Source organism: Gemmobacter denitrificans (assembly GCF_036964905.1).
Lineage (GTDB): Bacteria > Pseudomonadota > Alphaproteobacteria > Rhodobacterales > Rhodobacteraceae > Gemmobacter > Gemmobacter denitrificans.
This window is the reverse complement of record NZ_JBALHR010000010.1, coordinates 1-113008: the sequence shown is the minus strand read 5'-3', so window position 1 is coordinate 113008 and position 113008 is coordinate 1. Positions and strand designations below refer to the sequence as shown.

General features: G+C 63.8%; 109 protein-coding genes, 2 tRNA genes, 1 other RNA gene and 1 pseudogene. 38 read left to right on the top strand and 75 right to left on the bottom strand.

The genetic code is table 11. The annotated features are described in order from the left end of the window. Positions 1-50: 50 nt before the first annotated feature. Positions 51-127: transfer RNA gene (locus V6590_RS15355), tRNA-His, on the bottom strand. A gap of 104 nt (positions 128-231) precedes the next feature. Here V6590_RS15355 and V6590_RS15350 point away from each other — a divergent pair. Next, a complete protein-coding gene (locus V6590_RS15350; protein WP_335424560.1) occupies positions 232-450 on the top strand; it encodes a DUF6324 family protein in 219 nt (72 codons plus the stop codon). Here V6590_RS15350 and V6590_RS15345 read toward each other — a convergent pair. The 3 genes from V6590_RS15345 to V6590_RS15335 are packed head-to-tail and all read right to left on the bottom strand — an operon-like array spanning position 428 to position 2859. Next, on the bottom strand, positions 428-886 hold the full coding sequence (locus V6590_RS15345; protein WP_335424559.1) for an MmcB family DNA repair protein: 459 nt from the start codon (positions 884-886) through the stop codon (positions 428-430). The genes V6590_RS15350 and V6590_RS15345 overlap by 23 nt on opposite strands. 53 nt (positions 887-939) lie before the next feature. Further along, a complete protein-coding gene (locus tag V6590_RS15340; RefSeq protein ID WP_335424558.1) occupies positions 940-1860 on the bottom strand; it encodes a PHP domain-containing protein in 921 nt (306 codons plus the stop codon). A gap of 57 nt (positions 1861-1917) precedes the next feature. Continuing rightward, a complete protein-coding gene (locus tag V6590_RS15335) occupies positions 1918-2859 on the bottom strand; it encodes a CorA family divalent cation transporter (protein WP_335424557.1) in 942 nt (313 codons plus the stop codon). Between the two features lie 106 nt (positions 2860-2965). Here V6590_RS15335 and V6590_RS15330 point away from each other — a divergent pair, with 106 nt between their 5' ends. The 4 genes from V6590_RS15330 (at position 2966) to V6590_RS15315 (ending at position 6865) form a co-directional block, all read left to right on the top strand. Beyond that, complete coding sequence (locus V6590_RS15330) at positions 2966-3466, top strand: flavin reductase family protein (protein WP_335424556.1); 501 nt, start codon at positions 2966-2968, stop codon at positions 3464-3466. Positions 3467-3574: 108 nt separating this feature from the next. Then, positions 3575-3931: an ArsR/SmtB family transcription factor gene (locus tag V6590_RS15325; RefSeq protein ID WP_335424555.1), complete on the top strand. Its 357-nt coding sequence runs from the start codon at positions 3575-3577 to the stop codon at positions 3929-3931. A gap of 88 nt (positions 3932-4019) precedes the next feature. Continuing rightward, positions 4020-5309, top strand: a complete 1290-nt coding sequence (locus V6590_RS15320; protein ID WP_335424554.1) for a vanadium-dependent haloperoxidase — start codon at positions 4020-4022, stop codon at positions 5307-5309. Then, a complete protein-coding gene (locus V6590_RS15315; protein WP_335424553.1) occupies positions 5306-6865 on the top strand; it encodes a CRTAC1 family protein in 1560 nt (519 codons plus the stop codon). The genes V6590_RS15320 and V6590_RS15315 overlap by 4 nt, the downstream gene beginning before the upstream one ends. 4 nt (positions 6866-6869) lie before the next feature. Here the strand turns inward: V6590_RS15315 and V6590_RS15310 are convergent, their stop codons facing one another. Beyond that, positions 6870-7085: a hypothetical protein gene (locus tag V6590_RS15310; protein WP_335424552.1), complete on the bottom strand. Its 216-nt coding sequence runs from the start codon at positions 7083-7085 to the stop codon at positions 6870-6872. Positions 7086-7256: 171 nt separating this feature from the next. Between V6590_RS15310 and V6590_RS15305 the strand changes: the two genes are divergently transcribed. Further along, entirely contained in the window at positions 7257-7895 is a 639-nt protein-coding gene (locus V6590_RS15305; RefSeq protein ID WP_335424551.1) for a malonic semialdehyde reductase, read from the top strand. 70 nt (positions 7896-7965) lie between these two features. Next, entirely contained in the window at positions 7966-8214 is a 249-nt protein-coding gene (locus V6590_RS15300; protein WP_335424550.1) for a DUF2312 domain-containing protein, read from the top strand. Positions 8215-8249: 35 nt separating this feature from the next. On the opposite strand, the gene V6590_RS15295 is transcribed toward V6590_RS15300, so the two are convergent. Then, on the bottom strand, positions 8250-9458 hold the full coding sequence (locus tag V6590_RS15295) for a calcium-binding protein (RefSeq protein ID WP_335424549.1): 1209 nt from the start codon (positions 9456-9458) through the stop codon (positions 8250-8252). Positions 9459-9541: 83 nt separating this feature from the next. Further along, positions 9542-11251 (bottom strand): ABC transporter permease, encoded by a 1710-nt coding sequence (locus V6590_RS15290; RefSeq protein WP_335424548.1) that lies wholly within the window; start codon positions 11249-11251, stop codon positions 9542-9544. Positions 11252-11342: 91 nt separating this feature from the next. On the opposite strand from V6590_RS15290, the gene V6590_RS15285 reads away from it, so the two are divergent. Both V6590_RS15285 and V6590_RS15280 read left to right on the top strand, forming a co-directional pair. Then, the gene (locus V6590_RS15285; RefSeq protein ID WP_335424547.1) at positions 11343-12215 is read left to right on the top strand and encodes a hypothetical protein; all 873 of its coding nucleotides are present in this window, start codon (positions 11343-11345) and stop codon (positions 12213-12215) included. A 40-nt stretch (positions 12216-12255) separates the two neighbouring features. Then, positions 12256-12331, top strand: a tRNA-Thr gene (locus V6590_RS15280). Between the two features lie 308 nt (positions 12332-12639). Here the strand turns inward: V6590_RS15280 and V6590_RS15275 are convergent. After that, the gene (locus V6590_RS15275) at positions 12640-13527 is read right to left on the bottom strand and encodes a LysR substrate-binding domain-containing protein (RefSeq protein ID WP_335424546.1); all 888 of its coding nucleotides are present in this window, start codon (positions 13525-13527) and stop codon (positions 12640-12642) included. 107 nt (positions 13528-13634) lie between these two features. Here V6590_RS15275 and V6590_RS15270 point away from each other — a divergent pair, with 107 nt between their 5' ends. Together V6590_RS15270 and V6590_RS15265 are read left to right on the top strand one after the other, a co-directional pair. Further along, positions 13635-14738, top strand: a complete 1104-nt coding sequence (locus V6590_RS15270; protein WP_335424545.1) for a glycine cleavage T C-terminal barrel domain-containing protein — start codon at positions 13635-13637, stop codon at positions 14736-14738. A 360-nt stretch (positions 14739-15098) separates the two neighbouring features. Next, positions 15099-16160 (top strand): YeeE/YedE family protein, encoded by a 1062-nt coding sequence (locus V6590_RS15265; RefSeq protein ID WP_335424544.1) that lies wholly within the window; start codon positions 15099-15101, stop codon positions 16158-16160. Between the two features lie 3 nt (positions 16161-16163). Here the strand turns inward: V6590_RS15265 and V6590_RS15260 are convergent, their stop codons facing one another. The 13 genes from V6590_RS15260 to V6590_RS15200 all read right to left on the bottom strand — a co-directional run bounded on the left by V6590_RS15260 (position 16164) and on the right by V6590_RS15200 (position 27978). Further along, on the bottom strand, positions 16164-17117 hold the full coding sequence (locus tag V6590_RS15260; RefSeq protein ID WP_335424543.1) for an MBL fold metallo-hydrolase: 954 nt from the start codon (positions 17115-17117) through the stop codon (positions 16164-16166). Next, complete coding sequence (locus V6590_RS15255; protein WP_335424542.1) at positions 17117-18022, bottom strand: MBL fold metallo-hydrolase; 906 nt, start codon at positions 18020-18022, stop codon at positions 17117-17119. The genes V6590_RS15260 and V6590_RS15255 overlap by 1 nt, the downstream gene beginning before the upstream one ends. Before the next feature lie 82 nt (positions 18023-18104). Then, complete coding sequence (locus V6590_RS15250) at positions 18105-19370, bottom strand: FCSD flavin-binding domain-containing protein (protein WP_335424541.1); 1266 nt, start codon at positions 19368-19370, stop codon at positions 18105-18107. 61 nt (positions 19371-19431) lie between these two features. Next, positions 19432-20136: a c-type cytochrome gene (locus tag V6590_RS15245; protein ID WP_335424540.1), complete on the bottom strand. Its 705-nt coding sequence runs from the start codon at positions 20134-20136 to the stop codon at positions 19432-19434. 5 nt (positions 20137-20141) lie between these two features. Continuing rightward, positions 20142-21257: a c-type cytochrome gene (locus V6590_RS15240; protein ID WP_335424539.1), complete on the bottom strand. Its 1116-nt coding sequence runs from the start codon at positions 21255-21257 to the stop codon at positions 20142-20144. After that, a complete protein-coding gene (gene soxC / locus V6590_RS15235; protein WP_335424538.1) occupies positions 21241-22536 on the bottom strand; it encodes a sulfite dehydrogenase in 1296 nt (431 codons plus the stop codon). Before soxC ends, V6590_RS15240 begins: the two co-directional genes overlap by 17 nt. Before the next feature lie 25 nt (positions 22537-22561). Beyond that, positions 22562-24256 carry a thiosulfohydrolase SoxB gene (gene soxB, locus V6590_RS15230; RefSeq protein WP_335424537.1) on the bottom strand — a complete coding sequence of 565 codons (1695 nt, stop codon included), beginning with the start codon at positions 24254-24256 and terminating at the stop codon, positions 22562-22564. A gap of 117 nt (positions 24257-24373) precedes the next feature. Beyond that, positions 24374-25240, bottom strand: coding sequence for a sulfur oxidation c-type cytochrome SoxA (soxA, locus tag V6590_RS15225; protein WP_335424536.1), 867 nt, complete (start codon positions 25238-25240; stop codon positions 24374-24376). Between the two features lie 27 nt (positions 25241-25267). Then, complete coding sequence (gene soxZ / locus V6590_RS15220; RefSeq protein ID WP_335424535.1) at positions 25268-25597, bottom strand: thiosulfate oxidation carrier complex protein SoxZ; 330 nt, start codon at positions 25595-25597, stop codon at positions 25268-25270. Positions 25598-25620: 23 nt separating this feature from the next. After that, on the bottom strand, positions 25621-26040 hold the full coding sequence (gene soxY, locus V6590_RS15215; protein ID WP_335424534.1) for a thiosulfate oxidation carrier protein SoxY: 420 nt from the start codon (positions 26038-26040) through the stop codon (positions 25621-25623). A 29-nt stretch (positions 26041-26069) separates the two neighbouring features. Continuing rightward, on the bottom strand, positions 26070-26543 hold the full coding sequence (gene soxX, locus V6590_RS15210; RefSeq protein ID WP_335424533.1) for a sulfur oxidation c-type cytochrome SoxX: 474 nt from the start codon (positions 26541-26543) through the stop codon (positions 26070-26072). A gap of 103 nt (positions 26544-26646) precedes the next feature. Continuing rightward, positions 26647-27222: a SoxW family protein gene (locus V6590_RS15205; RefSeq protein WP_335424532.1), complete on the bottom strand. Its 576-nt coding sequence runs from the start codon at positions 27220-27222 to the stop codon at positions 26647-26649. Between the two features lie 18 nt (positions 27223-27240). Next, positions 27241-27978, bottom strand: a complete 738-nt coding sequence (locus tag V6590_RS15200) for a cytochrome c biogenesis CcdA family protein (RefSeq protein WP_335424531.1) — start codon at positions 27976-27978, stop codon at positions 27241-27243. A gap of 78 nt (positions 27979-28056) precedes the next feature. Between V6590_RS15200 and V6590_RS15195 the strand changes: the two genes are divergently transcribed. The 3 genes from V6590_RS15195 (at position 28057) to V6590_RS15185 (ending at position 29943) form a co-directional block, all read left to right on the top strand. Continuing rightward, on the top strand, positions 28057-28419 hold the full coding sequence (locus V6590_RS15195; RefSeq protein WP_335424530.1) for a thioredoxin domain-containing protein: 363 nt from the start codon (positions 28057-28059) through the stop codon (positions 28417-28419). A gap of 108 nt (positions 28420-28527) precedes the next feature. Continuing rightward, a complete protein-coding gene (locus tag V6590_RS15190) occupies positions 28528-28848 on the top strand; it encodes an ArsR/SmtB family transcription factor (RefSeq protein ID WP_335424529.1) in 321 nt (106 codons plus the stop codon). A gap of 51 nt (positions 28849-28899) precedes the next feature. After that, entirely contained in the window at positions 28900-29943 is a 1044-nt protein-coding gene (locus tag V6590_RS15185; protein ID WP_335424528.1) for a YeeE/YedE family protein, read from the top strand. A 60-nt stretch (positions 29944-30003) separates the two neighbouring features. Here V6590_RS15185 and rpoD read toward each other — a convergent pair whose 3' ends face one another. The 9 genes from rpoD to V6590_RS15140 form a co-directional block, all read right to left on the bottom strand. Next, complete coding sequence (rpoD, locus tag V6590_RS15180) at positions 30004-31995, bottom strand: RNA polymerase sigma factor RpoD (RefSeq protein WP_335424527.1); 1992 nt, start codon at positions 31993-31995, stop codon at positions 30004-30006. A gap of 119 nt (positions 31996-32114) precedes the next feature. Beyond that, positions 32115-34091 carry a DNA primase gene (gene dnaG, locus V6590_RS15175; protein WP_335424526.1) on the bottom strand — a complete coding sequence of 659 codons (1977 nt, stop codon included), beginning with the start codon at positions 34089-34091 and terminating at the stop codon, positions 32115-32117. A gap of 62 nt (positions 34092-34153) precedes the next feature. Beyond that, positions 34154-35296 carry an amidohydrolase gene (locus tag V6590_RS15170; protein ID WP_335424525.1) on the bottom strand — a complete coding sequence of 381 codons (1143 nt, stop codon included), beginning with the start codon at positions 35294-35296 and terminating at the stop codon, positions 34154-34156. Positions 35297-35301: 5 nt separating this feature from the next. After that, on the bottom strand, positions 35302-35838 hold the full coding sequence (locus V6590_RS15165) for a sarcosine oxidase subunit gamma (protein ID WP_335424524.1): 537 nt from the start codon (positions 35836-35838) through the stop codon (positions 35302-35304). Then, the gene (locus tag V6590_RS15160; RefSeq protein WP_335424523.1) at positions 35831-38749 is read right to left on the bottom strand and encodes a sarcosine oxidase subunit alpha family protein; all 2919 of its coding nucleotides are present in this window, start codon (positions 38747-38749) and stop codon (positions 35831-35833) included. Before V6590_RS15160 ends, V6590_RS15165 begins: the two co-directional genes overlap by 8 nt. Next, positions 38746-39018 (bottom strand): sarcosine oxidase subunit delta, encoded by a 273-nt coding sequence (locus V6590_RS15155; RefSeq protein WP_335424522.1) that lies wholly within the window; start codon positions 39016-39018, stop codon positions 38746-38748. Before V6590_RS15155 ends, V6590_RS15160 begins: the two co-directional genes overlap by 4 nt. Positions 39019-39136: 118 nt before the next feature. Continuing rightward, complete coding sequence (locus V6590_RS15150; RefSeq protein ID WP_335424521.1) at positions 39137-40387, bottom strand: sarcosine oxidase subunit beta family protein; 1251 nt, start codon at positions 40385-40387, stop codon at positions 39137-39139. A 107-nt stretch (positions 40388-40494) separates the two neighbouring features. After that, a complete protein-coding gene (locus V6590_RS15145; RefSeq protein ID WP_335424520.1) occupies positions 40495-40929 on the bottom strand; it encodes a hypothetical protein in 435 nt (144 codons plus the stop codon). Between the two features lie 78 nt (positions 40930-41007). Next, complete coding sequence (locus V6590_RS15140) at positions 41008-42441, bottom strand: Glu/Leu/Phe/Val family dehydrogenase (protein WP_335424519.1); 1434 nt, start codon at positions 42439-42441, stop codon at positions 41008-41010. A gap of 410 nt (positions 42442-42851) precedes the next feature. Between V6590_RS15140 and V6590_RS15135 the strand changes: the two genes are divergently transcribed. The 3 genes from V6590_RS15135 to V6590_RS15125 are packed head-to-tail and all read left to right on the top strand — an operon-like array spanning position 42852 to position 45577. After that, positions 42852-44420 carry a pilus assembly protein TadG-related protein gene (locus V6590_RS15135; protein ID WP_335424518.1) on the top strand — a complete coding sequence of 523 codons (1569 nt, stop codon included), beginning with the start codon at positions 42852-42854 and terminating at the stop codon, positions 44418-44420. Further along, positions 44417-44980: a TadE/TadG family type IV pilus assembly protein gene (locus tag V6590_RS15130; RefSeq protein WP_335424517.1), complete on the top strand. Its 564-nt coding sequence runs from the start codon at positions 44417-44419 to the stop codon at positions 44978-44980. The genes V6590_RS15135 and V6590_RS15130 overlap by 4 nt, the downstream gene beginning before the upstream one ends. Before the next feature lie 12 nt (positions 44981-44992). Continuing rightward, positions 44993-45577, top strand: coding sequence for a TadE/TadG family type IV pilus assembly protein (locus V6590_RS15125; protein ID WP_335424516.1), 585 nt, complete (start codon positions 44993-44995; stop codon positions 45575-45577). A gap of 83 nt (positions 45578-45660) precedes the next feature. Here V6590_RS15125 and V6590_RS15120 read toward each other — a convergent pair whose 3' ends face one another. The 7 genes from V6590_RS15120 to trmB all read right to left on the bottom strand — a co-directional run bounded on the left by V6590_RS15120 (position 45661) and on the right by trmB (position 51320). Further along, a complete protein-coding gene (locus V6590_RS15120) occupies positions 45661-45912 on the bottom strand; it encodes a hypothetical protein (RefSeq protein ID WP_335424515.1) in 252 nt (83 codons plus the stop codon). Positions 45913-46097: 185 nt separating this feature from the next. Further along, positions 46098-46733 (bottom strand): CatA-like O-acetyltransferase, encoded by a 636-nt coding sequence (locus tag V6590_RS15115; RefSeq protein WP_335424514.1) that lies wholly within the window; start codon positions 46731-46733, stop codon positions 46098-46100. Next, positions 46733-47326, bottom strand: a complete 594-nt coding sequence (locus V6590_RS15110; protein WP_335424513.1) for a (d)CMP kinase — start codon at positions 47324-47326, stop codon at positions 46733-46735. Before V6590_RS15110 ends, V6590_RS15115 begins: the two co-directional genes overlap by 1 nt. A 191-nt stretch (positions 47327-47517) precedes the next feature. Then, entirely contained in the window at positions 47518-48864 is a 1347-nt protein-coding gene (gene aroA / locus V6590_RS15105; protein WP_335424512.1) for a 3-phosphoshikimate 1-carboxyvinyltransferase, read from the bottom strand. An 83-nt stretch (positions 48865-48947) separates the two neighbouring features. After that, entirely contained in the window at positions 48948-49343 is a 396-nt protein-coding gene (locus tag V6590_RS15100) for a RidA family protein (protein ID WP_335424511.1), read from the bottom strand. Positions 49344-49405: 62 nt separating this feature from the next. Beyond that, positions 49406-50518 (bottom strand): amidohydrolase family protein, encoded by a 1113-nt coding sequence (locus V6590_RS15095; protein WP_335424510.1) that lies wholly within the window; start codon positions 50516-50518, stop codon positions 49406-49408. A 100-nt stretch (positions 50519-50618) separates the two neighbouring features. Continuing rightward, positions 50619-51320: a tRNA (guanine(46)-N(7))-methyltransferase TrmB gene (gene trmB / locus V6590_RS15090; RefSeq protein ID WP_335424509.1), complete on the bottom strand. Its 702-nt coding sequence runs from the start codon at positions 51318-51320 to the stop codon at positions 50619-50621. A gap of 248 nt (positions 51321-51568) precedes the next feature. Here trmB and rpsA point away from each other — a divergent pair, with 248 nt between their 5' ends. The 5 genes from rpsA to V6590_RS15065 all read left to right on the top strand — a co-directional run bounded on the left by rpsA (position 51569) and on the right by V6590_RS15065 (position 55216). Further along, positions 51569-53254: a 30S ribosomal protein S1 gene (gene rpsA / locus V6590_RS15085; RefSeq protein WP_335424508.1), complete on the top strand. Its 1686-nt coding sequence runs from the start codon at positions 51569-51571 to the stop codon at positions 53252-53254. A gap of 206 nt (positions 53255-53460) precedes the next feature. After that, positions 53461-53745 (top strand): integration host factor subunit beta, encoded by a 285-nt coding sequence (gene ihfB, locus V6590_RS15080; RefSeq protein WP_335424507.1) that lies wholly within the window; start codon positions 53461-53463, stop codon positions 53743-53745. Further along, the gene (locus V6590_RS15075) at positions 53745-54098 is read left to right on the top strand and encodes a LapA family protein (protein WP_335424506.1); all 354 of its coding nucleotides are present in this window, start codon (positions 53745-53747) and stop codon (positions 54096-54098) included. Before ihfB ends, V6590_RS15075 begins: the two co-directional genes overlap by 1 nt. Before the next feature lie 3 nt (positions 54099-54101). Continuing rightward, complete coding sequence (locus tag V6590_RS15070; protein WP_335424505.1) at positions 54102-54773, top strand: phosphoribosylanthranilate isomerase; 672 nt, start codon at positions 54102-54104, stop codon at positions 54771-54773. Then, positions 54767-55216, top strand: coding sequence for a GNAT family N-acetyltransferase (locus tag V6590_RS15065; protein ID WP_335424504.1), 450 nt, complete (start codon positions 54767-54769; stop codon positions 55214-55216). Before V6590_RS15070 ends, V6590_RS15065 begins: the two co-directional genes overlap by 7 nt. 7 nt (positions 55217-55223) lie before the next feature. Here V6590_RS15065 and V6590_RS15060 read toward each other — a convergent pair whose 3' ends face one another. Next, positions 55224-55595, bottom strand: a complete 372-nt coding sequence (locus V6590_RS15060; RefSeq protein ID WP_335424503.1) for a hypothetical protein — start codon at positions 55593-55595, stop codon at positions 55224-55226. Continuing rightward, complete coding sequence (smc, locus tag V6590_RS15055) at positions 55592-59041, bottom strand: chromosome segregation protein SMC (protein WP_335424502.1); 3450 nt, start codon at positions 59039-59041, stop codon at positions 55592-55594. Before smc ends, V6590_RS15060 begins: the two co-directional genes overlap by 4 nt. 127 nt (positions 59042-59168) lie before the next feature. Here smc and V6590_RS15050 point away from each other — a divergent pair, with 127 nt between their 5' ends. The 3 genes from V6590_RS15050 (at position 59169) to V6590_RS15040 (ending at position 62504) form a co-directional block, all read left to right on the top strand. Beyond that, on the top strand, positions 59169-59729 hold the full coding sequence (locus V6590_RS15050) for an NYN domain-containing protein (RefSeq protein WP_335424501.1): 561 nt from the start codon (positions 59169-59171) through the stop codon (positions 59727-59729). A 55-nt stretch (positions 59730-59784) separates the two neighbouring features. Next, complete coding sequence (ade, locus tag V6590_RS15045; RefSeq protein WP_335424500.1) at positions 59785-61494, top strand: adenine deaminase; 1710 nt, start codon at positions 59785-59787, stop codon at positions 61492-61494. A 92-nt stretch (positions 61495-61586) separates the two neighbouring features. After that, positions 61587-62504, top strand: coding sequence for a DMT family transporter (locus V6590_RS15040; protein ID WP_335424499.1), 918 nt, complete (start codon positions 61587-61589; stop codon positions 62502-62504). Positions 62505-62516: 12 nt separating this feature from the next. On the opposite strand, the gene V6590_RS15035 is transcribed toward V6590_RS15040, so the two are convergent. The 6 genes from V6590_RS15035 to V6590_RS15010 all read right to left on the bottom strand — a co-directional run bounded on the left by V6590_RS15035 (position 62517) and on the right by V6590_RS15010 (position 68713). After that, positions 62517-63338: an FkbM family methyltransferase gene (locus V6590_RS15035; RefSeq protein ID WP_335424498.1), complete on the bottom strand. Its 822-nt coding sequence runs from the start codon at positions 63336-63338 to the stop codon at positions 62517-62519. Between the two features lie 169 nt (positions 63339-63507). Further along, on the bottom strand, positions 63508-64635 hold the full coding sequence (locus tag V6590_RS15030) for a TRAP transporter substrate-binding protein (RefSeq protein WP_335424497.1): 1128 nt from the start codon (positions 64633-64635) through the stop codon (positions 63508-63510). A gap of 391 nt (positions 64636-65026) precedes the next feature. Continuing rightward, positions 65027-66040, bottom strand: a complete 1014-nt coding sequence (locus V6590_RS15025) for a histone deacetylase family protein (protein ID WP_335424496.1) — start codon at positions 66038-66040, stop codon at positions 65027-65029. Continuing rightward, positions 66037-66474 carry a GNAT family N-acetyltransferase gene (locus V6590_RS15020; RefSeq protein ID WP_335424495.1) on the bottom strand — a complete coding sequence of 146 codons (438 nt, stop codon included), beginning with the start codon at positions 66472-66474 and terminating at the stop codon, positions 66037-66039. The genes V6590_RS15025 and V6590_RS15020 overlap by 4 nt, the downstream gene beginning before the upstream one ends. Continuing rightward, positions 66471-67385 carry a 3,5-dioxohexanoate:acetyl-CoA acetone transferase gene (gene kce, locus V6590_RS15015; RefSeq protein WP_335424494.1) on the bottom strand — a complete coding sequence of 305 codons (915 nt, stop codon included), beginning with the start codon at positions 67383-67385 and terminating at the stop codon, positions 66471-66473. The genes V6590_RS15020 and kce overlap by 4 nt, the downstream gene beginning before the upstream one ends. Then, positions 67382-68713, bottom strand: coding sequence for an aminotransferase family protein (locus V6590_RS15010; protein WP_335424493.1), 1332 nt, complete (start codon positions 68711-68713; stop codon positions 67382-67384). Before V6590_RS15010 ends, kce begins: the two co-directional genes overlap by 4 nt. Before the next feature lie 100 nt (positions 68714-68813). Here V6590_RS15010 and V6590_RS15005 point away from each other — a divergent pair, with 100 nt between their 5' ends. Next, the gene (locus V6590_RS15005; protein WP_335424492.1) at positions 68814-69773 is read left to right on the top strand and encodes a LysR family transcriptional regulator; all 960 of its coding nucleotides are present in this window, start codon (positions 68814-68816) and stop codon (positions 69771-69773) included. On the opposite strand, the gene V6590_RS15000 is transcribed toward V6590_RS15005, so the two are convergent. From V6590_RS15000 to V6590_RS14960, 9 genes are all read right to left on the bottom strand, one after another. Beyond that, entirely contained in the window at positions 69750-70871 is a 1122-nt protein-coding gene (locus tag V6590_RS15000) for an NUDIX domain-containing protein (protein WP_335424491.1), read from the bottom strand. The two genes, V6590_RS15005 and V6590_RS15000, sit on opposite strands and share 24 nt — an antisense overlap. A gap of 1 nt (position 70872) precedes the next feature. Continuing rightward, positions 70873-71313: a TrgA family protein gene (locus tag V6590_RS14995; RefSeq protein ID WP_335424490.1), complete on the bottom strand. Its 441-nt coding sequence runs from the start codon at positions 71311-71313 to the stop codon at positions 70873-70875. Between the two features lie 21 nt (positions 71314-71334). Next, complete coding sequence (locus V6590_RS14990; RefSeq protein WP_335424489.1) at positions 71335-72549, bottom strand: class I SAM-dependent methyltransferase; 1215 nt, start codon at positions 72547-72549, stop codon at positions 71335-71337. 54 nt (positions 72550-72603) lie between these two features. Beyond that, positions 72604-74022: a cryptochrome/photolyase family protein gene (locus V6590_RS14985; RefSeq protein WP_335424488.1), complete on the bottom strand. Its 1419-nt coding sequence runs from the start codon at positions 74020-74022 to the stop codon at positions 72604-72606. Between the two features lie 51 nt (positions 74023-74073). Beyond that, a complete protein-coding gene (locus tag V6590_RS14980) occupies positions 74074-74304 on the bottom strand; it encodes a ribbon-helix-helix domain-containing protein (RefSeq protein WP_335424487.1) in 231 nt (76 codons plus the stop codon). Further along, a complete protein-coding gene (locus V6590_RS14975) occupies positions 74301-74492 on the bottom strand; it encodes a DUF4169 family protein (protein ID WP_335424486.1) in 192 nt (63 codons plus the stop codon). The genes V6590_RS14980 and V6590_RS14975 overlap by 4 nt, the downstream gene beginning before the upstream one ends. A 145-nt stretch (positions 74493-74637) precedes the next feature. Beyond that, positions 74638-76032 carry a class II fumarate hydratase gene (gene fumC / locus V6590_RS14970; protein ID WP_335424485.1) on the bottom strand — a complete coding sequence of 465 codons (1395 nt, stop codon included), beginning with the start codon at positions 76030-76032 and terminating at the stop codon, positions 74638-74640. 106 nt (positions 76033-76138) lie between these two features. Next, a complete protein-coding gene (locus V6590_RS14965; RefSeq protein WP_335424484.1) occupies positions 76139-76603 on the bottom strand; it encodes an SspB family protein in 465 nt (154 codons plus the stop codon). Positions 76604-76730: 127 nt separating this feature from the next. After that, positions 76731-77963 carry an aminotransferase class V-fold PLP-dependent enzyme gene (locus V6590_RS14960; RefSeq protein ID WP_434063267.1) on the bottom strand — a complete coding sequence of 411 codons (1233 nt, stop codon included), beginning with the start codon at positions 77961-77963 and terminating at the stop codon, positions 76731-76733. Positions 77964-78204: 241 nt separating this feature from the next. Here V6590_RS14960 and V6590_RS14955 point away from each other — a divergent pair, with 241 nt between their 5' ends. Together V6590_RS14955 and ssrA are read left to right on the top strand one after the other, a co-directional pair. Next, entirely contained in the window at positions 78205-79254 is a 1050-nt protein-coding gene (locus tag V6590_RS14955) for an extracellular solute-binding protein (RefSeq protein WP_335424483.1), read from the top strand. 93 nt (positions 79255-79347) lie between these two features. After that, positions 79348-79702, top strand: a transfer-messenger RNA (tmRNA) gene (ssrA, locus tag V6590_RS14950). Positions 79703-79738: 36 nt separating this feature from the next. Here the strand turns inward: ssrA and V6590_RS14945 are convergent. The 3 genes from V6590_RS14945 to V6590_RS14935 form a co-directional block, all read right to left on the bottom strand. Next, the gene (locus V6590_RS14945; protein ID WP_335424482.1) at positions 79739-81097 is read right to left on the bottom strand and encodes a cytochrome P450; all 1359 of its coding nucleotides are present in this window, start codon (positions 81095-81097) and stop codon (positions 79739-79741) included. Then, complete coding sequence (locus V6590_RS14940) at positions 81094-82335, bottom strand: alpha/beta hydrolase family protein (RefSeq protein ID WP_335424481.1); 1242 nt, start codon at positions 82333-82335, stop codon at positions 81094-81096. Before V6590_RS14940 ends, V6590_RS14945 begins: the two co-directional genes overlap by 4 nt. Before the next feature lie 73 nt (positions 82336-82408). Then, positions 82409-83164, bottom strand: a complete 756-nt coding sequence (locus tag V6590_RS14935) for a cytochrome c biogenesis CcdA family protein (RefSeq protein ID WP_335424480.1) — start codon at positions 83162-83164, stop codon at positions 82409-82411. 134 nt (positions 83165-83298) lie between these two features. On the opposite strand from V6590_RS14935, the gene V6590_RS14930 reads away from it, so the two are divergent. Continuing rightward, entirely contained in the window at positions 83299-83526 is a 228-nt protein-coding gene (locus tag V6590_RS14930; protein WP_335424479.1) for a sulfurtransferase TusA family protein, read from the top strand. Positions 83527-83577: 51 nt separating this feature from the next. Here V6590_RS14930 and V6590_RS14925 read toward each other — a convergent pair whose 3' ends face one another. Next, entirely contained in the window at positions 83578-86412 is a 2835-nt protein-coding gene (locus V6590_RS14925) for an Rne/Rng family ribonuclease (RefSeq protein ID WP_335424588.1), read from the bottom strand. 472 nt (positions 86413-86884) lie between these two features. Between V6590_RS14925 and V6590_RS14920 the strand changes: the two genes are divergently transcribed. Beyond that, positions 86885-87826 carry a M10 family metallopeptidase C-terminal domain-containing protein gene (locus tag V6590_RS14920; RefSeq protein ID WP_335424478.1) on the top strand — a complete coding sequence of 314 codons (942 nt, stop codon included), beginning with the start codon at positions 86885-86887 and terminating at the stop codon, positions 87824-87826. A 3-nt stretch (positions 87827-87829) separates the two neighbouring features. Here the strand turns inward: V6590_RS14920 and V6590_RS14915 are convergent, their stop codons facing one another. The 6 genes from V6590_RS14915 to V6590_RS14890 form a co-directional block, all read right to left on the bottom strand. Further along, complete coding sequence (locus V6590_RS14915; RefSeq protein WP_335424477.1) at positions 87830-89155, bottom strand: sigma-54-dependent transcriptional regulator; 1326 nt, start codon at positions 89153-89155, stop codon at positions 87830-87832. A 7-nt stretch (positions 89156-89162) separates the two neighbouring features. Beyond that, complete coding sequence (locus V6590_RS14910; protein ID WP_335424476.1) at positions 89163-90938, bottom strand: sensor histidine kinase; 1776 nt, start codon at positions 90936-90938, stop codon at positions 89163-89165. A gap of 46 nt (positions 90939-90984) precedes the next feature. Beyond that, positions 90985-91653: a phosphoribosylformylglycinamidine synthase subunit PurQ gene (gene purQ / locus V6590_RS14905; protein WP_335424475.1), complete on the bottom strand. Its 669-nt coding sequence runs from the start codon at positions 91651-91653 to the stop codon at positions 90985-90987. 83 nt (positions 91654-91736) lie between these two features. Further along, positions 91737-92774 carry a zinc-dependent alcohol dehydrogenase family protein gene (locus V6590_RS14900; RefSeq protein WP_335424474.1) on the bottom strand — a complete coding sequence of 346 codons (1038 nt, stop codon included), beginning with the start codon at positions 92772-92774 and terminating at the stop codon, positions 91737-91739. A 92-nt stretch (positions 92775-92866) separates the two neighbouring features. After that, on the bottom strand, positions 92867-93106 hold the full coding sequence (purS, locus tag V6590_RS14895; RefSeq protein WP_335424473.1) for a phosphoribosylformylglycinamidine synthase subunit PurS: 240 nt from the start codon (positions 93104-93106) through the stop codon (positions 92867-92869). Between the two features lie 12 nt (positions 93107-93118). Then, complete coding sequence (locus tag V6590_RS14890) at positions 93119-93880, bottom strand: phosphoribosylaminoimidazolesuccinocarboxamide synthase (RefSeq protein ID WP_335424472.1); 762 nt, start codon at positions 93878-93880, stop codon at positions 93119-93121. Between the two features lie 180 nt (positions 93881-94060). On the opposite strand from V6590_RS14890, the gene V6590_RS14885 reads away from it, so the two are divergent. The 3 genes from V6590_RS14885 to bmt all read left to right on the top strand — a co-directional run bounded on the left by V6590_RS14885 (position 94061) and on the right by bmt (position 97450). Further along, positions 94061-94375, top strand: a complete 315-nt coding sequence (locus V6590_RS14885) for a DUF1476 domain-containing protein (protein ID WP_335424471.1) — start codon at positions 94061-94063, stop codon at positions 94373-94375. A gap of 130 nt (positions 94376-94505) precedes the next feature. Further along, a complete protein-coding gene (locus V6590_RS14880; RefSeq protein WP_335424470.1) occupies positions 94506-96335 on the top strand; it encodes a phosphatidylglycerol lysyltransferase domain-containing protein in 1830 nt (609 codons plus the stop codon). A 104-nt stretch (positions 96336-96439) separates the two neighbouring features. Then, the gene (bmt, locus tag V6590_RS14875) at positions 96440-97450 is read left to right on the top strand and encodes a betaine--homocysteine S-methyltransferase (protein ID WP_335424469.1); all 1011 of its coding nucleotides are present in this window, start codon (positions 96440-96442) and stop codon (positions 97448-97450) included. Here bmt and V6590_RS14870 read toward each other — a convergent pair whose 3' ends face one another. Beyond that, positions 97451-98551: a PA0069 family radical SAM protein gene (locus V6590_RS14870; RefSeq protein WP_434063266.1), complete on the bottom strand. Its 1101-nt coding sequence runs from the start codon at positions 98549-98551 to the stop codon at positions 97451-97453. 157 nt (positions 98552-98708) lie between these two features. Here V6590_RS14870 and V6590_RS14865 point away from each other — a divergent pair, with 157 nt between their 5' ends. The 4 genes from V6590_RS14865 to V6590_RS14850 all read left to right on the top strand — a co-directional run bounded on the left by V6590_RS14865 (position 98709) and on the right by V6590_RS14850 (position 101708). After that, positions 98709-99407 carry a corrinoid protein gene (locus V6590_RS14865; protein WP_335424468.1) on the top strand — a complete coding sequence of 233 codons (699 nt, stop codon included), beginning with the start codon at positions 98709-98711 and terminating at the stop codon, positions 99405-99407. A gap of 84 nt (positions 99408-99491) precedes the next feature. Beyond that, positions 99492-99641: a hypothetical protein gene (locus tag V6590_RS14860; RefSeq protein ID WP_335424467.1), complete on the top strand. Its 150-nt coding sequence runs from the start codon at positions 99492-99494 to the stop codon at positions 99639-99641. Further along, positions 99638-100294 (top strand): DUF1638 domain-containing protein, encoded by a 657-nt coding sequence (locus tag V6590_RS14855; protein ID WP_335424466.1) that lies wholly within the window; start codon positions 99638-99640, stop codon positions 100292-100294. Before V6590_RS14860 ends, V6590_RS14855 begins: the two co-directional genes overlap by 4 nt. Before the next feature lie 31 nt (positions 100295-100325). Then, positions 100326-101708, top strand: a complete 1383-nt coding sequence (locus tag V6590_RS14850; RefSeq protein ID WP_335424465.1) for an FAD-binding oxidoreductase — start codon at positions 100326-100328, stop codon at positions 101706-101708. On the opposite strand, the gene V6590_RS14845 is transcribed toward V6590_RS14850, so the two are convergent. The 10 genes from V6590_RS14845 to V6590_RS14800 all read right to left on the bottom strand — a co-directional run bounded on the left by V6590_RS14845 (position 101702) and on the right by V6590_RS14800 (position 112581). Continuing rightward, positions 101702-101866, bottom strand: coding sequence for a hypothetical protein (locus tag V6590_RS14845; protein ID WP_335424464.1), 165 nt, complete (start codon positions 101864-101866; stop codon positions 101702-101704). The two genes, V6590_RS14850 and V6590_RS14845, sit on opposite strands and share 7 nt — an antisense overlap. A 108-nt stretch (positions 101867-101974) precedes the next feature. Next, positions 101975-103618, bottom strand: a complete 1644-nt coding sequence (recN, locus tag V6590_RS14840; RefSeq protein WP_335424463.1) for a DNA repair protein RecN — start codon at positions 103616-103618, stop codon at positions 101975-101977. A 36-nt stretch (positions 103619-103654) separates the two neighbouring features. Then, on the bottom strand, positions 103655-104497 hold the full coding sequence (locus V6590_RS14835; protein WP_335424462.1) for an outer membrane protein assembly factor BamD: 843 nt from the start codon (positions 104495-104497) through the stop codon (positions 103655-103657). A 152-nt stretch (positions 104498-104649) separates the two neighbouring features. Beyond that, positions 104650-105567 carry a UDP-3-O-acyl-N-acetylglucosamine deacetylase gene (gene lpxC, locus V6590_RS14830; RefSeq protein ID WP_335424461.1) on the bottom strand — a complete coding sequence of 306 codons (918 nt, stop codon included), beginning with the start codon at positions 105565-105567 and terminating at the stop codon, positions 104650-104652. A 245-nt stretch (positions 105568-105812) separates the two neighbouring features. Then, a complete protein-coding gene (gene ftsZ, locus V6590_RS14825) occupies positions 105813-107456 on the bottom strand; it encodes a cell division protein FtsZ (protein WP_335424460.1) in 1644 nt (547 codons plus the stop codon). 206 nt (positions 107457-107662) lie between these two features. Next, a complete protein-coding gene (gene ftsA / locus V6590_RS14820) occupies positions 107663-108997 on the bottom strand; it encodes a cell division protein FtsA (protein WP_335424459.1) in 1335 nt (444 codons plus the stop codon). After that, positions 108994-109938, bottom strand: a complete 945-nt coding sequence (locus V6590_RS14815; RefSeq protein ID WP_335424458.1) for a cell division protein FtsQ/DivIB — start codon at positions 109936-109938, stop codon at positions 108994-108996. Before V6590_RS14815 ends, ftsA begins: the two co-directional genes overlap by 4 nt. Beyond that, complete coding sequence (locus V6590_RS14810) at positions 109926-110846, bottom strand: D-alanine--D-alanine ligase (RefSeq protein WP_335424457.1); 921 nt, start codon at positions 110844-110846, stop codon at positions 109926-109928. The genes V6590_RS14815 and V6590_RS14810 overlap by 13 nt, the downstream gene beginning before the upstream one ends. Before the next feature lie 37 nt (positions 110847-110883). After that, complete coding sequence (gene murB, locus V6590_RS14805) at positions 110884-111813, bottom strand: UDP-N-acetylmuramate dehydrogenase (RefSeq protein ID WP_335424456.1); 930 nt, start codon at positions 111811-111813, stop codon at positions 110884-110886. Between the two features lie 105 nt (positions 111814-111918). Continuing rightward, positions 111919-112581 carry a hypothetical protein gene (locus V6590_RS14800; protein ID WP_335424454.1) on the bottom strand — a complete coding sequence of 221 codons (663 nt, stop codon included), beginning with the start codon at positions 112579-112581 and terminating at the stop codon, positions 111919-111921. Positions 112582-112923: 342 nt separating this feature from the next. On the opposite strand from V6590_RS14800, the pseudogene V6590_RS14795 reads away from it, so the two are divergent. Further along, a pseudogene (locus V6590_RS14795) lies at positions 112924-113008 on the top strand (IS5/IS1182 family transposase); the annotation flags it as partial.

Below are 113008 nucleotides of genomic sequence, written 5' to 3'. Positions count from 1 at the left end.
CCCGGCAAGGCAAAAGGCCCCGCGCAAGCTGCGCAGGGCCTTTTTGAAGATGGTACCGACTCCCCGGCTCGAACGGGGGACCCCCAGATCCACAATCTGGTGCTCTAACCAACTGAGCTAAGTCGGCACTGGCGGCGATTTAGCCCCCTGTGGCGGCGATTGCAAGCCCCTCTCGCGCTTGCCTTGCGGGTTTTTCGGCGCTACCCCGGAGCCAGGAAAACGGAGCCTGTCATGAGCATCAACAAGCAAAGCGACATCGCCGCCAATATCCAGATCGGCCCGACCGATCAGGGCATGGTGCGAATCTATGTCGAGGCCGAAGGCGGCGTGGACCTGCCGCTGGATTTCGACCCGGACGAGGCCGAGGAAATCGCCGAAGAGCTGCGCGCCGCCGCCGAAGCGGCCCGCGCCATGATGGCGGACAGCCCTAAAGGCAAGAAAGGGCGCTGACGCCCGGATCGCGGTATTCCTGCAGCCGGAGTGCGGCATGGCGGGCAAATTTCTGCACCATGACCTTGCGCCGCGCCCCGGCCAGCTGTGTGTCCGGTCCCATGCGCAGGACCTCGGCCCCGAAGTCATCGGCCAGGATCAGCCCGGCCTCGGGTGGCAGGATGTCTTGCGGAAAGTCGGCAGGAACGGCCCAGAAGAACCTGTCGCACCATTCCAGATAGTTCTGCCATTTCCGGTCGGCCCGGAAATCGGCGCGCGACGATTTGCATTCCACGATCCAGATTTCGCCCTTGGCACCCAAGGCCATGACATCCACCCGCAATCCGGGGGCGGGTACCAGTTCTTCGACGGCGGCAAGGCCAAGGCTGCGCAAATGGCGGCACACCCCGCGTTGCAGGCGCTGGCCGGGCAGCAGGGAAGGTGCGGTTTCGCTCATGCCACCAACATGAACCAAAAGGGAACACCGGGCAAGACCCCCCGCCGCGATCCCTAGCGCCAGATCGGGTTTGACCAGGCCCGGCGCCCGGCCGCGTCGATTACCGTCACCCGCAGCCAGGGCGACGCCGCGCAGCGGCCCAGCACCAGATCGGCCCGTGTCATGGATTGGCCGTGCAGCGCCTGGGCCGCCGTGCCCTGCCCCTGCACGATCACGGTCACGACAGCCGAGCTTTCGACCTGCAACCGATCCCCTTCCAGAACGATGTCGCGCAGATCTGGCCCCTGACTGCTGTAGAACGCCCCCGCCTTCAGCGCCGCCAAAAGCGCCTCGGGTGTGTTCTCTTCGGCCTTGACCATGACCCAGCCGCCGAAATGATCGGGTTCGGAAAAATGTGCGTCATCGGTGGCAATCACCGAAAGGCGGCGGCCTTCCGACAGCAGCAGATCGGCAAGGGCCGCGCCATCGGCGCGATCGGCCCCGGTGGCGCAACCGTGGTTGTAGATTTCAACCGCATGGGCCGCCGTCACGCTGCGGGCATCCTCCAGCGTCAGGCCCGACCATTGGGGGTGCGCAATCGCCACGAAGGCCCCCGCCGCCACGGCCCGTGCCGCAATCTCGGGGCCGGTTTCCATGCCCGGATGCACATGGAAATCCGGGGCATGGCCCGGGGCGAAATCGGGCTGCAGGCCAACGGCCAGAATATGCCACAGCTCGCCATTGCGCATCGGCCCGCTATGCAATTCCGCCCCCAAAAGAGTGGTGAAACCCGGGGCGCGGAAGGGCAGCGTATCGGCAATGGGATAGCCATAAGCGCCGATGAAGTGATCGGTCAGCGCCAGGAAATCATAGCCCTCCGCCCGGTAACGGCGGCACACGTCCTCGGGCGGCAAGACCCCGTCCGACAGGGTGGAATGGGTGTGAAGATTGCCGCGCCAGAATTGGCCGGGCTGGGAAAAGGCAATGGGGCGCATGATGTCCTCGTGGTTTGCGGCAGGATCGCGCAGCTGCGTGACAGGGTCATGACCGGGTTACAGCCAGCCGCGCCATTTGAAATAGGCCCAGGACAGCAGCGCACTGGCCAGCATGGCCAAAAGTGCGACCGGATAGCCCCATGTCTGCGCCAGTTCCGGCATGCGGGCAAAGTTCATCCCGTAAATGCTGGCAATCAGCGTGGGGGGCAGGAACAAGACTGACACGACCGACACGATCCGCGTCGTCGCCCCCTGTGCCAGATCGATCATGCCCAGCGTGGTCGAACTGGCCAGAGCAACCCGCTGCGCCAGAAAATCGCCATGCACCTCCAGCGCCTGAATGTCGCGCAGCACGGCCTTGGTGGTGGCAGCGTGACCGCGCTCTGCGGCGATGGGCTGGAAATAGGCCAGCGCCCGGGTCAACGTCAGCAGCGTCAGCCGCAGATGCGACAGCAATTCCCCTTCGCGCCCCAGTTTTTGCAGGGTGAACTGCAACCGTTCCGGCGTACGGCGGTCGGGGTCGGGGGCATGGATCAGTTCTGACACCTGATCGAGACTGCGGCCCACCTCTTCCAGATGATCGGCCTGCCGCCCGACGATTTCATCCATCAAACCCAGCAGGATGGCCGCCGCGCCTTCGGTTCCCGCCGCCGATTGCCCGGCGCGTGGCGGATAGGTCACGAAGGGGCGCGGGCAATGGTGGCGCACGGTCACCAGAAGGCTATCGGTCAGGATGAAGGTCACCGGCTGGATGCGGCGCGTGCCGGCCTGATCCAGCCCCGCCATCACCACCGTCATGTAATGCGCGGGCCCCTCATGATAAAGCCGGTTGGAAATCTCGATTTCCTCCATATCGGCAAGGCTTGGCACCTCAATCCCGAACCCGCGCACCAGCGCGATTTCATCGGGTCCGGGGTGTTCCAGATCGATCCAGACGGCAGCTTGAGGATCGGCCACCGTGACCATGCGCCCGCCTTCGGGCCGATAGGCCATCATCATCTGTCGCCCCTTCCTGCTTACAGCCCGTGCAGGCAAGCTCGACCTTGCCCGCCCTTGGTCTATATCGCAGAAGGACAACAGCGCAGAACAGCAAAAAGGCCGCGCCATGACCGAAAGACAGACACCCGCCGGACCCGATGGTTTGCGCGCCTTCCGCGATGCCCTGGGCCGTTTTGCGACCGGGGTCACGGTCGTCACAGCCGAAACACCCGACGGTCCGCAGGGGTTTGTCGCCAACAGCTTCGCTTCGGTATCGCTGGACCCGCCGCTGGTTCTGTGGTCACCCGCCCGGCGATCCTCGCGCTTTGCAGGATTTTCCACCGCCCGGCATTATGCGATCCATATTCTGGGCGTAGCGCAGTTTGACCAGATCGCCCGTTTTGGCCGGGGGGGCACGGGTATTGCGGGTGCCGAGCCCGACCGGTCCGCCGAAGGCGTGCCGCTGATCGCGGACGCACTCGCCCGCTTTGAATGCGCGCAACATGCAACGCATGATGGCGGCGATCACCTGATCATTCTGGGACGGGTGCTGCGCTTTGCCCTGCGTGACGGTGCGCCGCTGGTGTTCAGCCAGGGGGCCTATGGCGGATTTGTTCACGGCGGATGATGGTTTGTCGCGCAACCTGCGGCCAGGGTGACAGACGGACAGTGAGACGCATTTGAATATGGTCAGTTCTTCGCTTATGTTGGAACGCAATCCCCGGACGAGAAAGCCATGACCCTCGACACTGCCCACATTTCCGAAGATGACGCTTGCGGCGCGCTGACGGCCGATGACATGATGCAGCAGGCCACGGCAGCCGCAGCTTTTCTCAAGGCGCTTGCGCATGAAGGGCGGCTGATGATCCTGTGCCATCTGCAATCGGGCGAGAAATCGGTGACCGAGCTGGAGCAGCTTCTGTGTTCACGTCAGGCTGCCGTCAGCCAGCAACTGGCGCGCCTGCGGCTGGAAGGGCTGGTGGCCTGCCGCCGCGATGGCAAGGCGATGTATTACTCCATCCAGGACCCCAAGGTCGCCACGGCCATCGGCATGGTGTACGAGATGTTCTGCAGCCAGGCGAAATCGGTCTGACCCTGCGCGCCGAAAGCGGGGTTTGACCCCGTCAGTGCCTTTCTGCAAGGATGACCGTTAGCGCGAACAGCGGGCGGAGGATTCGGGGATGACAGGGCGGTTTCTGGTGGCGTTGGTGATGCTCGTGTGCAGCCTTGCCCTGCCCGCACAGGCCAAGGACGATCCGGCGGCACGGGTGCTGACCCAGTGGCACCGGCTTGTGCTGGAACTGGTCCGCCACACCCCGACCTATTCGCCCCCGGTTGCCAGCCGTTCCTTTGCCTATCTGGGCGTCACCGCATGGGAGGCCGCACGGCCCGAGGGCAGCACCAGCCTTGCGGGCCAGTTGACCGACATGCCCCCGATGCCCGACGCCGCGCCGGGGCTTGATCCGGCGCTGGTGATGCAGGGGGCCATGGCCCGGGCTGTGCCGCATTTCTTCGGCAATACCGGCCCGACCGGCCAGCGCGCCATGGCCGCCATGGAGCACCAATTGTCCGAAAGCCTGCAGCCCGGCGTCGCCCCTTCAGTGCGCGAGGCCAGCCTTGCTCATGGCAAGGCGATTGCCGACGCGGTCATCCTCTGGGCCTCTGGCGATGGGGCCGACCGGATCGAAAACATGGGCTTTCCGCTGGAATGGACGCTGACACCCGGCCCTGCGCATTGGGTGCCCACATCAGCGATCGTGCAGCAGCAGGCGCCGCTGCTGCCCGATTGGGGCAAGCAGCGCCCCTTTGCGATGCCCGAAGGCAATGCCTGCCCCCTGCCCCCGCCCCCCGCCTACAGCGAAGACCCCGGCAGCCCCTTTCATGCCGAGGCCGTTGAGGTTCTGGAAACGGTACGCAATCTGACGGATGATCAGAAGATCATCGCCCGCTTCTGGTCTGACGATCCGATGCTTTCGCCCACCCCGCCCGGGCATTGGGTGACGATCCTGCTGGATATTTCTGACCGCGAGGGGCTGGATGCCCCTGCCTTGGCCGACGCTCTGGCACGGTTGGGGATAGCGGTGGCGGATGCCTTCATCGGCTGCTGGTACACGAAATATGACTATGATCTGCTGCGCCCGGTCACCTATATCCGCCGCGTGATCGACCCGGCATTCGAACCGATCCTGATCACCCCGCCCTTCCCTGAATATCCATCAGGCCATTCCACCCAGTCGGGCGCAGCAGCTGCAGTGCTGACAGCGCTGTTTGGTGAGGCTTACGCCTTTGTCGATGCCACACATGAAGACGACGGGCTGGCACCGCGGCATTTCACCAGCTTTGCCGCCGCCGCCGAAGAGGCCGCGATGTCGCGGCTGTACGGCGGCATACATTTCCGCAGTGCGATCGAACGCGGGCTGGATCAGGGGGCCTGCATCGGCGCCCATGCCAACGGATTGAAAACCAGATGAAATACGCGGCCCTTCTATGCCTGCTGACAGGCCCGGTCTTTGCAGATGCGCCGCCCATCCCGCGCTTTGCGCCTGAAACCGGTGGGATCCTCCACAGCTATCAGGGCGATTGGGAACAGGTGGTGGGCGGCGGTGTCGCGGCCTTCGATTGTTCGGGCGATGCGTTGCCCGATCTGTTCTTCACCGGGGGCACCGCACCGGCAAGCCTTTGGGTGAATGAAACACCCCGGGGCGGCCCGCTTGCCTTCCGCAACCAGACCAGCGGGGCCGAGCTTGATCTGGTGTCAGGCGCCTGGCCGCTGGATGTGGACAGCGACGGCATCACCGATCTGGCCCTGATGCGCGTGGGCGAAAACGTGCTGATGCGCGGCCTTGGAGATTGCCGCTTTGAACGGGCGAATGAGCTTTGGGGCTTTCAGGGCCTTGACGGCTGGTCCACGGCCTTTGCCGCGACATGGGAACAGGGCCGCGCCTTCCCCACACTTGCCGTGGGCAATTATGTCAACCGCAGGGAAGAGGCCTTTCCCTGGGGCAGTTGCACCGAAAACTGGCTGCACCGGGGCACGGAAGCGGGGTTCGAACCGGCCTTGCCGTTGACGCCAAGCTTCTGCCCGCTGTCGATCCTGTTCACCGACTGGTCGCGCCAGGGCCGACCCGATCTGCGGGTGTCGAATGACCGCGAATATTACAAGGGCGGGCAAGAGCAACTGTGGCACCTGCCCCCCGATGCCCCGCCAAGGCTCTATTCCGAGGCCGAAGGCTGGCAGCGCCTGCGCATCTGGGGCATGGGCATTGCCGGGCATGATCTCGATTTCGACGGCTATCCGGAATATGCCCTGACCTCGATGGCCGACAACAAACTGCAGGTGCTGGCGGACCCCTCTGCCCGGCCCCTTCTGCCGAGCTATCGCGATGATGCGTTCAAACGCAATAGCCATGCGCAGCGGCCCCATACCGGCGGGGATGTGCGCCCCTCGACCGCATGGCATGTGCAGTTCGAAGATGTGAACAATGATGGTCGGGCCGATCTGTTCATGGCCAAGGGGAATGTGTCAACCATGCCGGATTTCGCGGCGGATGATCCGAACAACCTGCTGCTGCAGCAGGCGGATGGTCGCTTCGTCGAGGCGGCGGCCGAGGCCGGGGTGGCCTCCATGCAGCCGGGGCGCGGTGGCGCGGTGGTTGATCTGAATGGTGATGGCTGGCTTGATCTAGTGGTGGTGAACCGCAATGCCCCGGTCGAGGTCTGGCGCAATCTGGGCCATGATGGCGCGGGCAACTGGATCGCGATTGATCCGCGCCAGCCCGCGCCCAATATCCATGCGGTGAATGGCTGGGCCGAAGTGCGGGCCAATGGCGTGACACAGCGACGCGAAATCACCGTGGGGGGCGGCCATGGCTCGGGTCAGGTTGCGCCGCAGCATTTCGGGCTGGGCGCGGCGGATCGGGCCGAGGTGCGGATGATCTGGCCCGATGGCACCACGTCAGACTGGGTGGAACTGGCGGCGGGCAAGGTCTGGCTGGTGCCGAAATCCGGAACGCCAGCCCCGCGCTGACCGGTCAGGTCAGGAAGATGCCCGACACCACCAGCATCAGGCCAAGGGCCGAAACGCCAAGCGCCCCCATATTCACCACGACGACCCGTTGCAGCTTCAGCCGCAATTCCTCGTCATTGGCCGAAGTGCTGCGCGCTTTCACCGCCATCAGGATGCACCAGATCAGCCCGGCAATCCCCGACAGCGAAATGACGGCACCGATCACAATCAACAGCTGCATGTTTCGTGTCCCCTTGGCGGTGGCCTGATCTGGCCACTCTCGTGCTTTCCCCCGGGGTCTTGCCCTTGGCGGGGGGATGTGCAGTCTCTGGCAGGCCAGATTCCGGCACCGCAAAGGCGTAGCCGACGGGCGGGGGGCATGGCAAGTGTGCAAAGGTATGCGGAGGACGGCATGACGGAAGAAACCCCAGCAGCGCGGATCATGGCAGCCCGGGCGGCGATGGCCAGCCTGCCCCCGGCAGGGCTTGATCTGTTGTTCCGCGAGGCGCGCACCTTCAACGGTTTTGATCCGCGCCCGGTAGAGCCTGAATTGCTGGATGCGATCATCGACCTGACCCGCTGGGGCCCGACGGCGATGAACGGCCTGCCCTTGCGTGTCAGCTTTCTGACCAGCCCCGAAGCAAAGGCCCGGCTGGAGCCTCTGTTGTCCTCGGGCAATCGCGAAAAGACCATGGCAGCACCGGTGACGGCAATCCTCTGGGCCGATCTGGATTTCTGGCGCCATCTGCCGCGGCTGGCCCCGCACATGACTGACCCCGAAGCGATGTTTTCCGGCAATCCCGATCTGGCCACCCGAACCGCGCGGCTGAGCGCGGGGCTGCAGGCCGGGTATTTCCTTCTGGCTGCCCGCGCGCTTGGTCTGGATTGCGGACCGATGGAAGGCTTCCGCAAGGCAGAGACGGCCGTCGAATTCAGCGCCGGACGGAACTGGGAGGCCTTGCTGCTGGTCAATCTGGGCCATGGCGATCCGGCGCGGCTGCGCCCCCGCGCCGCCCGGCTGGACCCCGCCGAGATCGCCGAACGGCTGTGACCCGAGCCCTTGACCGCCGCCCGGCCACAGCGCTAGGGAAGAGGACAAAACCGGAACCCATGAGGCAGGTATGAGCACCGATCCCTATAATGTCACCGCCGATGAACTGCGCCAGTTTGTCGAACGGTATGAACAGCTGGAAGCCGAAAAGAAGGACATCACCGAACAGCAGAAAGAGGTGATGGCCGAGGCGAAGGGCCGGGGTTACGACACCAAGGTCATCAAGAAGATCATCGCTCTGCGCAAGCGCAAGGCCGATGACATCGCCGAAGAGGAAGCGATCCTTGAACTTTACAAGCAGGCGCTTGGCATGAACTGAGGGCCACGGGGGCCGGCTCCTGGCCCCCTTCCGCCTCAGGCCAGGTAAAGCGCGTCGGCCAGACCGTCCAGAGCGGTCAGCCCCTGCAGCAGCAGCGTTTCGCCACCGTCAAACCGCAGCATGACGCCGTCTGCCTCGACCCTGGCAAAGCGCGCGACCACCTCTGCCGCCGTCAGATCGGGATCGGACCACAGACTGCGGGTGAGCTGAAGCACATCCGTTTCCACGCCGAAATCGGCAAAGACATCGGAACCACCGCCGGTTTCAAAGACAAAGCTGTCATAGCCATCGCCGCCGCTGACGGTATCGTTCCCCGTATTGCCCCCCAACGTGTCGTCATCGGCACCGCCGAACAGCCGGTCATCGCCCGCACCGCCGCTGATCCAGTCAGTGCCCGCCTGCCCCAGCAGCCGGTCATTGCCATTGCCGCCCGACAACCGGTCGCGGCCCTGCCCGCCCACCAGATCATCGGCGCCATTGCCCCCGAACAGCCGGTCACGCCCGGTCGCGCCGCGCAGCGAATCGGCACCGCTGCCCCCGAACAGCCGGTCATGCCCTGCTTCCCCTTCCAGCGTGTCGATCCCGTCCCGGCCATACAGCCGGTCGGCCCCGGAACCGCCCAGCAGGTTCTCGCCCCTCAGGCCGCCCAGAACGGTATCGTTCCCCGCCCCGCCATAGGTGAAATAGTCGAAATCATCGGGCAGTTCGATCCGGTCGTTGCCGTCATTGCCATAGACCTCGCCCCAGCGGGCCGGGCCGGTTTGCGGCAGCGCCGGAATGATGAAGACATCGTCACCCAGTGTTCCAGCCAGCAAGCTGCCTGCCTGCTGCATCGCCCCCACCGAAGCCACCAGATCAAGCCGGTTGACATAGTCCCGCCCGCCATCATCGTTCAGACCAACCCATTGCACCAGTTCGACATTGCGGATCAGGGTCTGGTGCCCCTGCGCAGTGATGCGGGTAAAGCCCTGCGCCGTCGCGATGAAGTCAAGCGCATCCCGCCCGAAATGATCGTACAATTCCAGCACATCGCGACCCGTGCCGCCATCGGCCTCAACCTGATCGGCGCTGCGGCCATCGGCCCCCAGCGTATCATTGCCGGACCCACCGAAAAGCCGGTCATCACCCGTGCCGCCGAACAGGCGATCCGCGCCACCGGCGCCATGCAAGGTATCATCGCCCGCCCCCCCCTGATGGCGATCAGGGCCGGGGGTTCCGGGAAACAACAGATCTTCCGGGTCCATGCTGAAACATCCTTTGAAAAATGGTGCGCTGACAATTCTACCACGCAGGGGTCATTTTGCCACAACAGGATGCCGAAGCTTGTTCAGGTCCGGCCTGCGGTTCCATCGCCGCGCCCCATCAGAACCACCGCCACCAGCCCGACCGCCATCACCACAAGCGCCGCCGGGGCCGCCTCGCCGATGCGTTCAAGACTGGCCAGTTCGTAAACCCGTGTGGACAGGGTGTTGAAGTTGAACGGGCGCAGCAGCAGCGTTGCGGGCAGCTCCTTAACGCCATCGACAAACACGATCAGAAGCGCCGTTGCCACCGATCCGCGCATCATCGGTAGATAGATGTCGCGCAGCACCGCGCCCGGGCTGCGGCCAAGCGCCCGCGCCGCAAGTGGAAGATTGGGCGAAATGCGGGTAAAGGCGCTGTCCACCGCGCCTTGGGCGATACCGAAGAACCGCACCAGATAGGCCAGCACGATGGCCGCCGAAGTCCCAGTCAGCAGCAGACCGGGGTCATGACCCGTCACCGCCAGCACGGCATCGGCCAGACGGTGATCCAGCCCCGCCAGCGGCACCAGCAGGCCAAGCGCCAGTACCGCCCCCGGCGCGGCATAGCCAAGCGCCGTCAGCGGCAGAACCCGGCGCGGCAGCCCACGCCCGGCCAGCCGCACCCCATAGACCAGCACCAGCGCAGCCCCGACCGTCACCAAAGCGGCAGTCCCCGCCACCAGCAAGGTATTGACCAGCGCCCGCCCCAGATCGCGCGACAGCCAGGCCTCGGGCTTGGCCAGCGCATGGGCCAGCATCACCGCAACCGGCAGCACAAAACCAATGGCAAAGGGCAGCGCGCAGAACACAAGCGCAAGTCCCGCACGCCAGCCCCGCAGCCGCTGCGGCGCGATGGGGCGTGCCTGCCGGGCCGAGCCATGAAACCGCGCCCCGCGCCGCCCGGCCCGCTCCAGCCCCAACAGCAGCAGGATCAGGGTCATCGACACCAGTGCAATCTGGGCAGCCCCCCCGGCATTGCCCGCTGTCAGCCAGGTTGTGAAGATGCCGGTGGTCAGCGTCTGCACCCCGAAATGCGCAACCGTCCCGAAATCGGCCACGGTTTCCATCATGGCCAGCGCCACACCAGTCGCGATTGCAGGCCGCGCCAGGGGCAGGCCCACCCGCCAGAACACCGCCCATGGCCCTGCGCCAAGGGCGCGAGCCACCTCGTACTGCCCGCCCGATTGTTCGCGAAACGCTGCCCGGGCCAGCAGATAGACATAAGGGTAAAGCGCCGCCGCCAGCACGACCGCCGCCGCCCCCGGCGACCGGATTTCCGGGAACCAGTAGTCGGCCGCGCTTTGCCAGCCGGTCATCGCCCGCAAGGCCACCTGCAGCGCGCCGGAATAATCAAAGAAATCCACCAGCGCATAGGCCCCCACATAGGCCGGAATGGCCAGCGGCCAAAGCAGGCCTTGCCCCAGAAAGCGCGCACCGGGAAAGCGGTACATCGTCACCAGCCAGGCCGCCCCGGTGCCGAACAGGACCGACAGAACCGCCACCCCCCCCATCAGCCCCAGCGTTGCCACCAGATAGCGCGGCAAGACTGTCGCCATCAGATGCGGCCAGATGTTTTCGGTCGGGTTCAGCGCGATCCACAGCACCGAAGTCAGCGGCGCCAGCACGACAATCCCGATCAGTGCTGCAGCAACGGTCCAGCCATCGGGCAGACGCAACCCGCGCGCGGGCCGCCCGGCCTGATGCTGGCCGGATTGGGGAATGCCGGGCTGTGGGGGGCTGATCTGGTCGGTCATCACGGGCGTCTGGCTACAGGAAAGCGGTTTATCTGTCCAGAAAAGCCCGTATAGTTGCGCACAAGAGCAACAAGAGCAGTCAGGCCCGCCCATGCGCATCGCCTATCACCTTGGCGTCCATTGTACCGACGATGATCGTCTGGTTCGGACGCTTGCGCGCAATGCCCAGGCTTTGGCCGCCGAAGGGATCGAAGTGCCCGAGCCTGACCGCTATCGCAGCCTGATCCGCGACACGGCGGTGCAGCTGAAGGGCCAGACGGCGGGGCAGGACACGCAGGCCATTGTGCTGGACCAGATCATGACGGCGCATGTTGCCAACCGGCTTGTGCTGTCATGGGACAATTTTCTGGCCTTCCCGGTCTGGGCAGTGAAGGGCCGGTTCTACCGCAATGGCGGTGACCGGATGTTTGCCATCCGCAACATCTTTCCCGAGATCGAGGCCGAGTTCTTCATCGGGCTGCGCAATCCGGCCACCTTCCTACCCGATCTGTTCCGCCGCCAGCGCGGACGCAGCTATGAGGAATTCATTGAAGGCACCAACCCCGAGGAGTTGCGCTGGTCTGAAATGATCCAGCACCTGCTGGACCGCAATCCGGGTGTGCCACTGACAGTCTGGGCAGATGAGGACACGCCGCTGATCTGGCCCGAGGTGCTGAAGGCTGTTTCCGGCCATTCCGATGCGCTGGAGTTGGAGGGGTCTGATGATCTTCTGGCCAGCATCATGACTGAAGACGGCATGCGTCGCATGGCGGGGTATCTGCAACAGCACCCTGTGCAAAGCGTGATGCAGCGCCGCCGGGTGGTTTCGGCGTTTCTTGACAAATTCGCCCGGCCCGATCAGCTCGATCTGACCTTCACCCTGCCCGGCTGGACCGAGGATATGGTGCTGCGCATGACCGAAACCTATGAACGCGACATGGCCTATATCGCAACCATGCCGGGCGTCACTTACATTGCGCCATAACTGTTGAACACCGCAGCAGAGCTTGTTATGTGGGTGCCGTGCCCGGTTAGCTCAGAGGCCAGAGCTGCGCTTTTGTAAAGCGAGGGTCGGGGGTTCGACTCCCTCACCGGGCACCACTTTCTGAAAAAATCACGCCACGACAACGGATTGCACTTCCGTCAATCCGCTTTTGTATGCCCTCGCGGCGCAGGACTGGTCAGATTGGTCTGAAACCGAACGACTCGTTGGCACACCAAACGCGCGGGCTTTCTCCAGATTTTGTCGTGCGGGGCATCCTGTTCGATGCGCATTGCAGCGCCACGATTTGCCCGCTTCAAGCCAACCGCGTTAGCCAGGCAATCATCCACCGCCGGTTCTGTGCTGATTGGTCGTATCGGGCGGAAAGCCGACATTCGAAACCGGCCGCGGCAGATGCAGCACAATTTCAGCTTGGCAGACGAGCCTTGATTGCGGTCACCGTCAGCCATTCAATGAAGGCTGCGGCATCTGGATGACGTGACCCGCCTGTAGGCTCCACAAGGTAGAACGCCTCGTCGATCGGCACTGCCAGCGCAAAGGGGGCAATCAGACGGCCAAGGGCGAGCGGATGGGCTGCCAGTGCCCCGCGACCAAGCGCCACTCCGCCGCCCTGCGCGGCAAGCTCAAAGGCGGTCAGGGATGTATCGAGATGCAGACCCGACCCGGAGTCGACCCCCTTGACGCCTGCAGCATTCAGCCAGATGCCCCAGCCTTCGTGATAGCCCAGAACATGCAAAAGCCGATGGTGGCGCAGATCATCCGGTTCCTCGATCCTGCAGCCGGGCGCGCAAAGGGGCGTGAGCACCTCCCATGTCAGGCGATGACTGCTGCAGCCCGGCCAAACCCCGGTGCCGTACTGGATATCAAGGTCGATATCCTCGGCGTCATAAGGCTCATTCCAGACGCTGGACAGAATGCGGACAGGCTTGTCGGGATTCGAAACCAGAAATTCGGGCAGGCACGGCATCAGCCAGTTGACCGCGAAAGAGACGGCGCAGCGGACGGTCAACGCCTGCGTATGCCTCTGGCCGAAAACTTCGCGCGTGCCGATGGCGAGGCGTTGCAGCGCGTCCTGTACCTTCGGCAGATAGGCCGCACCGGATTTCGTCAGCTCCAGCCCGCGGGCGCGGCGCAGGAACAGCGGTTGGCGCAGATGCAGTTCCAAAGCTTTGACATGCTTGGAAACGGCGGCCTGTGTCAGATGCAATTCGCCCGCCGCATGCGTGAAACTCAAGGATCGCGCAGAGGCTTCGAAGGCGCGCAACCACGTCAGCGGGGGCAGGTCAGGCGGCATGTCTGCAAAACCAAGCTATAACTGTTTGTAGGGGCAGTGCCCCTGAATACGTCGTTTGACCGAAATGGGCCAGCGGGGTCATGCAATGACAATCCCTCGGAGGCCCCATGTTCAACGTCTTCCCCACCGCCCGCCTGCGCCCCTCGCCCTTCTTTGCGTCTGCTGTCGCAGAGGGCATGACAGCGGCCAGCATATACAACCGCATGATAATGCCCACCTCTTACGGTGACCCCGAGGCCGAATACTGGCGGCTGATCAACGGTGTCTCGCAATGGGACGTGGGGGTAGAACGACAAGTCCAACTGAAGGGGCCCGATGCGGGGCGTCTGGCACAGATCCTGTCGCCGCGAGACCTGTCGGAATGTCAGGTCGGTCAGGGGAAATATGTGCCGCTCTGCAATCATCGGGGCACGATCATCAACGACCCGATCTTGCTGAAACTGGCCGATGACCTTTACTGGCTGTCGATCGCGGACAGCGACATCTGGTTCTGGGCCGGGGCCATCGCCGCCGAACGCGGCCTGAACGTCGAGGTGAGCGAACCTGACGTTTCCCCCATGGCGCTGCAGGGCCCAAAGGCCGAGGATGTGGTGGCCCATGTGCTGGGCGACTGGGTGCGCGGGTTGAAGTATTTCTGGTTCCGCGAGACGGACGTGCAGGGCATTCCCGTCGCGGTTCAGCGTTCGGGCTGGTCAAAGCAAGGGGGGTTTGAAATCTATCTCAAGGATGGCACCCGCGGGACCGAGCTTTGGAACATCTTCAAGGAGGCCGGTCAGCCCTGGGGTATCGGCCCGGGTGCGCCTGCAACCGCCGAGCGGACGGAAAGCGGTCTCGTCTCGGTCGGTGGGGATACGGATGATGTGACGAACCCATTCGAGGTGCGCCTTGGAAAATATGTCGATCTTGATGTGTCCGATGACGTTGTGGGCATCCAATCCCTGCGCCGGATCAAGGCCGAAGGTGTGAAGCGCCATCAGCTGGGGCTGGTGCTGGAGGGCGCTAAGCCAGCGCCGCTGGGCTTTCATCGCGAGAATATTCACCATCGGGGCCGCAATGTCGGCATGATGACCAACTGTGTCTGGTCGCCGCGGATGAAGGCCAATATCGGCTATGCCCTGATCCGCGCGGATGTGACGGCAGGTGAAACCGTTCAGGTACAGCGTAACGGCGGCCCGGTCGATGCCCGGCTCGTGCCTTTGCCCTTCCTGTAATCTGCCACGCGCCGGTATTTTGACGCCCTCTGTCTTGGCGTGCAGCCCTGTTGCCCGTCACGTTGCCGGTCGCACATCCATCACCCGCAGCGAGTTCTGTCTCACCCGGGGCAAGGCTGGCCTTCACAGCCAAGCGGATGCTGCGGAGGTGAAGGCGCGGGTGTCGGGTTGGGCGACCGGGTCTCGATCCTCCGGCAAACGGGCCGGAAGCGTTCAATCTTCATTTTGCACAATTTCCAGCTGGACCGGCACAGAGCAGAGTGTCCGCCGGTCACATGATTCAGATCATGGTCAGCCGCCACGAATTCTGATTCCCCTATATGTCGGATTGCATTGCCACGCTGGGACCGGACCGCGCATATGGACCTGACATTCCTTCTCGACCACCTGTCGGAACCCGCAATTCAGGCAATGTTCGGCCTGATTGTCGGGGCTATTTTCGGGTTTTCGGCGCAACGTGCCTCGTTCTGCCTGCGGGCCGCCACGGTGGAATTTGCGCGCGGGCAGTTGGGCCCGCGCATGTCCGTCTGGCTTTTGACCTTTTCCACCGCCCTGTTCTGGGTGCAGGCAGCCCATCTTTCCGGCCTGTTCCAGCCGGAAGAGGCGCGGATGATGGCCGTCACCGGATCATGGTCGGGGGCGGTCATCGGCGGGCTGATGTTCGGTGCGGGCATGGTGCTGGCACGCGGCTGTTCGGGGCGGTTGCTGGTTCTGGCCGCGACCGGCAATCTGCGTTCGGTCGTATCGGGGTTGGTCTTTGCCGTGACGGCACAAATGGCCCTGCATGGCTGGCTTGCCCCCCTGCGTGGCTGGCTTGCCGGGCTTTGGACAACACCGGGCGGGCGCAATATCGACCTTCTGGCCGCTCTGGCCCTGCCCGAAACGACGGGCATCACCCTTGGTCTCGGTCTGGCGGCTCTGGCCATCTGGCTGGCCCTGCGCAATGCCATCGGCGCCAGCACGCTGGTCTTTGCCTCCGGCGTCGGATTTGCAGTCGCCCTGGGCTGGGTTTTGACCTTCAACCTTGCCCAGCAAGCCTTTGATCCGGTCACCGTCACCTCGGCCACCTTTTCCGGGCCTTCGGCCAATACATTGATGTTCTTCCTGACAGAAAATGCCGTGCTTGATTTCGATATCGGGCTGGTGCCGGGCGTGTTTCTTGGGGCCTTTCTGGCCGCGATCCTGACCGGAGGCTTCCGGTTTCAAGGCTTTGATGGTGAAAGCCAGATGCGCCGGTCGCTGACCGGCGCAATCCTGATGGGATTTGGCGCGATGCTGGCCGGGGGCTGTGCCATTGGTGCGGGCGTGACCGGCGGGTCCATCTTCGTGGCAACCGCCTGGCTTGCCCTGCTCTGCATGTGGATCGGTGCGATGATCACCGATGTTCTGGTCGATCAGCCCGGCCGTGCCGTTGCAGCCTGACTGCTATTCGAATTCCATTTCAGCAAAGACCACCCCGGCATTCTTGGTGGCCAGTTCCTCGAACGTGTCCAGATGCGCCCATGGGGATTGATCGACATAATAGGCACCGGCCAGATCCCCGCCTGCCTCAAGATGCGCGCCGATCTTTGATCGCAGATCCACCAGATAATCCCGTGTATAACGGGTCACCTGCGCCAGATTGGTCGGGTGGCCATGGCCCGGAATCACATAGGTAGGGGCCAGTGGCGCAAAGGCCGTTTCCCATGTTTCGATCCAGCAGCTTGTGCAGGTGCCCTCAAAGATCGGTGGCATTCTTTCGTGAAAGGCGATGTCGCCCGCGATCATCATCGACCATTGCGGGATCCAGACCTGCGTATCGCCGGGCGAATGGGCCGGGCCAAGATGCAGCACCTCAAGCGTGACAGTGCCCATTTCAATGACCTTCCGGTCTGTGAAGGTTTCGGTCGGCGGAGCGATGACCGTGCCTTCGGCATTGGGCCCGGCATAGCGTTGCAGGGCGGCAAGGTCTTGTGCGGCACCATCGGCAAATTCTGCCGCGGCCTCTTCATGTGCCAGGATCGGAACACCCTGCGCGGCCCAATAGCCATTGCCCAGCATGGCATGGCCCTGCCCGTTTTCAACGATCACCAGCCTGACCGGCTGATCGGTGACGGCCCGGATTTCGGCATGCAGCGCCTCGGCCAATTTCCAGCTTGCGCCAGAATTCACCACGATGACGCCGTCCCCTGTCACGATGAAGGACAGGTTGTTGTTATGGCCCGCATTTTCCATGGTCGGGGGCGCGGTGGCCCCGATTGCGGAAAACACATGCGGGATCACCTCCACCGGTTTGGCATAGAGCACCGATTGGGGATATTGATCCGCGATATCCTCGGATGCCGTTGCAGGCAGCCCTGCAGCAACCAATGCCAGACCCAGCAGCCCTGCCCGTTCCATCATGCCTCCACAAACCGGAAACCGGGCGCGGCCCACTCCACCCGCCCGACACCGCCGCCCGGCAGGTGATAGCCGATCATCGGGATGGCCTCTGCCGCCAGCCGTTCCAGCAAAGCCACCCGCGTCAGGGCCGCCTGCGCACCATCCTGATCAGAACCCGAGGCCCAGTCGGGCCGTTCAAAGGCGACATGGTGATTGCCGATCGCATCGCCCACGACCATGGCACCGCCCGCCCCGATTTCCCAGGCCAGATGCCCCGGCGTGTGGCCGGGGGTCAGCCGTGCGGTGATGCCCGGCAGCACCTCATCCCCATCCGCGACCAAGCGGACCGTGTCGGCAATGGCCGCCAATCGCCGCGCGGCGCCCACCGCGAAACTGGCACGGGCCTCGCCGATACTGTCCACTGTGGCCGGGTCCATCCAATAGTCGAACTCGGTTTGCCCCATCACGAATTCGGCGGCAGGAAAGACCGGTTCATCAAATTCATCCAACAGGCCCCAGAGATGATCAGGATGGCCATGGGTGAATAGCACATGCGTCACATCTTCGGGGGCGATGCCCAGCACCTCCATCGCCTCGGCCAGTTTGCCGGCACTGGGCTGGAAATCGGGGCCGGACCCCACGTCGAACAACACGGTATGGGTGCCGTCGCGCAACAAGGTCACGTTGCAGGGTGGGGTCAACTGATCGGTGGGAAGGCCATATTTCGCCACGATCTCTGCCATTTCCTGCTGTGGCATCCCGCCAAGGATGAAATCGCCCGGCAGGACGAGCGAGCCGTCGGACAAGGTGTCGATCTGCACCGGGCCCAGCGTCAGCGTCGATCCGCCCCAGAGCCTTTGGGGCAGCAATGCCCCGGCCAGCGCAGCAGTTGCAGAGGTCAGGATATGGCGGCGGGTCAGCATGACGAACACTCCGATCAGTCTGGCAAGGGGCAGAAAAAGCAGGCCCCCGAAGCACAGAGGCCCGCCCGTCAGCAAGAAATGATCAGCCAAACATGTCGGCGGTGATCCCGGCATACCAGCCCAGCGATTCCTCATAGGTCGCCTTGCGCAGGGCCGCGTCTTCGCCGGTGGCGCTGATGAAACTGTCAACCGAGGCGATCTTTTCCGGCGTCGGCTCATAGGAGGCGCCCACCTTGACCCCGTCCTCGGGCGCAATCAACGACCAGCAGGTATTGGTGTATTTCGCCGGGAAGGCCTTTGAACCGGTCAGTTCCGCCCGGATCGTCATCGCAGCCACCTTGGCCTGGCTGTTCGCGGCGAAACCCGATTTCGGCATGTCGCCCTGCGCGCTGGAATCGCCCAGCACAAAGACATTCTCGTCAGCCTTCGATTTCATGCTGTCGGGATGCACCGGGGCCCAGCCACTGTCATCCGTCACACCCGCCATCTGGGCAATCTTGCCCGCCATCTGGCCGGGAATGACATTGCAGCAATCGACCTTCTGCACTTCGCCTTCGATAACGATTTCCATGGTCTCGGGCCGCACCTCGACCGCGCCGCCGCCGAATTCCGGCCCGATCCATTCGACCATACCGTCATAATGGCGTCCCCAGCCTTCCTCGAACAGCGCCTGCTTGGAATACTTCTCCTTTGGATCAAGGATCAGGATCTTGGCCGTCGGGTTCTTCTGCTTCAACACATGCGCCACCATGCTGATCCGCTCATAGGGGCCGGGCGGGCAGCGATAGGGGTTGGGCGGGGCGATCATCGCGAAGGTTCCGCCTTCGGGCATCGCTTCGATCATGGATTTCAGCAATTGGGTCTGCGGCCCCGCCTTGTAGGCATGGGGCATGATTTCGGCATGGCTGTCTGCCGACCAGCCGGGCACGGAACCTTCCTTGAAATCGATCCCTGGCGACAGGACGAGCCGGTCATAGGGCAGCACCTGCCCCCCGGCCAGGGTGACCGTGCGCGCTGCGCGATCCACAGCGGTTGCCATGTCGTTGATGACGGTCACACCGCCCGCAGCAACCTTGTCATAGCCGTGCTGCAGGCTTTCGAATTCGCGGAAGCCGCCGATATACAGGTTGGAAAAGAAGCAGGTCGTGTAGATCGGGTTCGCCTCGATCAGGGTCACATCCAGCGCGCCCGCGCTATCCTTGGCCAGATAGCGCGCGATCGTGGCCCCCCCAGCCCCGCCGCCGATCACCACCACCTTCGGCTTGGCCTGACCAAAAACCACGGGCGCCGAGAGCATCGCCCCCGCTGCGAAAGTCGATCCGATGAAGAGACGTCTGTTCAGTTGCATCCGCATTTCCTCCCTAGAAGGCGATTGCATCGGATGCGGTTGATCCGCATCCCCGGCCTTTTCATTTCAGCGTGGCGAAATAGGCTGCCAGCGCCGCGATTTCGTCATTCGACAAGCGCCCTGCCATCATCTGCATCACCGGATGCGGGCGCAGCTTGTCCTTGTAGGCATGCATGGCAACGACGAAATCTTCCTCAGGCCACCCTGTCACCGAAGGGATGCCCTGATCCGACCCGTCCACCTGATGGCAGGTCGTGCATTCCGATGAGAGATATTCGCCGTAAGCCGGATCGCCCTTGATGGCCAGAACTGCAGGATCGACGGCGTGATCGGTCATGATCGCTGTCGGCTCTGCTTCGGGAATGTCGCGCGGCTTGTCGGACCATGTGCGCAGAAAGGCCAGAAGCGCGCGTCGGGCCTCGGGGTCGGCCATGCCGCGGTAATTCATCCGTGTGCCCGACACCAGCGCCTTGGGGTTGTGGATATAGGCATCCAGCGTTTCCAGCGTCCAGATCAGCCCATCCGACCCCATCCGCGCCATAGATTTCGAATAGGTGAAATCCGGCACCGCACCGGCCCGCCGCCCGAACAAACCGTTCAGCCGGGGACCGACACGGTTGATGGCCCCCTCACCGATCTGATGGCAGGCAGAGCATTGCTTCTTGAACAGATCCTCGCCCCGCGCGGCATCGCCGATCTCTTCGGCGCGGGCTGGCGCTCCCGCCGAAAGGATCAGGGCCAGAACTGCAAGAAACTGGCCCTTCACGTCCGTTACTCCGCGAAGGTCGAAAGATAGGCGATGATCGCATCGCGCTCTTCGGGCTTCTTCAGGCCTGCAAAGCTCATCTTGGTGCCCTTCATGAAAGCCTTCGGGTTTTCAAGGAAGGCATGCAGGCTGGCGGCATCCCAGGTCAGGCCCGCTGCAGCCATGTCCTGCAAGGGCTTGGAATACTTGAAGCCCTCCACCGTGCCCGCCCCACGGTTCACAATGCCGTTCAGCATCGGGCCGGTGCCATTCTTGGCGCCCTCGCCCACCTTGTGGCAGGCCGCGCATTTCTTGAACACCTTGGCACCGGCCTCCACCAGCGCGGGATCGGCTGCCGCCGGCTCGGTCGCAGGTTCTTCGGCTGCGGCGACTTCGGTGGCTGGCTCTTCGGTCGCGGGCACGGCTTCGGTGCTGACTGCACCCTCGGTCACCGCCCCCTCGGCCGCGGCATGCAAGTCAGGCAGGCTGCCTGCCGGGCGGCCATCCGGGTCTTCCGGCGTCACGTTCAATTCGACGGCCCGCTTGGTGACCTGCGGGATGCCCTCGGCGCAATTGGCCATGCAGGGCTCGCCGGTGAATTTCACATATTCCGTTTCCGGCCGGTCATCGGGATAGAAACCGTCGTTGTTGGGCAGAACGACTTCGGCAAAATTCTGGTCCGACAGGACGAAATCATCTTCAACCAACCCGTTGGAATACAACAGGAAGGCAGTGATCGCATAGGTTTCGTCCACGCTGACGGTCTGCGCCGCGCCAAAGGGCATGGAGCGATGCACATAATCCCAGACGGTGGACAGATGTGGCCAATAGCTGCCGATGGTCTTCACCGGGCGCGGATCGGTCAGCGACCCTTCGCCGCCCGCCAACACCGGCCAGCTATCCAGCCCTTCGGCAAATTCGCCATGGCAGGAAGCGCATTTTTCGGCAAAGACCTCTTCGCCGGTCAGCACATCGCCCGATCCGGGTTTCAACCCCTGCCCCCCCGGCAGCACTGCCACATCCCATGCGGCGATTTCTTCGGGCAACGCGGCGCGGCCAAGGCCCAGCGGGTCGGCCAGTGCGGGCAAGGCGGTCACGGCAAGCGCGCAAGAGGCCAGAAATAGCTTATGCGATCTCGACATTCTCGACCTCCCCATCCGCCTTGACCCACCAGGTCTGGATGCCGTTGTTGTGATAGACATTGTTCAGGCCACGGATCTCGCGCAGGGCCTGCTTGGTGGGCTGGACATAGCCTGTTTCGTCCACGGCCCGGGATTGCAGAAACAGCTCTGACCCGTCCCAGTCGATATCCAGATGAAACCGCGTCAACGCCTTCTTCTTGGCATCGCCGGAAATACGGGCCGGCTGCCAGTTGCGGCCGCCATCCAGCGACACATCCACACGGGTGATCGCGCCATGCCCCGACCAGGCAAGGCCGGTGATCACCAGCGGGCCCTTGCCATGGCGGATCGGCACCTGCGGGCTGGGCGCGGTGATGACGGATTTCGCATCCATCACCCAGGTCCATTTCCGCGCACGGCCATCGGGCATCAGATCGGTGTATTTCGAGGTTTCCTCGCGGCTTTCCACCGCCCGATCATAAATCCCGATCCGGCGCAGCCACTTCACCCACATATTGCCTTCCCAGCCCGGCACGACCAGCCGGACGGGATAGCCATGTTCCTTGCGCAGCGCCTCGCCATTGGCGAAGAAGGCGACCATCACATCGTCCAGCGCCTTTTCCAGCGGGATGGACCGGCCATTGGACGAGGCATCCGCCCCTTCGGCATAGACCCATTTCCCTTCGGTCTGCACCCCGGCTTCGGCCAGCAGGTCGCGCAGCATGACACCGGTATATTCCATATTGTGGATCATGCCCTGGGTGTATTGGCAGCCTTCCAGCTGCGCGCCGCCCCATTCCATGCCGCCATTGGCCGCACATTCGCAAAAAGCCGTCATCACATGGCGGGGGAAGCGGGTCAGGTCTTCGTAGGTAAAGACCAGCGGGCGATCGACCAGGCCGTTGATCATCAGCCGGTAATCCTGCTTGGACAGTTCGATCGCGCCGGAATGATGGCGTTCGAACGCGCAGCCCTGCGGGGTGATCGTGCCTTCCAGCGCATGGATCGGGGTAAAGTTGATCGACGACACCGGGCTTTCGGTCAGCCATTCGACATTGCGCCGCGTGACATGCGATTCAAACCGGATCGGCATGCCATAGGGCGCGGCATCCACCGGGTCACCAAAGGCCGAAGCCCAATCCTGCACTTCGGTGATCAGCGGATCGGGTGTTTCAGCCCGCGCCGCCCCGGCCCCGGCCACCAGCCCTGCCCCGGCCAAAGCCGAATTGCGCAGAAAGCCACGGCGCGATGTTCCGGCCTGTTCATTTATCGTGTCGTCAGAGATGCGTTCGTCAGCCATTGGCGCACGGTCCTCTTCTTTGATCTCAAATCCCGGTCACATTGACCGTGGCACGGGGTTCCAGTTTGACGGTGCCCAGCTTGCGGATATGGACTTCGACCACATCCCAGATCTGCGGCCCTTCGGTGCCTTCGTTCACGCTGGCCCAGCCCGCCACAGTGTAGGATTTGGCGGCATCGATGGTCTCGCCCGTATCGGTCAGCGTCAGGTTGGTGATCCGCTTGCCGATCTGTTGCGACACGTCGATGGCAAAACCGAGCCCACCCACGCGCACCATATCGCCGCCCTGCTGGTAATAGGGGTCGGGGTTGAACAGGTTGTCGGCCACGTCTTCCAGAATGGTCTTCAGCGTTTCGCCCGTCATTTCGGTGCGGTAGCAGGCGCCATAGGTCATGGAGGTGACATTGTGGATATCTTCGCGGGTGATCGCATCACCCGGCATGAGCGAGGCCCCCCAGCGGACACCGGGCGACATGGCGATCTGGGCATCGCGTTCCGACCGGATGGCATCGCAGATCAGATCATCCCAGGTGCCCTGGAAATTCCCGCGCCGATACAACAGGCTTTCGGTTGTGCCGATCTTCTCTTCCAGCTGATCCTTGAAGGGCGCGCGTTCGGCGTCGATCAGCCCCGCCATATCGGCATCCGGGGTGATAACATCCGAGAAGATGGGAATGAGCTTGTGGCGGAAGCCCATCATCCGGCCATCACGCACATCCAGATCCACCCGGCTGACGAATTTGCCGTGGCTGCCGCTGGCAATCAGGATCGTTTCCCCCACCAGCACGGGTTCGGGAATGGCATCATGGGTATGGCCGGTCAGGATCACGTCGATCCCCTTCACCCGGCCTGCCATCTTGCGATCCACGTCAAAGCCGTTATGCGACAGGCAGACCACCAGATCGACGCCTTCGGCGCGGACCTCGTCCACCACCTCCTGCATCCGTTCTTCGCGAATGCCAAAGCTGTATTCGGGGAACATCCATTTCGGGTTCGCGATGGGCATATAGGGGAAGGCCTGCCCGATCACCGCGATCCGCACACCGCCGCGTTCAAAGATCTTGTAGGGTTCGAAGGCCGGTTCGTCCCATTCCGCATCGAAGATATTCGCGCCAAGGAACGGGAACTTGAGCTGCGTTTCGACGATCTCCTTTACCCGTTCGGTGCCCAGCGTCCATTCCCAATGGCTGGTCATCGCCTCGATACCCAGGGCGTTCATGACATTCACCACATCCTGCCCCTTGGTCAGAAAGCTGGTCATCGACCCGTGCCAGGTGTCGCCGCCATCCAGGATCAGCGCTTCAGGGCGGGCGGCGCGGATCGATTTGACCACGGTGGCCACCCGGTCCATACCCCCCATGCGGCCATAGGTCTTGCCCAGTGCCGCGAAATCCTCATAGGTCAGGGCATAGGCCTCGGGCGAGGCCGGGGTCAGCTTGAACATCTCGATGAAATCGCGGCCGACGACATGAGGCGGCTGGCCCTTGGCATCGCCCACGCCGATGTTCCATTCCGGTTCGCGGAACCAGATCGGTTTCAGCTGGGCATGAATGTCAGTGATATGCACCAGCGTGACATTGCCGAAATCGTCAAAGGCCAGAAGCTGGTCTTGCGTCAGCGCCTGCTGCGCGGCCAGCCTGGACCAGTTGCCAAAGCCCGACAGCCCGACAATGGCCGATGCTGCCACCGATGCCTGCAGGAATTCGCGCCGCGTGATCATCCGTCTGCCTCCTTCGGGCAATATTCCGCCATTCGCGCCCCCGGCGCGCCCTGACGGCCCCGTTTTCGTGATGATCCTGCCCCGGCGTGACAGCCAGGGCAGGAGGTTTGGTCGTGCTTAGTGGCGCACCGACACGCCCTCGACGCTCAGCCCATTGCCACGCGAGGCGACGTAAAGCTCCAGCGCCTTGAACTCGGGCGAACCGGCCTTGAAGGTCTCCGCGCGGGTATCCCGCACGCAGCCGATGAAGCGCTGCTGCGCCGAAAGGATGCCCGCATCCTTCAGACGATAGACCGGAAAGCCATTGATCTGCCCCTGGCTCAGATGGTCGGCGCGGATCATCAGACCAGCCTGATCCTGATGGCAGTTCACACAGGCCATCTCCAGCTGCCCATAGCGGGTGTGGTAGATTTCCTTGCCCTTCTCCCAGAACGGCGCGGCAGCGCCATCAATCGCGACATTGACGATTTCGCCGCGCGACTGCATGGAAATCAGGGCCAGCATGTCCTTCATCGGGTCTTTGGTCAGACCCCAGGCTTCGAGCCCCATGCGTTCGGTCACGCAGCGGTTGATGTAATCTTCCATGATCATCAACTCACCCGTCGCCGCATCGACACGCGGAAGGACGGCGCGCAGGCCCTTCATGCTTTCCGGGCCTTCATGGCAGCCCGCGCAGCTTTCGCCCTTGGCCCCCATCGGCTTGTTCCAGGCATCCAGACCGCGATCCACGAAGACCATGCCCGGATTGTCGAAATCATCGCGCTGCAAGTCGCGGGTTTCGTCTTCGCGGTAGTGCCAGCCGGAATAGATCGTCGGCACTGCATCTTTCAAGAAATCGGGCGCTGCTGTTGTTGTCACCATTTCCAGCGGGCCGTCTTCCGTCTCCACGACCAGCTTGTCCTCGACAGGGTCAGCGGCGGCCATGCCCGTCAGGGCAAGGCCAAGGGCCGTTGCGGCCAGTCCCAGTTTCAAGGTGCGACGCATGGTTTTCCTCCCTCTACCTTGCGGCGCTCAGGCGACTGCGATGGGCTTCACGTCTTCATAGACGGAGCCATCATCATCATACCAGGTGAACTTGAACTCGCCCGCCGCGTCGACCTTGGCGTCGAATTCGAAATAGGGGTTGGTGGACACCGCCGGATCAATGGCCACATCCACGACGTTCACCCCGTTCAGATCGCAAGTGAACCGGTTGATGATCGACCGCGGGATCAGCTTGCCATCCGCATCCTTGCGCTGACCGGATTCCATCTTGTGGCTGATCAGGGCCTTGATCGTGACCACCTCGCCCGCCGCTGCCGACTTCGGCACTTTCACGCGGGGTTTTGCATCATCTGCCATAGTCTCTCTCCCTTTCCCTGATCTCAGCCGCCGCAGCCGCCGATGGTGACCTTCACGGTCGCCTGAGCCTGCACGATCGATCCGTCAGCCATCTTGGCCATGGCGACCACATCCTGCGTCTTGGCAAGGCGGATACGCGTTGCGGCGCGCTGGCTGCCAGCGCCCGGCCCGAAGGTGAAGGTCGCCACGGCAGGTTCGGGATTTCCGACTGCCAGCAGCAGGATCGCCACGGCGCCGGGTGCATCCACCTCGACCGGAACCGTATTGCCATTTTCGGCGATTTCCGGCGTGGTCAGGGTGATGCCGCCCGTTCCTGCCGCAGCGCCGCCCGTGAAGGCGGCCGTCAGTTCATCGACCGTGGCCGCCGTTGCCAGCCCCGGAAAGGCCGCCGCAGCAATCCCGCCGAAGCCGACCCAAAGGGCATTCCGTCTGGAAAGTTTCATCGTCATATCCTTGGCTCTCCTCTGGGCCGTCATTCCTTAAGGGTCATCAGAAAGGCCACGACATCCTCGATCTGCTGCGCCGTCAGGATGGGCGGCAGATCACCGTCGGGCGCCTTGCCTGTGTAGGCATTGCCTGGCCGGATAAAGCCTTCCGTCTTGTAGAAGGCGGGCATGAAGCTGTCTTCGAAGGTCATCTTTGCGTTGGCGACAATCCCGCGCAACTGCGCCTCGGTCCAGCGATCCGCAACCCCGTCCAGGGGCGGCGCGATGGTTCCAGGGAACTGTACATTCGCGATGGCCTCGACCTGATGGCAGGCGACGCAATTCCCGAGTGCGTTGGTGGTCATCACCTTCACCCCTTCTTCGGGGTTGCCCGGCGTGCCGGTCAGCGATGTTTCCACCGCACCTTCGACAAAGGCCACATCCTTGGGGGCCAATTCAGACAAAGCGGGCGTGGCAGCGGCACAAGCCACCACCGACGCCAGCCAAAGCCGGCGTGTCATTGCGATCCTCCCTGATCTTCCCTGCCGTTACGATAGCAACGGGATGCCGTCGCATGCAACAGAAATATATGTATCTGTGAATATTCCTATATAAATAGAAACTTCAATCGCTTGCAGCCGATTGTTCAAGTGCCATCTGCTCGGCCAGGAACTTCTGGAAATGCTCGCCCGACTCATATCGGCGGTCACGCACCCATGTCAGCAGCGCCGCAGTGGTCCCCTTGCCAAAGGCCCCCGGCATCATCGCGACCGCCGCATCGGCAGCCGTGGCCCCATCTGCCACAGTCTCGGGCAGAAAGATCAGCGTGGGCGTGAACATCACCCCCCACCTTGTGGCCATGTCTTTCTCACTCAGGACGGTGCCGTCGAAATCGGTCACCTCCACATCGCCGAAAAGGTTCATCTGCACGACGAAGTAGTGATCGCGGATCAACGCATCGATCTTTGGATCGGGAAAGACCTCTTCATGCATCTTGGTGCAATAGATGCAGCCCCGCTGTTCGACCGAGATCAGCAGCCGCTTGCCTTCGGCATTGGCTTCGGCCAGATCCTCGCGCAGGTCCTTGAAGGTCTCGCGCAGCCAATCCGGCTTGTGCAGACCGTCATCGCCCAGTTCCACCGCCATTGCGGGCAGTGCCATCAGCACCAGCGCCGCCATCATCCCTGCCCATCGCAGCATCGCCGTTTCTCCTCTTCGTCATGTCAAAGTGGCAGACCAGTCGAAATTGCGGATCATCCAATCCGCGATCAGGTTCACCGAATTGGTGGCGATCAAAAGACCGAAGACGATCAGCATCACCCCCATCGCCTTTTCGACGTGGCCCATCAGAACGCGGTGCCGCGCCACCCAACCCAGAAAGGGGCCCGCAAAGGCCGCAGCCAGAACGAAGGGCAGTGTCATCCCCAGGCCGTAAACCAGAAGCAGCGCCGCCCCTTGCCACAGATCGCCCATCCCGCTGGCCACCATCAGGATCGCCGCCAGCGCAGGGCCCACGCAGGGTGTCCAGCCAAAGCCGAAGGCCAGCCCCATGACATAGGCCCCGATCAGCGTGCGCGGCTTGGCCTCGGTCTGCACCCGTGCTTCGCGGTAGAACAGCGCAATGCGCAGGATGCCCAGGAAATGGAGCCCGAACAGGATCAACACACCGCCCGCGACCCAGGAAAGAATCTCGCGCCATTGCAGTAAAACCCGGCCAAGCGCCGTTGCCCCCATACCCAGAAGCACGAAGATCGAGGTGACCCCAAGCGCGAACGCGACCGCCTGTACCAGCAGCCGCCCACGCGCGCCGGGCGCAACAGTGCCACCGTCCCGCAATTCCCTGACCGATATCCCGGCCATATAGGACAAATAGAATGGCACCATCGGCAGGATGCAGGGCGACAGAAAGGACAAAAGCCCCGCAAGCGCGGCGCCGCTAAAGCTCACTTCCAGCATCGCTCCCTCCCCGAAGCGCTGCCTTGCCGGATCGGCAAAGATATATTAGCATATTATTATCTTTTGATAGGCGTCAACATGACCTTCCACCGTTTCGCCTTTGCCGCCGTGTTTGCCTGCCTTGCCCCGGTGGTGGCGCAAGCCTCCGATCTTGAACTGGTCATGATCGAACAGCCCGGCTGCACCTATTGTGCAAGGTGGGATGCCGAAATCGCGCCCGAATATCCGATAACGGACGAAGGCAAGGCCGCACCATTGCGTCGCCTGCAACTGCGCGCGCCCGTTCCCACAGACATCACACTGGACCGACCGCCCGCCTTCACGCCGACCTTCATCCTGCTGGCCGATGGGGTCGAACAGGACCGGATCGAAGGCTATCCGGGTGAAGATTTCTTCTGGCCGCTTTTGTCGGGCATGATCGCCGCCGCACGGGCGCAGTGACCGGGCGCGCACCATAATCCTCTGGCCCCCTTCGGGCCAAGTCATGTATAGGCTGCAGAAAAGGGGAACCGGGGACTGGATCAGGTGGTGACAGCAGTTGGCGCAGATATGACACCCCCCCCCCTTGCCCCTCTGGTGGCCGAGGCCGAAGCCGCTGCCAATTTCCTCAAGGCGCTTGGCCATGATGGCCGCCTGACCATTTTGTGCCATCTTCATTCCGGTCCGAAATCCGTCACGGAACTTGAAAACCTGCTGTCGGCACGTCAGGCTGTGGTCAGCCAGCAACTGGCTCGACTGCGCCTTGAAGGTCTGGTCAGCGCACGGCGCGAAGGTCAGGTGATCTATTATTCACTTCTCGACCCCAAGGTCGCAGAAACGATCGAACTGCTTTGCCGCCTTTTCGGCACCCCGGCACAAGATCGGGGATAGGGGCGGCCAACCCGCAGCCCGAGCTGCGGGAAACGGGAGGAAAGACGTCGGATGGAGACTGTTCCCATCGGAGTGCTGGCGGCCATCATCGGTCTGATCGGCGGCACAGTGCTGGGCCTTGCCGCGCGGCTGGGCGAATTCTGCACCCTTGGTGCGATTGAGACCGCGCTATACGGCGAAGATCAGCGCAGATTGCGGCTTTGGGGCATCGTGCTGGCCGTGGCCATCCTTGGCACCCAGTTTGGGGCCATGGCAGGACTGATCAACCTGCGGGCAACGCTGTACCATGATCTGCAGTGGAGCCCGCTGGGATCAATCATCGGCGGGCTGGTCTTTGGCTATGGCATGGCGCTGGCTGGCAATTGCGGCTTTGGCGCATTGGTGCGGTTTGGCGGCGGAGATTTGCGATCCCTGGTCGTGGTGGTTGTCATGGGGATTTTTGGCTTCATCGCCCTGTCGGGGCCCCTTGCGCCCCTGAGGATCGCCCTGTTCCCCCAACCCGCTGCGGAAGGCCCGCAAGATATTCTGCACAGCGCCAGCCTGATCGGCCTGCCGCCGCTGGTTGTGGTAACAGCAATCTCCGTGGGCCTGCTGATTTGGGCGCTCGCCTATGCCCCGCTGCGCCATTCCCCCCGGATGATCCTGTGGGGGATTGCGGCGGGCCTTGCCGTGGTCTGGTGCTTTGCCGGAACCACCTGGCTGTCGGAGGTCAGCCTTGGCGCGATCACCGTGGAAGGGCCGTCCTTCACCGCGCCCGTTGGCCGCACGCTGATCTTCCTGATGACCTCCACAGCAGGCGGGATCACCTTTTCGGTCGGATCGGTGGTTGGCGTCATGGCCGGCGCGCTGATCGGGTCGATGATCCGGGGCCTGTTCCGCTGGGAGGCCTGCGAAGACCCGCGCGAACTTGGCCGACAGGTGGGCGGGGCCGTGCTGATGGGGATCGGCGGCGTTGTGGCCATGGGCTGTTCGGTCGGTCAGGGTCTGACCGGCTTTGCCACCCTTGCCTGGTCCGGACCGGTGACGCTGGCCGCCATCGGGATCGGGGCGGCCATAGGCCTGCGTCAGCTGATCTCGGGCTTTCAGCCGGATTGATTTCGGGGCATCGCAACGCGGAGCAACAACGAAAAAGGCGCCCCGCAGGGCGCCTTCTTCTTATTGATCCAAGAAGCTGCGCAGCTTGCGCGAGCGGCTGGGGTGTTTCAGCTTCCGCAACGCCTTGGCCTCGATCTGGCGGATACGTTCGCGAGTCACGCTGAATTGCTGGCCTACTTCTTCCAGCGTGTGATCGGTGTTCATGCCGATACCAAAGCGCATGCGCAGCACGCGCTCCTCGCGCGGGGTCAGGCTGGCCAGAACGCGGGTCGTGGTTTCCTTAAGGTTTTCCTGAATGGCGCTGTCCAGCGGCAGGATCGCGTTCTTGTCCTCGATGAAATCGCCCAGTTGGCTGTCTTCTTCGTCGCCAATCGGGGTTTCCAGCGAAATCGGTTCCTTGGCGATCTTCATCACCTTGCGGACCTTTTCCAGCGGCATCTGCAGCTTTTCGGCCAGTTCTTCCGGCGTGGGTTCGCGGCCGATTTCATGCAGCATTTGCCGACCGGTGCGCACCAGCTTGTTGATCGTTTCGATCATGTGCACCGGAATACGGATGGTGCGGGCCTGATCAGCAATCGAACGGGTGATCGCCTGCCGGATCCACCAGGTGGCATAAGTGCTGAACTTGTAGCCGCGGCGGTATTCGAACTTGTCCACCGCCTTCATCAGGCCGATATTGCCTTCCTGAATAAGATCAAGGAATTGCAGCCCGCGGTTGGTGTATTTCTTGGCGATCGAGATCACCAGACGCAGGTTGGCCTCGACCATTTCCTTCTTGGCCTGCCGCGCCTCTTTCTCGCCCTTCTGGACCTGGTTCACGATGCGGCGGAATTCGGTGATGTCCACGCCGACATATTGGCCGACCTGCGCCATTTCGGCACGCAACTCTTCCACCTTGTCGCGGGATTTCTCGATCAGCGCCTGCCAACCGCGCCCGGCCTTGGCCGCCATCCGGTCCAGCCAAGACGGATCAAGTTCGTAGCCCTGATATTCGTCGATGAATTCACGGCGGTTGATGCGCGCCGCATCGGCCAGCTTCACCATACCGGAGTTGATCGACATGATCTTGCGGTTGATGCCGTAAAGCTGGTCGATCAGCGCCTCGATCCGGTTGTTATGCAGGTGAAGTTCGTTCACCAGCAGCACGATTTCCGACCGCAGCTTCTGATAGGTGGCCTCTTCCTCGGTGGTGAAGCGGGCAACCGTGTTGTTCATCGCCGCATGCATGCGGCGATCCTGCATCTCGGCCAGCGTTTCATAATCCAGCGCGATACGTTCCAGCGTCTCCAGCACCTTGGGGCGCAGGGCGTTTTCCATCGCAGCCAGTGACATGCTGGAGGCGTCGTCGTCGTCGTCCTCTTCCTCGGCGCGGCTGATGGGGTTACCATCGGCGTCAAGTTCCGGTTCCGACGAGGCAGAGCGGCGCGGTGCGGCAGGGGCACCGGCGATATCCACCTCTTCCAGCCCACCCAGTTCATCGTCGCCATCAAGGCTGCGGCCGAACGTGGCTTCAAGGTCGATCACATCGCGCAGCAGGATGTCTTCGCTCAGCAATTCCTCGCGCCAGATCGTGATGGCCTGAAAGGTCAGCGGGCTTTCGCACAGGCCCGCGATCATTGTGTTGCGGCCAGCCTCGATGCGCTTGGCAATCGCGATTTCGCCTTCGCGCGACAGCAGTTCCACCGAACCCATCTCGCGCAGATACATGCGCACCGGATCGTCGGTGCGGTCCAGCGTCTCGGCTGCCCCCCCGGACAGCGCCACTTCGCGCGAGCCCGAGCCGGTCTCTACCAGTTCGCCGCCGGTTTCGGCCTCTTCCGCCTCTTCCCCATCGACGACATTGATGCCCATTTCGGACAGCATTGCCATCACGTCCTCGATCTGTTCGGACGAGGCATGTTCCGGCGGCAGCGCGGCGTTCAGCTGATCATAGGTGATATAGCCGCGTTCCCGCGCCTCGGCGATCATGCGTTTGACAGCAGCCTGGCTCATGTCGAGCGAGACATCAGCCTCCTGCTCCTCGGGCTTGCCGTCGTCGGTGTCTTTGACCATGGGAACTCCTCAGGGCCGAATCGGTCGGATGGATTACGAATCAATAGCGCGAATCACGGGAGGTGAAAGGGGCAGCGCGCGCGCCTTGCCCGATTTGCGCAACAACAGGGCGTCGGGGATCATTTTCGTGCCTTTCCCCCCCGGGTGAAATCAATATTGGCCCAGGTCTGGCGGGCATGGTCCAGCTCCTCTCGGTCCATCTCGACTCCGTTTTCCGCCAGAACGCCATCGGCGCGGGCGGCCTCGGGGCCCTTTTCGGCCTCGGCCACCGCACGGGCCGCCTGGGCCACGCGCCATGTCAGCCCTTCATCGGCCAGCGCCTCAATGTCCTCTGACGCTTCGCGCAATTCCTGCACGGCACCCCATTGGGCCTGCAGCTTGGCAAACTCCATTTCCAGACATTTGGCGGCACAGGCGTCATCGGGGCGGCGCAGATGCGGCTGCACCTGTATCTGGGGATGGGACATCAGCGTTTCAAGCACTGCGCCTGCCGCACGCAGCAGACGGGCGGGGCGGGTTTCCGGGTCGGCATCATGGGCATGGGTCAGAAGGGTCTGGCGCAGCGCTTCGTGATCGGGGTCGGTCAACTGCATCCGCTCCAGTTCGGTCTCGAACCGGTCGATATAGCCGGGATAGCGGCAGAGCGTTGCCAGAACGACAGCGATGCGCAGCGAAATGGTCACCGCATCATCTGATGCAGTGGCAAGCGCCGAGGCGCGGGTGGTGGCCACCGGCACGGGGGGCGCATTGCGCCCTTGCCAGCCGGGGCTGGATCGCGGGCCGGGCTGATCGCGCCTTGGCGGGCGACGGCCCGACCGGAACAGCGCCCAGCGAAGCTCTTTGATATCTTCGCCATAATGCTGGCGCAGGCCGGGATCGCGGATTTTCGTCAGGGCCGCGCGCAGCCGTTTGTCCAGCGCGGCCTTGCGCTCGGGGCTGTCAAACACCTGGCCTTCGGTTTCGCGCTGCCACAGCAGGTTGACCATGGGCTGCGCCCCGTCCAGCACCGCCTGCATGGCCGGTGCCCCCTGCGCCTTGATCAGATCATCGGGATCGAGCCCCTGCGGCAATACGGCAAAACGCAGGCCCTGCCCTGCCTCCAGCAGCGGCAACGCCAGATCGATCAGCCGCATTGCCGCCCTTTGGCCTGCCGCATCGCCATCCAGCGTGATCACTGGCTCGGGCGAAATGCGCCACATCAGCCGAAGCTGGTCTTCGGTGATCGCGGTGCCCAGCGGCGCAACGGCAGCCCGAAACCCCGCCTCGACCAGCGCGATCACATCCATATAGCCTTCGGCCACGACCAACGGCAGCCCCTTGCCCGCCGCCTCGCGCGCGGGGGCCAGGTTGAACAGGTTGCGGCCCTTGTCGAAAAGTTCGGTTTCCGGCCCGTTCAGATATTTGGCGCGGGCATTGGGGTCCAGCGATCGCCCCCCCAGACTGATGGCCCGGCCCCGCGCATCGCGAATGGGAAAGATGATCCGGCCGCGAAAGCGGTCATACAGGCTGCCATCCTCGCCCTTGGCGATCAGCCCGGTGGCCACCAACAGATCGGGCGGCACGCCCTTGGCCTTCAGCGCCGTCAGCAATGCCGTGCGGCTGTCCGGGGCCCAGCCGATGCCCCAGCGGTCTTGCGCTTCGGGCAGAAGGCGGCGCTTGCGGGAAAGATAATCGCGGGCGGGTTCGGCGGCACCGGTCTGCAACTGCAACCGAAAGAAGCGGATCGCCTCTTCCATCACCTCGGACAACTGGGTGCGGCGGTCGGCCTTCTGGGCGGCCTGCGGATCGCGGGCAGGCATCTGCATCCCTGCCTCGCGCGCCAGAATCTCCACCGCCTCCATGAACGAGACGTTTTCAAGTTCCTTCACAAAGGTCACCGCATCGCCTTTGGCATGGCAACCAAAGCAATAGTAGAACCCCTTGCGGTCATCGACGTGAAAACTGGCCGATTTTTCCTGATGAAACGGGCAAGGTGCCCACCAGTCGCCCTTGCCTTGGTTGGATTTGCGCATGTCCCACGTCACCTTCCGGCCGATGACGGCGGAAAGCGAGACGCGGTTGCGGAGTTCGTCAAGGAATCCGGGCGGCAGGGACATGGGGGATATATCGGCCTTTGGCGCCGGAAAGTCCAGCGGCGGGGCCGGGAAAGCGGGAGGCTTCAGCCCAGAAGCTCGCGGATCACCCGATGAAAGGCCCGTATGCCCAGCGGGATCAGATCATCGGGAAAATCGTAGTCCGGGGCATGCAGGGCGGGGCAGGCCTCACCTGCACCGAAATAGGCCATGCAGGCCCGCGCGCCAGCGCCGAAACGCCCGAAATCCTCAGATGCGCGCAGGGCCGGGCCGGGGATCAGCGGGATCACCTCTGCCGCGATGGCCCGGCGGAAAACCTCGGTTGCCTGGGGATCATTGGTGCAGGCCGCGAAATCATCGTGCCAGCTCTGGCTGAGCGCGAGACCTGCCTCGGCAGCGGCCCCTTGCGCCATGGCCAGCGCCTCGGCCTTCAGCGCGGCCATCCGGTCATCGGTCAGGCTGCGCAGCGTGGCCCAAAGTTCGGCCTGGCCGGGTGTGATGCCAAAGGCAGGCTCGCCCATGGTCAGATGGGTCAGCGTCACCAGCCGGAAATCCGGCCCCAGATCGCCCCCCGTACCCAACCCCATCAAACCGGGGATCAAGGTGGCCAGTGTCGCGGCAGGGCTGATCGCCTTGTGCGGTTCGGCGGCATGGGCGGTGCGGCCCTGAAACACCAGCTTCAACCCGACCGAGGCACAATTGGCCGGGCCCGGTTCAAGGATCACCCGGCCAAAGGGCAACCCCGGCAGATTATGCAGCGCAAAGGCCCAATCGGGCGCAATCTGCGCAAAGCGTGGATCGGCCAGAACGGCAGCCGCCCCTGATCCATCCTCTTCGGCGGGTTGAAACAACAGCACCACACGGCCCCGCGCCGGACGCTGCCGGTGTAAGAGGCGGGCCAGACCGCAGAGGATGGTGGTATGCCCGTCATGCCCGCACAGATGCGCGACGCCGGGCCGCTCCGAGACGTGTGCAATCGTGCCGGTCTCGATGATCGGCAGCGCATCAAGTTCCGCCCGGATCATCACCGTCGGACCAGGTTCCGCCCCGCCAAACACCAGCGCGACGCCATGCCCACCCAGCCCGGTCAGCACGGCATCGGGCCGGGTGCTTTCGGTAAAGGCCAGAACGGCGGCTGCAGTTTCGGCTTCGGCCCCCGACAGTTCCGGCTGCCGATGCAGGGAATGGCGAAAGGCCGCCAGGTCGGCCAGATCGGCATTGGTCAGCATAGGCGTCACATTTGCGCCCGGGCCGCCAGATGCAGCATCGCATGTTCGATTTCGGCCCAGGCCGTGCGCGCCATCGACCGGAACACCATGATTTCGAACGCATCCTCCAGCCGCATGAGGATGGAGTTCATATGGTTCAGCGGCGCACGGATGGCATGTCCGTGCGGAAAGGCCGCGGCGCGCAGGTCGATCGGATAGAGCCGCATCAGCGCCTCGGCCGCGCCCTCGCCTTCCAGCCGCAGGCAGGCCCAGCCAGCGGATTGATCGGTCAGGGCCGCCGCCGGGGTATCCAGCGCTGCATTGAACAGGAAGGCCTGATCGCGGCCCGTCCAGACAATGCGCATTTCCCCGTTGATGTGCATCCGGTTCGGTTCGGGAAAGGCCAGCCCCAGCGGCTTCAACGCCTTGGCCATCGCCCCCGCCTGCCCCGGAAAAGGGGCGACAGAAACCACGCGGTCCAGCACCAACTCGGACAGGGACAGCGCGCCATGGGTGACAGGCCAGATGTCAGACAGCGGGGATTTTGCAATGAGCTTAGGCACGGAGCTTCACCCCTTCCTTGTCATGGAACACCGGATCGCAGACCTCGGCTAGAAGATCGACCCCGCGCAGATGATCGACCACACGGATCGTCTGGCCATGGCGGGCGCGGCCGTCCTTCAAGAAGGCCAGCCCGATCGAACAGCCCAGCGTGGCGGAATGGCAGACCGACGTCACATAGCCCTGATCCTGTGCGCGTTCGACCTTGTCGCCGGGCACGAACAGATGCGCCCCTGCCGTCAGCGCGCCATCCGAAAGCGATTTCAACCCGACCAGTTGTTCGCGCTCCGGCCCGTTCAGGCCCGGGCGCTGGCTGGCAGCCTTGCCGATGCAATCCTTCTTGGCGCTGACCATCTTTTCCATGCCGATGTCAAAGGCGGTCGTGCGGCCATGGATTTCGGCATGGGTGATGAAGCCCTTTTCGATCCGCAGGACATTCAGCGCCTCCATCCCGTAAGGCCCGCCGCCCATGGTTTCGGCACGCGCCAGCAGATCGCGGAACAACGCCTCGCCGTGGCGGGCGGGAACCGCCAGTTCATACCCTTCCTCGCCCGAGAAGGAGATGCGGAACAGCCGCCCCTGCACGCCCTGCACCGTGACCGGGCCACAGCCCATGAAGGGCAGATCAGGGCCGTCATCCAACACGCTGGCCAACAAGGCACGCGCCTTGGGCCCCGCGACGGCAAATTGCGACCAGCTTTCGGTGACCGAAATGAAGCGCAGGTCCCAATCGGCGCAAAAGGCCTGATGCACGAAATCCAGATGGCGCATCACCAGCCCCGCCGCCGCCGTGGTGGTGGTCATCAGATAGTGATGTTCGCCCAGCCGCGCAGTGGTGCCGTCATCCAGCACCAGACCATCTTCGCGCAGCATCAGCCCATAGCGCACCCGACCCACGGGCAGGGTGGAGAAGGTGTTGGTATAGACGAAATCCAGGAACCGACCGGCATCCTTGCCCTGCAGGTCGATCTTGCCCAGGGTTGACACATCCGCCACGCCGACATGGTTGCGCACCATCTGCACTTCGCGGTCGCAGGATTGCTGCCAGGTGGTTTCTCCGGGGCGCGGGAAGTAGCTGGGCCGATACCACAGCCCCGCCTCGATCATCGGCGCCCCCCGTTCGACGCTGGCCTGATGCGAGGTCAGGAAACGCTGCGGCGCAAAGCCCGCGCCCCGGCCCCCTGCCCCCATCGCCGCGATGGAGACAGGCGTAAAGGGCGGGCGGAAGGTGGTGGTGCCGGTTTCGGCAATCCCACGCCCGGTGGAATCGGCCAGAACCGCCAGTGCCGCCACGTTGGAATTCTTACCCTGATCCGGCGCCATCCCCTGCGTGGTATAGCGTTTCATGTGTTCGACGCTGGAGTAATTCTCCTGCGCGGCCAGCTTCACATCCTTGACCGTGACATCATTGGCAAAATCGAGCCAGGCGCGGAACTTGTGCGGCACCTGCCACAGCGGCTCGATCGCATAAGGCGCATCTTCGGCCACGGGCAGCGTGATCCCCGGAGCCTTGCGCCCCAGGGCCTCCAGCGCCTCGCGCGCCGCGCGCTGCCCCGAGGCCAGACAGGCCGCCGTAGACATGATGCCCGCCGCCGCCCCGGCCGCCGCCAGACCCGGCACGGCATCGGGTTGCGGCACAAAGGCCGCCAGTGACTGGTTCCAGAGGGGCCGGCCATTCATGTGGCAGGTCAGGTGGACCTGCGGGTTCCAGCCCCCCGAAACGGCCAGGCAATCGGTTTCGATCACAGCCTCGCCACCGCCATGGCGGATGGTGATCTGGCGCAGCCCCTTGCGGCCCCGGCTGTCGATCACTGTCGCGCCGGTGTAGACCGGGCAATCTTCCACCGCGCTGGCATGGGCGCGGCTGTTGATGATGGCGGCCACCGTGACGCCGGCTGCGATCAGATCGCGGGCGGTGCGCCGCGCATCTTCGTTGTTGCAGAAGACGGTCACGCGCTTGCCCGGTGCCACGCCATAGCGGTTGAGATAGGTCCGCACCGCCGAAGCCAGCATGATGCCGGGCCGATCATTGTTTTCAAAGGCAATCGGGCGTTCCAGCGCGCCTGCGGCCAGAATGGCCCGCCGGGCCACGATGCGCCAGAAACACTCGCGTGGCAGATTCGGGCGCGGGGGCAGATGCAGGCTGACCCGCTCCAGCGCAGCATAGGTGCCGTGGTCATAGGCCCCGGTCACCGTCGTGCGCGCCATGATCCGCACATTGGGCAAGGCCTGCAATTCGGCCAGCACGGATGCCGCCCATTCGCCCCCTGCCCGACCATCGACTGTCAAGGTCTCGGACAGAAGCCGCCCGCCCGGCTGCGCGCTTTCATCCGCCAGAATGACATCTGCACCGCCACGCGCGGCCTCCAGCGCGGCCATCAGCCCGGCAGGCCCGGCCCCGATCACCAGAAGATCGCAAAACGCGAATGCTTGCTCGTATTCGCCGCCATCATGCTGGCGATCCAGGCTGCCCAGCCCCGCGGCGCGACGGATCAGCGGTTCATAGAGCCCCTCCCAGAACCGGCGCGGCCACATGAATGTCTTGTAATAGAACCCGGCCCCCAGCAGCGGGGCAGCCAGATCGTTCACCGCCAGCAGATCGAAATCCAGACTGGGGAAGCGGTTCTGGCTGCGGGCGGCCAGCCCCGGATAGAGCTCCTGCATCGTGGCGCGCACATTGGGCGTGTGGCTGTTGCCCTCAATCACTTCAACCAGCGCATTGGGCTCTTCCGACCCGGCGGTCAGGATCCCGCGCGGACGATGATACTTGAAGCTGCGCCCGACCAGCCGGACCCCATTGGCCAAAAGCGCCGAGGCCAGCGTATCCCCGGCGAAACCCACATAGTCATGCCCGTCAAAACGGAAACCCACCGGGGTGGACCGGTCGATGATGCCGCGCCCCTCGATCCTCATTTCGCACCGCCTTTCGGCGCGGCGACCAGATCGACGCGCAGGATGTCATGCGTCACGGTGTTGCGGGTGACGGCCAGCCACTGGGCACAGCCTGCCTCATGATACCACAGATCGCGGGTTTCCCCTGCCGGGTTGTCACGATTGTGCAGGTAATCGTCCCAAGCCGCGGCGGGCGCATCGGCAGCCGGGCGGCGCAGGAAATCATCGGCGCCATAGTAGTAGAATTCGCGCCGGTCGCGCGGGCCGCAAAGCGGGCAGGTCAGGCGCATGGGGCGGCCTCCTGGGCGGATGGATGGGAAGACAGGGGCTCTGCCCCTCGGCCTGCGGCCTCACCCCGGGATATTTGTGCCAAGCTAAATGGGGCGGTGCGGAACATCTGTGTCATGGTCAGTGCAGGTTGTGCTGGCTGCCGGTGCCTTCTTCATCCAGAAGATGGCCGGTTGCGAAACGGTCCAGGCGGAAGCGGCGGGCCACCTCATGCGGCTGATCGGTCGCCATCAGATGCGCCATGCACCAGCCCGAAGCCGGAACCGCCTTGAAGCCGCCATAGTTCCAGCCGCAGTCAAGATAGAGCCCGTCGATATGGGTCTTGTCGATGATCGGGCTGCCATCGGGCGACATGTCCATGATGCCGCCCCAACTGCGCAGCACCTTGGCGCGGCCGATCATCGGCATCAGCGTCATGCCGGCCTCCATCACATGTTCGACCATAGGAAGGTTGCCCCGCGCCGCATAAGATGCGTAGAAATCCAGATCGCCGCCGAAGACCAAACCGCCCTTGTCGGACTGGCTGATGTAGAAATGCCCCATGCCAAAGCTGATGACATGGTCGATCACCGGTTTCAGCCCCTCGGTTACGAAGGCCTGCAGGATATGGCTTTCGATGGGCAGGCGCATCCCCGCCATGGCCGCAACCTGGCTGGAGCGCCCGGCCACCACGATGCCCACCTTCTTGGCCCGGATTGCACCGCGCGTGGTCTGCACCCCGCGCACCTGGCCGTTTTCGATGTCGATGCCGGTCACTTCGCAATTCTGGATCAGGTCCACCCCGCGCTGATCGGCGGCCCTTGCATAGCCCCATGCAACGGCATCGTGACGCGCCGTGCCGCCGCGCCGATGCAGCAGCCCACCATAGATCGGGAATCGGGTCTGTTCGAAATCCAGATAGGGCAGCAGGCGGCGCACGCCTTCGCGATCCAGCAATTCGGCATCATCGCCCTGATTGATCATCGCATTGCCGCGCCGGGCAAAGGCATCGCGCTGCCCGTCGGAATGAAACAGGTTGATGAGCCCGCGCTGGCTGTGCATGACGTTATAGTTCAGATCGGCTTCAAGACCTTCCCACAACTTCATGGAATGGCTGTAGAATTCGGAATTTCCGGGCAGGAAGTAATTGGCGCGCACGATGGTTGTGTTGCGCCCGACATTGCCGCCACCCAGGTAACCCTTTTCCAGCACGGCGATATTCGTCATGCCGTGGTTCCTGGCCAGATAATAGGCCGTGGACAGGCCATGGCCGCCACCGCCGATGATGATGGCATCATATTCTGGTTTCGGGCTGGGGCTGCGCCAGGCTTGTGCCCAGCCCTTGTTGCCTCGCAGGCCCTGCATGATGACGTTCAGACCGGAATAGCGCATGCCCTGCCCCTTTGCTGCAGGTCCATCAGACCCGTGCAACACAGCAATAGCAAGGGGGTTCATGCCTCGCCCCGCCTGACTGCGACAGAAGGTGTCGCAGTCGAACCTCAGCTTCCGGGAATACGGCGTGTCAAGGTTACGACCGGCGGTTCGGTCCGGCCCTGCGGAGTGGCCTTGCGCGGGGTCAGGGTGGCACGGGTCGCTATCAACTGCGACGGTGTGGCGGCTGGCTGGTCTTCAGTCGAGGTAGCACTGTGCCCGGCGGATACCTGGGTTGAGACGGCTGTGCGAAGGCTGCTCCGGGCTTGCTGTTCGGCAGCCGCCGCGATCCGGTGCAGCAGCCGGTTGTTCTCGATCATCAGGGCCACCGCCCCGAACAACGCCAGAAGAATGACCAATCCCGCCATTCCAGCGACTGCGGCCGTCAGGCCATGGCCGGTGACCCGCCAGTAAATCGCCGCGATGGACAGGTTCAGGATGACCAACCCCATGACAAGGGCGGGAAATACCGTGCGAAACAGTGCAGCAAGGTTCTTGGTCATGGCGGGCCGATCCGGTAATAAGGTCTGGCCGGGCGATGGCATCGCCGGCCAGCCTTGTCAATCCACCTGCCCTGACGGTTACAGGCCCTTCGACCGATAGGTCTGTGCCACGCGGCTGATCGCCACGATATAGGCCGCAACGCGCAGATCCTGCACATCGCTGCGCCCGTGCCAGATTTCCCGCATCGATTGATAGGCCGTGCGCATGGTGTCATCGAGCCCCGAACGCACCAGAGCCAGTTCATCCGAACCGGTCAGGAAGCGATCCTTGAAATCTTCGGTCAAGGTCCAGCCCAGGCCCTTGTCCGAGGACAGACGCTCCAGCTCCTCGACCAGAAGGCGCGAACGGGCCTCTTCGGCGCGGCGTTGCATCCGGCCAAAGCGGATATGCGACAGGTTCTTGACCCATTCGAAATAGCTGACCGTCACACCGCCTGCGTTGGCATACATGTCGGGGATGATGACCACACCTTTTTCGCGCAGGATTTCGTCGGCGCCGAAGGTGATCGGACCATTGGCCGCCTCGATGATGAGCGGGGCTTTGATGCGCGCCGCGTTGCCCTTGTGGATCACACCTTCCATCGCGGCCGGGATCAGGATGTCGCAATCCAGTTCCAGGATGCTGGCCCCGTCGGCAACATGGGTGCCATGCGGATATCCGGCCAGCATGCCCTGATGGCCATTCATGTGCTGGCGCAGCGCATCAATATCGATGCCATTCTCATCGACGATGGCGCCATCGCGTTCGATCACCGCGATGATCTTGGCCCCATCTTCCGCCGCCAGGAACTTGGCGGCGTGATAGCCTACATTTCCCAACCCCTGCACGACGATGCGCTTGCCATCCAGATCGCCCGACAGGCCTGCCGCCGCCTTGTCATCCTTGTGGCGGAAGAATTCGCGCAAGGCATATTGCACGCCCCGGCCCGTCGCCTCGACCCGGCCCTGAATCCCCCCCGCATGGGGCGGCTTGCCGGTCACACAGGCCTTTGCGTTGATGTCGGTGGTGTTCATCCGGGCATATTGGTCGGCGATCCAGGCCATTTCGCGTTCGCCCGTGCCCATATCGGGGGCGGGCACGTTCTGCGCAGGGTGGATCAGGTCGCGCTTGATCAGTTCATAGGCGAAACGGCGGGTGATCTGTTCCAGTTCATGTTCGTCCCAGGCGCGGGGGTCGATGCACAACCCGCCCTTTGACCCGCCGAACGGCGTTTCCACAAGCGCGCATTTATAGGTCATCAGCGCGGCCAGCGCTTCCACCTCGTCCTGATTCACGCCCATGGCATAGCGGATGCCACCCTTGACCGGTTCCATATGTTCGGAATGGACCGAGCGGTAACCGGTGAAGGTTTCGATCTTGCCACGCAGACGCACCCCGAAACGCACGGTATAGGTGGAATTGCAGACCCGGATCTTTTCCTCCAGCCCCGGCGACAGATCCATGAGCGCGGTGGCGCGCTTGAACATCAGATCGACGGATTCCCGAAAACTCGGCTCATTGTGCAGTTGCATCCTGTTCCTCCCACATGCGGGACGATCTGCCCGCGTTTCGCAGCGAGCCTAGGGGCAAATGGTGAATTTTTCACCATGCAAAAAATTGTTAGCGCCACCACGCGGCGAATCAACTGGCCTGGCTGCCCCCCGTGGCGGCATCCCGTCAGCAAGGGCTTGTTAACCTGAATATACATCTTCCAGACAACAATCCTGCCGGAACGGCATGGTCTGTTGACGGGCCTGTCGGATTTTCCCTGCCAATGCTGACCATTCGCCACAATTGCGCCCAAAGTCCGAAGCTTACTGACCGGTGATGATTCAGGCCCAACCGCATTTTGCGGCTGGGTGCTGTTTTGGACGAGTGACAATCTGGTCCATGCGAAAGGACTTGTGGGATGAACCGGTTTCGGAAGACAGGACAGTTTGGGATGCCACGCGCATTCCGTGACTTCGGTCAGGATGAAGACGGCGGCATGCTGCCGTTTGCAATGACCCTGCTTCTCATCATGATGACGGTGGGGGGCCTAGCTGTCGATGTGATGCGGCATGAGGAAAAACGGGTTCTGCTGCAACAGACGCTTGACCGCAGCGTACTGGCAGCGGCCAGCCTGCGCCAGGAGCTGGACCCCGAGGCCGTGGTGAATGACTTCTTTGAAAAGGCTGGCCTCGCGCAGTACCTGACATCGGTCACCGTCGATGAAGGGCTGAACTTCCGCTCTGTTTCGGCCGAGGCCGATGCGGATACCAACCCCTTCTTCATGCACATGATGGGCATTGATCAGTTGACGGTTTCGGCTGGCAGCGGTGCCGAAGAACGCATCTCGAATGTCGAGGTGTCGCTGGTGCTGGATATTTCCGGCTCCATGGCTGGATCGCGCATCAACGGGTTGCGGCCGGCGGCACGGGAATTCGTCAGCACCATCCTGAACAATTCAGAACCGGGCCGGGCCACGATTTCCATCGTTCCCTACAGCGCACAGGTCAATCTGGGCACCGACCTTATGGCGCAGTTCAATGCCACCCAAGTCCAGAACAAGACCTATTGTGTGGAATTGCCCTCTGGTGTGTTCTCGTCGATCTCGCTGTCAACCGGCACGTCCTTTGTGCACAACGGCCATTTCGACCCGTTCAACAACTATTCCAGCCAAAGCTATGCCAACAACACCAACGCGAGCATGTTCAACTGCAGCTATCACTCCACCGCACCGAGCGCGAACACGGTGCTGGCACTGAGCGGGGATATCCCCACGCTGCACAACAAGATCAATGCCTTGGTGGTTGAAGGCAATACATCGATCGATCTTGGGGTAAAATGGGGCGCGCTGTTGCTGGACCCGGCTGCCCGCACTGTGACCGCGGGGCTGGTCAGCCGCAATGCCGTGCAGCCGCAGTTTGCGAACCGCCCGCTGAACTTCAACAATCAGGAAACGATCAAGGTTCTGGTGGTGATGACCGACGGCCAGAACACCACCGAATACCGGCTGAAGGCCCCCTATAACGGAACAGGGCTATCGGATGTATATCGCAACAGCTCGGGTCAGGTGTCGGTGTACTACGACCGCGCGAACACGAGCTATGATTACTACCGGCCAGCAAGCAACAACTGGGCCACGGCAGCCTACAGCAATTCCACACGCCTGACATGGCCGCAGGTCTTTGAACGGTGGAACGTCAGTCATGTCGCCTACTATTTCTTCGCCCGCCCGCGGAACCAGAACTACAACACTTGGGTTTCAAACCTTATGGAGAGCATCTGGTCCGACAAGAATAGCAAGCTGCAAACCATCTGTTCGGCGGCCAAAAATGCAGGCATCCTTGTCTATACCATCGCCTATGAAGCACCCTATGACGGCCAGACACAGTTGCGGAACTGTGCCTCGGGCGATCCGACCACCAATGAAGGCACATACTACTATCCCGCCATCGGGTCGGACCAGATTGCTACCGTGTTCCGGTCGATCGCCAACCAGATCAGCTTCCTGAGGTTGACCCAATGATCCGCCGCCTCCGCAACCCGCTGCGCCCGCTGCGGCGCTTCTGGAGGCGTGAGGACGGCACCTCGACAGTTGAGTTCGCGTTGATGGTGCCGGTGTTTCTCACGGTCTTCATGATGTCATTCGAAACCGGCCTGCTGATGCTGCGTCAGACCATGCTGGAACGCGCGCTGGACATCACCATGCGCGAGGTGCGGCTGGGGCGTCTCAACCTGTCCGGCGATGCCGAAAGCATCCATGACGCGATGAAAGACCTGATTTGTCAGAATGGCGTGATGCTGGACAATTGCAACGATACGCTGCGGCTGGCCATGACCCCGGTGGATATGACAACCTGGGATTTGCCCACGAGCGGGATCATCTGTCAGGATCGCGACGAACCAAGCGCCCCGGTCACCGAAGTCAGCACCGACCCACAGGCGCGGCGCAACATGATGCTGGTACGAGCCTGCATGCGCGCCGAAAGCATGTTCCCCGGCACCGCCCTGGCCGCAGGGCTGCGCTATGATGATTATGACGATTACGCCCTGGTCAGCGTGTCGTTCTTCGTGAACGAACCATAAGGGGAACCGGTGATGAAACTCCGCGCATTTGGCCACCGGCTGATCCGCCCCTTCGCCCGTTTTCTGCGGCAGGAAGAGGGTTCCATCATCGTCGAGGGCACATTGCTGCTGCCGATGCTGCTCTGGGCCACTTTCGGGCTTTATGTCTATTGGGATGCCTACAAGACCCACAACACCTTGCAGAAGGCAACCTATTCGGTAGCCGATGCCTATTCGCGACTGCAGGCCAATGCCACCGTGCCCTTCGCGAATGGCATCGAAGACATGATGAACTATGTGATCCCGCGCGACGAGAATGCCCGGCTGCGCGTCACCAGCGTGATCTGGTCACAGGCCCGCAACCGGTATGAGGTGACCTGGTCATGCTCGCTCGACCGGGTAACGATGCCTGCGCTGACGACAGGGGATCTGGCGAATTACGCAGGCAAACTGCCAGTCGTTGCCGACGCGATGACCCTGCTGCTGGTGGAAAGCCGCTATGATTTCACCCCGGTCATGGATATGGGGCTGGATCCGCTGACCTTCCGGGTCTTTGTCGCCACCCCCCCTCGCTGGGCGGAAATCGGGTTCAATTCCCCGCAGAACTGCGGGCTGTAACGGGTCTTCCCCGGATCAGTGCCCAGCGTTGGCCGAACTGAACAGGTTCGGGGGCTGCTCTACAGCCCCCACGCATTGCGGCCTCAGGCCAGTTGCGGGGCAGGCCCCGCGCAAACCAGCGTCACCCGCGTTTCCGCACCCGCCATGCGGATCGCCTCGACCGCCATTGGACGGCGGTCCAGATCGCCGCCCAACACCTCGATTGTGGCACCTCCCACAAAGGTTGCGTCGATCAGCGCCGAAAGGGCCTCTCCCTTCAGGACAGCCTCAACCCCGCCCGCAATCCGGCGAATGGTTTCGGGGATGACATGGCGGTCACCGATGATGAGCTGCATGCATTGCTCCTGCCTTCTGCACGGCGCGAAGCTAGGACGGCGCAGGGATTGAGTCCCGTCACTTGTCCACAGGCGGAAACAGCCAGTTGTGGGTTATTTCTGTATGATCGGGCGAAAAACACCGGCGTTGACGAGAAAGGCAAAATCTCGCGCGAATCCCCCCTCTCAGGCGACGATGCGCGCCTTCAGACCCTGGTCAGGGCCGCCTGCAATTCCCGGAAAAACGCCGCAACATGAACACCATCCAGCAATCCGTGGTGAACCTGCAGGGCAACAGCGATGGACCAGCGTCCAGCCGGCTCCGCCGTGTAACGTCCCCAGCAGACCCTCGGAATGCTGTCGTCCGCGTCAAGAACCGGATTGTCGAACGCGGTGAAATCGAGCCAGGGCTGGCAACTCAGAAAGGCAACACCATCATCGCCATCAATGCCCGGCTCAAGCTCACCCTGTAGCCGGGTCCGTTCCAGCACTTGCTGCGCCTCTGCCGCAAAGGCCCGCAAGTCAGGCAGCCAGTCCAGATAGGCAAAGCCCAATCGGCCGTCGGCGAATTGCATCGTGGGCGAAAGGCGCATGCGGTCATGGCGGACCACCCGATCACCCCGGATGCGGCAGGCCAGTTCCGGCACTGCATGCAGCGCTGTGCCAATAGCATGGACGCAGGCGAGATAGTCTGGAAATCCCGGCTCATCCGCCCGCCGGATCATCACCCGCGTCACATCGACCCGCGCCGTCACGGAATACTGCGGTTTCTGAAAACGGCGAAACAGCGCCAACGTGTCGCGCCGGGGCCATGTCGCAAGGTCGATTTCGGTCGCGGCCATCAGGGGCGCAGGGCTTTCTCCACTTCCGCCACGGCCAAAGCCACGGCATCGGCGATGCTGAGATCAGATGTGTCAAGGATCACCGCATCCGCGGCAGGACGCAAGGGGGCATCGGCACGCCCCATGTCCCGTTCGTCGCGCGCGCGCACTTCAGCCAGAACCTGTGCCGGATCCCCTCCCAGTTCCAACCACCGCCGCTGCGCGCGCACTTCGGCGCTGGCAGTGACGTAAAGCTTCACCTCGGCCTCGGGGCAGATCACTGTGCCGATGTCGCGGCCATCCAGCACCGCCCCCCCCGGACGACGGGCAAAGCGCTGCTGAAATTCCAGTAATGCGGCCCGCACTTCGGGGATCGCGGCCACCCGCGATGCCGCAGCCCCGGCCTCCAGGCTGCGCAGATCGTCGCGCGCCAGATCCTCGGACGCCAGGCTTTGCGCTGCCGCCACCGGATCGCCCCCTTTCACCCCCAACGCGCGATACAGCGCGCCGGTATCAAGATGGGCAAAGCCAAAGCGCGCGGCCACGGCGCGGCTGATCGTGCCCTTCCCGGCGGCGGCGGGGCCATCAATGGCGACGGTGAAGGGCTGGTTCATCGTTTGCTCCTGTGGCGGGCGGGGCTAGGGGGCGCTCGCGCCCCCTCGGGCCTGCGGCCCTCACCCCCTGAGGATATTTGGGAACAGATGAATGGGAGGCGCAGCGCTTGTTTTCATCTGTTCAAAAATATCCTCGGGGGGAGGCCCGAAGGGCCGTGGGGGGCAGACGGCCCCCCGGCGAGGGTGGGGCATCAGCCCCGTTCGAGGGTGGCGCCGAGGTCTTTCATCAGCCCCTCAAAAATCGGGAAGGAGGTGAGGATGGGCGAGGCGTCATCGACCGAGACGGGCTTTTGCGCCGCCATGCCTGCGACGAGGAAACTCATGGCTATGCGGTGATCGAGATGGGTGGCTGCCGTGGCGCCGCCGGGCATGCCGCCCGCGCCCATGCCGTGCACGATCAGCGTATCTTCATCTTCCTCGATGCGCACTCCGCAGGCCTCGAGGCCCCGCGCCATGGCGTCGATCCGGTCGCTTTCCTTCACGCGCAATTCCTTCACGCCTTTCATCACGGTCTTGCCCGTGGCAAAGGCCGCGACGACCGAGAGGATCGGGTATTCGTCGATCATCGAGGGGGCGCGTTCCGGGGGCACTTCGATGCCCTTCAGATTGCCCGAGAAGCGCACGCGCAGATCGGCCACCGGCTCGCCGCCCTCTTCGCGCGGGTTCTGGAAGTCGATCTCGGCGCCCATCTCCACGAGGGTGATGTAAAGGCCGTTGCGGGTGAGGTTCTGGCTGACGCCCGGCACGAGGATATCCGAGCCTTCGACGATCAGCGCGGCGCAGACCGGGAAGGCGGCGGAGGAGGGATCGCGCGGGACGGCCACGCTTTGCGGGCGCAGTTCGGGGCGGCCCTTGAGGGTGATGATATGCCCCTCGGTGCCCTTTTCGACATGGAGTTCGGCTCCGAAGCCCAGGAGCATGCGTTCGGAATGGTCGCGCGTGGGTTCGCGTTCGATCACCACGGTTTCGCCCGGCGCGTTGAGGCCCGCCAGCAGCACGGCGGATTTCACCTGAGCGCTGGCCACGGGCAGCGCGTAGCGCACCGGCACGGGGTTGGCGGCCCCCACCACGGTCATCGGCAGGCGGCCACCCTGGCGGCCATAGGCGCGGGTGCCGAACAGCGAAAGCGGGTCGGTCACCCGGCCCATCGGGCGTTTGCGCAAGGAGGCATCGCCGGTGAAGGTGGCGGTCATGGCGGTGGTGGCCATGGTGCCCATGATGAGGCGCACGCCGGTGCCGGAATTGCCGCAATCAATCACATCCGCCGGTTCGCGGAAGCCGCCGACGCCCACGCCATGCACCGACCAGTCGCCCAGGCCGTGGCGCGTGACTTCGGCCCCGAAGGCGCGCATGGCTTTCGCGGTGTCCAGCACGTCCTGGCCTTCCAGAAGACCGGTGATTTGGGTTTCGCCCACGGCCATGGCGCCGAAGATCAGCGCGCGGTGGCTGATCGATTTGTCGCCGGGCACGGCCGCCGTGCCCGAAAGCGGGCCCGATTTGCGGGCGGTCATCGGTTGCGCTTCGCCATGGCCTGACATCGTCGGTCCCCTTGCCGGAAAGATCGGCTTTCCGTTAGCGCAAGCGATGCCCCGGGTCCAGCCCTGCCGGACCCGGGGACAGATCAGGCGACGGCAGTTGCCTCGAGTTCGATCATCAGCGGTGGCAGGGCAAGGCGGGTCACGCCCAGAAGCGTCATCGCCGGGGAAGACCCCGCCGCCCCGAAGCGCTGGCACAGCAGATCGAAATTCTGCAGGGCAATATCCATGTCGGTGACATAGACCCGCAGCGATACGACCTGCGCCAGCCCCATCCCGGCCCCGGCCAGAACCGCCTGCAGATTGTCAAGCGCCAGCGCCATTTGCGCGCGCATATCCCCCGGATGTTGCGGTGCGCCCAAGGCATCCACCGCGCATTGCCCGGCGCAATATAGATTCCTGTCGGCCCCCGTTACCAGCTGGCCCTGACTGTAGCCGAGGCGCAAGGACCAGTCCCATGGGTTGATTGCCGTTGTTTGCATCGGATTCTCCATTCTCTGCAAATTCCGGCCCCTTGAACCACAGCCCTGTTGCCAGCGTCCTGTCAGCAGCCTTCGGCCTGCACAGGCGTTGCGCCGCGCGTGGCGCTCACTTCTCCCAGCCAGGTTTCGGGATTGGTCTGGGCGATCTGGCGGAACAGATCTTCGCCCAGACCCGCGCGCAGGCGCACGGCCATGGCCCGTTCCGACAGTGCCTCTTGCCGTGTCATGTAGAAATCCGAACCAAACAGCGTGCGCGCCCGCACCCGGGGATGACCCAGAAACAGCCGCAGGAAGGGCAGGAAATCATCAGACTGGAACAGCGTATAAGACACATCGGCCCAGAGATTGGGATATTCGCCGCTTTCCAGCATCATCCGCAGCGCCATCAGGAAGTTGTCCTGCGCCTGCACCGGGCGATAAGGGTCGATCCCGTCTGTCACATAGGCCTCCCAATCGGCCTGGCCCCCGAAATGCGCCAGATTGACCTGCAGCCGCGGAAAGGCGCGCAGCACAGGGGCAAAGGCCATCGGATGGCTGACCGCATCTGCGCGGGCCCGGCTGATGCGACCGCGCACCCCGCCGCGCGAACAATGGCTGACAACGGCCAGACCGGCCTCGTTCAGCATCGGATAGATGTCGCGCATCAGCACCGGATGGTCGGGCGCATAGCCCAGACGTGGATAGAGTTTCAGCCCGCGAAAGCCATGGGTTTCCAGACAGCGCCGCACCTCGGCCGCAGCCCCGGGCAGGCGAGGATCGCAAGTGGCGAAGGGAATCACCAGCCCCGGATGGGCGCGCACCAGTTCGGCCAGTTCGTCATGCTGTTCGGGCAGGGCCACGCGCGGGGCCCCTGCCCCCATGCCCGCCATCTGCATCGGCAGGACCACGAACCGGGTGCCGACCGGATATTGCGCCACCAGCCGGGCAAAGATGTCGGCCTGCGCTTCTGCCCCAACCTCGGCCTGAAAGCGGTGCAGCCGCTTCAGTGCCGCCGCCAGATCCTCTTGCCCGATCAGCCGGGCCAGCCCCGCCAAGCCGCGCAGCAGTGCCGGTGCGCGTTTGAAGGGCCAGGCCAGGGGATGCGGATAGCGCGGCGGCACATGCGCCCCGGTAAAGGTATGCACATGGCAATTGGTGATGCGCAGGGCGGCTTGGGGCGGGCGGTGAAAGGACATGCGGCAGCTCCGGTCGGTGTGACCGAAGCTTGGCCGCAAGCCCGCAAAGGGTGCGCTAAAGTGGCGTACGTTCCTGCTTTATTCCGGCCTGCAGAACGGCCTAGCCTTGACGGCGGAATGTCAGATAATGCGGATCGCGGCCTTCGCGCAGGGCCTTCTGTTCATAGCGGGTGGACAGCCAGTCCTCCCATGCTGCACCGGCACCGGTCTGCGCGATCAGGTCGAAGCCGGCGGGCGGCACTTCTTCCAGCGTCTGGCGGACGTAATCGGGAATATCGGTCGCCACGCGGAATTCGGCCCCCGGCTGCATGACCCGCGCAAGCGCCTGCAAGTAGTCTGGCGTCACGAAGCGACGGCGGTGATGGCGCGCTTTGGGCCAGGGGTCGGGATAATTCAGGAAGCACTTGGCCACCGATGCCGGGGGCAGCACATCAAACAGGTCGCGCACATCGCCCGGATGGATCGCCAGATTTTCCGCCCCCGACGCGCGGATCTTGCCCAGCAGCATGGCAACCCCGTTCACGAAAGGCTCGCAACCGATCAGGAACACATCCGGGTAGCGCGCGGCCATATGCACCAGATGTTCGCCACCGCCAAAGCCCACTTCCAACCACAATGGGCGACCGGCGGTGATTGCCGCCACATCCAGCGGAATGCGCCCGGGGTTGTCGGCCTGTGTCACACCGGGCAGGGTCAGACGGCCCAGATCCTCGGCCAGATATTGCTTCTGGCTGGTCCGCAGGGTCTTGCCATGCACGCGGCCATAGAAGTTGCGGCGCGGGGTCGTGGGTTCGTCGGTCATGCTGGTCTCCGGTCGGACCGGCGCGGCCTAGCCCGTCACAGGGGCCAAGGTCAAGCCATGGGCCCCACTTTGCGCCCTGCTTTCCCTTGCCCCCTTGCGCCAAAGTCGCTATAGCCGCGCCATCCTGACGAGACTCATGCCCGGTTGCCGGGCCATATTCGTTTGGGCCTACCCCCATAGCGGGGCCATCAAAGACCGGCGGAGCCAACCGCATGGCCAGAAAACCATGACAAAGGAACAACTCGCATATGTGCGCCAAAGCATCCATGGAAGAATTCGAAGCCCTTCTGAAGGAAAGCTTCGAAATTGACACCCCCGAAGAGGGTACGGTTGTCAAAGGCAAGGTCATCGCCATCGAGGCGGGCCAGGCCATCATCGACGTCGGCTACAAGATGGAAGGCCGCGTCGATCTGAAAGAATTCGCGAACCCCGGCGAAGCCCCGTCGATCAACGTGGGCGACGAAGTCGAGGTCTATCTGGACCGCGTCGAGAATGCCCGTGGCGAAGCCGTCATCTCGCGTGACAAGGCCCGCCGCGAAGAGGCATGGGACCGTCTGGAAAAAGCATACGCCAACGAAACCCGCGTCGATGGCGCGATCTTCGGTCGCGTCAAGGGTGGCTTCACCGTCGATCTGGGCGGCGCTGTGGCGTTCCTGCCGGGCAGCCAGGTCGATGTACGTCCCGTGCGCGATGCCGGCCCGCTGATGGGCATCAAGCAGCCGTTCCAGATCCTGAAAATGGACCGTCGCCGTGGCAACATCGTTGTTTCGCGCCGCGCCATCCTGGAAGAAAGCCGTGCCGAACAGCGCGCCGAAGTCATCTCCAACCTGACCGAAGGTCAGACCGTGGATGGCGTGGTCAAGAACATCACCGAATACGGTGCGTTCGTGGACTTGGGCGGCGTTGACGGCCTGCTGCACGTCACCGACATGGCCTGGCGCCGCGTCAACCACCCGTCGGAGATCCTGGCGATCGGCGAAACCGTCAAGGTTCAGGTCATCAAGATCAACAAGGAAACCCACCGCATCAGCCTGGGCATGAAGCAGCTCCAGTCCGATCCGTGGGATGCCGTGGAACGCGCCTACCCGCTGGGTTCGGTGCACAAGGGCCGCGTCACCAACATCACCGATTACGGCGCCTTCGTGGAGCTGGAAGCCGGTGTCGAAGGTCTGGTTCACGTCTCCGAAATGTCCTGGACCAAGAAGAACGTGCATCCCGGCAAGATCGTTTCGACCTCGCAAGAGGTGGACGTCATGGTGCTGGAAATCGACAGCGCCAAGCGCCGCGTGTCGCTGGGCCTCAAGCAGACCCAACGCAATCCGTGGGAAGTCTTTGCCGAAAACCACCCGGTCGGGTCGGCCATTGAAGGCGAAGTCAAGAACATCACCGAATTCGGTCTGTTCGTCGGCCTGGAAAACGACATCGACGGCATGGTTCACCTGTCCGACCTGTCTTGGGACCAGCGTGGCGAAGACGCCATCCAGAACTACCGCAAGGGCGACGTGGTCAAGGCCGCCGTCTCCGAAGTGGACATCGAGAAAGAGCGCATCTCGCTCTCGATCAAGGCTCTGGGCGACGACACCTTCACCGAAGCGGTTGATGGCGTGAAGCGTGGCGGCGTCGTCACCTGCACCGTGACCGCGATCGAAGAAGGCGGCATCGAGGTCGAATACAACGGCATGAAAGCCTTCATCCGTCGTTCGGATCTGGCCCGTGACCGCGCCGACCAGCGCCCCGAGCGTTTCCAGGTTGGCGACAAGGTAGATGCCCGCGTGACCAACGTGGACAGCAAGACCCGCCGTCTCGGCCTGTCGATCAAGGCCAAGGAAATCGCGGAAGAAAAGGAAGCCGTCGAACAGTATGGTTCGTCCGATTCGGGCGCTTCGCTGGGCGACATCCTTGGCGCGGCCCTCAAGGGCGGCGACCGCGGCTGATATTGCTGCATTGCGGCACAGCACAGGCCCTGCCGAAAGGCGGGGCCTGTTGCCATTTGGGGGGGCAATTGGTGCGCTTTTCTGCCAAGGCCCCGCGATTGCACGGCTTTTCCTTTTGAGCAGCAGAAAAATTTGCCTATAGTCGCAGAACAAGAAAAACGCATGGGGCCCGGCTGCCACTTCAGGCCCCCAGGGGGACATGACGGATGATCCGTTCGGAACTGATCCAGAAAATCGCGGATGAAAACCCGCATCTCACGCAGCGCCATGTCGAGCGGATCGTGAACACTGTTTTCGAGGAAATCATCGAGGCGCTGGCCAAGGGTGATCGGGTCGAATTGCGCGGCTTCGGGGCGTTCTCGGTCAAGGCGCGCGAGGCGCGCACCGGCCGCAACCCCCGCACCGGCGAGGCGGTGGAGGTCGAGGACAAGAAGGTTCCCTTCTTCAAGACCGGCAAGTTGCTGCGTGACCGGCTGAACGGCCGCGCCTGATGCTGAAGGCCCTGAAATACGCGCTGCTGGCGCTGGTCGCATTGGTGCTTCTGACGGTGGCGCTGGCCAATCGCGCGCCGGTCACAGTCAGCGCGCTTCCCGGTGATCTGGCCGCGCTGTTGGGCCGCAACTGGCAGATCGAAGTCCCGCTGTTTCTGGTGATCTTCGGCGGTGTGGTGGTGGGGTTGCTGATCGGGTTCATCTGGGAATGGCTGCGCGAACACCGCCACCGGGCCACCGCCAGCAGCAAGACCGCCGAGGCACGTCGGCTGGAACGCGAACTGGCGATGCTGCGCGATGCCAAGGGCCAGCCGCAGGACGAAGTTCTGGCACTGTTGCAGAAGAAGGCCTGATCCATGGCCGATATCCGGGTGAAGATCTGCGGTCTGCGGACCGAAGCCGATGTCGCCGCAGTGGCGGCAGCTGGGGCGGGCTATGCCGGCTTTGTGTTCTTTCCCAAAAGCCCCCGGCACCTTGATCTGGCCACGGCACAGCGGCTGGCGCTGGCAGCGCCGGTCGGTCTGGCCAAGGTGGCTTTGGTGGTGGATGCCGATGATGCCACGCTGGATGCGATCATCGAAGCAGTCCCGCTCGACATGCTGCAGCTTCATGGCCATGAAAGCCCGGATCGCGTGGCCGATGTGCGCGCCCGCTATGGCCTGCCGGTGATGAAAGCCGTTGGCGTGGCGGATGAAGGCGATCTGGCGGCGATCTTCGATTATTCGACCGTGGCCGATCAGTTGCTGATCGATGCCAAACCGCCCAGAAACAGCGCGCTGCCCGGGGGCAACGGCCTGTCCTTCGATTGGCGCCTGGTCGCACAGCGGCGCTGGCTGCGCCCGTGGATGCTGGCAGGTGGTCTGACCGCCGAAAATGTGGCCGAGGCGATCCGGCTGACCAATGCGCGGCAGGTCGATGTGTCATCGGGCGTGGAAAGCGCACCGGGGGTGAAGGATGCGGCCAAGATCGCCGCCTTTACCCGCGCGGCGCATCTGGGGGCCGGGGCCGATGCGGTGCCACGGTGGTAACCTTTCGCGACGCCCGGCCCGAAGACCTGCCCGAAATCGTCGCGCTGTTGACCGATGACCCGCTGGGCAAGGCCCGTGAAGGCGGCGATCTGGCCCCTTATGCCGCTGCCTTTGCTGCGATTACCGCCAATCCGATGCATCAGCTGATCGTCGGCACCGATGCGCAGGGGCGGGTGATTGCCACTTGCCAGTTGACGATCCTGCACGGGCTGTCGCGCAGCGGCATGGTCCGCGCGCTGGTTGAGGCGGTGCGGGTCGCGCCGGATCACCGCTCGGCCGGGGTGGGTGCGGCCCTGATGGCCGAAGCCGAAGCGCGCGCGCGGACGGCAGGGGCTGGCCTTGTGCAACTGACCACCGACAAGACCCGCAGCCGCGCCCATGCCTTTTATGACCGGCTTGGATATGAGGCCAGCCATCTGGGCTACAAGAAACTGCTGGATTAACCCGGCATCACATCCCTTCAGCAGGGCGGCGTTCGCGGCGCCAGCGGATGAAATGCACCTCCGCCTCGGCGGCCAGCGCGGCCCAGCGGATCAGCACGCCCCTGTCGGGAAAGGGCATCACCAGACAGGCCTCGCCCGCCAGAATCTCCATGCGGGCGGCCCCCATCAGCGCGTTCCATGCCGCGATCGCAGCCTGGGGCGGGCGCACATTCCAGGGCAGCACCAGCCGCCAGGCCTGCCCTTCCCCCCCATCCGCACAAAGCTCTGCCCGAAACTCCGGTGCCTGCGGGGCGATACGGGCATAAACCACGCCCTGATCCGCCTCGATCCCGCAGAACCCTGCCGCCAAAAAGGCCGCCTGCACTTCGTCCAATGTCATGCCACCAATGCCTCGGCCCGTTTCAGATCGACGCTGACCAATTGGCTGACGCCCTGTTCCTGCATGGTCACCCCGAACAGCCGATCCATCCGCGCCATGGTCACGGCATGGTGGGTGATGATGAGAAAGCGTGTTTCGGTCCGCCGGGTCATTTCATCCAGCAGATCGCAGAACCGGGTGACATTGGCATCATCCAGCGGTGCATCCACCTCGTCCAGCACGCAGATCGGGGCCGGATTGGCCAGAAACACCGCGAAGATCAGCGACAGCGCCGTCAGGGTCTGTTCCCCGCCCGACAGCAAGGACAGCGTGGACAGCTTCTTGCCCGGCGGCTGGCACATGATTTCCAGCCCCGCCTCCAGCGGATCGTCACTTTCCACCAGCACCAGCCGGGCCTCGCCACCGCCGAACAGATGGGTGAACAGCGTGCCGAACGACCCATTCACCTGCTCAAATGCAGTCAGCAGACGTTCGCGGCCTTCACGGTTCAAACCCTGGATCCCGGCGCGCAGTTTCTTGATCGCCTCTTCCAGATCGACCTTTTCCTGCTTCAGCGTGTCATGTTCGATCTGCACCGCCTTGGCGTCTTCCTCGGCGCGCAGGTTCACGGCACCAAGCGCCTCGCGCTGGCGTTTCAGCCGGTTCACATCCGCTTCAAGAACCTCGGCCCCTGGCATGCTGTCCGGATCGGCGGCCAATGTCTCCAACAGCCGCGCCGGGTCCAGTTCGGTTTCTTCGCGGATGCGCTCGGTCGCATAGGCCACGGTTTCGCGGGCGGCATCGGCGCGGGCCTCAGCCCGGGCGCGGGCCTCGCGCGCCTCGCCCGCCGCCCGTTCGGCCTCGCGCTCGGCCTCTTGCGCGGCGCGCAGGGCAGTCTCCGCTTCGGCCAGCGCATCGGCGGCGCGGCGGCGGCGGGCCTCGGCCTCGGCAATGGCGTCGCCCAGTTCTTCCCGCTTGATGGCGATTTCTTCCGGGGCAGCGCTGGCATCGAGCAATTCGTCTTCAGCTTCGCGTTTGCGGTCGGCCAGTTCGGCGCTGCGCCGTTCGGCGGTCTCCAGCCGCTGACGCCAGGTGGCGATTTCCTTTGCCACGTCCTGACGACGCCGCACCCGCGCCTCCCCCTCGCGGCGCAATTCATCCTGCGCCGATCTGCGCGTCATCATGGCAATCCGCGCGGCCTCGACCGCCATGCGCAACTCTTCTACCCCGACACGGGCGGCCTCCAGATCGCCCAAGCCTTCGGCGACGGCTGCCGCCTCGGTCAGTCGGGCGCGGGCAGCCATCGCTTCGTCATCGAAACGCGCCACGGACAGCCGCGCCGCCTCCAGCTTGCCTGCCGCGATGGAGCGATCGGCCTCGGCCCGGGCCAACGCCCGGCCTGCTTCGGTCACCCGCGCATCGGCCGATCTGCGGGCATCGCGGGCCATCTGATCGGCGCGGGCGAGATCGGCCAGCCGCGCCTGCAGGGCCTCATGCGCCTGCCGGGCCCCTTCGGCGCGCGCCGCCACATCCTCCAGATCGCGCTTCAACTGCACCAGCCGGTTCAACTGTTTCAGCCGCAGTGCCGCCGCCGATGGCGCATCTTCGGCCCCGACGCGGAACCCGTCCCACCGCCACAGATCGCCGCCAAGGCTGACCAGCCGTTGACCGGGCTTCAAGCCGGGCTGCAGCACCAGCGCCTGATCGGCGGTCACCAACCCGATCTGGGCAATGCGCCGCCGCAAGACCGGGGGCACGACCACATGCGCAGCAAGCGGGATCACCCCGGCAGGCAATGCCTGATCCTCAGGGTAATCGGGCAGCGCAGCCCAGCCAGACCGGCCATCGCTTTCCGGGGCGCGCAGATCATCGGCCAAGGCCGCACCCAGGGCCGCTTCATAGCCCGGTTCCACCTGAACCCGGTCAAGCAATTGGGTGCCGGCCTGCGCCTCGCGCTCCACCAGCCGGGCCAGGGCCTGCACTTCGGCACGCAGGGCATTGGCTTCACCCTCGGCGGCTGATCGTGCCGCCCGGGCATCCGCCTCGCGGGCCTGCACCGCGGCGCGGGCCTCTTCGGCCAGGGCCAAGGCCTCTTCGGCGGCTTCAGCCTGTTCCAGCGCCGCTTCCTGTGCCGCCACGGCCCCATCCTGCGCCTCGGCGGCAAGCTCCAGCGCCTCGGCCGCGCTGTCCACCGTATCGCGCGCCCGCGCAGCTTCGCCCTCGGCCCGGTCCAGCGTCTGGCGGGTTTCGGCCAGAAGGCGTTGCGCCGATTGGTGCCGTGCCGCCAGCCGTGCCACATCTTCGGTGCGTTCCGCCAACTGGCTTTCCCGTTCCGACAGGATCGCCGCCGCTTCGCGCGCGGTGTCCTGCGCCTCGGTCAGGCGGTCATCATGGCCTTCATGGGCACGGGCCAGGGCCTCAAGCTCCCAATCCAGCCGGTCGATGGTTTCGCCCGCATCGCGGTTCAACCCGGCCTCGCGTTCCATATCGCGGGCCAGTTGCACGATGCGGGCTTGCAAGGCGTCAATTTCGGCCCGGGCGCGGGCCTCCTGTTCGTTCAGCGCATCGCGTTGCACCTGCAGCCGCTGCAGCACCGCCCCTGCAATCGCCTCTTCCTCGCGCCGGGGGGGCAGACGATCCTCGGCGGCCTCGCGCGCCTTGCCCGCCTCGCGCGCGGCCTTTTCTGCGCCTGCCGCCACCATCAACCGGGCACGCAATGCCTCTTCCGCCTCTTGGCGGGCCTGATCGGCCTCGCGCCAGCGGCGATAGAGCAGCATCCCTTCCGCGCGGCGCAATTCCTCGCCGATCTCGCGGTAGCGTGCCGCCTGCCGGGCCTGCCGGGCCAGCGTGGCCAGTTGCGCCGCCAATTGCTCCAGCACGTCATCCACCCGGGTCAGGTTCTGTTCGGTGGCCGTCAGCCGCAATTCGGCCTCGTGCCGCCGCTGATACAGGCCGGAAATGCCTGCCGCCTCTTCCAGAATCCGCCGCCTTGCCTTGGGCTTGGCGTTGATGAGTTCGGAAATCTGCCCCTGCCGCACCAGCGCCGGACTATGCGCCCCGGTCGAGGCATCGGCGAACAGCATCTGGATGTCGCGCGCCCGCACATCCTTCTGATTGGCCTTGTAGGCCGAGCCCGCATCGCGGGTGATGCGCCGCACGATCTCGATCTGGTCCTGATCGTTGAAGCCCGAAGGGGCCAGCCGGTCGGAATTGTCCAGAACCAGCGCCACTTCGGCAAAATGCCGCGCCGGGCGGGTGGCGGCCCCGGCAAAGATCACGTCTTCCATGCCGCCGCCACGCATCGCGGTCGGGCGGTTTTCGCCCATTACCCAACGCAGCGCCTCCAGCAGGTTCGACTTGCCACAGCCATTGGGGCCGACAACGCCGGTCAACCCCTCATGGATCACCAGATCCGTGGGATCTACAAAGCTTTTGAAGCCATTCAGGCGCAGGCGGATGAACCGCAAGGGAATCTCCGGTTGGTCGGGGCGGCTATCGTCGGGCGGCAGGGATGCCCTGTCAACCGCCTGACTGCGGGATCGGATTGCCGCAAAACGGCTTTTCCCGTACGGAAAGACCGGATAAATTCGCGCGATGATTGTATTGCGACTGATTTTCCTTCTCTCCATCACCGGGCTTGCCGGGACGTTGTTCTGGCCCGCAGCGCGGGACGGCCTTCTGCTGTTCGGACCCATGGCGCTGGCCGCGCTCTGGCTGCTCTGGCGCGCGAAACCTGCGAAACGAAAACCCGGTCCTGCCGGATATGTGGTGATCGACGGATCGAACGTCATGCACTGGCAGAACAATGACCCGGCCTTGCCCCCGTTGCGGCAGGTGGTGCGGCAGGTAAAGGCGCGCGGTCTGGTGCCTTGCGTGGTCTTCGATGCCAATGCGGGCTACAAGCTGGGCAAGGGCTATCGCCATGATGCCGATATGGCCCGGCTGCTGAACCTGCCGGAAAAACAGGTGTTGGTGGTGCCGAAGGGCACACCCGCCGATGAACATATCCTTGCCGCCGCAAGGTCCATGGGTGCGCGGGTCGTATCGAACGACCGGTTCCGCGACTGGCAGGCGAATTACCCCGAGGTGACACGCCCCGGCCATGTGATCCGGGGCGGCATGCGCGAGGGCAAGGTGTGGCTTGACCTGAAGTGACGGCTGGACGGGCGGCCCCCGATCCGCTTCACTGCGCCAAAAGAAGGAGCCCGCCATGACCCGCCCGCAAAACCGCCTCCTGTCAGACCGCATCACGCAGGGGCGCGGTCAGGCCCCGGCCGATCTGGTTCTGCGCGGGGGCAAGGTGTTCGATCTGATCACGGGTCAGTTGCGCGATGGCGATGTGGCGATCTGCGGCGATACCATCGTGGGGGTCTTCGATCACTATGACGGCACGCGGGTGATCGATGTCACGGGCCGTATTCTGGTGCCGGGCTTCATCGACACCCATCTGCATATCGAAAGCTCGCTGGTCACACCCTATGAATTTGACCGCTGCGTCGGCCCCCATGGCGTAACCACCGCGATCTGCGATCCGCATGAAATCGCCAATGTCTGCGGCATTCCGGGGATCCGCTATTTTCTGGAAGCCTCGGCCCATACGGTGATGGATATCCGGGTGCAATTGTCGTCTTGCGTGCCCTCCACCCATATGGAAACCGCCGGCGCACGGCTGGAGGCCGCCGATCTGGCCCCGCTGATGGATCATCCGCGCGTCATCGGTCTGGCCGAATTCATGAACTTTCCGGGCGTGCTGATGCAGGACCCGGGCTGCATGGCCAAGCTTGAGGCCTTTCAGGGCCGCCATATCGACGGGCATGCCCCGCTGCTGTCGGGGCGCGACCTGAATGCCTATGTGGCCGCAGGCATCCGCACCGAACATGAGGCCACAACCGCGGCCGAGGCGCTGGAGAAACTGTCCAAAGGGATGCGGGTGCTGATCCGTGAGGGTTCGGTGTCGAAGGACCTGCATGCGCTGGCCCCAGTGCTGACCGACCTGACTGCGCCCTATATGTGCCTCTGTACCGATGATCGCAATCCACTCGACATCGCCGAACATGGCCATCTGGATTACCTGATCCGCACCGCGATTGCCTTGGGATGCCCGCCGCTGGCCGTCTATCGCGCCGCCAGCCTGTCAGCGGCCGAGGCCTTCGGGCTGAAGGATCGCGGGCTGATCGCGCCGGGTAAACGCGCCGATATCGTGGTTCTGCCCGATCTGGAAACCTGCCGCCCCGAACGGGTGTTCTGCGGCGGGGTGGAGGTCGGCGAGACGGCCTTTGCCGCCCGCCAGATCATCGCCCCTGTCGCCCGCCATTCGGTGAAGGCCCCCCCCGTGCAGGCCGCGGATTTCCGCACCGGCGGCAACCGGGTGGAAACCCCGGTTATCGGCATCCTGCCCGGCAAGATCATCACCGAATACCTGACCTTCGACATCGCCCCGCAGGATGGCGACAAGCGGCCCGATATCTCCCGCGATCTGGTGAAGATCGCGGTGATCGAACGCCATGGCAAGAATGGCAATCGCGCGACCGGTTTCGTCAAGGGCTTTGGCCTGCAACGCGGGGCGATCGCCTCGACTGTCTGCCATGACCACCACAACATTGCCGTCGTGGGGGCCGATTATGCCGACATGGCACTGGCGGCCAACCGGCTGGGGCAGATCGAGGGCGGTTTTGTCGTCACCTGTGACGGCAAGGTGCTGGCCGAACTGGCGCTGCCGGTAGCGGGGCTGATGAGCCTGAATCCCTTTGAGCAGGTGCGCGACGATCTGATCGCGCTGCGCGCCGCCGCCCGCAGTCTGGGCGTGGTGCTGGAAGAACCCTTCCTGCAACTGGCTTTCCTTGCCCTGCCGGTGATCCCGCATCTGAAGATCACCGATCATGGCATGGTGGATGTGGACCGGTTTGAAATCATTCCCTGACAGGCGCCGCGACCGGGTCCAGCGACGGTCTGCCCTTGCCCCTGCCCGGCCCCGGTGACAGGTTGCACCAGCAACCAGCGACGGAGTCTCCGATGCGCCCCCTGCGCGGCATTGCCCTGAAACTCGGCTCGGTGCTGGTCTTCATCGTCATGGCCGCACTGATCAAGACCACCGCCCAGCATGTGCCCGCCGGGCAGACGGTGTTTTTCCGGTCACTGTTCGCCATTCCTGTGATCGTGGCCTGGCTGGCGCTGCGTGGCGAACTGGCCACCGGTCTGCGGGTGCAAAGCCCGATGGGCCATGTCTGGCGCGGGATCATGGGCACCAGCGCCATGGGGCTGGGGTTTGCCGGTCTGGGCTATCTGCCGTTGCCGGATGTGACGGCCATCGGATATGCGGCACCGCTGCTGACCGTGGTTTTCGCGGCGATGTTTCTGGGCGAGGAAGTGCGCGCCTTTCGCATTTCGGCGGTGGTGCTGGGCCTTGCCGGGGTTCTGATCGTGCTGGCCCCGCGGCTTTCACTGGGGCAAGGGGCGGAACCCGGCCATGCGCAGGCACTTGGGGCGATGCTGGTGCTGGGAGGCGCGGTCTTTGCCGCACTGGCGCAGGTCTTCATCCGCAAACTTGTGCAGACTGAACAGACCCCCGCGATCGTTTTCTGGTTCTCGTTGACCGCAACGCTGCTGTCGCTGGTTACGCTGCCCTTTGGCTGGGTCATTCCAACGGCCAAGGAAACCGCCCTGCTGATCACCGCCGGGTTGATGGGCGGGGTCGGGCAGATTCTGCTGACATCCAGCTATCGCGAGGCGGACGCATCGCTAGTGGCCCCCTTCGACTATGCCTCGATGCTGTTTGCGCTGGCCATCGGCTATGTGGTGTTTGACGAAGTGCCGACCGTGCCCATGCTGTCGGGGGCCGCGCTGATCATCACTGCGGGGATCCTGATCATCTGGCGTGAACGGCGGCTGGGGTTGGAACGCGTGCGGCAACGAAAGGCGATGACCCCCTGATTGCGCGGCCCGTCAATCACCGGAACCGGCGGCCTGCGGCAAGCCCAGCATCATCAGCACCTGATCGATCGACAGCGCCAACCGCCCCGGATGGAGGGCGAACAGGTCGCTATGAACCCGCAGCACAGTGAAGCCGGCTGCACGCAACATAGCGGCATATTCGGCCTCGTGCTGCATATCACCTTGATTGCATTCGACAATGGCAGCGCGGATACCATGGGCCGACAGATCGAAACTGCGCAAGACCTCGCGTTCATGGCCTTCGGCATCAATGACCAGAAGGTCAAAGTCGGCCAGACCTGTTTCCGCCAGCAGACCATCAAGCCGCCGCACCGTGACGGCGGTCGATGCGATCTCATCCCCCATCAGTTCCAGACCCTGCCGCGCCGCACGCCGTTCCAGCACGCCACGCAGACGTTCTGCATCCAGCGAGGCCGAGCCGCGGATATAGTCTCCCAACCGCGCCACCGCCGTCTCTGTCGGGTGATAAAGGTCCAGCATGGCCGGAACATCCGAAATCGCACAATTCACCAGACGCATTCTGGGATTGCTCGCATGGTTGCGCCCCAGGGCCGCGAAATAGCCCGGATGGGGTTCGATCAGCAGCCCCGACCAGCCCCAGGCCAGTGCCGCCTGATGCACCGGATCGGCCAGAACCCCGTCATGGGCGCCGACCTGCACATAGCTGACCCGCCCCCCGCAGGCCTGCTGCAGCGCATGCATCAAAAGGTCACGCGCCGCCACGACCATCTGGCGCGGCCGATCAAAGCGAAGCCGGTCAAGGCGCGGCAGTTGCGGGGGTATGACTTCGGGAAGGGGCTGTTGGTCTTTCATGGGGCCGGCGGTTCTGACAAAGCGGCCCCATTGTGGGACCATAGACCGAAAGGCTAAAGAAACCAGAGGTAGTTTCCCACCCCTCAAGACGAAAAAACTCCCGGCCCTTTCGGACCGGGAGCAAGGGAATTCCGCGCCAAGAGGGAACCCGGCACGAAACGGGGATGCCTCAGAGCTTGCCTGCGTTCTGTTGCATCATCATGAACGTGTCGTAGTTGTATTCCGAGATCTGCGCCCAGGTGTAGTTTTCGGAACGGAACGCCTTGATCGAGCCCCAGAGCTTGGCGAAGGCCGGGTTGCTGGCTTCCATTTCGGCATAGACCGCATTGGCGGCATCGAAGCAGGCATTCAGAATCTCGGGGCTGAACGGGCGCAGCTGCGCGCCATTGGCCACCAGCGATTTGATCGCGGTCGGGTTCTTGTAGTCATATTTCTGCAGCATGTCGGCATCGACACCCTGGCAGATCGACTTCAGCAGCGACTGATAGGCCGCCGGCAGCGCCTCGAAGGCTGCCTTGCCGAACATGAAGTGGACCGTCGGGCCACCTTCCCACCAGCCGGGATAGTAGTAGTAGGGCGCGACCTTGTAGAAGCCGAGCTTTTCATCGTCATAGGGGCCGACCCATTCCGACGCGTCGATGGTGCCCTTTTCCAGAGCCGGATAGATGTCGCCACCCGCGATCTGCTGCGGCACGACGCCCAGACGTTCCATCACCTTGCCGGCAAAACCGCCGATCCGCATCTTCAGTCCCTGAAGATCGGCCACAGTGTTGATTTCCTTGCGGAACCAGCCGCCCATCTGCACGCCAGTATTGCCGCCCGGCAGGGCCACGATGTTCTTGTCGGCCAGGAATTCATTGTACAGGTCGATCCCGCCGCCATGGTAGTGCCAGGCGTTGATGCCCCGGGCCGACAGCGAGAACGGCACAGCCGCCGCAACAGCCCAGGCCGGGTCCTTGCCCCAGTAGTAATAGCCGACCGTGTGGCAGGCTTCGATATTGCCGGCGGTCACTTCGTCAGCGGCTTGCAGACCGGGGACCAGTTCGCCCGCAGGGAATACCTGAATCTGGAAATTGCCATCGGTTGCCTCGGCCACGCGCTTCGACAGCACCTCAGCCGCACCATAGATGGTATCGAGCGATTTCGGAAAAGACGACGTCAGGCGCCAGGTCACCTTCGGCGCGGTCTGCGCGACGACGGGCGCGGTCTGCGCGACGACGGGCGTGGCCAGTGCCGCGGCACCGGCCGCAGCAACGCCACCCACGGTGGCCTTGGTCAGAAACGAACGACGATCCATAGTACCTCCTCCAGTACGGGGTCGCCGGATCAGCGCCCCCTGTTGACTGGCGAAACACTAGCGACCCAGATTGCAGTTGAGAACAGGTTTTTTGCACTGCCTGCATTTTTTGGTAATGTTACCTTACCAAAAAGGCCAAAGCCGACCTCAGCCCCTTGCGGATGCCGAAGGCTTGTGCAGTTGGCTTGGTATCGGGCGCATCAGGGGCTCCGCCGCCAGCATGACAGCGATTGTGCCGCGCCGGGGTAACAGGGTGGTGACCTGTCCTTGCAGCCTGTCGCAATCCGGCACGGATGGCAAGAACCCAGCATCCCGTCGCCGGAATGCTGGGCGCTAAATGGGATTCGGCGGTTTGAGGCCCCGGATCTGGCATTCGTGCGGCGCTACGGCGTCAGCCCAACCCCTGCAGAAAGGCCGTCAGATTGGTCCCCAAGGCCGGTTGCAGATAGCCGCCCTCCTGCACCACCAGCAGCGGCAGCCCCAGGCCCGCAATCGCCTCCGCGATCCGGGTAAAGCCGCCCGTGGTCACGCGGAAGCCCTGAAACGGGTCCGCCTCATGGGCATCAAGACCCAAGGCCACAACCACCACATCGGCGCCAAAGGCCCGGATCCGTGCCAAAGCGACCGCCAGCGCCGCCAGATAGTCGGCATCATCGGTCCCGCGCGGCAGCGGCAGGTTCAAGTTATAGCCCAGCCCGGTCCCCTCGCCCCGCTCCTGCGCTGCGCCCCAGAAGAACGGGTAGAACCTGTCAGGATCGGCATGAAGGCTGACCGTCAGCACATCGCTGCGTGCATAGAAAATGCCCTGCGTGCCATTGCCGTGATGCACATCCACATCCAGAATCGCGGGGCGCATCCCCTGCGCGCGCAGCCATTCTGCGGCGATGCCTGCATTGTTCAGAAAGCAGAACCCGCCCGCGAGATCGGCAAAGGCATGATGGCCCGGCGGGCGGCACAGCGCATAGGCAGGCCCGCCCGCCAGCACCGCTTCTGCCGCCGAAAGCGCCGTCTGGGCCGACCAATAGGCCGCTTCCCAGGTGCCCGCCGCAATCGGGCAGGCGGTATCGGCCTGATGCCACCCCGCCTGCCCCACCGCCGATTTCGGGTAATTGGCGCTGCGCCGGTCAGGGTGGATATTCGGGATCACCTCTGCCGCCGCCCCCTCGATCCGCAGCCACCGGCTGTGAATGCCCTGCAAGAAAGCCAGATATTCCGCGCTATGCACCGCCGCCAGCGGCCCCATGCCGAAATCGCGCGGCGCCGCGAACACCGCACCCGCCGCCTCGGCCCCGGCCTTCAGAACGGGGATCCGCTCCGGCTTTTCGGGGTTTGGCAGGCGCTGGCCATTGGCCATGAACATCTGCGGGTCATGCGCGCCCTGCCGCGCGTCCAGAAAGGCCCTCATAATGCTGCCAACTCCTTGCCTTCCAATGTCAGCCAGATTTCCTCCGGCTTGGGGCAAAAGCCCAGCCGGTCATAGAACAACCGCGCGCCTGCATTATCCTCATACACCGCCAGCCGCAGGAACACCGCGCCGAATTCCGCCGCCGCGCGATCCCGCACCGAGGCAAGCAGCCGCGCCCCCAAACCCTGGCCACGCGCCGCCGGTCCCACCCAAAGGTCGCTGACATATGCCCCCATCGCCCCCCGCGTGGTGGACAGGAACGGCGACCACAGCGCCAGGCCCTGCTCTGCCAGCTCGGCCCGGATCGCGCCCGAGGCCAAGCCCGCAGCCACCTGCGCCAGATCGGCGCGGAACGGGTCCCCCATCTCCTGTGCCAGCGCCTGCAAATCGGCCAGAACCTGCGCGGCCTCTGCCACCCCTGCCGCGCGGATCATGCGAAACCCTGCCAACCCTTGAGGCCCAGCATGCCCCGCGCCTCCTCGGGCGTGGCGACCACGCGGCCCAGCCGTTCCACGATCTCGCGCACCCGCACCACCTGTTCGGCATTCGACCGCGCCAGCACCCCTTTGCCAAGGTAAAGGTTATCCTCCAGCCCGACACGCACATGCCCGCCCATCGCCGCCGCGATGGCCGCGAACTCCATCTGCCGCCGCCCCGCCGCCAGCACCGACCATTCCATGTCCGGAAACAACCGTCGTGCAGTCTGCTGCATATGCACCAGATGCTCCGGCTCTGCCGCCACACCGCCCAAGACGCCCATGACGAATTGCAGGAAGGGCGCAGCGCCGATCAACCCGCGATCGGCGAAATGGCGCAGCATGTAGAGGTGGCTCAGATCATAGCATTCAAATTCGAACCGCGCGCCTTTGCCGCCCATCAGGTGCAAGACCCCTTCGATGTCGCGCGGCGTGTTCTTGAACACCAGATCGTCCGAGCCCTTGAGGAAAGGCTCCTCCCAATCAAACCGCCAGTCGCGTGGTTTGTCCGCCATCGGATAGAGCGCGAAATTCATCGTGCCCATGTTCAGGCTGCACATTTCCGGCGCGAAATGCGTGGGCGCCGCCAGCCGCTGCTCCAGCGTCATCACCGCCGAACCGCCGGTGGTCATGTTCAAGATCGCGTCGCAACCCTCTGCAATCTTGGGCAAAAACGCCCCCCAGTCGGCCACGCTGGCTGAAGGCCGCCCATCCATGGGGTCGCGCGCATGCAGATGCAGGATCGCCGCCCCCGCCCTGGCCGCGCCGATGGCCTGCGCCGCAATATCCTGCGGCGTGTAGGGCAGATAGGGCGACATCGATGGCGTATGGATCGACCCGGTAATGGCGCAGGAAATGATGATCTTCATGGCAGCAGCCCCGCATGGGCCGCGGCAAACCCGTCCAGCGCGCGGTCCAGCTTCTCCATGATCTCATCCACCTGCGCCTCGGTGGTGATCATCGGCGGGCAGACCAGGAAATGATCGCCCGCATAGCCCCCGCGCGAGCGGCGGGAATAGATGATCAGCCCTTCGGCATAGGCGCGCTCCACCAGATCATCAAAGGCCTTCAGCCCCGGCGGCAGCGGCTCCCGCGTTTTCCGATTGGAAACAATCTCGAAGGCCAGCAACATCCCCTCGCCGCGCACATCGCCGATGAAACCATAGCGCTGCATCAGCGCCGCCAGCCGCGCCTTCAACACCGCCCCCGCGCGGGCGGCATTGCCCATCAGCCCCCCGCGCTCGATCTCTTCCAGCACCGCAAGCCCCGCCGCGCAGGCCAGCGGGTTGCCCGCATAGGTATGGCCGTGCAGAAACCCACCCGCCGCCTGCACGGCATCCACGATCCGGCTTTGCGCCACCATCGCCCCCAAGGGCGCATAGCCCGCGCCAAAGCCTTTGGAGATCGCCACGATATCCGGCACTACGCCCCAAAGATCGCCGCCCAGAAAGCGGCCAACCCGCCCGCCACCGCTCATCACCTCGTCATGGATCAAGAGGATGCCGTATTTGTCGCAAATCGCCCGCACTGCCGCCATATAGCCCGCAGGCGGCACCAGGGCCCCGATCGAGGCGCCGCCGACCGGCTCCTGAATGAAGGCCAGCACGGTTTCCGGCCCCTCGGCCAGAATCTGCGCCTCCAGCATGGCGGCATAATGCGCCCCCGTGGCCGGATCATCGGGGTTCAGCCCATCCAGCCAGGCGCGCGGCGCCGGGATTTTTGGCATCGCCACCATCATCGGGCGGAACGGGTCCGTCAGCGGATCATAGCCGGTCAGCGCCAGCGCCCCCAGCGTGCTGCCGTGATAGCAGGGAAAGCGCGAAATCACCTTCCAGCGGCTGGCCTGACCACTCACCACCGCCCATTGCCGCGCCAGTTTCACCGCCGATTCCACCGCCTCTGACCCGCCAGAGACGAAGAACACCTTCTCCATCCCTTCGGGGCTCAGGCTTGCCACCTTGGCCGCCAATTGCTCGCCCGGCTCGGTCTCGAAATGCAGGCGATAGCCAAAGGTTGCCCGTTCCATCTGCGCCCGCATCGCCGCCAGCACCGCCGGGTTGCTGTGCCCGATATTCGACACCATCGCCCCCGATGACCCGTCGATGAAGCGCCGCCCCGTGCGATCCCACATGTAAATGCCTTCGGCACGGTCCAGCACGGGCCGCTGGGCGGTGGACAGATAGAACAGATGGCTCATCCCGGCGCTCCTGATCGCAATGTCATGACAGGCTGGCGTAAAGCAGGTAATTTGTGAAATGGATTGTTACAATGCCCATCATTGACAGGATCAATGCCAAATGCGCCGCCCCACCACCGCCGAGAAGATCGCCCGCGATCTGGACTGGAACCTGCTGCGGGTCTTTCTGGCCCTGGCGGAAAGCCGGTCGGTAACCGAAGCGGCAGAGCGGCTGTCGTTGAAGCAACCCTCCGTCAGTCAGGCATTGAAGCGGCTGGAGGATCGGTTGGGCCAGCGCCTGATCGACCGCGATCCGGGGCATTTTGCGCTGACCCCGCAAGGAATTGCCCTGCTGGATGAGGCACGGGCCGCCCATGCCGCCGTCTTGCGCGCGGCGCTGGCGGTAACCGAGGCCGGATCGGAAATTGCGGGCGAGGTCGTCTTGGCGCTGGCCTCGCATGTGGTGACGCCAGTGCTGGATCGGGCCCTGCACGATTTCTTTCCGCGTCATCCCAAGGCCCGCCTGAGCATCGAGATCCTGCCCTCTGCCGACGCTTTGGCCCGCGTGGCCTCGCATCAGGCCAGCCTTGCGATCTGCCTGTGGTCCAACCCGCCGGGCGGGCTGCAAAGCGCCGTGTTCTATCGTGAATTCTTTGGCCTGTTCTGCGGGCCGGGCCATCCGTTGTTCGGGCGCAAGGGGTTGGGTCTGGCCGATCTGGCGGGCCACGCGGCTGTCAGCTTTCAGACCGACAGGCTGGGCGATGCCTTGTCTGCAGTGGCCCATCTGCGCCAACAGGCCGGGCTGACCGGGCCGATCGGCCAATCCACCCATCTGGAGGAAGTGCGGCGCATGGTGCAGGCGGGCCTGGGCATCGGCCCCCTGCCCCTGCATGTGGCGGCCGAGGATGTGCAGGCACAGCGGCTTTGGCGCCTGCCCCCCTACGAGGACCCGCCCGCCATTGATGTGCATCTGGCCTATGCCCCGAAGGCCCGCCGCAACCGCGCGGAACAGGCCTTTCTGGATCATCTGCACCGCGTTTTGGCCGATACCCCGCTGTCAGCGCGGATTTACGGCCCCTGACCGCAACCGACCGCGCTCGCGCTGCAACCAAAGCGCTGTCAGCAACAGCGGGCCATTGTTCACTTCGCCACTGGAAACCAGCGCCATAAGCTGATCGAAGCCCACCAGATGGCCGCGAATATCCTCGGCCTCTCCCTCGACACCAAACACGCCTTCCACCCCGTCGGGCAGATCGCACAGCGCCAGATAGGAATAGATGTATTCGGATTTCGCGCCAGGTGACGGGTAATAGCTGCCGATGAACTCCATTGCGCCCAAGGCCAGCCCGGCTTCTTCGACCGCTTCGCGCCGGGCCGCCTGTTCGGGGGTTTCCTCCGGGTCCACCCGGCCCGCAATCGGCTCCAGCAGCCAGGGCTGCGGATCGCCACGCCCCATCGGCCCCGCCCGGAACTGTTCGATCAGCATCACCCGGTCGCGCAGCGGATCATAGGGCAGCACCGTCACCGCATCGCCCGAAACAAACACCGCGCGGTTGATCTGCGGGCTGTGCTGACCATCGAACCGGCGGAAAGTCAGATCATATTCTTCCACAGCGAAGAAATGGGCGTAAGGCTGGTGAAAGCGGGCCACGGTCACATCGCCCGGTCCCGCAGTCCGGCGCAGGGATGTTGGCGCTGTGTGGGACGCCCGCAACCGGCTGGCCCCACGCACCAGCATCAGCGGATAGCGCCGCGCCACATCAACCGCCGGGCGGAGGCCCATCAGCGCCATCATGTCACCCGCCGTCGCTACAGCCACAGCGCCCCAGTCGTGGACCCAGTCCGCCAGCGACCACGGGGCCGCCACACCCGCCCCGGTGGGCGGCCGATAGACCAGCGCAGTACGATCCGTGCCCGCAGCATGCGCCACAACTGCTTCGGTCAGATAGCCAAAACCAGCCTCGTAGAAATCCAGCCGCGCCTGTTCATCCGCCGAAAGCCCGGTCAGCAAAAGCCCCTCGGCCCCGGCCCCGCCTTGGCGCAGCACGGGCCAAGCCCCGATATCGGACCAAAAGACCGCATGATCTGGCAGAACTGCCGGAAGAACTTCGGGCTCGCGCCCCAGCACCACGCGCAACAACGGGATGTGGCACAGCGTGCCATACAGGAACAGGTCCATGTCAGGACCACCGCCGCCCGACGCGATCCGTCAGCCACCCCGCCAGCGGACCGCCCACCAGGATCGCCACCAGCACATCGGTCTGGATCATCAGCTGCCCGTTTTCGAACATCAGCTCGAACACCCCCATGATCGCGTCAAATGGCCCGTCATAGAGCTTGCGCAGCGCCATCTTCAGCATGAGGTAGATGCAGAACAGCATGAGACAGAAGAAAGCCGCCGTGATCGAAGTCTGCAGCCCATTGGTCAGCGCCTCCGCCGTGCCACGCCGCACACGCGGGCCGCTGATCAACCAGCCGCAAATCATGCCAATCCCGGCACAGAGATAGGAAAACCTGCCAAACGCCGTTTCGGGGGGCATGGCTGATTTGAACAGCTCGGCCGTCAGATAGAGCAGACCTGCGAACAGGATCGCGGCGGTCAGCTTGCCAGCGGTGGGCATCGGTTTCCTTCCCCGGCCCTGTCAGGCAGGGCGCGTCACGGTAATCTGTGTCACGTCGCAGTTTCCGCCGTGAAAGGCCCCGGCGCAAGAGGTGAGGTAGAAATTCCACATCCGCCGGAACCTGTCGTCAAATCCCATGGGCGCGATCTCGTGCCAGCGATCATTGAACATATCATACCAGCGGCGCAGGGTCAGGCTGTAACTTTCCCCGAATTCGATCGACCCTTTCACCTTCAGCCCCGCCGCCGCCGCCTGCAAACGCAGCGCGGTGGGCGAAGGCAGCATACCGCCCGGGAAGATATATTTCTGAATGAAATCAACTGTCTTGCGATAGGTTTCAAAGCGGCGGTCCGCAATGGTGATGATCTGCAGCGTGGCATTGCGCCCCGGTTTCAGACGGTCGCGCAGGGTGTTGAAATAGACCGGCCAATATTGTTCGCCCACAGCCTCGAACATCTCGATGCTGGCGATGCCGTCATAGACCCCGGTTTCATCGCGGTAGTCCTGCAACTTGACTTCAACCCGGTCCGACAGACCCGCCCGCGCCATCCGCGCCACCGCGTAATCATGTTGCTGTTTCGAGATGGTCAGGCAAGTCAGGCGCATGCCCCGCTCACGCGCGGCATATTCGGCGAACCCGCCCCAGCCGCAGCCGATTTCCAGAATGTGATCGCCGGGCTGCGCGCCCATCTGATCGATCATGCTGGCATATTTTGCGATCTGCGCCGCCTCCAGGCTTTCCTGGCCGCTGCGGAACAGGGCGCTGGAATAGGTCATGGTGTCGTCCAGCCAGAGACTGTAGAAATCATTCCCTAGATCATAGTGATACGAGATGTTCTTGCGGGCCTGCCCCCGCGAATTTCCGCGCAGCCAGTGCCGCATCCGTTCATAGGCGCGCAGCAGACCCATGCCGGGATAGCCGTCATTCACCGCGTCATTGGCCGGGTCTTGCACCAGATCCATGAAGGCCTGCAAATCCGGCGTATCCCAATCGCCATCAAGGTAGGCGTCGCAAAAGCCCAGATCGCCTTCACGCACCAGTCGGGCAAAGACATCGGGGTTTTTCACCCGCAGTTCCGCCATGGGGCCGGGCTGCGATCCCTGCGCGGTAAAGCGGCGGCCGTCAGGCATGACGAAGTCCAGCCGTCCGCATTGCAGACGATCCAGCACCCGTTTGGCCTGATTGAAATAGCGCGGCAGATCTTTCCGGTCTTGCGCCGAGATCATCACTGTCATCTGTCACACCCCCCAGGTGTTTTGTGGTCATCTTTCCGCAAGTTGCGGATTCTCTCAAGCATTCCGTTCGGCATAGGCGGCCAGTGCGCGTTCGCGCCCCGCCTCCAGCGCAATCAGCGGCGTGGGATAGGGCCGCCCTTCGGCCAGCCCCCAGGATCGCGGCACGGCATTGAAATAGGCCCGCGCCGCGCCCCCGGGCAGCCGTGCAAGTTCGGCCACGAACCGATGGATATAGCGCCGGTCGGGATCAAAACGATCGGCCTGCCCGGCCGGATTGAAGATGCGGAAATAGGGGGCAGCATCCGGCCCCGAACCCGCCACCCATTGCCAACCCATCGCATTCGCGGCCGGGTCCCAGTCGGTCAGGCAATCGGCGAACCAGTCCAGCCCAACTTTCCAATGGGTCATCAGATGTTTAGTGAGGTAGCTTGCGGCGATCATCCGCGCGCGATTGTGCATGGTGCCGGTCACATACATCTCGCGCATGGCCGCATCGACGAAGGGCTCGCCTGTCATGCCGCGCCGCCAGGCTTCGGCCTGTGGATTGTCGTCGCGCCAAGGGAACGCGTTCCATTCCTCGCGCCAGTTTGACGTGGCAATTTCGGGGGTATGGTGCATCAGGTGCCAGGCGAATTCGCGCCAGACCAGTTCCTTGAGGAAGTGTTCTGCACCCGCCGCCCCCTGCTGCATGGCCCGAAAGCCCGCATGCCAGATCTGACGTGGCGAGATTTCGCCATAAGTCAGGTTTTCGGACAGTCGCGAGGTCGCCTCGCGGTCCGGGAAATCGCGTTCGGCCTTGTAGGCATCGGCGCGGGAGGCAATGAACCGTTCCAGCCGCGCCATGGCGGCAGCCTCGCCCACGGCCTGATAGGGCAGGCAGATCGGCGCCCCCCGGCGCATCGCCGCACCCATCGCCCAATCGTCCAGCAGATCGCTGCGTGGCCAGCTCTGCGGCGCGGGCAACCGATCCGGCGCGGGCAAGGCCGGGGGCACCGGGCGATCCTTTACCGCCTTCCAATAGGGGGTATAGACCCGGTAGAACCCGCCCTGCCCTGTTTCCACAGTCCAGGGTTCATGCAGCACAAAGCCAGGATGGCTTTCGGCCAATGCACCGCGCTGGCGCAGGGCGGATTTCACCGCCGTATCACGGGCCTTGCTGACCGGATCATAGGCCCGCGACCACATCACCCCGGCAGCGCCGGTTTCGGCCGCAAGGCTCTGCAGAACCTCCAACGCCCTCCCCCGGCGCAGGGTCAACCGGCTGCCCATCGCCCCAAGCCGCGCGGCGAAATCGGCAATCGACAGGCCCCATCGCCATTTCGGCGCAGCCCCGATGGCCTCGGTTTCAGGATCAAGAATGAACAGCGGGATCAGCGGCCGGCCAGTGGACCGGGCGGCGGTCAGCATAGGATGATCGGCCAACCGAAGGTCACGGCGAAACCACAGGATCAACGGGGCGTCAGGGTCGGTCATGGTGTCCTCGGCGGGTGTCAAATTGGTTTACGCGCCGAAAGTGCCTCTGGATCAATCCTTTGATGCGAGATCGCGATAATGGCGCAACACAGCCAGACGGATCGCCGTCGCCAACCCGCAATCCGGGCCACGGCCTTCATCGATTTCCACGGCCAGTTGATTGAGCCCAAGCCCGCGCGCCGCCGCCATGTCACGGAAGCCCGACCAGAAGTCATCTTCGAGGGTCACACTGGTGCGGTGGCCACGCAAGGTGACAGACCGCTTTGCCGGACGCCCGTTCATGCGCCGTCCTCGTCGGGGCGCAGGCGGTGGGCCTCCAGATCGCGGGCGGATTTCTCGGCCTTTGCGGCTGCAAGATCGCGTTCGGCCTTGCTGCGGCCAAATTTGGCAGCATTGGCATCGGCTTCGGCGCGCTTGGCCGCGCGCGCCTTGTCCTTGCGAAATCGGTTCAGATTGACGATCTGGCTCATGGCATCATGCTGGCATGGCAAGGTGGCATTGAAAAGAGGGCAGCGCGTCAGGGTCATCGATCAATGGATACGCCCGCGCAGAACTGCGCGGGCGCTTGGTTCGATCCATGCCTTTGGACGCGCGCCTTGCTGCGCCCGGGACGTATCAGCCCTTGGGTGAGATCATGTCCTCGGGCCGCACCACGCGGTCAAAGGTTTCTTCATCCACAAAGCCCAAGGCAATCGCCTCTTCCTTCAGGGTCGTGCCGTTCTTGTGGGCGGTCTTGGCCACCTTGGTCGCATTGTCATAGCCGATGGTCGGCGCAAGCGCCGTCACCAGCATCAGCGATTCCTTCATCAGCTTGTCGATCCGCGCCACATTGGCCTGCGTGCCTACCACCATATTGTCGGTGAAAGACCCCGCTGCATCGCCCAGAAGCTGCATGGATTGCAGCACGTTATAGGACATCATCGGGTTATAGACGTTCAGCTCGAAATGGCCTTGGCTGCCCGCAAAGCCTACGGCGGCATCATTGCCCATCACATGGGCGCAGACCATGGTCAGCGCCTCGGCCTGCGTCGGGTTCACCTTGCCCGGCATGATGGACGAGCCCGGCTCGTTCTCCGGCAGGATCAGCTCGCCCAGGCCCGAACGCGGGCCCGAACCCAGAAGGCGCAGGTCATTGGCGATCTTGAACAGGCTGGCCGCCACGGTTTTCAGCGCGCCCGAGAACATCACCATCGCATCATGCGCGGCCAGCGCCTCGAACTTGTTCGGCGCAGTCACGAAAGGCAGGCCGGTGATTTCCGCGATCTGCGCGGCCACGCGGGTATCCCAACCCACGCGGGTATTGAGGCCAGTGCCCACGGCGGTGCCGCCCTGCGCCAGCTCATAAATATGCGGCAGGCACATCTTCACGCGGTCAATCCCGCGCTCCACCTGCTTGGCATAGCCGCCAAACTCCTGCCCCAACGTGAGCGGCGTCGCATCCTGCGTATGGGTGCGGCCGATCTTGATGATATCCTTGAACTCTTCCGCCTTGGCCGCCAGCGCCTTATGCAGCTTTTCAAGGCCCGGCAGCAGCACATCGCGCGCCATCATGCCAATCGCCACATGCATCGCGGTGGGGAAAGTGTCGTTCGACGATTGCCCCATATTTACATGGTCATTCGGGTGGACCGGCTTTTTCGAGCCCATCACCCCGCCCAGCATCTCGATCGCGCGGTTCGAGATCACCTCATTGGCGTTCATGTTCGATTGCGTGCCCGAGCCGGTTTGCCACACGACCAGCGGGAAGTTGTCGTCAAACTTGCCCTCGATCACCTCGGTCGCGGCGGCGGCAATCGCATCGGCCAACTCGGCGGGCATATCGCCCTGCGCCTTGTTCACCAGCGCGCAGGCCTTCTTGATCACGCCAAGCGCGCGGATGATCGCAACCGGCTGACGCTCCCAGCCAATCGGGAAATTGATGATCGACCGCTGGGTCTGTGCGCCCCAATACTTGTCGGCGGGAACCTCCAGCGGGCCAAAGCTGTCGGTTTCGGTACGGGTGGCAGTCATGGGCAAGCCTCCGGGCAGAATTTTCCCGCCCCTTCTAGGTGCCGCAGGCCTGAAAATCAATCGGTATACACAGGTATACCGCTAACATCCCGGGCAAATCTGCCGTTTATTTGCGGAACTTGTCGAGGCTGACCACTTCGGCCGCATGCGGGCGTTCGGCGGGGGCATCGGCCTCGGCGGCCTCTTCCTCGGCCTCATCTTCCTCGTCATCGTCATCGCTGTGGGTTTCAAAGCGCAGACCGAATTCCACCGAAGGATCGACAAAGGTTCGCACCGCATCGAAGGGAATCACCAGCGGCTCCGGGGCATTGCCAAAATTCAGCGTGACCGAGAAACCGTCATCAGTGACTTCCAGCCCTTCGAACCAGTGCTGCAGCACCACCGTCATCTCTTCGGGATAGCGGGCGCGCAACCAATCGGCAATGGCCACATCCGGGTGGGTGGTGTCGAAGGTGATGAAGAAATGATGCGCTCCGGGCAGCCCGTTCTGAGCCACATCCTCCAGCACCGACTGGATCAAGCCGCGCATCGCGCGATGCATCAGGTTGCCGTAATCAATCGAGCGCGCCATGCCGGACCCTTTCCTTCTGACCTTCACCATAGGGTGCGATACCAGCCTTGGAAAGGGGGTTGCGGCCCCCTGACCTCACGCCACCGAAAGAAGAAAAGCTGTCACAAGGGCAGTTTGCCGCACCGGGTTACAGCACCCGGTCCAGCGCCCCGATCAGCCCCGTCACTTCGGCCACGCTGGTGTAATGCACGAAACTGAGCCGCAGCACGCCGCGTGCCCGGTCAACGCCCAACGCCTCCAGTGGGCGCACGGCATAGAAATCGCCGCCACCCGCCATGATGCCATGGCTCGACAACTCCGCCGCCACCGGTTCCGCCGCACGGTCCAGTTGCACCGCCACAGTGGGCGCGCGGCCCTCGGCCCGGCGCGGTCCGATCAGCCGCAGGTCATTGCGCGCCGCCAGATAGTCCAGCAAGGGCTGAAGCAAGCGCACCTCATGCCCGCGCATCAGATCATGCACGGCATTGTTGCGCTCCAGCGGTGTGGCATGGGCTGCGCCATGGTGATGGGTGTAGAGCCCATCAATATAGTCGGCCATTCCCGCGCAGGCCGCGACCTGCGCATGGTCTGGCCCGGCGGGGGTAAAGCGTTTGTACAGCACCTCGCCATTGAAGAAATGCGCCTGATTGGGCAGGGCCGCGCCGATCTTGCGGCGTAAGACCATGATCCCCTGATGCGGCCCATAGGTCTTGTAGGCGGAAAACAGATAGACATCGGCCCCAAGCGCCGGGATGTCGGGAAAGCCATGCGGCGCATAGCTGACGCCATCGACACAGGTGAAGGCCCCCGCCGAACGGGCCATGGCGCAGATCTCGGCCACCGGGTTGATTTCGGCCACCACGTTGGAACAATGCGGAAAACAGACCAGCTTGACCTTGCCATCTTCCAGCAGCGGCGCCAGATCGCGCGGATCAAGATGGCCGGTTTCAGGGTCGATCCGCCATTCGCGGACCTCGATCCCCTCATCGGCCAAGCGACGCCAGACGCCGGAATTGGCCTCGTGGTCCTGATTGGTCACGACAATTGCCGCCTTCTTGCCACGCAGCCATTGCCGCACCGCATTGGCCAGAACGAAGGTATTGGCACTGGTTGAAGGCCCGAAAGACAGCTCGTCGCGTTCCACCCCCATCAGCGCAGCAAGCCGGGCGCGCGCTTCGTCCATTTCGGCACCGCCCAGTTGGCTTGCCAGATAGGGGGCATAGGGCTGCACCTTGCGGTCATGGTAGAACCGGGTCAGCCGGTCGATCACAGGCTTGCAGGTGTATGACCCACCGGCATTTTCAAAGAAGGCCTGCCCGGCCAGTGCTGGGCTGGCAAAGGCCGGAAACTGGCTGCGGACATATTCGACATCAAGCTGCATCAAGGCCCCCGGTAGGTGAAATTCTATCATGATTCTGGCCGAGCCCGCCGCCCCCTGCAAGGCTGGCGGCGACAGGGATGCTGCATTTTTGATCAAAATCGGTCACTTTCCTGCGCTTCCGCGCGGAAATCTGTCATTTCATTCTTGAGCCGGTTCAAATCCGTGCATAGCTTTCCTGCATCCTGAAACAGGGGCGCGGCCCAATGTGCCCCGACATGGTCCAACAGCCGAGAGGAACCCGATGACGCTTCGCACCATCCTGCTTGCCAGCGCCGCAGCCCTGACCCTTGCCATGCCCGCACGGGCCGCCGATCCCGATCTGATCGTGCTGGATTGGGCCGGTTGGGAATTTGACGGCATCCTGACCGACTATGTTGCCAAACACGGCCAGAACCCGACCTATTCCTTCTTTGCCGATGATGACGAAGCGTTCCAGAAGGCCTCGTCCGGCTTCAAGGCCGATCTGATCCATCCCTGCGCCGCTTCGGTCAGCCGCTACCGTGACGCCGACCTGGTAGAGCCGTGGGATACCAGCAAGATCACCGAATTCGCCAATATCCCCGAACGGATGCTGAATTCCGAAATCTTCAAGGATGATGCAGGCGTCTGGTTCATCCCGACCGATTATGCCTATACCGCCATCGCCTATAACACCAAGGAAGTGCCCGAGGCCGATGTTGCCACGGTGAAGGTGTTTGAGGATCCGAAATATGCAGGCCGCATCTCTCTGCCCGATTCGACGGATGATGTCTGGTCGCTGGCCTTCCTCGCCACTGGTGTCACCTCGTGGGAAAACGTGACAGATGACCAGTTCAAGGCCGCTGCCGACTGGCTGCGCGCCGTGCATCCGAACGTGCGTGCCTATTGGGCCGATCCGGCCGAGATGGCCCAGCTGATGGCCACGGGCGAGGTGCTGGTGGCCTGGTCCTGGAATGATGGCGTGGCCGCGCTGCAGCAGGAAAACTTCCCCGTCGGCTTCAACCGCAGCCCGGCAGAAGGCGCCGCCACCTGGTTCTGTGGCTTTGTCAACGCCAAGGATGGCCCGGGCAGTGAAGACAAGGCCTATGACTTCATCAACAGCCTGCTGGCGCCGACCTCGGCCCAGGCACTGCTGGATGAACTGGGCTATGCCCTGGCCAATGACGCGGCGATGAAAACCGTGCCGGAAGAGGCGCAGAAGGCCGCCTATGTCGATCCGGTCAGCACCACCCTGTTTGCCCAGACCCCGGTCAGCCTCGAATTCCGCACCAAGATGATCGAGGAATTCGAAGCGATCAAGGCCGGCTTCTGATCGCAGCCGCATCCTGCCATGAAAGGCCCGGGTGCAGCCCGGGCCTTTGCATTTTCGGGTGCGGCGCACCCCGGAATGGCCCATGCCGATGCGGTCCTTGCGCCCGGCATCCTGCGGGCCTATATCAGGGATGTTCGGGTTCGCCCGGACTATGGCGATAAACGCACCTGTAATAATCGGATCGGACCCGGGGGCGGTACCCGGCGGCTCCACCAACACACCGCTCGTTGGGCGTGGAGGGGGCCGAAACAGGATCGACGAACGACCAAAGAGGCCAGCTTTCGCTCGGTGAGGTACCACCGTTATCGGTCCAAAAGTACAGTTGCCAACGACAACCGTGCTCCGGTCGCTCTGGCTGCGTAAGCAGCTCGGGTAACCGAAACCTAAGCCCTTGCGCTTAGCCGCGTAAGGCGGGGTTCGCAGGTACCTGGCAACAGAAACCTGCACCTTCCCCCTGAATGCCGCACACTGACCTGGATGTGGCTCAGCGGGCGCTCAGTTTCAGCCAGATGCCATCGCGGGCGCGCACCGTCAGATGCGCCACGGGCACGGGTGGGCGATCTGCCAAGGCAGCGACGCGGAACCGTTGTGCCAGCATGGCCAGCAGCAGTGGCCCTTCGACCATGGCAAATCCCGCACCGGGGCAGACGCGCTGTCCGGCCGAAAAGGGAATATAGGCCGACCGCAGACAGGCCCGTCCGTTTTCACTGTCGAACCGGGCAGGATCGAAGCTGTCGGCATTTTCCCACAGCCTTTCATGCCGGTGCAGGTGCCAGGGGGACAGCACGATCTGCGCCCCCTTCGGGGCCCTTCGGTCGCGAAGCGTGACAGGGCAGCGCGCTTCGCGCACCATCATCGGCACGGGCGGATAAAGCCGCAGCGTTTCGCGAAACACCGCGCGGGCGATCTTCAACCGACCGATCACGGCGAAATCGGCACTGTCAGTCAGTTCTGCCTGCGCTTCTGCGGCCAGCCGGTCCTGCCATTCGGGGTGGGTGGCCAGCAGATACAGCGCCCAGGCCAGCGCCGAGGCCGAGGTTTCATGACCGGCCAGAAAGAAGATCGCCACCTGATCGACCATTTCTTCGGTGTCGAAGCGCTGGCCGGTTTCCGGGTCGGGGAAGGTCATGATCTTGGTGGCCAGATCATCGGGGGCGGTGCCAGCCGTAATGGACGCGGCACGTTCTGCCGTCAGCCGGGTAATGAGCGCGCGGATGCGGGCCGCCGTTGCGCGGGTTTCGCGGCGATGAAAGCGCGGCACCCATCGTGGCAGCGGCAGCAACGCCCCCAGATTGACCACAGGCTGCGCCTTCTGATGGCGGCGGAATTCATGGAACACCGCCCCCGCCACGGAATCTTCGATCGGGATTGAAAACAACGTACGGAAGATCACATCAGCAGCGGCATGGCTGGTTTCGAATTCCATTTCCACCGGCGGTCCATCGGCCAAAGGTGCCAGCCGGTCCAGCATGGCCCTGCCTGCAGCCCACATCGCCGGAAAGGTATCGCGCAGCCGCCCGCCTTCGAACGCCGGATCAATGATGCGGCGCTGGCGTTCCCAAATGGCCCCGTTGGTGACAAAGACCGAATTGCCCAAGAGCAGCGTCAGCCCTTCGCGGATACGGTCGGATTTCGGAAAATCCTGCGGCCTTTGCTTCAGCACCAGATCGACCAGCGCCGGATCATTGCACATATAGCTGCGAAAGAACGGGGTACGGAACTCGGCCATCCAGGCGCGATACAGCCGGGCGGGTTGCGCCGACAGGATATCCTGCCGGAACAGTTGCAGATAGCGCCAGAGCGAAACCTTGTCGGGCCGGGAGGCGGGCTTGGGCGGGGTCATGCCACAGTGGTATAGCGGTTGACGGCACGGTCAATGCGGCTTTTCGACGGGGGGCGCTGCGCAAAACGATCCGCCAGGGAACGAGGTCCCGCCGTGATGCGGAAATAATCGTAATCCCAGTCATGGCCAGGCAGATTGTCGAAAGCGCACAGATACTGAAAATGCAGCCGGAAGTACTGCCGCTTCATCCTGGCCCATGTTTCAGGGCGCAGGGTCTGGCTGAAGGCAGCCGACAGCACCAGCGGCCACCGCTGATCTGGCGGGGCCACACCCGAAACCCTGACCGGATCGCACAGCGCAAAGGCGCAGCCATCGCCCGGAGCCGTAACATCCACCCAGACCAGTTCAGCCCGCGCCGACAGAAAAGTCAGATCGCCCCGCAGCCGGCTGGCCCGGGGCAGGAAACTGACCATCGGCACCACCTGACCAAGGGTCAGCAGCGATAGGTCCGGCCTCTGATCAGGCAGCCCGGCGCGGATCAGATCGGCCAGGATCGACACCGCCAGATGCGCCCCCGACGAATGGCCAACCACCAGAACCTCGTCATATGGCCCCGACAGGGCCTCGGCGATGGTCTGGCGAAACTGCGCCATGCGCGCCTCAAGCTCGGGCGGATTGGCCCCGCCTGCCTGTGCGGAATAGGCATAATCATGCATCAGGTAATAGGCGTAGAACTTGCCATCCTTGCGCTTGAACCAGCGCAGCAGCGCGACCAGTGCCGCAAGCCCCACCCCCACCCCAAGCAGCGCGCCCAAGACACCCGGCACCAACGCCTTGGCAGCGAAGACCAGCACGGCGGCCAGTGCCAGACCAAGCAGAAGTTGCAGGGTCAGCGCCACAATTGGATAAAGCGCGGCGATGATCGGCCCCTTGCGCAACCGCATCAGCCGGAACAGGGAGCCGGTGCCGATATAGGCCCATGCCGTGCGCAGCAACTGCAGATAGGTCGCCGGGATGGATTGGCCCATGGATCCGCGCACAATATCGGACCAGACCAGAACCTCGACATCCGTATTGCAGACCCGCCCCGCCATCTCGGCCCGGACCTGCCAGCCATAGGGGCCAGCCACGCGTTTGGGCTTCAGCTCCAGCCGATAGCCCGACAGGGCGGCCTGCGCCGCCCCTTCCTTGCGATACAATTCGCGGTAACGGCGGGGATGGATGGGATCATAACCCGGAATATAGAAGACCCGGCGGCGAAAGGGCCGCGCCGGTTCAGGGTCTTCGGGTCTGTGCATCATATCCCGCATCACGCCCCCAGAGTATCTGCGCAGAATGCAGGGTCAATCTGGCAAAATTCGGGTGGTGGGGTCATCCAAGCGTGGAAAGCACCGGAAAGGTTTCCAGCAGGAAGAACGAAAAATCCGACAGCGCCCCAGTGACCAGGGCAAGCCCGACCACGATCAGCAACAGGCCCATGCTGCGTTCGATCAGCTTCATATGGCGCTTGAGCCGGGTCATCACCCCCATCGCGCGTTCAATGAACAGCGCCGCCAACAGGAAGGGCAGGCCCAGCCCGATGGCATAAACCGCAAGCAGGGTGGTGCCACGCACGGTGCTTGCCTCGGATGCCGCCAGCGACAGGATTGCCCCCAGTTGCGGGCCGATGCACGGGGTCCAGCCAAAGGCAAAGGCCAGACCGAGCAGATAGGCCCCAAGCGCAGACCCGCCGCGATCGCCCACATCCATCCGCGCCTCGCGGTCCAGAAGCGGGATGCGGAACAGGCCCAGGAAATGCAGGCCCAGAACGATCACCACCACACCGGAAACCTTGGCCAATACGCCCTGATACTGCAGGAACAGACTGCCAAAGACCGATGCGGTAAACCCCAGAAACAGGAAGACGGTCGATAGGCCCAACACGAAGAACAGTGCAGGCAGCAGGATGCGCCGACGCGCCTTGCTGCCCCCGTCGCGAAGTTCAGGCATAGAAATGCCGCCCATATAGGCCAGATAAGGCGGCACGATGGGCAAGACGCAGGGCGACAGGAACGACAAGACCCCCGCCGCCAGGGCCACCAGCATCGCCGGCAGCAGGCCCGCGTCAAAAAGATCGATCCCGAACATGCATCCTCCGGCAGGCTTCAGCCTTGCTTCTAACGCAGCAGAGGGCACAGGTCACGCCCCTGCCCTGCGAAGGATGGTCACAGTCGCGGGAGCAAGGCGTGACAGTCGGCAACCGCTGCGCTAAGGGGGCAGCCATGGATCATGACGTGGATCAGGATTGCGAAGGGCTGCTGTGCCCCCTGCCCGTGCTGAAGGCACGCAAGCGGCTGATGGACATGGCCCCCGGTCAGGTGCTGCGGCTGCGGGCCACCGATGCCATGGCGATGATCGACCTGCCGCATTTCTGTGATGGCGAAGGCCACAGCTATCTGGGGTCAGAACCCTTCGGACTGGCCACGGCCCATTTCATCCGGCGCGGATGACAAAGGCCGGGCGCGATGGCCCGGCCTTGCCCAATCATTCAGCGGCGGGGGTCAGCGCCCCATCGACCACCAGCCCTTGCGGCGCGGCTTCGACTCGTCAGCCTCGGTTGTCGTGGAGGCCTCGGGGTCAACGGTCAGACCACTGGCCACAGGAACGTCACCCGGATCGGCCTGCAGGACCGGTGCCGGTGGCACGACAGTTTCGGCTACCGGGGCTTCGGTCACCGGGGCTGCGGGTGCCATTTCGGCAGGCGCGGCGATGGTCTCGTCAGATGCAGGCATCGCTGGCTGGGGCGCCGCAGCCTCAGCAGCACCATCGGGCTCGGCCACAGCCTTGCTGCGCGATTTCGACGCTCCGGTTTTGCCGGATGCCGATTTCGTCCGGCTGGAGGCCGGTTTGGCTTTCGGCTTGGCCGGGGCCTCTGCCACAGCTTCACCTTCGGGGGCGGGGGTTTCCGCCACCTGTTCGACACTTGCCACCGCAGCGCTATCCGCTTCCGGCACGCTGGCGGCCTTGGCCTTGGATTTGCCGCGCGTGCTAGCCGACTTGCCACCCGAGCGCGAGCTCTTGGCCTTCGGCGCAGGCTCTGCCGGAGTCTCCGCCGCATCCGCCGCCTGGCCTTCGGTCACGACAGGCTCTGCCGCCTCAACCGGTGCAGCAGCATCTTCCACGGCCGCATCCTCCGACGGCTCGGTGACATCGGCGCTGTCATCGCCATCCTCAGTCGAGACATCGCCCTCTTGCCCTTTCGCGCCACCACGGCGACGGGGCCGACGACGGCGCTTCTTCTTAGATCCATTGCCGGTCCCCTCGCCTTCGGGCTGGGGGTCAACTGCTGCCTTGGGGGCGGCAGTGGTTTCGACAACCTCATCCTCCTCCTCATCCTCCAGCGGCAGTTCCGGATCGTCCTCTTCCTCGATCAAGGCCCCCATCAGCGCAGCATTGGCTGAAATGACCGTGCTTTCCGGCACAACCCGCGTGGCGGTCTTGAACTTTTCGATGCTGTAATCCGGGCTGACCAGTTGCGGATCGGCCTCAAGCCGCACTGCCATGCCATAGCGGCCTTCGATTAGTGCGACATGTTCCCGCTTCTGGTTGATGAGGTAGTTGATCACCGCGACCGGCGCACGCAGCAGCACTTCGCGGCTGCGCTTGCGGGTGCCTTCTTCCTCCAGCGCGCGCAGGATGGTCAGCGCAAGGCTGTCATCCGAGCGGATCAACCCGGTGCCATGGCAATGCGGGCAAGGCTGGGTGGTGCTTTCCAGCATGCCGGGGCGCAGGCGCTGGCGGCTCATCTCCATCAGGCCAAAGCCCGAGATGCGGCCCACCTGAATGCGGGCGCGATCGGTTTTCAGCTTGTCTTTCAGGCGCTTTTCAACGGCAGCATTGTTGCGCCGCTCTTCCATATCGATGAAGTCGATCACGATCAGGCCTGCCAGATCGCGCAGGCGCAGCTGTCGGGCCACTTCATCCGCCGCTTCAAGGTTGGTCTTGAGCGCGGTATCCTCGATCGAGCCTTCCTTGGTGGCACGGCCCGAGTTCACGTCAATGGCCACCAGCGCCTCGGTCACGCCGATGACGATATAGCCGCCGGATTTCAGCTGCACGACCGGGTTGAACATCCCGGCCAGATAGCTTTCCACCTGATGGCGCGCAAACAGCGGCATGTCGCCCTGATATCGCTGCACCACGCGGGCGTGGTTGGGCATGATCATCCGCATGAAATCCTTGGCGGTGCGATAACCGGCTTCGCCTTCCACCAGAATTTCCTCGATCTCGCGGTTGTAAAGATCGCGGATCGACCGTTTGATCAGATCGCCCTCTTCATAGATCGGGGCGGGGGCAATGGATTTCAGCGTGAGTTCGCGGACCTGTTCCCACAGCCGCATCAGATATTCGTAATCGCGCTTGATTTCCGCCTTGGTGCGCTTGGCGCCCGCGGTGCGGATGATGAGACCGGCGCCTTCCGGCACCTCCATCTCGGAGGCGATTTCCTTCAGCTTCTTGCGGTCGGCAGCCTGGGTGATCTTGCGGCTGATCCCGCCGCCCCGGGCGGTATTGGGCATCAGGACACAATAGCGGCCCGCAAGGCTGAGATAGGTGGTCAGCGCGGCCCCCTTGTTGCCACGTTCTTCCTTCACCACCTGCACCAGCATGATCTGGCGCACCTTGATGACTTCCTGAATCTTGTAGCGGCGCGCACGCGGCTTGCGAGGCGCGCGGATTTCTTCGGAAACATCCTCTTCGGCGACCGACTCGATCTCGTCATCCACATCAGAGGCGTGATCGACAGCCGCATAGCCCGATCCTTCGGCACGTTCCGACGCCAGTTCGGCGCGCGGATCGCGGGCCGGTTCGGCCCGGCTGTCCTGCGCGGGCATGAACAGCGCATCCGCGCCGGTTTCCTCGCCCAGATCGACCACATCCATACCGGCAGGTGCGGCGTGAACAGCCTCTGCCTGGGCAGGCACTTCGCCCGTGATCACCGCATCTTCGGAAACCACCGCCTCGGCCTGCGCCTCTGCGCGCGGGGCCTTGGGCTTGGGGGCCGGGCGGCGATTGCGCGGCCGGTTTTCCTCTTCTTCTTCGGCCCGCGCCAGGGCGCGTTCCTCTTCCAGCAGGGCTTTGCGATCCGCGACAGGGATCTGGTAATAATCCGGGTGGATTTCGGCAAAGGCGAGGAAGCCATGGCGGTTGCCGCCGTAGTCCACAAACGCCGCCTGCAGCGAAGGTTCAACCCGGGTCACCTTGGCAAGGTAGATGTTCCCCTGCAGTTGACGCTTGTTTACCGTTTCAAAGTCGAATTCCTCAACCTTGTTTCCGTCCACCACGACAACCCGGGTTTCTTCCGGGTGCGTGGCGTCGATGAGCATTTTCTTGGCCATGTTGTTCCATTGCGCCATGGCGCACCGCGCCTCCTCCGGGGGAAGCCCCGGCAAAGGTTCGATCCAGCAGATGGCGGCTTGTTCGGGCGTGGCCGTGCAGCGCGGATGGCGCAGGGCGGCCCGGAAGGCCCCTGTCGATCGTCATCACTTCCTGCGCGCGGCTCATCGCGGTTCTATGTCCCGGCACCCCAAGGGGCACCAAAGTTGAAAAGCCCTCAACCCCAAAGGGTTAACCGGCAATTGGCTGACCTTTCGGCCCTATTTTCCGCATGATACAGCGCATTCGGACCTGTGGCCCGAACCGCGCGACCGGCGGCGAAACTGATAGGCGGAGCGTCGGCTGATGCCGCAACTGTCCCGCAGTTTTTACAATGCGGTCTTGAAACGGGAAAGGCAATGACAAATTCCGCACGATTCTGGCTTGGCCCGTAGCCGACCGGGCCTATGCTGACCCTGTTTTCAGGAGAGCGCCATGATCCGACTGCATCTCGTCGCCAATCGTGTCTTCGGCCCTTATGGCCATTTGCAGATCGTGCGCAGCAGCGCGAACGGCCAGACCGAAGTCGAGGTGCAAAGCCCCGCGACACCGGATGGCACCGCCTGGGATTACGGCCAGTTCGGCCAGCCGCATGTTCTGCCCGATGGGCCGGTGGGCCGCATCGCCCTGCCTCTGCACGACGGCCAGACCGCCGAACAACTCTGGCGCTTGATCGGCCAGGTTCATGCCAGCCTGCAGGACAGGGCGCCGGGCATGGATTATCTGCTGCTGAGCCAGAACAGCAATTCCTTCATCCGCACCGTGCTGGAGGTTGTGGGGATCGACCTTGATCCGACAACCGCCTTTGACGACGCCGCGCCAAGCCTGTTTCCCGGCTGGCAAACCGATGTCCGGCTTGGGGCAATGGTCGATGGGCGGAATGTTGCGGGCATCGCCCTTGATCTGGCAGGAACCCGCGGGAACGATGTGATCCGCGGCGGCAGGGTGGCCGACTGCCTGGGCGGCGCGCAGGGCGATGACGATCTGTCAGGCGGGCGTGGGGCTGACCACCTGTCGGGCGGCACCGGGGATGACCTGCTGCGGGGTGGAGCGGGGGCCGATACACTGATCGGCGGGGCCGGGTCTGACACTCTGACCGGCGGGGCCGGCGCCGATGTCTTTGTCATTCGCGCCCCGTCGGACAGCCTGACCGGCGCGGGCCGCGACGTGATGACCGGCTTCACTCCGGGTCATGACCGGATCGATCTGTCTGCCTTGTCCCTGTCACTGACAGATGGCCCGGCGGCAGACGCGGTCTGGCTGGTCACAGATGGGGCGGGCACGGTGCTGCGGGCCGATCTGTCCGGCGATGGTCGCGCCGATCTGGCCATCGACATCCGGGCGACGGGCCTGGGTGCCGATGATCTGATCCTGTAGCGGTCAGGTATAATCCGACCGCTGCAGCCCGTATTTCGCCATCTTTTCGTTCAGCGTGCGGCGCGGCAGGCACAGCTCTTCCATCACCGCAACGATGCTGCCCTTGTGGCGGCGCATGGTATTGTCGATCAGCATGCGTTCGAAGGCATCGACATAATCCTTCAGCGGCTTGCCTTCAGTGGTCAGCGCAGGGCCCGAGGCTTCGTTGTCGGCCATCAGCAGGCTGGCAATCGACCCCGATCCACGCCGGTTTTGCAGCACCGCGCGTTCGGCGATATTGACCAACTGGCGCACATTGCCCGGCCAAGGCGCCTGCAGCAGTTGCGCGGCCTCCTGTGCAGTCACCTGCGGCGCGTCGCAGCCATATTCCTCAGCGAACTGATCCGACATGCGGGTGAACAGCGTCAGGATATCTTCGCCGCGCGACCGCAGCGGCGGCAGCACGATGGTCATGGCCCCCAGTCGATAGAACAGATCAGGGCGCAAAAGCTGTTCCAGCGTCTTGTCGGGCGCATGTTCGTTGCAGATGGCGATGATGCGGGTTTCGGGCGGGGTGCCCTGATCATTGATCAGGGTCAGCAGCCGCGATTGCAGCGCATGGCTGAGACTTTCGATATCTTCCAAACACAGGGTGCCCCCCCGCGCCTCTTCCACCAGCGGCACACCGTCCTCGGTCGGACCGAACAGCTTGGCGGCCAGCTGATCCTCGGACCAGGCGGCGCAGCTGACCGACACGAACTTCTTGGTGGCGCGCGGCCCCACGGCATGCAGCGCATGGGCCACCAGCGTCTTGCCGGTGCCGGTTTCGCCATCAATCAGCACATGGCTGTCGGCCTGCCCCAGATCCAGAATATCCTCGCGCAGACGTTCCATCGCCGGGCTGGCCCCGATCAGCTTTTTCATCAGGGTGGAGCCGTCCGACAGTTCCTTGCGCAGCGCCCGGTTGTCCAGCGTAAGCCGCCGCGACTGGGTCGCGCGTTTCGCCAATTCGGTCATCCGGTCGGGGTTGAAGGGCTTTTCCAGAAAGTCGAAGGCGCCCAGACGCATGGCCTCGACCGCCATGGGCACATCGCCATGGCCGGTGATCATGATGACCGGCAACCCTGAATCCATGCCCATCAGCCGTTTCAGAAAGGCCATGCCATCCATGCCGGGCATCTTGATGTCACTGACCACCACCCCAGGGAAATCGGGGGCGATGGCGGCAAGCGCCTCTTCGGCGCTGCCATAGGTTTCGGTGTCGAACCCCGAAAGGGCCAGCCACTGGCTGATGGACTGGCGCATATCCGCCTCGTCATCAACAATGGCGACTTTCATTGCACGGGCCATATGGTCCTCATTCTGCTGCCTTGGCTTGCCGGTCGAAAATCGGAAGCTGGACTTCGAACACAGCCCCGCCCCCTTCGCCATTGCGCGCGGTCAGACGGCCGCCAAGATCGGTGACGATGCCGGACGAGATGGCAAGGCCAAGGCCCACCCCCTCGCCGGGTTTCTTTGTGGTGAAAAAAGGTTCAAACAGGTTGTCGAGATCGCTGATACCATGGCCATTGTCGCGCACGGTCAGCGTGGCGGTTTCGCCGGCGGACAGAATCAGGTCGATCTGCGGATTGCGGGTTTCCTTCACGGCATCCAGCGCATTGCGCAACAGGTTGATGATGACCTGTTCCAGCCGGATACGGTCCGCCATCACCATGACGGGCCCGCGTGGCACGACACGGGTGATACGCACGACGCGGGCTTTCAACTGCGGCTCCATCATCGCCAGGGCCGAAGAGACCGAGGCGCGGAAATCCACCGGTTCAAACGCCTCGCCCCCTTTGCGGGCGTAGGATTTCAACTGCCGGGTAATGGCCCCCATGCGTTCGATCAGGTCATCGATACGCTGAAAGCTGGACAGCGCCTCTTCAGGGCGTTTGCGTTGCAATAAAAGACGCGCGCCCGCCAGATAGGTTTTCATCGCGGCCAAGGGCTGGTTCAGCTCGTGGCTGACAGCGGCCGACATTTCGCCCAAGGCGGCCAGCTTCGACGATTGCGCCAGTGTCAGTTCCGCAACCTCAAGATCCTTCTGCACCCTTTCGCGTTCGGCAATTTCGCGCTGCAGCCGGGCATTGAGCTGGCGCAGTTCCGCACTTTCGCGCTGGAAGGTCATGCTTTGCGACCAGGCCCGTCGCGACAGCATGTAGAAGGTGACGGCCAGCAGGATCGCAAAGCCCATGATTTCCAAGGCCAATACACCGTTGACCCGTTCGCGCACCGAATCATAGGCGGTATAGGTGATCATCCGCCAACCGCGAAAGGCCACGCGGGTTTCGGTCTTCATCACGGCCTCGCACGACAGATAGGCATCGGGCGGTTCCTGCGCCCAATCCGCCGCGCCACGCAGCGCGCGCCGGATGGCTGACGGGGCGTCGCGTGCTTCCAATGCCTGTTGCAGCGGCAGGCCGCGCCAGCTGGGTTCGGTGGCCAGCAGCACCGTGCCGGCACTGTCGGTCACCAGAACGGCATCCTGCAGGCCCGACCAGGCGCGTTCGTATTTCATCAGGTCCACCGCCACCACGATGACGCCGAGCAGTTGATTATCCACCCGGATCGCCCGCGAATAGGTGAAATCAAAGCCCGGAGACGGGCGGTCCGCCACGGTGAACACCGTGTCCATCACCCGCTGCGCATCGACGAATTGCGCGGCATTGCGCAGGTTCATGCCCAGTTGCGTGCGGTTGGTGGCCCCGACGATCCGCCCTTCCCCATCCAGCAGAACGATCGAGGCAGCCCCGATTTCACTTTGGAACGACATCAGTCGGGCCGAGGTGCGCGAATATTCCTTGCGCTCCAGCGCGCCGATCAATTCTGGATCGCGCGCCAGCAGCAGCGGCACGACCGAGGTGCGCTGCAATTCAGAGATCATGTTGCCGGAATAAAGCGCCAACCGCAATTCGGCGCGGTTGCGCGTCACCTCGGTGAAACGTTCCGAAAGCCAGCGATTTGTGACCAGCACGACCACCACGGCGACCAGCACCAGCAGCGCCACGACAAGCTTCAGCCGCCAGCTGATGCCGGGCTCTTTCTGCTGCCGGTCGGCGGTGCTGCGATGATCGTGATCGGCGTTCTGCATGGCGGCAGTCTAGGCCCGGGGGCAGCTGCCCTCAACCCGTCGCGGCTCAGGCCAGCGCCAAATTGCCGATCAGACTGGCAAAGAGCGCCGCACCATCCGCGCCACCATGGGCCGGATCAACAACGCGTTCGGGATGCGGCATCATGCCCAGCACCCGACGATTGTCCGACAGGATCCCCGCAATATCGCCCATCGACCCATTCGGATTGGCGGCATAGCGGAAGGCCACGCGGTCTTCGCCCTGCAGCCGGGCCAGCGTTTCGGCATCGCAGGTATAGTTGCCATCGTGATGGGCAACCGGCACCGTGATGCGCTGCCCCTTGGCATAACCGGCGGTATAGGCGCTGTCGGTCGTGGCGACCTCAAGCTCCACCGGCTTGCAGATGAACTTCAGCCCCGCATTGCGCATCAGAACGCCTGGCAGCAGGCGCATTTCGGTCAGCACCTGAAATCCGTTGCAGATGCCCAGCACATAGCCGCCGCGTGCCGCATGGGCCTGCACCGCCACGCCGATGGGCGATTGCGCGGCAATGGCACCGCAGCGCAGGTAATCGCCAAAGGAAAAGCCACCCGGCACGCCGACAATGTCGGTGCCTTCCGGCAGGGCGCTGTCCTTGTGCCAGACCCGCACCACCTCGGCCCCCGCACGTTCAAAGGCGACAGCCAGATCACGGTCGCAATTGGACCCGGGGAAGGTGACGACAGCGGCTTTCATGGGGGCGATCCTTTCAGGCTGGCCAAGGATGCCCTGCCCTTAGCGCAAAGCCCGCAGCCATACCAGACCGGAATCGGCCCCGATCAGCCCCGAAACTCAGAGATGACCGCGACACCGGGCGGCATCGGCCCGCCAAAGGCCCGCAATTCCACAGAGGCCGCCGAAAGTGGGACTTCGCGCGCCACGATGGGCCGCACATCCACCACCCCGCGTTCGATCAGGTCCAGAAGCGACGGGTAGCGCCAGGATGGCATGCCGCGGGTGCCGTAAACGGCAAGCTGCTTCATGTAGACCGCATTCATGTTGATCTGCATGGTCGCGGTATGGCCCGTCGGCAGGCCGACCTGCACATGCCGCCCCAGCGGGCGCAGACATTCGATCGAGGCGTTGGTGGTGGCAGGAATGCCAAGTGCCTCGACGCTGACATGCGCGCCACGGCCCGTGGCCGCGATGATGCGCTGCGCCACGTCACCATCGCGGGCATCAAAGGCCAGTTCGGCCCCCAGCGACAGCGCGTGTTCCAGCCGTTCGGGCACGATATCCACCACGATGACCCGCGCCCCAAGCGCCCGGCCCAATAGCAGCACCGAAAGGCCGATTCCCCCCGTGCCATGCACGGCCAGCCATTCCCCCGCCTGCAACGCCGCGCGGCCTGTCAGAGCATGCCAGGCGGTCGTGACCCGGCAGCCAAGCCCCGCTGCCAACACGGGGCTGAGCGTATCAGGCAAGCGCGTCAGATTATGGGCATGGGGCACTGCGATATATTCGGCATAGGCGCCGGGCCTGCCGAAACCGGGCACCAGCTGATGCGCGCAGCTATTGCTGTGGCCAGATCGGCAGTCAGGGCAGGAACCGCAAGACAGGATGAAGGGGGCAATCACCCGGTCGCCCACGCGCCAATTGGCCAGTGGTCCGGCCTCGACCACCTCGCCGCAATATTCGTGGCCCGGAATGTCGCCGGGCTTGACCTTCGGATGTTCGCCCACCCAGCCATGCCAGTCGCTGCGGCATATTCCGCAGGCCAGCACCTTCAGCACCACGCCATCTGCCGGGCAGACCGGATCGGGCACATCCTGAAGGCTGAGATCGCCGTTGTATTCCCGCAAGACCGCCGCGCGCATTGCCGCCCCTTTCCCCTGTTTGCCCCATCAGAAACGCAAATCGCCGCCGGGGCCAGCCCGGCGGCGACAGGTTTCCGATAATCCTGCGCGGATCAGATCAGTTCGACCGCATATTTCTCGATCACGGTATTGGCCAGCAGCTTTTCGCACATGGCCTTCACCTCTTCCTCGGCCTTGGCCTTGTCGGTTGCGGTCAGGTCCAGTTCGATCACCTTGCCCTGGCGCACGGCCTCGACGCCTTCAAAGCCCAGCGTGCCAAGCGCGCGGCGCACGGCTTCACCCTGCACATCCAGCACTCCGGTCTTCAGCATAACGGTCACACGGGCTTTCATGGTCAGGGCCTTTCAGTTGATCAGCGTCGGCTTGGTGGTATGGGTCACATTGGATGGCAGCACCCCAAGGCGCCGCGCCAGTTCGGTATAGACATCGCCCAGCGGTCCGGGTTCGCGCTGCTGGCCTTCGCGGCCCGGAATTTCCAGCCCGCGCATGTCCCACAGGCGGCAATTGTCGGGGCTGATTTCGTCGGCGACGATCAGGCGCATGAAATCGCCCTCCCAGATGCGACCCACTTCGATGCGGAAATCCATCAGCCGGATGCCCACGCCCATCATCACGCCCGACAGGAAATCGTTCACCCGCAGCGCCAACGCCACCATGTCATCCAGATCCTGCTGGTTGGCCCAGCCAAAAGCGATGATATGTTCCTCGGACACCAGCGGGCTGCCCAGCTTGTCGTCCTTGTAATAGTATTCCACGATCGGGCGCGGCAGGGCCACACCTTCGGGGATGCCCAGCCGCTGCGAGATGTCACCGGCCGCGAAATTGCGCACCACCACCTCGACCGGCAGGATCTCGGCCATGCGGACCAATTGTTCGCGCATGTTGATGCGACGAATAAAGTGGGTCGGCACGCCGATGGAATTCAGCCCGGCCATGAAGAATTCCGACAACCGGTTGTTCAGCACGCCCTTGCCTTCAAGCCCGCCCTGCGGCGGCAGTTCCGAAGCGGCGGCATCGTCCTTGAAATACTGGATCAGCGTGCCCGGCTCCGGCCCTTCGTAGAGGATCTTCGCCTTGCCTTCGTAGACCTTCTTGCGACGTGCCATGAAACTTCCCGAATCGGCCATGGGCGGCTGGCCGTAGCCACCACCCTTTCGGGGCGGCTATAGCCGGGCCGGGCCGGAACCGCAAGGTTTAGCGCCATCGGCGCCGTCTCGGGCCTTGCGGCACGGGGCCTTCGCGGGCATATGAAGGGGCAACCGGAACCAAATTCAGGGGGCCTGCCCATGACCACCTTCGACGAACGCGAAAACGCCTTCGAAAACAAATATGCCCATGATGCCGAGATGCAGTTCAAGGCCGAGGCCCGCCGCAACAAGCTGGCCGGTCTCTGGGCCGCCGAGCTGCTGGGTAAAACCGGCGATGAAGCTGCGGAATACGCCATGTCCGTCGTTGCCGCAGACTTCGAAGAAGTCGGCAGCGAAGACGTGGTGCGTAAGCTGGCCGCCGATCTGGGCGACAAGGCTTCGGCCGAGGTCATCCGCGCCAAGCTGGCCGAATTGATGCCCGTGGCCAAGGCCCAGTTGATGACCGAAGTCTGATCCCTGACCTGATCGCAAGGCATGGCCGCCCGCTTCGGGCGGCCATTTCATTTGCGTTGCATTGCAATCATTAAGAATATCTTTGCCGCCCCTGCCCTAGTGCTGAACCTGTGGTCAAGGGAGAGGCGCAATGCGCGGCAAGTCAGAGGCGGCCATCGCCGCGCGCACAGGGCCGCCGGGCCCGGCCAGCTTGGGCCGAAAAGGCCTTGGCAGAGCCGGATTTTCGCTGCTTGTGGCCGGAATTGCGCTCTGGCTTCTGTCGGGGCGGCTTGCCACGCTGGACCCTGCCGCAGTGGCGGGCGGTGTCGCCGGGCTGAGTGTGCTGCAATGGGTTGGGGCGCTGGCGGCAACGGCGCTCAGCTTCTGGGCAATGGGCCAATACGACGTCGTGATGCATCGGCATCTGGCGACGGGCCTCGCTCCGGCACAGGCAGCCCGGGCGGGCATGGCCTCCATCGCGGTATCGCAAATGCTGGGCATGGGTTTGCTGACCGGCAGCCTGATGCGCTGGAGGCTCTTGCCGGAACTGGGGGCCTGGGGGGCCGCCCGGATGACAGCTGCGGTGACAGCGGCCTTTTTCGCGGCATGGGGCGCGATTGCCTGGGTCGTCCTGCTCGTGACACCGGGCCCTTGGCAGGGGCTGGCCATGGCCTGTCTTCCGGCGCTGCTGGCGCTGCCAGCCCTGCGTTGGCTACCGTTCCGGTGGCCCAATCTGCTGACGCAGTTCCGGCTGGTCGGGCTGGCCGTGCTGGATCTGGTGACAGCGGCGCTGGCCCTGTGGTTCCTGCTGCCGCTGGGCAGCGCACCGCCCTTCTGGGATCTGCTGCCCGCCTTCCTGCTGGCCCTTGGGGCCGGGCTCCTGTCCGGGGCACCGGGGGGTGTGGGGGTATTCGAAATTGCCCTGCTGACCGCCCTGCCCGGCATGGCCGAAACCCCGTTGATGACCGGGGTTCTGGCGTTTCGTCTGGTCTATTACGCCCTGCCCGCCGGGCTTGGGGCTTTGGCTCTGCTTCGCCCGGCACCACAGGCACCGCCCATCTTGCCCGATCTGCCCGTCGGGCTGGCAGAGGCTGCTCCGCGGGGCGAGGCACTGCTATACCGTCAGGGCGAACACCGGTTGCAAGAAGCCGGCCGCGCCGATTGGCTGACCGGGCGCACACCGGAATTTCTGGTGGCGCTGTTCGATCCGCTGGCCGGATCAACCGATCTGCGGGCCCTGGCCGATCTGGCAGCGACCGAATCCCGGCAACCCGTGATCTATAAATGCGGGGCGCGCACCGCCATCGCCGCCCGGCGACAGGGGTGGCATGTGCTGCGCCTGGCCAGCGAAGCACGCATCGCTCCGGCGCACTTTGATCTGTCCAGCCCTGCCTGCGCCGGATTGCGGCGCAAGCTGCGTCAGGCCGACCGGGCCGGGCTGCGCGTGGAACGCGGGGGCCCTGATCTGCCGATTGCGCAAATGACCAGGGTGAACGCGGCTTGGGCGCAGAAACATGGCGGCGAACGCGGATTTTCCACCGGCCGTTTCGCGCCGGACTATCTGGCCGGGCAGCGGGTCTATCTGGCTTGGCAGGGCGACCGTCTGGCGGGTTTCGTCAGCTTTCATGCCGGGCGGCGCGAATGGGTGCTGGATCTGATGCGCCATGGCGATGATATGCCCGAAGGCACCATGCAGCGGCTGATCTGCGCGGCCATCGACGATGCGGCGGCCGCCGGGGTGCCGCGCCTGTCCTTGGCCGCCTGCCCGGATTGCCCGGCGTTGCGGCGGATCGGGCTGCACCCTCCGCCCGGCTTGCGCCAGTTCAAGCAGGGTTTCGCCCCCGACTGGGCACCGCTCTACCTTGCCCTGCCCCATGCCGCGCTGCTGCCGCTCGCATTGGCCGATCTTACCCGCGCCATCCATCGCCCGCAGGCATTGCCCCGCGCCGTGATTGCGAATACGCAGGTTTTTCAAGATTGACATGAAGATTATGAATTTGCCTCACGCCGCTGACCGTGGCAGAGGAAGAAAAAGACCACCGGGCCGCGCCTGTTGCGCGCCGCCCCAGCCGCCTGTGAGGCCAGATGACTGACGCGCTTTCCACCCTGCTTGCCACCCGTGACTGGCTGATGGCCGATGGGGCCACCGGCACCAACCTGTTCAACATGGGGCTTTCTTCAGGCGATGCGCCGGAATTCTGGAACACCGATCAGCCCGACAATATCCGTGCGCTGTATCGCGGCGCGGTCGAGGCCGGATCGGACATCTTTCTGACCAATACCTTCGGCGGCAATGCCAGCCGGTTGAAGCTGCATGGGGCGCAAGGGCGGGTTCAGGAACTCAACCGTGTCGGCGCGGCGCTTGGGCGGGAAATTGCCGATGCTGCCGGTCGCCCGGTCATCGTGGCCGGTTCGGTTGGCCCGACGGGCGAGATCATGGCCCCGATGGGCAGCCTGACGCATGAACTCGCGGTCGAGATGTTCCACGAACAGGCCGAAGGGTTGAAGGCGGGCGGCGCAGATGTGCTGTGGGTCGAAACCATTTCCGCCCCCGAGGAATTCCGCGCCGCAGCCGAAGCCGCAGCCCGCGCAGGCATGCCCTGGTGCGGCACCATGAGCTTTGACACGGCTGGCCGCACCATGATGGGGGTCACCTCGGCCGATCTGGCGGCAGTGGTCGAAAAGCTGCCCAATCCACCGATCGCCTTTGGTGCCAATTGCGGCGTGGGCTCGTCGGACCTGATGCGCACGGTTCTGGGCTTTTTCGCCCAGGGGTCAGAGCGCCCGGTCATCGCCAAGGGCAATGCCGGTATCCCTAAATACAAGGATGGCGCGATCCATTATGACGGCACGCCCGAGCTGATGGCCGATTATGCCGTGCTGGCGCGCGATGCCGGGGTGCGGATCATTGGGGGCTGCTGCGGCACGATGCCAGTGCATCTGCGCGCGATGCGCGAGGCGCTGGAAAACCGCCCGAAAGGGCCGCGACCCTCGCTCGATGAAATCTCGGGCCGGTTGGGGGCCTTCTCGTCGGCCTCCGACGGCACCGGCGATGACGGCGGCCCCGCGCGGCGCGAGCGCCGCCGCGCGCGCTGATCAGAACAGCGACATCTGGTCGCCCGGGGCTTCGGGCGGCCGGAACAGATCGCAGCGCAGCGGCGGCTGGGCGACCGTCAGGCCCAGCCGGGCGATGGCCTTGTCGAACCGCTGGGCGATCAGGTCCGACCACAGCCCCTGGCCGCGCATACGCTTGCCCCATTGCGGATCATAGGCCCGCCCGCCATGCACATCGCGGATGCGGGCCAGCACCTTGTCGGCCCGACCCGGCTGTTTCGCCCGCAACCACGCCTCCATCATCGGCGCAACTTCCAGCGGCAGACGCAGCATGATCCAGCTTGCCGCCACCGCCCCCGCTGAACGAGCCGCCGCGAGGATCGCCTCCAGTTCGGGATCGGTCAGCCCCGGGATCACCGGCGACACCATCACCCGCACCGGCACGCCCGCATCAGACAACCGCCGGATGACCTCCAGCCGGCGCGCAGGCAAGGGGCAGCGCGGTTCCAGACTGCGCGACAGATCGGGGTCGAGTGTTGTGACGGATATCCCGACCCGCACCAGCCCCTGCGCCGCCATCGGTGCCAGCAGATCAAGATCGCGCTCGATCAGCGCCCCCTTGGTCGTGATCGCGGTCGGATGGTTCCAGGCCGCCAGCACCTCCAGCACCTCGCGCATGACACGGTGCTGCGCCTCGCAGGGTTGATAGGGGTCGGTATTGGTTCCAAGCGCGACCGGCCCCACCCGATAGGATTTGCGCCCGATTTCACGCGCCAGCACCGCACCGATCCCGGGGCGTGCCACCAGCCGGGTTTCGAAATCCAGCCCCGCCGAAAGGCCAAGCCAGGCATGAGTGGGCCGGGCAAAGCAATAGACACATCCATGTTCGCAGCCGCGATAGGGGTTCACACTGCGGTCAAACGGCAGATCGGGCGACCGGTTCCAGGACAGTGCGCTGCGCGGGGTTTCCAGCCGGACCTCGGTTCGGAGCAGCCGCGCCTCTTCCGGTAGATCCCAGCCATCATCGAACGTGCTGCGACGGGTGTGTTCATAGCGCCCGCTGGCATTGTCCAGCGCCCCCCGCCCCCGGACCCGCAGCCCGGGGCCAAGGCCACCGTCACGTTCTGTCACATCCGCTGTCATGACGCCCATGATAGAACATTATGAGAACAATTCACAAGGAAGAATGCGGCTTTTTCCTTGACTGTCGCCTTTGCCTGCGGCCATGTCGCAAAGCGAAAAGTGCCTGGGGCGCTTCCGTCGCATTCAGGCTGTAACCTATCCCCGCAGGAGCCCGGCAATGGCCGACGAAGACGATATCATCCTTTCCGAACTGAATGACGAAGAGCTTGTCATGCAGATGCATGACGATCTCTATGACGGTCTCAAGGAAGAGATCGAAGAAGGGGTGAACATCCTTCTGGAACGCGGCTGGACCCCCTATGATGTGCTGACCAAGGCGCTGGTCGCCGGGATGACCATCGTGGGCGCCGACTTCCGCGATGGTATCCTGTTCGTGCCCGAAGTGCTGCTGGCCGCCAATGCCATGAAGGCCGGCATGGCCATCCTCAAGCCACTGCTGGCCGAAACCGGCGCGCCGCGCATGGGCAAGATGGTCATCGGCACCGTGAAGGGCGACATCCACGATATCGGCAAGAACCTTGTCGGCATGATGATGGAAGGCGCGGGCTTCGAAGTTCTGGATCTGGGCATCAACAACTCGGTCGAGAAGTATCTCGAAGCGCTGGAAGCTGAAAAGCCCGATATCCTTGGCATGTCGGCCCTGCTGACCACCACCATGCCCTATATGAAAGTCGTGATCGACACGATGAAGGAAAAGGGCATGCGCGAGGATTACATCGTTCTGGTCGGCGGTGCGCCGCTGAACGAAGAATTCGGCAAGGCCATCGGTGCCGATGCCTATTGCCGCGATGCGGCTGTTGCGGTCGAAACCGCCAAGCAGTTCGTTGCGCGCAAGCACAACCAGATGTCGGCCTGATCGCCGCATCCGTTTATGGCTCCCGATTTGGCCCCGGACTTCCGGGGCCTTTTTTCTGCGCCCTGCCGCCCCCATATTGGTCTCATGCCCGCCCGGACCCTTGCCCTGCTGATCGGAACTGTCATCGCGCTTGGCGGCGCGACGGTTTGGCTTGCCCATTCCGCAGGCCTGCCGATGATGGTATTCGCTCTCGTGGCACTGGCCGCGACAATCGTGCTGAGACTGCGGCGATGACGGACCTGGGCGATGCCCCCAATGACCGGCAATTGACGACCGAAGGGCTGGCGCCCTCCGCCCGCGGGCGCATCCTGCTGATCGCCTGTGGTGCCCTGGCGCATGAGGTTCTGGCGATCCAGCGGCGTGGCGGCTGGGATCATCTGGATCTGCAGTGCCTGCCCGCCAATCTGCATCTCTGGCCTGACCGTATCCCGGATGCGGTGGAACAGGCGGTGATTGAACGGCGCGAGGATTACGACAAGGTGTTCATTCTCTATGCCGATTGCGGCACCGGGGGCCTTCTGGCCGCGCGCTGCGCGGCTCTGGGGGTCGAAATGCTGCAAGGCCCCCACTGCTACAGCTTTTTCGAAGGCAATGCCCGCTTTGCGGAAATTGCCGAGGAGGAGATCACCGCTTTCTACCTGACAGATTTCCTGTGCCGCCAGTTCGATGCCTTTGTCTGGCGCCCCATGGGGTTCGACCGTCACCCGGAACTGATCCCGATGATGTTCGGCCATTATACCAAACTGGTCTATCAGGCGCAGACGGATGACCACATGCTGGATGCGAAGGCCCGCGATGCGGCGGCACGGCTGGGCTTGGCCTATGAGCGGCGTTTCACCGGCTATGGCGATCTGGCGGTCGAGATGACCCGGGTTGCAACCGCTTGACCTTGCCGCCGGACAGCGCAAAGCTGGCGGCATGACCGATCATACCCCCACCGATTTTGCCGCATTGGCCGCGCTGCTGGCCGACAGGTTCAGCACCGCCCTGCCCCATCGCGCGGCGCATGGCGCAAGCGAAACCCATATCACCGCTGGCGTGCCCGATGCGGTCTGCTGGCCCGAAAGCACGGCCGAAGTGGCGGCGATCCTGCGCTTTGCCCAGGCCCATGGCGTGCCGGTGATGGCCTGGGGGGCGGGCACATCGCTGGAAGGCCACGCCCTCGCGCTGCACGGCGGCATCACGGTGAACTTTGCCCGGATGGCGCAGGTGATCGAGGTGCGCCCCGAGGACATGCTGGCCCGGGTTCAGCCCGGCATCACGCGCGAAGACCTGAACCGTGCCTTGCGGGCGACCGGCCTGTTCTTTCCAATCGATCCGGGCGCGAACGCCACGATCGGTGGCATGGCGGCCACCCGCGCCTCGGGCACGGCGGCGGTGCGCTATGGCACGATGCGCGACGCTGTGCTGGGGCTGGAGGTGGTTCTGGCCGATGGGACGGTGATCCGCACCGGAACAGCCGCGCCGAAAAGCTCGGCGGGCTATGATCTGACGGCGCTGATGGTCGGGTCAGAGGGCACGCTGGGTCTGATCACCGAACTGACATTGCGCCTGCATGGCCAGCCCGAGGCGGTTTCGGCGGCGACCTGCGGCTTTGCCGATATGCGGGCGGCAGTCGATTGCGTGATTGAAACCATGCAAAGCGGCCTGCCCATGGCGCGGATCGAGTTTCTGGACCCGGCCACGGTCGCGGCCTGCAATGCCCATGCGGGCCTTGATCTGCCGTTGATCCCGCAACTGATGGTGGAATTTCACGGCAGCCCGGCCAGTGTCGCCGAACAGGCCGCGCGTTTTGGCGACATCGCCGCCGAACATGGCTGCACCGGCTTTCGTTGGGCCGACCGGGCGGAGGATCGCAGCGCCCTGTGGAAAATGCGGCACAATGCCTATCCCGCCATTCTGGCCAGCCGCCCCGGCGCAACCGCAGTGGTGACCGATGTCTGTGTGCCGATTTCACAACTGCCGCGGGCAGTAGAGGAAACCGCTGCCGACATTGCAGCCAGCTCGATCCCGGGGCCAATTCTGGGCCATGTCGGGGATGGCAATTTTCACGCCATCCTGTTGATCGACCCGACCAGCAAAAACGACCGTGCCGAAGCCAAGCGCCTGGCGGCCCGCATGGCGGAACGGGCCTTGCGGCTGGGTGGCACCATCACCGGCGAACATGGCGTGGGCTTTGGCAAGCTGGGCCATATGCAGGCCGAACATGGTGCCGGTTGGGCTGTGATGGGCGCGGTCAAGCGCGCACTTGACCCGCGCAACATCCTTAACCCCGGCAAGGTCGTGCCGCTGGATCAGTAGTAGTAGACAAAGTTCCGGCGGAACTTGCCCATGTCGATTTCGTGCTGGCGGTATTCCAGATCGACCCGGTCGCGCGCGCTTTCCAGATAGGCGCGTTCCTGTTCATCGATGCTTGGGCTGCGGAAGCCGCTGATCAGGCGTTGGATATTGTGCAACATGGCAAACCTCGTATGGTTGCCCTCCCTGACGTTAAAGTTAAGTCAGGATAGCTGTCATGAAAACCGTCGACAACGCCGTGGCACCATGCGATTTCTGCAACGCAGCAATCAGCCGTCCAGCAGGGCAAGGGCTGCTGCCCGCGCGGCATCGGAGACGGTATCGCCTGCCAGCATCCGCCCGATCTCTTCCACCCGTTCCGGGGGCGAAAGCGGCGTGACGGTCGAGGTGGTCATGCCCCCTGCGACGCGCTTTTCCACCCGCCAGTGATGCGCGCCCAAGGCTGCCACCTGCGGGCTGTGGGTCACCACCAGCACCTGCGCCCCTTCGGCCAGCGCCTTCAATCGCCGTCCGACGGCATCCGCCGTTGCGCCGCCGACGCCGCGGTCGATTTCATCGAAAATCAGCGTCATCCCTGGCGTATCGCCGGTCAGACAGACCTTAAGCGCCAGCAGAAAACGGCTGAGTTCACCGCCTGACGCGATCTTGTTCAGCGGGCCTGACGGCGCACCAGGATTGGTTGCGACAGTAAAGGCCACGGCGTCCTGCCCCTCTGGCCCAGGTTCGCCCGCAGTGATTTCAGTGGCGAACACCGCCCGTTCCATCTTGAGCGGCGCAAGCTCTGCCGCCATGGCCGCATCCAACCGCGCCGCCGCTGCCTTGCGCGCTGCCGTCAGCGCCTGCGCTTCGGCCCCGTAGGCATCTTCAGCCAGCGCCACGGCGCGGGTCAGCGCCGCGATATTCTTGGCTCCGCCATCCAATGCCGCCAGCCGCGCGCGCAACCCATCGGCAAAACTGCCCAGATCATCCGGCAGAACCGAATGTTTGCGGGCCAGCGCGCGAATGGCAAACAGCCGTTCCTCCAGCGCCTCCAGCGTTCCCGGGTCATCATCAAGGCCCGACAGACAGTCATCGACGCCCCGCTGCGCCTCAGACAGTTCCAGCAGAGCCCGGTTCAGCGCCGAGATTGCAGGTTCCAGCGCCCCTGCCGCCTGATCGGCGGCGGCCTCCATCCGACGCAGCGCATCCAGCAAAAGCTGTTCCGCCCCCTGCTCCCCCAGCAGGGCCGCCGATTTGGCGACATCCGTCCTGATCTTTTCAGCCGCCTGCATCGCGCGCCGCCGGGCATCCAGGGTGGCCTCTTCGCCCGGTTCGGGCATCAGCTTGTCAAGCTCGGCCACGGCATGGCGCAGGAAATCCTCTTCCGCCTGCACGGTGGCCAATGCGGCCTGCGCCGTGGCCAGATCGCGGCGGGCCTTGCCAAGCTCTGCCCATGCCCGGCGCGCAGGGCCCAGATCGACCCCGGCAAAGGCATCCAGCATCTGCCGGTGCCCGCGCGGATTCAACAAGCCCCGGTCGTCATGCTGGCCATGCAATTCCACCAAGCGGTCTGACAGGGCGCGCAGCACCTCACCCGACACCCGGCGGTCATTCACCCAAGCGGTCTTGCGGCCATCGGCGTGGTTGACCCTGCGCAGGATCAACTCATCCTCGGCCTCAATCTCGTATTCGGCCAGAACCTCGGTCACCGGATGCCCGGCAGGCAAATCAAAAACGGCGGTCACCTCGCCCTTATCAGCCCCGCTGCGCACCAGTTCCGCACGCCCGCGCCAACCCAGAACAAACCCCAGACTGTCAAGCAAGATGGATTTGCCGGCACCGGTTTCGCCGGTCAGCACATTCAGCCCCGGCTGAAACGCCAGCGACAGCCGGTCGATGATCAGCATGTCGCGGATATCAAGCGAACGCAGCATCCATGCACCTGCAGGCCGGGCCGAAACCCGACGCCCTTACAACCATTCGCCCTTGATGACCTGACGATAGATGGTCGCCAGCCAGCTGTTGCCTTTGGCCTCGGGGCTCAGCCCCCGCGCCGTCAGCAGTTTGAAGCTGTCATCATAGAACGGGCTGGATTGATAGTTATGGCCCAGAATGGCGGCAGCGGTCTGGGCTTCGTCTTCAAAGCCAAGCGCGAGATAGGCCTCGACCAGACGCAGCAGAGCCTCGGCCGTGTGGGTCGTGGTCTGGAAATCCTGCACCACCACCTTGAAGCGGTTGATCGCCGCCGTGTAATGGCCCTTTTTCAGATAGTAGCGGCCGATTTCCATTTCCTTGGCGGCCAGATGGTCGAAGGCCAGATCAAATTTCAGAATGGCCGACCGGGCATATTCGCTGTCAGGATATTGTTCGATCACCTCGCGCAGGGCCTGCAGCGCCTGGAACGTCAGGCCCTGATCGCGGCCCACTTCGTCGATCTGATCGTAATAAGACAGCGCCATCAGATACTTGGCATAAGCGGCATCTTCATCGCCCGGATAGAAATCCAGGAACCGCTGGGCAGCGGCACGCGCCTGTTCGTAATCCCCATCCTTGTGATAGGTGAAGGCCTGCATGATCAACGCGCGACGGGCCCAGTCGGAATAGAGATAAAGCCGTTCGACCTCGGCGAAGAAGCGCACGGCCTCTTCGGGGTCGTTGTCAGTTTCCAGCGCGACTTCGCCCTTCTTGAAAATCTGCTCCGCGCTCAGCGATTCAACGGGCACTTCCTGTGCGCCGCCGCCGCCGCAGCCCGCAAGCACCGCAACAAGCAGCAGCGCCCCGGCAAGGCCCGCGCCCGATTTTCCGCCTGTCATCTTCCGCACATCCGCCTCGTCATATCCCGGTCCTTGCGGGCAATTCGGGCCCGCAGGCATCGTTCCCGGCGGAGGGCCGCCGGTGCTGTTCGCTTTGTCCTAGCACAGAAAAAACCGGGGCGCAAAACGCCTTTCGCTGCCGCAGTAACGGATCAGCAAGCCAGCGGCAGATCGCCGCGATGCACACCCATGCCCGGCAGCTTGCGCCCGGTCTGGCTGGTGCAATCCACCAGCATCCAGGCCGACGGGTCGGCAAACAGCGCATGCAGCAGCCGGTTGGTCAGTGCATGACCGGCACGCAGCCCGGTATAGCGGCCAAGGATCGGCCCCCCCGCCAGATAAAGATCGCCCATGGCATCCAGCATCTTGTGGCGAACAGGTTCATCTTCGTGGCGCAGACCACCCGGGCTCAGCACTTCGCCATCTTCAAAGACCACCGCATTTTCCAGCGTGCCACCAAGCGCAAGCCCATTGGCCCGCATCGCATCGACATCGGACTGCAGGCAGAAGGTGCGGCTGTCGCAAAGTTCCCGCACAAAGGCACCATTGGCCATCGACAGATGCTTTTCCTGCCGGCCGATGGCCGCTTCGGCAAATTCGATGCGGAAGTCGATTTCAAGATTGTCGGAAGGTTCCAGCCGCGCCATGGCCGCGCCTTCGCGGACTTCGACCGTCTTGAGCACGCGGATAGCCCGGACCGGCACCGATTGCGGCGCGATGCCCACCTGCAGGAAACGCTCGACAAAAGGTGCGCTTGACCCATCAAGGATCGGCACTTCCGGCCCGTCGATATCGATCAAGGCATTGTGAATGGCACAGCCCGCCAGCGCAGCCATCACATGCTCGATGGTCGAAACGCTATCCCCTGCCCCATTGGCCACCAGGGTGCAAAGCCGCGACGGCACCACCGCATCCCAACGCGCCGGGATCAGGTCGCTGCCCGGCAGGTCGCTGCGGCGGAACCAGATGCCAAAACCGGGTTTTGCCGGGCGCACGATCATCTGCACCGGTTTGCCCGAATGCAGGCCCAGTCCGTCAAAGACCGCGGCAGAGATCAAGGTATTTTGCACGTTCAGCCCCCGAAGATTGGCCAGTATCCGCAGCACCCAGACTTCGGGTTACCGCGCAATTTAGGTAATTCCGGACACAAATTTGAACAACTCACTCTTTGTAACCGGATGTAACAGAAGCAAAACAATCCTGCAGCAATCCGCCAAGCCCCCGCCAACTCATTGAAATCAAAATAAAAAGAGCCCGGAAATCCGGGCCCTTTCAAATCTGTCCGTGACTGTGACCTAACGTCGCCCGTTCCGGATCAATTGGCCTGACGGCGCAGGAATGCCGGAATTTCGATCCGTTCCTGATCGGCAGACAGTTCCTGTTCGTCGTCATAGGCCGTAACCTGCGGCTGCTGGCGGGGGGCCGGACGCTCGGTCGGTTCGGCGGCATGGCCTGCCATCCGATTGATGAGCGAGCCGATCCCGAAGCGCGACTTTTCTGGCGCACGGGCCGGGGCAGCCGGCGTGGCCGGGCGCTGTGCCGTCGGTTGCGGGCGCTGCTGGGTGGCCGGGTTCTTGCTGACGGCGGCCTGCAGACGGGCCAGAGCTTCGGGCGAAGGTTGACCAGCGGCGCGTGGACGCGGTGCCACGAAGCTTGCGGCATCCTCATCATGCGCGGCAAGCGACCGGGGCGCAGCCGCAGCGGCGGGCTGCGGACGATAGGCCGGCGGCGGCAGATCATCGGCCTGCGGATGCTCTTGCACCTCTTCGACCGGATCAAAGCTGTGATGCTGCGGGGCAGCGGGTGCATCGAACAACGTCGGCGCCGGTTGCGGCGCAGGGGCGGGTGCGGGCGCCGGAGCGGGTTGCACCGGCGCAGCCGCGCGCACTTCGATACGCGGTTCAGGGCGGGTTTCCACCGGGGCCGGGGTGAAGCTGGGCGCAGCACTGCCAATCGGACGACGGCCCGAAGGCTCGGCCCGGTTTGCGGCAGAGGCATCAATGCCGGTCGCCACGACCGAGACACGCAGCGCGCCTTCCATCGACGGATCCAGCGTCGAACCGACGATGATATTTGCGTCGGGATCGACCTTTTCGCGGATGATGTTCGCCGCCTCGTCCAGTTCGAACAGGGTCAGGTCATAGCCGCCGGTGATGTTGATCAGCACACCCTTGGCGCCATTCAGGCTGATTTCATCCAGCAGCGGGTTGGCAATCGCCTTCTCGGCCGCCTGAACTGCACGATCGTCGCCCGACGCTTCGCCCGTGCCCATCATCGCCTTGCCCATCTCGTCCATCACGGCGCGAACATCGGCGAAATCGAGGTTGATGAGACCCGGGCGCACCATCAGATCGGTCACGCCCTTGACGCCCTGATACAGCACGTCATCGGCCATGGCGAAGGCTTCGGTAAAGGTGGTGCGTTCGTTGGCCAGCCGGAACAGGTTCTGGTTCGGGATGATGATCAGCGTATCGACCACCTTCTGCAGGGCTTCGATGCCCTCTTCGGCCTGACGCATCCGCTTGTTGCCTTCGAACTGGAAGGGCTTGGTCACCACACCGACGGTCAGCACACCCAGTTCACGCGCGGCCTGCGCGATGATCGGGGCAGCGCCGGTGCCGGTGCCGCCGCCCATCCCGGCGGTGATGAAGCACATATGCACACCAGCCAGATGGTCAACGATGGATTCAATGGTTTCTTCGGCGGCGGCGGCCCCGACCTGCGGACGCGCCCCTGCCCCCAGACCTTCGGTAACCTTCGGCCCCATCTGGATGCGCGCCTCGGCGCGGCTTTGGTGCAGGGCCTGGGCGTCGGTATTGGCGACGACGAATTCCACCCCCTCAAGCTGCTTGTCGATCATGTTGTTGACCGCGTTGCCGCCTGCGCCCCCCACGCCAAAGACCGTGATGCGCGGCTTCAACTCTTCACGCTGGGAGGTCATCATCAGATTCAGTGCCATTGCAAATCCGCCTGCTTTTTTTGGGCCGCCAGTTGTGTTTCAGGATGTTGGAGGCACCCGTCCCAAGGCGCTGAATCCTGATTTATCCTCAATTCTATCCACACTGGGCAGCGCCGTCACCAAAAAAACATGGTTTCCCCCACAAAATATGGGGTTTTACACAGCAAACCAAGCGGGATTTTGCCTGTACCGCAGGATGTTGCGGATTACCAGTTGTCCTTGAACCATTTGAAGGCCCTCTTGAGCGACCTCGCAGGGTATTTCTCGGTCGGGATGTCGAAATCCCACCATTCATCCTGGGGATGGGTGGCAAAGAGGCAAAGCCCCACCGCGCCCGAAAAGGCGGGTCCGGTCACCGCCTGTGGCAGGCCCTGAATGCGCAGCGGACGCCCCAGCCGGATGCGCTGGCCCAGTATCCGCGCGGCCAGCATGTCCAGCCCCGGGATCTGGCTGGCTCCGCCGGTCAGCACGATTTGCTGGCTGGGCAGGCTGTCGAAGCCTGCGGCATCCAGCCGGGCGCGCGTCTCTTCCAGAATTTCCTCGACCCGGGGGCGCATGATCCCGATCAGTTCGGTCCGGCTGACCTGACGGCGATCCTTTTCCCAATCGCCGCTGTCGCCGCCCAGTTCGATCATCTCGCGATCATCCATGCTGGTGGCATAAACGCCGCCATGCTTAGTCTTGATGCGTTCGGCCAGCGCCATCGGCACCTGCAGCCCCTTGGAGATATCCGAAGTGACGTGATCGCCCCCCATGCGCACCGCATCGGCAAAGATCATGTGTTTCTTGATGAAGATCGAAATGCCGGTTGACCCGCCGCCCATGTCGATGCAGGCCGCACCCAGTTCCTGCTCGTCTTCCACAAGGCTCGACATGCCCGAGACATAGGCCGAATTCGCGATCCCGGCCAGTTCCAGATCACAGCGCCGGATGCAGTAGAAGAGGTTCTGCACCACACTGGCATCGACCGACAGAAGATGCATGTCGCAGGCCAGCCGGTTGCCGATCTGGCCACGCGGATCGCCAAGGCCGGTGCGATGATCCAGCGCGAAATTCACCGGCTGGGCATGCAGCACCTCGCGACCATGGCCGATATCGGGCATGTCGCAGGCGGCCAGAACCCGGGCGACATCCTGTTCGGTGACAACGCTGTCCTGCAATTCCCATTCGCCCGCCAGGCCATAGCTGCGCGGCTCGGCCCCCGAGAAGGTGGCAATCACATGATCGACCCGTACATTGGCCATCTTCTGCGCGGCCTGAACGGCAGTGCGAATGGCGCTTTCGGTTTCGCTCATCACCGAGATTTCGCCAAAGCGCACCCCGCGCGACCGGGTGGTCGCCGCACCGATGATGCGAAACTGCGACTGGCCCGCCATGGAACCGACACCATCGGCATCGCGCCGCCGTTCCGGCCCGTCAAAGCGCAGCACCAGGCAGGCAATCTTGCTGGTGCCAATATCAAGGATCGCCACCACACCCCGCTGCATCGCGGCGCGGCGCATGTTCCGCATGGCACGCTGGGATTGATAGAGATCGGTCACAGGTCGTTCTCCACGGTTTCGATCCCGAGCGCGCGGCGCATTTCCTTCAGGGCGAAGGGCGCAAGCCGCAGGGTCGGGCGCGTCGGATGACGCAGGTCAACGGTCAGAATATCTCGGTTCAGCAGGTCTTCGGCCTTGTCGAAGGCCAACAGACGTTCCAGCGCCCGCACAGGTGCCGCCGCGGGCAACAGGATGCGCTGGTCACGGTCAAGCACAAGATCCCAACGCCGTTCGCCCACCCGTACCAGACCGCGCAGCCGCGGGGTCAGGGGGCCAGCCGCCGCCACGATCTGCAGCGCCTCGGCCGCTGCAAGGCTTGCGCCTTCGCCGGTGACCACCGGCAGATCGGGCCGGTCGGCGCGGGTCAGGATCTGCGCGACCCGGCGGCCCGTGGCATCCAGCAGATCCAGTTCATCGCCCTTGCGCCAAATCAGCGCGGGTTGGCGTTCGGTGATCCCCACGGCCAGAACACCGCCCGATTTCACCTGCACCGACACCGATGCCACCGCGTCCAGTGCCGAAATGCGGGCGCGGGCGGCCTCCAGATCGAGATCAAAGCTCGATTGCGGCAGGCGGATCGCCAGCAGATCACGGATCGCCGTATCCAGCGCTGGCGACGCGCCGGTGATCTGCAGGACCGACACCATGAATTCCGGGCGCTGTTCAACGGCAGTGCGCAATTCTTCGACCTTGGCGATCACCGCAGCCCGCCGCGCATCATCGCCCAGCCACAGCGCGACAGCGCCGGAAATCAGCAGGACCGGTACACCCACCCGCATCGCGATGCGAAACAGCGGGGTCAGCCAAAGCCGCTGCATCCGATAGGCCATTCGCGTCGGCGCCGGATCGCGACGTGCAGGCCCCTGCCCCACCCGCACCGTGGCGCGAGGGGCTGCGGGGGCCGTATCGGCAAAGCGGCGATCGGCGGTCAGCGGTCGCAAGAGGCATCCTCCACGATCCAGCGGCACAGTTCGGGAAAGCTCATCCCGCAATAGGCGGCCTGTTCGGGGGCAAGCGATGTGGGGGTCATGCCCGGCTGGGTATTGGTTTCCAGCAGGATCAGCCCTGTCAGACCGCGCGATTCATCCCAGCGGAAATCGGTCCGGCTCAGCCCCCGGCACCCAAGCGCCTTGTGGGCGCGCAGGGCATAATCCTTGCAGGCGGCCTCGATCTCGGCCGGGATGTTCGCCGGAACCTCGTGGCGCGACCCGCCGACCGAATACTTCGCCTCGTAATCATACCAGCCCGAGGTGATGATATCGGTCACCGCAAGCGCCCGGTCGCCCATCACGGTGCAGGTCATTTCCCGGCCCGGGGCATAGGTTTCCACCATCACCATGGCGGGCATCGTCGCGGCAAGACGGGGCGCGTTCGATCCCGGGCGCACGATATAGACGCCGACGGACGACCCTTCGTTATTGGGCTTCACCACATAGGGCGGCGGCAGGACATGGGATTGGCTGACCTCTTCGCGGCTGGCCAGCACGCTGTCCACCACCGGCAGGCCCGCGGCGCGGAACACATCCTTGGTGCGCTGCTTGTCCATGGCCAAGGCCGAAGCCAGCACCCCGGAATGGGTATAGGGGATGCGCAGCCATTCCAGCAGCCCCTGCACGCAGCCATCCTCGCCCCAGCGGCCATGCAGGGCGTTGAACACCACATCGGGGCGAAGGTCTTGCAGGCGTGCGGCCAGATCGGGGCCGGCATCGACCTCGATCACCTGAAATCCGGCTTCCCGCAGGGCATTGGCGCATTCACGCCCGGATGACAGAGACACCTCCCGCTCGGCGGAAGGGCCACCCATCAATACTGCCACACGGGAGCCTGCCTTGCCCGACATGCCCGCCATCGTACTGCCTCACCGGGGTCTTTGCCCCGAATTCTTGTTATTTTGCCGCCGGTTCCCCGACACGCATGATTTCCCATTCTAGCGTGATCCCGCTGTTTTGGAAAACCCTTTTTCGCACCTCTTCGCCCAGATTTTCCAGATCGGCGGCAGTTGCGCCACCGGCATTGATCAGAAAGTTGGAATGCATCTCGCTCATCTGCGCGCCGCCCAGGCGGGCGCCGCGCATTCCGGCGTCGTCGATCACCTTCCAGGCCTTCAGCTCGTGGCTGTCATCCGCCCGCCCGGTAGAGGAATGCCCCACCGGATTGCGAAAGGTGGACCCGGCGCTGCGGTCGCGGGTGGGTTGGCTGGCGTCGCGCTTGGCCAGTTGGTCGGCCATCCGGGCCTCCAGCACCGCCGGGTCGCCCTTGGGCGCGCGAAAGGTGGCGCGGGTGACCACGGCCCCTTCGGGCAGATCGGATTGGCGATAGCGCAGGTTCAATGCGGCAGCGGGCAGGGTTTCGGTCTGGCCCGCGCGGGTGATGATCTGGATTTCCTCCAGCACATCCGCAACATAATGGCCGTAACAGCCCGCATTCATCCGCACGGCCCCGCCGATACTGCCCGGGATGGTGCGCAGGAAGGTCAGGTCAAGCCCGGCCTCGGCCGCCTTGCGCGCGACATGGGCATCCAGCGCGGCAGCCCCGGCAATGACCCGGTCGCCCGCGATCTCGATACCGTTGAAGCCCCGGCCCAGACGCACGACCAGCGCGCGGATCCCCCCATCGCGCACGATCAGGTTCGACCCGACCCCCATGGGAAACACCGCCACGTCGGCGGGCAACCCGGCCAGCAGCGCGGCCAGATCTTCGGCATCCGCAGGCTGGAACAACCAATCCGCAGGCCCGCCCACGCGCAGCCATGTCAGATCGGACAGGGTCCGGTTCGGGGTCAAGGTGCCGCGGGGGGTGGGGAAGGTCTGGGTCATGGCAGCGGTTTTGCCGCAAGCAACAGGGCGGGGCAAGGGGCGTCAATGGGCTATGGCGGAGGGGATGGGCGGGGAAGATGAGAGGTCCACGCCGCGATTGCCCGCTCACGGCAAAACATCTCCTTTGCTCAGGTTCAAGGTGTATAGCTTTCCATCAACATATGCGAACGCACGTTTAGGTTCGTCCATATCATCCCAGATGCCAAAGAACCCGGAAGCATCCAGAGCTCTGGCACGACGAATCATGCATGCGCTCATTTCCCCATTCGCTCTATGGTTGATAGCAAAGTCAGAGTCGCTCTTTATCGGTCTTGGCAAAGACCGTCTAATTTGCTCGAGATCATTTTTGCACATGGCGGCCTCGCCATCGACAAGTACCAACATGTCCCAAACTGTAAACTCGCCGATTAAAGCCCTTGGAATCCTATATGGGCTGCTTGGTCGACCAATCTTCTCCAGGTAAACTGCAGCCTCAGAAAAAGAAGCCGTCATGCGTTCGTGATACTCGGCCTTGTCTTCTTCACCACTATATGCCCAAAATGATACCCAGCAGTCGCTGCGCTTGATGAGCGCATAGCGTTGTACCATAAAATAGGGGCTACCACCAAATCTAGAGGTATGTGTTTCTTTCACCTTGCTTTCAATTTCGATGTGGTTCTTTCCCCTGTGCAGGCGCTTTCCTTTCGGCACCTCGGGTCCACATTCGATACGCGGGGTGTAGCGGTCGGTTTCGGCGCTTGCAGACGGCGCAGTTCCCGTCAGGGCCAAGCAGACCGCGACTATAGCACAGAGAACCCTGGAAAGACGTTTGCGGCCTTCAGACAGATTATCCAAACTAACATTCATTATGGTGCGCCTCTGTCTAGATTGGCTGTGTAAATAGTGCCATCTACGTACGCAAAAAGAGTGCGATAGGTTTCCTTATCATTCCATATTCCGAGAAAACCGATCTTGTCTACGGCCTTGGCCCGACGGATAATACAGGATCGGTTTTCAAGTTTCGCCTTTTCACTGATCTCTTCACTAGCCTTATCTAGGGTCAGGACCCATTGAATTGCTTGAGGCCGCCGCCGCTGCGTGATTCAAGGCCCCTGAGCTACGGGGGTGTTCATGAGTAATCTATTCTGGTTGACGGACGCGCAGATGGAGCGGCTGAGACCGTTCTTTCCAAAGAGCCATGGCAAGCCACGGGTCG

Bases quoted from the DNA above. Each gene is read 5' to 3' on its own strand.
- V6590_RS15150 (WP_335424521.1), bottom strand. From the start codon at position 40,387: ATGCGCTATTCCGGTCTGAACGTCATCATGCAGGGCCTGCGAGGCAAC.
- V6590_RS14860 (WP_335424467.1), top strand. From the start codon at position 99,492: ATGCCCGCCCGGACCCTTGCCCTGCTGATCGGAACTGTCATCGCGCTT.
- ihfB (WP_335424507.1), top strand. From the start codon at position 53,461: ATGATCCGTTCGGAACTGATCCAGAAAATCGCGGATGAAAACCCGCAT.
- V6590_RS15315 (WP_335424553.1), top strand. From the start codon at position 5,306: ATGAAATACGCGGCCCTTCTATGCCTGCTGACAGGCCCGGTCTTTGCA.
- V6590_RS15290 (WP_335424548.1), bottom strand. From the start codon at position 11,251: ATGACCGACCAGATCAGCCCCCCACAGCCCGGCATTCCCCAATCCGGC.
- V6590_RS15260 (WP_335424543.1), bottom strand. From the start codon at position 17,117: ATGGAACGGGCAGGGCTGCTGGGTCTGGCATTGGTTGCTGCAGGGCTG.
- V6590_RS15310 (WP_335424552.1), bottom strand. From the start codon at position 7,085: ATGCAGCTGTTGATTGTGATCGGTGCCGTCATTTCGCTGTCGGGGATT.
- soxC (WP_335424538.1), bottom strand. From the start codon at position 22,536: ATGGCTGACGAACGCATCTCTGACGACACGATAAATGAACAGGCCGGA.
- V6590_RS15265 (WP_335424544.1), top strand. From the start codon at position 15,099: ATGGACCTGACATTCCTTCTCGACCACCTGTCGGAACCCGCAATTCAG.
- rpsA (WP_335424508.1), top strand. From the start codon at position 51,569: ATGTGCGCCAAAGCATCCATGGAAGAATTCGAAGCCCTTCTGAAGGAA.
- V6590_RS15115 (WP_335424514.1), bottom strand. From the start codon at position 46,733: ATGGCCGCGACCGAAATCGACCTTGCGACATGGCCCCGGCGCGACACG.
- V6590_RS15325 (WP_335424555.1), top strand. From the start codon at position 3,575: ATGACCCTCGACACTGCCCACATTTCCGAAGATGACGCTTGCGGCGCG.
- V6590_RS15305 (WP_335424551.1), top strand. From the start codon at position 7,257: ATGACGGAAGAAACCCCAGCAGCGCGGATCATGGCAGCCCGGGCGGCG.
- soxX (WP_335424533.1), bottom strand. From the start codon at position 26,543: ATGACACGCCGGCTTTGGCTGGCGTCGGTGGTGGCTTGTGCCGCTGCC.
- V6590_RS15070 (WP_335424505.1), top strand. From the start codon at position 54,102: ATGGCCGATATCCGGGTGAAGATCTGCGGTCTGCGGACCGAAGCCGAT.
- V6590_RS14810 (WP_335424457.1), bottom strand. From the start codon at position 110,846: ATGGCGGGCATGTCGGGCAAGGCAGGCTCCCGTGTGGCAGTATTGATG.
- V6590_RS14945 (WP_335424482.1), bottom strand. From the start codon at position 81,097: ATGACCCCGCCCAAGCCCGCCTCCCGGCCCGACAAGGTTTCGCTCTGG.
- V6590_RS15320 (WP_335424554.1), top strand. From the start codon at position 4,020: ATGACAGGGCGGTTTCTGGTGGCGTTGGTGATGCTCGTGTGCAGCCTT.
- V6590_RS15345 (WP_335424559.1), bottom strand. From the start codon at position 886: ATGAGCGAAACCGCACCTTCCCTGCTGCCCGGCCAGCGCCTGCAACGC.
- V6590_RS14890 (WP_335424472.1), bottom strand. From the start codon at position 93,880: ATGGCACGTCGCAAGAAGGTCTACGAAGGCAAGGCGAAGATCCTCTAC.
- V6590_RS14960 (WP_434063267.1), bottom strand. From the start codon at position 77,963: ATGCAGCTTGATGTCGAATATGTCCGCAGCCAGTTTCCGGCCTTTGCC.
- bmt (WP_335424469.1), top strand. From the start codon at position 96,440: ATGACTGACGCGCTTTCCACCCTGCTTGCCACCCGTGACTGGCTGATG.
- V6590_RS15135 (WP_335424518.1), top strand. From the start codon at position 42,852: ATGCCACGCGCATTCCGTGACTTCGGTCAGGATGAAGACGGCGGCATG.
- V6590_RS14865 (WP_335424468.1), top strand. From the start codon at position 98,709: ATGGCCGACGAAGACGATATCATCCTTTCCGAACTGAATGACGAAGAG.
- V6590_RS15160 (WP_335424523.1), bottom strand. From the start codon at position 38,749: ATGAGGATCGAGGGGCGCGGCATCATCGACCGGTCCACCCCGGTGGGT.
- V6590_RS15155 (WP_335424522.1), bottom strand. From the start codon at position 39,018: ATGCGCCTGACCTGCCCGCTTTGCGGCCCGCGCGACCGGCGCGAATTC.
- V6590_RS14990 (WP_335424489.1), bottom strand. From the start codon at position 72,549: ATGACAGTGATGATCTCGGCGCAAGACCGGAAAGATCTGCCGCGCTAT.
- V6590_RS14885 (WP_335424471.1), top strand. From the start codon at position 94,061: ATGACCACCTTCGACGAACGCGAAAACGCCTTCGAAAACAAATATGCC.
- purQ (WP_335424475.1), bottom strand. From the start codon at position 91,653: ATGAAAGCCGCTGTCGTCACCTTCCCCGGGTCCAATTGCGACCGTGAT.
- V6590_RS15020 (WP_335424495.1), bottom strand. From the start codon at position 66,474: ATGATCCGCGCGGCAGGGGTGGCAGAGGCCGCGCAGGTTCTGGCCGAT.
- V6590_RS14845 (WP_335424464.1), bottom strand. From the start codon at position 101,866: ATGTTGCACAATATCCAACGCCTGATCAGCGGCTTCCGCAGCCCAAGC.
- V6590_RS15030 (WP_335424497.1), bottom strand. From the start codon at position 64,635: ATGGATCGTCGTTCGTTTCTGACCAAGGCCACCGTGGGTGGCGTTGCT.
- V6590_RS15025 (WP_335424496.1), bottom strand. From the start codon at position 66,040: ATGAGGGCCTTTCTGGACGCGCGGCAGGGCGCGCATGACCCGCAGATG.
- V6590_RS14855 (WP_335424466.1), top strand. From the start codon at position 99,638: ATGACGGACCTGGGCGATGCCCCCAATGACCGGCAATTGACGACCGAA.
- V6590_RS14880 (WP_335424470.1), top strand. From the start codon at position 94,506: ATGCGCGGCAAGTCAGAGGCGGCCATCGCCGCGCGCACAGGGCCGCCG.
- V6590_RS14850 (WP_335424465.1), top strand. From the start codon at position 100,326: ATGACCGATCATACCCCCACCGATTTTGCCGCATTGGCCGCGCTGCTG.
- V6590_RS15130 (WP_335424517.1), top strand. From the start codon at position 44,417: ATGATCCGCCGCCTCCGCAACCCGCTGCGCCCGCTGCGGCGCTTCTGG.
- V6590_RS15295 (WP_335424549.1), bottom strand. From the start codon at position 9,458: ATGGACCCGGAAGATCTGTTGTTTCCCGGAACCCCCGGCCCTGATCGC.
- V6590_RS15195 (WP_335424530.1), top strand. From the start codon at position 28,057: ATGACCTTCCACCGTTTCGCCTTTGCCGCCGTGTTTGCCTGCCTTGCC.
- V6590_RS15270 (WP_335424545.1), top strand. From the start codon at position 13,635: ATGTTCAACGTCTTCCCCACCGCCCGCCTGCGCCCCTCGCCCTTCTTT.
- aroA (WP_335424512.1), bottom strand. From the start codon at position 48,864: ATGTCAGGCCATGGCGAAGCGCAACCGATGACCGCCCGCAAATCGGGC.
- ade (WP_335424500.1), top strand. From the start codon at position 59,785: ATGACCCGCCCGCAAAACCGCCTCCTGTCAGACCGCATCACGCAGGGG.
- V6590_RS15300 (WP_335424550.1), top strand. From the start codon at position 7,966: ATGAGCACCGATCCCTATAATGTCACCGCCGATGAACTGCGCCAGTTT.
- V6590_RS15035 (WP_335424498.1), bottom strand. From the start codon at position 63,338: ATGAAAGACCAACAGCCCCTTCCCGAAGTCATACCCCCGCAACTGCCG.
- recN (WP_335424463.1), bottom strand. From the start codon at position 103,618: ATGCTGCGTTCGCTTGATATCCGCGACATGCTGATCATCGACCGGCTG.
- V6590_RS15040 (WP_335424499.1), top strand. From the start codon at position 61,587: ATGCGCCCCCTGCGCGGCATTGCCCTGAAACTCGGCTCGGTGCTGGTC.
- V6590_RS14870 (WP_434063266.1), bottom strand. From the start codon at position 98,551: ATGACAGCGGATGTGACAGAACGTGACGGTGGCCTTGGCCCCGGGCTG.
- V6590_RS15190 (WP_335424529.1), top strand. From the start codon at position 28,528: ATGACACCCCCCCCCCTTGCCCCTCTGGTGGCCGAGGCCGAAGCCGCT.
- V6590_RS15120 (WP_335424515.1), bottom strand. From the start codon at position 45,912: ATGCAGCTCATCATCGGTGACCGCCATGTCATCCCCGAAACCATTCGC.
- V6590_RS14935 (WP_335424480.1), bottom strand. From the start codon at position 83,164: ATGTTCGGGATCGATCTTTTTGACGCGGGCCTGCTGCCGGCGATGCTG.
- V6590_RS14915 (WP_335424477.1), bottom strand. From the start codon at position 89,155: ATGGCCCGTGCAATGAAAGTCGCCATTGTTGATGACGAGGCGGATATG.
- V6590_RS14995 (WP_335424490.1), bottom strand. From the start codon at position 71,313: ATGCCCACCGCTGGCAAGCTGACCGCCGCGATCCTGTTCGCAGGTCTG.
- V6590_RS15250 (WP_335424541.1), bottom strand. From the start codon at position 19,370: ATGCAACTGAACAGACGTCTCTTCATCGGATCGACTTTCGCAGCGGGG.
- ftsZ (WP_335424460.1), bottom strand. From the start codon at position 107,456: ATGGCACTGAATCTGATGATGACCTCCCAGCGTGAAGAGTTGAAGCCG.
- V6590_RS15200 (WP_335424531.1), bottom strand. From the start codon at position 27,978: ATGCTGGAAGTGAGCTTTAGCGGCGCCGCGCTTGCGGGGCTTTTGTCC.
- rpoD (WP_335424527.1), bottom strand. From the start codon at position 31,995: ATGGTCAAAGACACCGACGACGGCAAGCCCGAGGAGCAGGAGGCTGAT.
- V6590_RS14930 (WP_335424479.1), top strand. From the start codon at position 83,299: ATGGATCATGACGTGGATCAGGATTGCGAAGGGCTGCTGTGCCCCCTG.
- V6590_RS15205 (WP_335424532.1), bottom strand. From the start codon at position 27,222: ATGCTGCGATGGGCAGGGATGATGGCGGCGCTGGTGCTGATGGCACTG.
- V6590_RS15005 (WP_335424492.1), top strand. From the start codon at position 68,814: ATGCGCCGCCCCACCACCGCCGAGAAGATCGCCCGCGATCTGGACTGG.
- V6590_RS15075 (WP_335424506.1), top strand. From the start codon at position 53,745: ATGCTGAAGGCCCTGAAATACGCGCTGCTGGCGCTGGTCGCATTGGTG.
- V6590_RS14910 (WP_335424476.1), bottom strand. From the start codon at position 90,938: ATGCAGAACGCCGATCACGATCATCGCAGCACCGCCGACCGGCAGCAG.
- V6590_RS14925 (WP_335424588.1), bottom strand. From the start codon at position 86,412: ATGGCCAAGAAAATGCTCATCGACGCCACGCACCCGGAAGAAACCCGG.
- V6590_RS15240 (WP_335424539.1), bottom strand. From the start codon at position 21,257: ATGTCGAGATCGCATAAGCTATTTCTGGCCTCTTGCGCGCTTGCCGTG.
- V6590_RS15285 (WP_335424547.1), top strand. From the start codon at position 11,343: ATGCGCATCGCCTATCACCTTGGCGTCCATTGTACCGACGATGATCGT.
- V6590_RS14965 (WP_335424484.1), bottom strand. From the start codon at position 76,603: ATGGCGCGCTCGATTGATTACGGCAACCTGATGCATCGCGCGATGCGC.
- V6590_RS14940 (WP_335424481.1), bottom strand. From the start codon at position 82,335: ATGCACAGACCCGAAGACCCTGAACCGGCGCGGCCCTTTCGCCGCCGG.
- V6590_RS15170 (WP_335424525.1), bottom strand. From the start codon at position 35,296: ATGCTGACCAATGCCGATCTGGCCGACCTGGCGGCCTTTCGCCATTCC.
- fumC (WP_335424485.1), bottom strand. From the start codon at position 76,032: ATGACTGCCACCCGTACCGAAACCGACAGCTTTGGCCCGCTGGAGGTT.
- V6590_RS15095 (WP_335424510.1), bottom strand. From the start codon at position 50,518: ATGTCCTTTCACCGCCCGCCCCAAGCCGCCCTGCGCATCACCAATTGC.
- V6590_RS14920 (WP_335424478.1), top strand. From the start codon at position 86,885: ATGATCCGACTGCATCTCGTCGCCAATCGTGTCTTCGGCCCTTATGGC.
- V6590_RS15100 (WP_335424511.1), bottom strand. From the start codon at position 49,343: ATGCAAACAACGGCAATCAACCCATGGGACTGGTCCTTGCGCCTCGGC.
- V6590_RS15255 (WP_335424542.1), bottom strand. From the start codon at position 18,022: ATGCTGACCCGCCGCCATATCCTGACCTCTGCAACTGCTGCGCTGGCC.
- soxA (WP_335424536.1), bottom strand. From the start codon at position 25,240: ATGCGTCGCACCTTGAAACTGGGACTGGCCGCAACGGCCCTTGGCCTT.
- soxZ (WP_335424535.1), bottom strand. From the start codon at position 25,597: ATGGCAGATGATGCAAAACCCCGCGTGAAAGTGCCGAAGTCGGCAGCG.
- V6590_RS14980 (WP_335424487.1), bottom strand. From the start codon at position 74,304: ATGAACGGGCGTCCGGCAAAGCGGTCTGTCACCTTGCGTGGCCACCGC.
- V6590_RS15110 (WP_335424513.1), bottom strand. From the start codon at position 47,326: ATGAACCAGCCCTTCACCGTCGCCATTGATGGCCCCGCCGCCGCCGGG.
- murB (WP_335424456.1), bottom strand. From the start codon at position 111,813: ATGACCCAGACCTTCCCCACCCCCCGCGGCACCTTGACCCCGAACCGG.
- V6590_RS15335 (WP_335424557.1), bottom strand. From the start codon at position 2,859: ATGATGATGGCCTATCGGCCCGAAGGCGGGCGCATGGTCACGGTGGCC.
- V6590_RS15275 (WP_335424546.1), bottom strand. From the start codon at position 13,527: ATGCCGCCTGACCTGCCCCCGCTGACGTGGTTGCGCGCCTTCGAAGCC.
- V6590_RS14975 (WP_335424486.1), bottom strand. From the start codon at position 74,492: ATGAGCCAGATCGTCAATCTGAACCGATTTCGCAAGGACAAGGCGCGC.
- V6590_RS15125 (WP_335424516.1), top strand. From the start codon at position 44,993: ATGAAACTCCGCGCATTTGGCCACCGGCTGATCCGCCCCTTCGCCCGT.
- V6590_RS15330 (WP_335424556.1), top strand. From the start codon at position 2,966: ATGACCGAAAGACAGACACCCGCCGGACCCGATGGTTTGCGCGCCTTC.
- V6590_RS14955 (WP_335424483.1), top strand. From the start codon at position 78,205: ATGACGCTTCGCACCATCCTGCTTGCCAGCGCCGCAGCCCTGACCCTT.
- V6590_RS14835 (WP_335424462.1), bottom strand. From the start codon at position 104,497: ATGACAGGCGGAAAATCGGGCGCGGGCCTTGCCGGGGCGCTGCTGCTT.
- V6590_RS15010 (WP_335424493.1), bottom strand. From the start codon at position 68,713: ATGAGCCATCTGTTCTATCTGTCCACCGCCCAGCGGCCCGTGCTGGAC.
- V6590_RS15145 (WP_335424520.1), bottom strand. From the start codon at position 40,929: ATGACCAAGAACCTTGCTGCACTGTTTCGCACGGTATTTCCCGCCCTT.
- trmB (WP_335424509.1), bottom strand. From the start codon at position 51,320: ATGACCGACGAACCCACGACCCCGCGCCGCAACTTCTATGGCCGCGTG.
- V6590_RS14900 (WP_335424474.1), bottom strand. From the start codon at position 92,774: ATGCGCGCGGCGGTCTTGCGGGAATACAACGGCGATCTCAGCCTTCAG.
- V6590_RS15140 (WP_335424519.1), bottom strand. From the start codon at position 42,441: ATGCAACTGCACAATGAGCCGAGTTTTCGGGAATCCGTCGATCTGATG.
- V6590_RS14985 (WP_335424488.1), bottom strand. From the start codon at position 74,022: ATGACCGACCCTGACGCCCCGTTGATCCTGTGGTTTCGCCGTGACCTT.
- V6590_RS15185 (WP_335424528.1), top strand. From the start codon at position 28,900: ATGGAGACTGTTCCCATCGGAGTGCTGGCGGCCATCATCGGTCTGATC.
- kce (WP_335424494.1), bottom strand. From the start codon at position 67,385: ATGAAGATCATCATTTCCTGCGCCATTACCGGGTCGATCCATACGCCA.
- dnaG (WP_335424526.1), bottom strand. From the start codon at position 34,091: ATGTCCCTGCCGCCCGGATTCCTTGACGAACTCCGCAACCGCGTCTCG.
- soxY (WP_335424534.1), bottom strand. From the start codon at position 26,040: ATGAAACTTTCCAGACGGAATGCCCTTTGGGTCGGCTTCGGCGGGATT.
- V6590_RS15350 (WP_335424560.1), top strand. From the start codon at position 232: ATGAGCATCAACAAGCAAAGCGACATCGCCGCCAATATCCAGATCGGC.
- V6590_RS15340 (WP_335424558.1), bottom strand. From the start codon at position 1,860: ATGCGCCCCATTGCCTTTTCCCAGCCCGGCCAATTCTGGCGCGGCAAT.
- V6590_RS15060 (WP_335424503.1), bottom strand. From the start codon at position 55,595: ATGACATTGGACGAAGTGCAGGCGGCCTTTTTGGCGGCAGGGTTCTGC.
- V6590_RS15000 (WP_335424491.1), bottom strand. From the start codon at position 70,871: ATGGACCTGTTCCTGTATGGCACGCTGTGCCACATCCCGTTGTTGCGC.
- purS (WP_335424473.1), bottom strand. From the start codon at position 93,106: ATGAAAGCCCGTGTGACCGTTATGCTGAAGACCGGAGTGCTGGATGTG.
- V6590_RS15050 (WP_335424501.1), top strand. From the start codon at position 59,169: ATGATTGTATTGCGACTGATTTTCCTTCTCTCCATCACCGGGCTTGCC.
- soxB (WP_335424537.1), bottom strand. From the start codon at position 24,256: ATGATCACGCGGCGCGAATTCCTGCAGGCATCGGTGGCAGCATCGGCC.